The organism is Stenotrophomonas sp. LMG 10879 (assembly GCF_002750935.1).
Classification (GTDB): domain Bacteria; phylum Pseudomonadota; class Gammaproteobacteria; order Xanthomonadales; family Xanthomonadaceae; genus Stenotrophomonas; species Stenotrophomonas lactitubi_B.
Window position 1 is genome coordinate 56999 of sequence record NZ_PEJT01000010.1, and the last position, 106319, is coordinate 163317.

Here is a 106319-nt window from a genome sequence, read left to right on the forward strand (position 1 = left end):
CAGTTGGAAAACGAACGTAGAAAGAGGGAAGGGCGATGACAGGCATGGCGAGCAGGCAATTCCGGTGGCCTCTGCCTGTGCTGGCGATGCTGCTGCTGTGGCTGCCGATGGTGGCCATGGCGCAGACGCGCGCCTGGCTGGAACAGGACAGCATCGCCGCCGGTGATGCGGTCACCCTGCACATCGAGACCGACGAAGGTGCACCGGACTATGCACCGTTGAATGCCGATTTCGTGCTCAGTGCGCAGAGCAGCAATCGCCAGGTGCAATGGAGCAACGGCGGCGTCCAGCAGCGCAACCTCTATACGGTTGCGCTGACGCCGCGCCGCACCGGTACGCTGCAGGTGCCTTCGTTGCAGGTCGGCAGTGCACGCACGGTGCCCTTGGTGCTGCAGGTCAGTGATGCCGTGGTGGCTACCCCACAGAGCAATGCCACCGCCTTCATCGAAACCGAGGTGGATGACCCGACGCCCTACGTGCAGCAGAGCGTGGGCGTGGTGGTCAGGCTGTACTTCGCCTCGCAGCTGGCGTCGGGCGAACTGGTGCTCGACACCCCCAGTGGCGCGTCGCTGCAGCGGGTGGGCGAGGACCGCAGCGACGTGCGCCAGGTCAACGGCCGTCGCTACAACGTAGTCGAACGTCGCTTCCTGCTGATCCCCGAGCGCAGCGGTGCGTTGCGTCTGCCTGGCGCGCGCTTCACCGGCCGCAGTGCAGGTGGCTTCTTCGATGACTTCTTCGGCAGCGGTGGCGATGGCCGCATGAATGCTGTCGGTGCCGAACGCACGCTGCAGGTGCAGGCGCAACCGGCGCAGGCCGCGCAGCCATGGTTGCCCCTGCACAGCCTGCAGCTGCGCTACACCGCCGCACCCAGCACTGCGCGCACGGGCGAAGCGGCCACCGTGATGGTCGAAGCGATCGCCAACGGCGCTACCCGGGCCCAGTTCACCGATCTGCCCGTGCCCGACCTCGGCGATGCCGCACAGGTGTTTGCCGAACCGGCCCAGTACGAGGAGACCTTCAATGGCAGCACGCCACGCCTGAAGATCACCCGGCGCTATTCGATCGTGCCGCGGCAGGTGGGACCGCTGCGCGTGCCCGGGCCGCGCGTGGCGTGGTGGAACGTGGACAGCGGCAGTGCCCAGCAGGCCAGCCTGCCGGATCTGCAGCTGGCCGTGGCGGCGGGCCGCGCCGGCGCACCCGTGGCACAACCGATCGATACCGATGCCGCGCTGCCGGAAGACACCGCCCCTTCGGTTGCATCCTCTCTTGTACCGACCGCAGCCGGCACCCGGCCGTGGCCGTGGATGGCCGCCGCGGCAGCTCTGGCCGTGCTGTGGCTGTTGACCCTGGCATGGGGATGGCGACGTGGGCGCCATGCAGTCGGCCATGCCCGTACGGCTCCCCGCCCCGGGGCCATTGCACCTGCGCCGTCGTCGCGTGCCAGCGTGGCCGAGCTGCGCCGCGCCATCGATGGCGAGGGCTTCGACCAGGTGGAGGCGCTGCTGTGTTCGATGGCGGGCGTGGAGCGTCTGGAACAGGTGATCGAGCGGCTGGCCGATCCGGCCCAGCGGCAGACCCTGCAGGCGTTGCAGCAGGCGCGCTGGGGCGGGGTGGGGGAGGTCAGCGCGCTGCGGGCACGCCTGCGCGAAAGCTTCCGTGACGGACCGCACTGGTCGGCCGCCAGCGGCGCCGTCGACACTGGGCTGCCGCCGCTGTATCCGCCGCGGCAACCCTGAACCGGCGCGGCTTGCGCGCTTTGTTAGAGTAGATTCATTTTTCGAGGAATCCCGCGCATGACAGCAGCTGCTGCCGACAAGAAGAAGTTGCCCCTGCATTGGAAGATGGGCATCGGCTTTGCGATCGGCCTGGTCCTGGGACTGATCGTGCATGCCTTGGGCGGCAGCGTCGAAGGCCTGCAGACCGGTGCCAAGTGGGTAATGGACTACGTCACCACCCCGGCTTCGGGCCTGTTCCTCAACCTGATCTTCATGCTGATCGTGCCGCTGATCTTCTCGGCGCTGATCATGGGCGTGTCGGAGATGGGCGACATCCGCGCCCTTGGCCGCATCGGCTGGAAGACGTTGGCCTACACCGTGCTGCTGTCCGGCATCGCCGTGGGTATCGGCCTGGTGCTGGTCAACCTGCTCAAGCCCGGTGCCGGCGTCGACCCGCAGGTGGCCGCGCTGATGCTGTCGGAGAACGCCGAGCGCAGCAAGGAAATCGTGGCTGGCATCCATGGCACGCCGAAGGGCATGGACATGCTGCTGTCGATCGTGCCGAGCAACGTGCTGCAGGCCGCTTCGGACAATGGCGCGATCCTGTCGCTGATGTTCTTCGCGCTGATGTTCGGTATCGGCATGGTGCTGACCGACGAGGCCAAGGTGGCCCCGCTGCGCCGCGCCATCGAAGGCGTGTTCGAAATCTCGATGACCCTGATCAACCTGGTCATCCGCCTGGCGCCGTATGCCGTGGCCTGCTTCATGTTCAACCTGGCCGCGCTGTTCGGCTTCGACCTGATCATCCGCCTGGGTGCCTACGTGGGCGTGGTGGTGCTGGCACTGGGCCTGCACATGGTGGTGACCTACGGCACCGCGGTATGGCTGTCGGGGCGTTCGCCGCTGGCGTTCTTCCGGCAGACCCAGGAGGCCACGGTGATGGCCTTCTCCACCGCCTCCAGCAACGCAACCCTGCCGACCGCGCTGCGCGTGGCCGACCAGATGGGCCTGCCGCAGCGCGTGTCGCGCTTCGTGCTGACCGTGGGCGCCACCGCCAACCAGAACGGCACCGCGCTGTTCGAGGGCGTGACGGTGATCTTCCTGGCCCAGTTCTTCGGTGTCGACCTGAGCATCGGCCAGCAGGTCATGGTGATGGCGGTCTGCATCCTTGGTGGTATCGGTACGGCCGGTGTGCCGTCCGGCTCGCTGCCGGTGGTGGCGATGATCTGTGCGATGGTCGGCGTCAATCCGCTGGGCATCGGCCTGATCCTGGGCGTGAACCACTTCCTGGACATGTGCCGCACCGCGCTGAACGTGACCGGCGACCTGGCCCTGACCACCCTGGTGGCCAAGGGGGAAGCGCCGGACACTCCGGCCGAGGCCGCTGCCGCCGCGGCCCGTCTGGACAACTGACCCAGGCAATACCTGATCGGGGTCGGATCCCTTTCCGCAGGAAAGGGCTCCGACCCCTTTTCATATGCGGAATCCAGCGGAAATCAAGACGTTGCTGGCCAGCGGCCGGCACGACCGCCCTTGTTGGCCTGCCCCCACCCGGCGTCTGTGGGACAATAGGCCGCCCGCAGTTCCGCGGCCGCCTCCCGATTCCGACAGAACCATGACGCAGCCTACCCGTCGCCAGTTGGCCAACGCCATCCGCTTCCTTGCCGCCGATGCGGTTGAAACCGCAAAGTCCGGCCACCCCGGCATGCCCATGGGCATGGCCGACATCGCCGAAGTCCTCTGGAACGACTACCACCGTCACAACCCGAACAACCCGCAGTGGTTCAACCGCGACCGCTTCGTGCTGTCCAACGGCCACGGCTCGATGCTGCAGTACGCGCTGCTGCACCTGAGCGGCTATGACCTGCCGATCGAGCAGCTGAAGGCCTTCCGCCAGCTGGGCAGCCACACTGCTGGCCATCCGGAGCGTCATGAGACCCCGGGCGTGGAGACCACCACCGGTCCGCTGGGCCAGGGTTTCGCCAATGCCGTCGGTTTTGCCTTGGCCGAGAAGCTGCTGGCACAGCGCTTCAACCGCCCGGAGCTGGAAATCGTCGACCACCGTACCTGGGTGTTCATGGGTGACGGCTGCCTGATGGAAGGCATTTCCCACGAAGCCGCCTCGCTGGCCGGCACCTGGGGCCTGCACAAGCTCGTCTGCTTCTGGGATGACAACCACATCTCCATCGACGGCAACACCGAAGGCTGGTTCACCGACAACACCCCGGAGCGGTTCGAGGCCTATGGCTGGAACGTGATCCGCGGCGTCGATGGCCACGATCCGGAGAGCATCAAGGCCGGTATCGAAGCGGCCCTGTCGCAGGACGGCAAGCCGACCCTGATCTGCTGCCGCACCACGATTGGGTTTGGTTCGCCGAACAAGGCCGGCAAGGAATCCAGCCACGGCGCACCGCTGGGCAAGGACGAACTGGAAGCCACCCGCAAGGCGCTGGACTGGAACTACGGCCCGTTCGAGATTCCGGAAGAGATCTACGCCGGCTGGCGTGCCGGCGGTACCGGCACCCTGCGCCAGGCCGAGTGGGAGCAGCAGTTCGACAAGTACGCTGCGCAGTACCCGGCCGAAGCCGCTGAACTGACCCGTCGCTCGCATGGCGATCTGCCGGCCGACTTCGTTGCCAAGGCCGACGCCTACATCGCCCAGGTTGCCGCCGAAGGCCAGACCATTGCCTCGCGCAAGGCGTCGCAGCTGGCCATCGAGGCGTTCGCGCCGCTGCTGCCGGAAATCGTGGGCGGTTCGGCTGACCTGGCACACTCGAACCTGACCCTGTGGAAGGGCAGCAAATCCGTCGCCACCGACGATGCCAATGCCAACTACGTGTACTACGGTGTGCGCGAGTTCGGCATGACCGCGATCGCCAACGGCCTGGCCCTGCACGGTGGTTTCATTCCGTTCGACGCCACCTTCCTGGTGTTCAGCGATTACGCTCGCAACGCCGTGCGCATGAGCGCGCTGATCCCGGCCCACGCCATCCACGTCTACACCCACGACTCGATCGGCCTGGGCGAAGACGGCCCGACCCACCAGCCGGTGGAGCACCTGGCCTCGCTGCGCTACATCCCGAACAACGACGTGTGGCGCCCGTGCGATGCGGTCGAGTCGGCCGTGAGCTGGAAGGCTGCGATCACCCGCCAGGACGGCCCGAGCTGCCTGGTGTTCAGCCGCCAGAACCTGCCGCACCAGCCGCGCGACGCCGAGCAGATCGCACAGATCGAGCGCGGTGGCTACGTGCTGGCCGATGCTGCCGGTACCCCGGACGTGATCCTGATCGCGACCGGTTCGGAAGTCTCGCTGGCGACCGAGGCGAAGGCGCAGCTGGACGCGGCCGGCCTGAAGACCCGCGTGGTCTCGATGCCGTCCACCGATGTGTTCCTGCGCCAGGATGCGGCCTACCGCGAATCGGTGCTGCCGAACGCCGTGCGCAAGCGCGTGGCGATCGAAGCCGGCATCACCGGCTTCTGGCGCCAGTTCGTCGGCCTGGACGGCGCAGTGATCGGTATCGACACCTTCGGTGCGTCGGCCCCGGCCGACAAGCTGTACCAGCACTTCGGCATCACCACCGCGCACGTTGTGGAAGCGGCCAAGGCGCTGTAAGCCGCGCTGCATGGAATACGGGGAGGCCGGCGCAAGCCGGCCTTTCTCGTTTGCGGAGCGAAACGAATCGCCCGCGCGTCAGTAGATCCACGCCATGCGTGGATAGGCGTTACATCGCGTCCCGCACGTCCATCAGCGCAAACCCCAATAGATTCAATCCGCGCCACTGCGCCGGGTTGTGCGCGTCGGCGTGATCCTTGGCCAGGCCGATTCCCCAGACAACATCCACCGGACTGGCTTCCACCAGGACCTGATCTTCCGTGGCGCGCAGGAAATCGCCCAGCGCCGCATTCTGCGAGAACTTGGCCCGATTGCCTTCGACCACCAGGGCGTAGCGCGCCTGCGCCCAGAGCGCCTCGTCGAAGCCCTCGATCTTCCGGCCCAGCGCTTTCACCTTGTCAGGCGTGCGGCTGGCGAGAACCTGTTCGAGGATGTCGGTGGCACCAAACAGTCGCGCTTTGCCGGCCATCATGAAGTGCTCGGCGGTGGGGTAGTGCACGCCGTCGATGTTGAAACCTGCGTCGTACCACTGGCTGAAACACGACGCCGCCACGCCCGTGCGCGGCGGCTGGTGGCCCCAGAAGCAGAGATAGCGCAGGTGCTCGCCATCGGCGTGGCGGCGTTGCAGGTCATGCAGGAAACGGGAATCGTTGTTCATCCGCACAGGATAGCGTGCCGCGCCACTGCGGTAGGTGCCAACCCTGGTTGGCACTGATCGTTATCCGCCGGGCATGGCCCGGCGCTACCATCCGCGCGATTACGCGGTGCGCGCCAGGGCCAGCCTCAACAACCGTGCATTGAGTCGTTCGCCGAAGTCCTTGGGCGACTGCAGTTCCATCCGCTGCAGGTACACCGCGTCGCCATCACCTGCAGGCTGCCACAGCGCGTCCCACACGGTGCGCAGCTTGCTGCCGCGCGTCTGCGTGTTGGCCTTCAGCCAGCCCAGTGCCTTCACCAGCACCTGTTCGATCTCGGTGAAGTCGCTGCCCAACGGATAATCGGGCAGGGTGCCATCGTTGCGGAACGGCGCCAGTGCCGCCGCCAGTGCCTGTGGTGTGTTGCGCTGCTGCCGCTGCGCATCGGGTTGTGCCGTTGCTGCCAGCTTGCGCGCCGCGAAGGCCTGCTGCAGCAGTGCGCCCTGGAACGGCGCTTCGGTGATCGCCACCATCGCGTGTACGCAGTCGTCATCGGTAAGGCCGCGCACATCGGCGATGCCGTACTCGTTGAGATAGATGTCACGCAGGTGGCGCGGAATGGTCGTGTGCCCATAATTCCAGCGCACATTGGATTCGCGCTGGCCGCGATCATCACGGGCGGCGCGGAACATCAACACACTGCGCGCTTCCGGCAGCGCATGCGCCATCGCTACGAAGTTGTACTGGCCGCCCACACCGGAGACCACACGGCCGTCTTCCAGTGCATCGGACACCGCTGCGCCCAGTGCGGTGGCCATCATGCAGGAATTGAAGAAGCGCGCGTGCCGGCGCTGCAGGCGTTCCAGTGTTTCGTTGCCTCCGTACAACTGGTTGATCTCGCTGATGCGGCGCATGCCGATCGCCCGGCATTCGTCCTCGGGCAGGGTGCGCAGCCATTCGTAGAATTCGGATGAGCCCAGGTAGAACGCGCCGTGCAGGTATTCGCCCTCCGCCTCCAGCGTGGCGTGGTCGATGGACAGCGTGCTGCCGTTCTCGATGCGCTGCATCAGCGCCAGATCATCATGCACCTTGCGCTTGATCACGCCGGTCTGCACCAGCCGGCGGAAGCCCTCGTTGAGCATTTCGCTGCAGCCGTACAGGCCGATCTCGAACGGATCCAGTCCGCCGATCTCCTGTACCAGCGGATGGCTGGCCAGTTGCGGGTCCAGCGCATCCAGCACGCGCCGGTAGCGCGCGTTGTCGGTGTGGCGCAGTACCAGTGCATGGCTGAGTGCATCGGCCAAGGTGCCGATGCCGATCTGCAATGTTCCGCCGTCGCGCACCAGGGTGCTGGCATACAGGCCGATGGCGTAGTCGGCGTCGGCCACCGGTTGCCGCGGCAGCCCGAACAACGCCGGATACGGCGGCGGCGGGGTGATGACCAGATCGAAGAAGGACACGTCGACCGTGGCCGTGCCGCCCAGATACGGCAGCTGCGGATCGATCTCGGCGACCAGCAGCGGGCGCGGCAGGCCGCGCGCGGTCATCGCGTCCAGCGTGTCCTGGGTGATGTCGTTGTTGCAGGACAGCGACAGGCGCCGGTCGTCCGGGCGCATCGCTACTTTCTGCACGATCACCTGCGGCGCGCGCTGGGCCACGGCGTCGGCAGCATGGGTGTAGTTGAGGCTGGTGTAGCTGGACTGTGCCTGTCGCGAACCGAGCAGGGCGCCGGACTGCATGTAGAACTCTTCCACCTGCACATGCGCTGGCAATGCGTCACGCGCGATTGCATCGGCATAGGCCAGGCGCGGGAAGTCTTCACCGAAATGGCGCGCCGCGAACGGCGCCATGAAGCGCGCTTCCAGGCCGTCTCCCTTCGCCCGCGGCGGGTTCAACGACAGCGCGGTATACAGCTGCAGCGGCCGTGACGGGTCCTGTTCCACACGCGCATACAGGGCGTTGAGCAGGCGGTGGGGTTTGCCCAGCGCCAGCGGCGCACCGATCCGCAGCGGCCCATCCACGCGCGCGAACAGCCAGTCAACGGCGGCGTCGAGGTCGGTGAGGTGTTCGGTCATCCGGGGCGGTCCTGCTGGGGGGAGTGCTGGCATTACAGCATGTCGGGCTTGAACCGCCGTCGACGCGAGACTTCGGCGCCGGACACCATGAACCGGCCATCGCCGCGGTAATGCACCGTGCGCGGCAGCTTGGGGCGCGGCGCAACGTGCGCGCGCACGATTTCCCAGATGAAGAGATTGCTCGATTCGACCTGGCTGTCGTCATGCAGGCGGCACTCGAAACTGGAATGGCATTGGCCCACCAAGGGTGCCCCCACGTCCCGCGCCGGCACCGCATCCAGGCCGAACCGTTCGAACTTGTTGACGTCGCGGCCGCTGCAGTTGCCGATGTCAACCACGGTGTCCAGCAGTTCGACCCCGGGCACGTTGATCACGCACTCGCCGCTGCCACGGGCCAGGCCGAAGCTGTGGTTCTCGTTCCACAGGTAGGTGGCGACCAGCGAGGGCGAGAAGCCCATCACCATGTGCCAGCCCATCGTCATCAGGTTGCGCTGGCCACGCCAGGCGGTGCTGACCAGCACGATGGGGCCGGGCTCGAGAAAGCGCCGGGCCTGCTCGACCGGGAAATCACGCTTGCGCAAAGGCTTCATGCCGGTACCTGCGGTGGAGGCCCCCCATGCTGGCGCAGGCGCGATGAAGTACGGATCGAGGGGTTGACAGTCGGTTCGATTACGCGCGTAATCGAATTGTCGATTACGGATGTAAACCATGACCCCGATCAGCGAAGCCGAGGCCGTAGTGATGGAGGTGCTGTGGCAGCAGGCACCGCGTACCGCCGATGAGGTCGTGGCCGCTCTGGCCCACCGCGACTGGGCCGAGCCGACCATCAAGACCCTGCTCAACCGCCTGCTGACCAAGGGCGCCATCGCCGCCGAGCGCGACGGCCGGCGCTATCTGTACCGGCCGCTGCTGCAGCGCCAGGCATGGGTCGAGACGCAGAGCCGGGACTTCATCGGGCGTGTGTTTGAAGGCCGTGTGGCGCCGCTGGTGGCGCATTTCAGCGAGCGCGGCCAGCTCAGCGCACAGGACATTATCGAACTGAAGAAGCTGATCCAGGAGCTGGACCATGAATGAGCTGCTCGACGGACTGTGGCGGGCCAGCCTGTGGCTGGCGCTGGGCGTGGTCCTGCTGGCGACGGTGCGGCCGCTGCTGGTGCGGCTGGGCGGCGCTGGACTGGTGTATCGCAGCTGGTGGCTGCTGCCGCTGCTGCTAGCGGCGCTGTTGCTTCCCCTGCCGCAGGTCGCGCTGTTGCAGCATGTGCCGACCTTGCCGCTGAAGGTCGTGCCCGAAGCAGTGGAAGGCCTGCCAACAGCGTCGCTGCAATGGCCCTGGGTGCTGTTGCTGGTGTGGACACTGGGCGCGGGCCTCTGCCTGCTGCGCGACCTGCGCGCACAGCGTCGCTTCGAACGTGGCATGGGCGGCCTGCGGGCGCGTGCCGATGGCAGCTGGCAGGCCAGTGGCGATCCTGGGCTACCGGCGCTGGTGGGCCTGTGGCGGCCACGCATCGTGGTCGGCCCCGATTTCGACCAGCAGTTCACCGCGCAGGAGCAGCGCCTGATCCTGCAGCACGAGCGCAGCCATCGTCGCAACGGCGATCACTGGGCCAACGGCGTGCTGCTGCTGATGCGCGCGATGTTCTGGTTCCACCCGCTGCTGCCATGGGCCGCACGTCGTTTCCTGCGTGACCAGGAACTGGCCTGCGATGCCCGCACCATTGCCCCGCAGCCCGCGCTGCGCGGCCTGTACGCCAGCACGCTGCTGAAGGCGCAGCTGGTCCACCCGGTTGCGCCGGCGGTCTGCCATTGGCGCAGCCAACCCGTGTTGAAGGAGCGTATCGCCATGTTGCAGCAGTCCAAGCGGAAGGCATTGCCGTGGGTGTCGGGTCAGGTGCTGGTGGTCGGGTTGTGCCTGGGAATGGGGGCAGTGGCGTGGGCCAGCCAGAGTGGCGCAATGGCGGTCGGCCCAGCGGTGGCCGTCATGGATCGGGAGATCCAGGTCGACAAGATGCCGCCGCCGAGCTACCCGAAGAGCGCGTTCGAGCAGAGCCAGGCAGGCGTCGTGGTGCTTCGCGTCGACGTGGATGCGCACGGTGCTGTCAGCGAAGTGCGTGTGGTGAGCGCCACCAATCCGGGCGTATTCGAAGCGGTATCGATTGCAGCAGCGCGAAGCTGGACCTATCGCCCGGCGCTGAAGAATGGCAAGCCGGTGGCGGGTGCCGTGCGTATTCCGATCACCTTCGCCATGGATGACAGCGACGACGTGACGGAGACCGCCAGGTGATGCGCATCGCGCTGCTGTTGGCAGCGGGGATGCTGGCAGGCTGCGCTACCCGGGAACGGCTGACCACCGTCGATACCCGCAATGAAAGCGTCGGCCATCAACGCCTGCATGCGGAAGGGAAAGGTGGCAGCAGCCAGGTGCAGGCGTACACGCTGGGAGCAACCGAAGGCTATCGGATGCCGCAGCTGTATGCAGCGCCGGATCCGCAGATCGGTCACCGTGACCCGCGCACCGAGCTGGCGCCAACCACGATCTGCCTGCAGGTGGTGATCGATGCCGAAGGGGCTGTCGAGCGAAGCCTGGCGCTGGTCGACCGCAGCGAATGCGCTGCAGGCGCGGCAAGCGAGAATGCGCCTCTGCTGCAGGCGGCGCAGGAGGCGGTGGCGATGTGGAAGTATTCTCCCGCCGCCGTCTGCCACTTCGCACCCGGCAAGGTGCCGAGCGACCGTGGCGACTGCGAGGGCGCCGAGCGCGTTGAGCCAGTGCCGGTGAGCCTGCTGTATGCCTTCACCTTCGAGATCGTGAAGGGCCAGCATGTGGTGCGCACGCAGGGCAAATGACGCCGCGTCATTGCCGGAGCGATGAGGCGGCTATGCAGCCCTCACGCCCCGCCCTGGATGTTGGCCTTCACCGCCGGCTGCATCAGCTGTGGCTCTGCCAGCGTCGCATCACGCGCCTGACGCACGCTGACGAACTCGGCTTCGGCCACGCCGTCATGCACGTGGATGTTGTGCGCGCGCTGTTCACCGATGGTGGTTTCGTTGGCGAAATCGCGGCCGCCCGGGCCGTAGTCGTGGCAGACGAACACGCGGGTGGCATCGGGCAGGGCAAGCAGGCGCTGGATCGAGCGGTACAGCTGCGCGGCGTCGCCGCCGGGGAAGTCGCAGCGCGCGGTGCCGCCATCGGGCATGAACAGCGAATCGCCGGTGAAGACAGCATCGTCGATCAGATAAGCGATGCTGTCGCTGGTGTGGCCGGGCACGGCGATGATGCGCCCCTGCAACTCACCCAGTGCAAAGGTCTCGCCATCGGCGAACAGGTGATCGAAGACCGCATCTTCCTCGGGTAGCTGCAGACCATAGCGCGGTGCGAACGTGGCCTGCACCGCGCGGATGCCTTCGCCGATGGCCAACGTCGCCTGCGGGAACCGCTGCTTGAGCCGCCGCCCCGCCGACACGTGGTCGGCGTGGGCGTGGGTTTCCAGCAGCCAGCGCACGTGCAGCTGCTGCTGCGCGATGGCATCGAGCATCGCGCGCACCGGCGATTCGCTGCTGGCGTCGGTGTCCGGGTCGTAATCCAGTACCGGGTCGATCAGCGCGGCCTCCCTGCTGGCCGGGTCGCTGACCAGGTAGCTGAAGGTATTGCTGTCACGGTGGAAGAACGATTGCACCTGGACCGACATCGGATACTCCTCAGCGTGTGGCGAGCACGCGGTTCAGCAACTGCGCCAGGTTTTCGCCGGCCAGTCGCAGCTGCGCTTCGGCCACAGGCCGATAGCGCGTGGTGTAGTCGTCGCCGATCTTACGCGAGGCAGGGTAAACGCCAGGTTGCACGGAAATGCGGCAGCTGGCTTCAGCCCAGCTGACCGGATCACGCTGCGGGTTGGACTGGCGTGCCAGCTTCGGCGCCGGCAGCGCGCGCAGCACCGGCAGGTAACCGGCATCGTCGACCTTGCGGGTATTGAGCATGCCGCTGTCCCACAGCGAGTGCAGGTTGGTGCCGCGGTTGCCGAACTGCAGCTGGAAATCGTTGCCGCCCTTGTCATGGCCGTAGCCGGCGTGCATCGGCTGATGGATGTCGCCGACCAGGTGCACGACGAACTTCAGCGCCTGCAGGCGCTCGCCATCGGTCAGGCTGCGGTCGCCGAGGATCGCGCTTTGCGCCTTCAGCGCTTCGACGATGCAGTTGCCGCTCTTGCAGTGCTTCGGCGCCTCGTAATGGCAGCCATCTTCGGCGATGTTGACGTAGTGCCAGCCGGCCGAGCGACGGCCCAGGCCGGGGTCCTTGGCGCGCAGCTGGTCGGCCCAGGGCGCGATGCTGGCCAGGGTAGCGCCGGGTTCGGTGGCCAGCAGGCGGTCGACTTCGGCGCGCGCGGTAGGGTTGAGGCGGCTGTCGGCCACTTCGGCGACCAGGCGGTGGCCTTGCGCGCCCCAGGCATGGGCGGGTGCGGACAGGGTCAGCAGGGCCGGCGCGAGGGCGGCGGCGAGGAACAGGGAGTGCAGTGCTTTCATCCGCTCATTCTAGCCAGCGGGGGAGATGGGTGGTTGATGGAAAGCGGCGCGTTCATTGTCGTCGGGGCGTGTGCGGCCGGGGCAGGCAGTGCGGGACACGCCGTAAACCCATCCATGGGGGCTCGATGGCGCCATCCATGGCGCCAACGGTCCCGCTCTGCCTGCCCCGGCCGCACACCTCCAACATGGCCGCGTTGGCGGATGCAAACGTCAAAAACAGAATCAGAGTCAAATGCAGGATCACATCCTGCGGCCTGCAATCGCGTCCAGCCAATGGCAACTGTGCAATGCGGTTGCCGGCTTCTGCTTGCGCTTGCGCGCGCGCGGAAATGAGAGAGGCGGGGCAGGTGAATTGCTCAGGACCGTTCGCCGCATGGATGCGGCGATCGAGCCTACAGGGACGTATTTACGGCGTGTCCTGAACAATTCACCTGCCCCGCCCAAACGCAGCTCCACGCTCTGCAACAAAAAAGCCCCGGCACACACATACCGGGGCAACATGCTGCGAGGGTTTTGCCTGTAGCGGGGGAGCGGGGGCGAAGCCCCCGCCAAACAACCCCTTAGAACTTGAAGACGTACGACGCGCCGTAGACCAGCGGATCGATGTTGACCGTGCCGATCTTCTCGCCGTCCAGCTTCACCTTGCTGTCGATGTCGATCCAGCGCATGTCCACGCGCAGGGCGCCCTTCTCGCCAATCGCGAAGTCGATGCCCGCATGCGCGGCCAGGCCCCACGAATCCTGCAGCTTCAACTTGCTGCCTGCCAGCGCACCGGTGGTGTCCTCGCTGAAGAAGGTGGTGTAGTTCAGGCCGGCGCCGACGAACGGCGACACCTTGCCCTTGCTGTTGAAGTGGTACTGCAGGGTGACCACCGGCGGCAGCTGCTTGGTGCTGCCCACGCGGCCCAGGCCGTTGATGTTGATGTCGTGCTTGAACGGCAGCGCCGCCAGTACTTCGATGCCCAGATTGTCGGCGATGAAATACTCACCGGTGATGGTCGGCTTGACGTCGTTGTCGACGTCGACCTTCAGGGTGCCGCCGGCCAGCCAGCCGTTGTTCGACTTCGGGGCGACCTGGTGCACGCCGGCGGAAATGGTCCAGTCACCCTTGGACTGGGCCATGGCCGGGGCAGCGGCCAGCGACAGGGCGGCGGCCAGGCTGGCCACGATCAGGGGGGAGGTCTTGCGCATGGGGGTGATCTCGTTGCTGGGTGGATGTGGCCAGTCTCGGCCTCACGCCGCGCTAACGCTTTGATCCGGATCAAATCCTGTCCGGCCCCCGTCCGGGCGCCGGCCTTGGCCGGCGGTGGTCAAGGCCGGCCTGCTAGACTTGTGGGCCCTATCCACCCCGCCGCACCTGTCGCGGCTGCAGGAGCTTGAGAACATGGCAATCAAGGTTGGTATCAACGGTTTCGGTCGCATCGGGCGTAACGTCCTGCGCTCGGCGGTGCTGAACTTCGGCGACGACATCGAAATCGTGGCCATCAACGATCTGCTGGAGCCGGATTACCTGGCCTACATGCTCAAGTACGACTCCGTGCACGGCCGTTTCAAGGCCGACGTAGCCGTCGATGGCAAGGATCTGCTGGTCAACGGCAAGAAGATCCGCCTGACCCAGGAACGCGATCCGTCCAACCTGAAGTGGGACGAAGTCGGCGTTGACGTCGTGCTCGAAGCCACCGGCCTGTTCCTGGACAAGGTCAGCGCGCAGAAGCACATCGATGCCGGCGCCAAGAAGGTCATCCTGTCGGCACCGTCGAAGGACGACACGCCGATGTTCGTGTTCGGCGTGAACGACAAGACCTACGCCGGCCAGGCGATCATCTCCAACGCCTCGTGCACCACCAACTGCCTGGCGCCGCTGGCCAAGGTCATCAATGACAAGTGGGGCATCAAGCGCGGCCTGATGACCACCGTGCATGCGGCTACCGCCACCCAGAAGACCGTCGATGGCCCGTCCAACAAGGACTGGCGCGGCGGCCGCGGCATCCTGGAAAACATCATTCCGTCCTCCACCGGTGCGGCCAAGGCCGTCGGCGTGGTCATCCCGGAACTGAACAAGAAGCTGACCGGCATGAGCTTCCGCGTTCCGACCTCGGACGTGTCCGTGGTCGACCTGACCGTCGAGCTGGAGAAGGAAGCCACCTACGCCGAGATCTGCGCCGAAGTGAAGGCACAAAGCGAAGGCGCGCTGAAGGGCATCCTGGGCTACACCGAAGACAAGGTGGTTGCCACCGATTTCCGCGGTGAAACCCACACCTCGGTGTTCGACGCCGATGCTGGCATCGCCCTGGACGGCACCTTCGTCAAGCTCGTGTCGTGGTACGACAACGAGTGGGGCTATTCCAACAAGTGCCTGGAAATGGCCAAGGTCGTCGCAGCCAAGTAAGGCCTGCGAAGATCGTCGCACGAACCCCGGCCTGGCCGGGGTTCGTCGTTTAAGGGGCCCGGCCTGACGTAGCATGGGCCCGTCGACCGCCGCCATCGTGGCGCGCGGGATCGCATTGGAAGGCGAGGAATGGAAGCACTCTTGGTCCTGGCAGTACTGGTCCTGCTGGCGATACCGCTGCTGCTGGTGGTGGCGCTGGTGATGATTGCCGGCCTGCGCCGGCGGGTCGCCGCGCTGGAGGCCGCACAGACCGTGCAGGTCGCGCCCACTTCGGCAGGGACGGTAGGCCGTGCGCCCTCGGCAGTAGCCGAGCCGCCGCGCGCCCCTGCGGCAACACGCGAGCCCAGCAGCGAGCCCTCGTTCCTGCGGCCCACGGCAACCCCGGCATCAGCGCCGGTCGCCGCTCGCGAAGAGTTGCCGCTGCCGGCCCCGCCCGCGCGTCCGCTGCCGCCACCGCCGTTGCCACCGGAGCCGACATTGCCGCCGCTGCCGGCAGAACCGGCCCTGCCGAACCTGGTGGAGCGCGCGATTGGCGCGGTCAAACACTGGTTCACCCAGGGCAATGTGCCGGTGAAGATCGGCATGCTGGTGCTGCTGGCCGGTGTTGCCGCGCTGCTCAAGTACGTCAGCGACCAGGGCTGGCTGGTGGTACCGGTCGAACTGCGGTTGGCGGGCATCACCGTCGGTGCGCTGGGCCTGTTGGCCTTCGGCTGGCACCAGCGCGAGCGCCGGCGGATGTTCGCGCTGGCCTTGCAGGGTGGCGCCATCGGCGTGCTGCTGCTGACCATCTTCGCTGCCTTCAAGCGTTTCGATCTGCTCGCGCCCGGTTTCGCCTTTGCCAGCTCGATCGCCCTGGTGGCGGGGCTCTGTGTGCTGGCGGTGGTGCAGAACTCGCGCACATTGGCAGTGCTGGGCATCCTGGCGGGCTTCATGGCACCGCTGTGGCTGTCCACCGGCAGTGGCAACCACGTCGGGCTGTTCAGCTACTACGCCGTGCTCAACGCGGGCATTTTCGCCATCGCCTGGTATCGCCCGTGGCGTGTGCTGAACCTGCTCGGTTTCGCGTTCACCTTCGGCATCGGCACGTTCTGGGGCGTGCTGCAGTACGACGCGGCCAAGTTCGCCAGCACCGAACCGTTCCTGCTGCTGTTCTTCGCCTTCTACCTGTTGATTCCGCTGTTGTATGCGCGCCGGCAGCCGGCCGGGCGTCGCGATCTGGTTGACGGCAGCCTGGTGTTCGGCACGCCGCTGATCGCCTTCTCGCTGCAGGCTGGCATGCTGCACGAACAGCCGATGACGCTGGCCCTGTGTGCGCTGGGCCTGGCCGCGATCTATGCGCTGCTGGCACGGGCGCTGATTGCGCGCGCGTCGTACACGGTGCTGGCGCAGTCGCATGCGGTACTGGCGGTGGGCTTTGCGACGCTGGCGGTGCCGTTGGCATTCTCGGCGCGGGCCACCGGCGCGGTATTCGCGCTGGAAGGCGCCGGCCTGGCCTGGCTGGGGTTGCGCCAGAAGCGCTGGTTGCCGCAGGTGACCGGTGCGCTGCTGCAACTCGCCGCCGCATTCGCGTTCGTGGTGGGTGCCGACCATTGGCACCAGGACCAGCGCTTCCTGCTCAACCCGACCGCGATCGGCGCGCTGCTGCTGGCCGTGGCAGGTTTCGCGGCGGCGTGGAGCTATCAGCGCAGGCAGCGCCATGACATTGCCCTGGCGTACTACCTGTGGGGCCTGCTGTGGTGGTTGGGCGGTCTGGTGCATGAAATCGGCCGCTTCTTCCCGCATTCGGTGCAGGCCGATGCCGTGCTGGTGCTGGCCGCCGTCACCGCCTGGCTGGCGTCGGAAGTACAGCGCCGCATGCCGGCGCGTGCGCTGGGCGTGACCGCGCTGGCGATGCTGGCAGCGGGCTTCCCGTTGGCGCTGCTGCAGAGCGACGCGCACCAGCAGCCGTTTGCCGGCTACGGCGCATTGGCGTGGGCAGTGTTCGCTGTGCTCGGCGTGCGCAGCCTGCTGTGCCTGCGTCAGGGCAGTGGCGGCGTGGCCCGTATCGCGCAGTTCCTGTGGTGGCTGCTGTGGCCGTCGCTGCTTTCGCTGATGGCCCTGTGGGGCGGCGGCGACGCGCGCCTGGCGCAGGGCTGGACCGCGCTGCTGGTGACCCTGCCGTGGTTGCTGCTGGCGGCACTGTCGCTGTGGCGCTGGAACGTGCTGCGCTGGCCGCTGGGTGCTGCGTTTGATCCGGTGCGCCTGCCGCTGCAGAGCGTGATTTTCGCGGTGCTGGCGTTGGCCTGGTTGTTCGGCCTGACCCTGGCGGGTGACGCCACGCCGTTGCCGTGGCTGCCGCTGCTCAATCCTGCCGAACTGGCGCAGTGGGTCAGCCTGTTGCTGATCGCGCGCTGGCTGTATGACGCGCAGGGACCGGCGCCGCTGCAGCGGTTGCGTGTGCCGGTGCTGGCCGTGGCCGGTTTCATCGCGTTGACCAGCACCGTGCTGCATGGCGTGCATCATTGGGGCGGGGTGGTCTGGGATCCGACGATGGCCCGCTTCAGCCTGGCCCAGACCAGCCTGACCGTGTTGTGGAGCGTGCTCGGCGTGATCGCCTGGGTGTGGGGTTCGCGTCGCGGCCAGCGTGTGCTGTGGATGGTCGGTGCCGTGTTGATGGCCGTGGTACTGGCCAAGCTGGTGCTGATCGACCGCCAGCACCTGGGCAACCTGCTGGGAATCGCATCGTTCATCGCCTACGGCCTGCTGTGCACCGTGGTGGGCTACCTGGCGCCCGCGCCGCCGAGCGGGCCGCCAACCGTGGAGGAAAACCAATGAGGAAGTGGAGCCGAGTGTTGCTGCCGGTCTTGTTCGGCGTGGCCGGTGCGGTTGCCGCGCAGGCCACGGACTACCGCGCGCAGTACGCCGAACAATGGCCGCTGAGCCTGTCCAGCGCGCAGTCCGGTGCCTACCGGGTGGTGCTGGAGCCGGCGATCTACCGCCGCGCAGGCGCCGCCGACCTGGGCGACCTGCAGGTGTTCAACGCCGCCGGCCAGGCGTTGCCGTCGGCGCTGCTGGCGCCGGACCAGCCGTTGGCGCAGCCGCCGGTGCAGCGCGAGCTGCCGTGGTTTGCACTGCCGCCGCTGGCCGAGGCCCAGCGCAACGACCTGCAGCTGCTGACCGAGCGCGATACCGACGGCCGTGTGCGCCGGGTCGAGGCTCGGCTCGGTGGCGGTGGTGCGGTGGCAAACGGGCAGGGCGGCTGGTTGATCGATGCCAGCGTGCTCGGCCAGCAACCGCTGGCGGCACTGGTGCTGGACTGGGCCGAAAGTGGCCAGCCGCTGCAGGCGCAGGTGCAGCTCGATGCCAGCGACGATCTGCAGCACTGGCAGTCGATCGCCCGCGATGTCCCCCTGGTGGACCTGCAGCGCGCGGGCAAGCGCCTGCTGCAGCGCCGCCTGCAGGTCGACAGCAACGTGCGCTACCTGCGGATCCTGCCGCAGGGCGAGGCGCGCCTGCCGGAGCTGCGCAGCGTCCTGGCGGAACTGCCGCCGGCGCCGGCAACGGTGCCGTGGGAGTGGCTGTCGCTGGAACCGACCGCGCAGGGCAAGGGTGAATTCACCTTTGAACTGGATGGTCGCTTCCCGGTGACCCGCGCCGACGTGGCCAGCACCGACAACAGCCTGGTGCAGTGGACCCTGTTCAGTCGCGATGACGCTGCCGCGGAGTGGCAGCGCCGCAGCGCGCCGTGGATCGCCTATCAGCTGCAGCAGGGTGCCCCGGGCCAGCGCCAGCAATCGGCGGCACAGCCGTTGGGTGGCATGTACCGCGACCGTTACTGGAAGCTGGTAGCGAGCCCGGTGGAGACCACCAGCGCCCCGACCCTGCGCCTGGGCTATCAACCGGAAGTGATGGTGTTCCTCAGCCAGGGCGCAGCGCCCTACGCACTGGCCGTGGGCAGTACCACCGCACGCCGCGCGGAGGCACCGATCACGGTGCTGATCGAGGAACTGCGCCAGCGCAATGATCCGTCGTGGCAGCCGACGCTGGCACGCTTGGAAGGCAGTCCGGAGACGCTGGCCGGTGATGCGGCGCTGAAGCCGCAGCACGACTGGAAGGCGTGGCTGCTGTGGGCGCTGCTGGGACTGGGGGTGCTGGTTGTCGGCGGACTGGCGTTGAGCCTGCTGAAGCAGAAGCCGTCGCCTTCGGCGTAGTTTGCAGCGAACGGCGCAGCCCCTCGTGGGTGGTCGGTTGGTTGCGTAGAGCAAAAGCCGCGCTTGGCCGGGCGGGTGGGCTGGGCAGGGGACGCCGCAAGTACGTCCCTGTAGGCTTGGCAGCCGCATCCATGCGGCTGACACCCCTGCCCAGCCCACCCGCCTGGCCTCTGACAATTTCCGTGTGCGTTCACCCACGGAAGAGAAAAAAAGAGCAAGAGCAGCTTCGCTGGGCGCTCCCTGTAGAGCCGAGCCGATGCTCGGCTGCTCTCCGCGAGATCTCCAGCCGAGCATCGGCTCGGCTCTACCTTCCATCTTCATCCGACACCAGAAACCGCCTTTGCTTTCGCCTTTGCCATCCGCTCCGCCTCATGAACCTGTCGAGGCCGGGGCGGTGTGGGTTGGCAGGGGTGTGAGCCGCATGGATGCGGCGACCAAGCCTCCATGGACGGATTCACGGCGTCCCCTGCCAACCCACACCGCCCCGGCCCACCCACAGCACCACGAAGCGCCAGCGCTCTGGCCGTTGCTGTTGCTGTTGCCGTTGCACCTGCTGTTGCCTCTGCCTGCCGCAGGCATCGCCACCCGATACAATGACCATCTGCCGCAAACCGGCATCCCATCTCCAGAGCCAAAGAGTTGCCCATGTCCATCGTCCGCATGACCGACCTCGACCTCTCCGGCAAGCGCGTGCTGATCCGCCAGGATCTGAACGTGCCGATCGAGAATGGCCGCATCACCTCCGAACAGCGCATCACCGCTTCCCTGCCGACGCTCAAGCGCGCGCTGGAGCAGGGCGCGGCGGTGATGGTCACCTCGCACCTGGGCCGCCCGAAGGAAGGCGTGTGGAGCGAAGCCGATTCGCTGGCGCCGGTGGCCGAGCGCCTGTCGGTGCTGCTGGGCCGCGAAGTGCCGCTGGTGCGTGACTGGGTCGACGGCGTCGACGTGCAGCCGGGCCAGCTGGTGCTGCTGGAAAACTGCCGCATGAACGTCGGCGAGGGCAAGGACGATGAAGCCCTGTCGAAGAAGTACGCCGCCCTCTGCGATGTGTTCGTGATGGATGCGTTCGGTACCGCGCACCGTGCGCAGGCGTCCACCCATGGCGTGATCCGTTTTGCCCCGGTCGCGGCCGGTGGCCCGCTGCTGATGGCCGAGCTGGATGCGCTGGCACTGGCACTGGATGCACCGGCCAAGCCGCTGCTGGCCATCGTCGCCGGCAGCAAGGTCAGCACCAAGCTGGAACTGCTGGCCAACCTGGTCGGCAAGGTCGACCAGCTGATCGTCGGTGGCGGCATCGCCAACACCTTCATCGCGGCGGCCGGCTACAAGGTCGGCAAGTCGCTGTACGAGCCGGATCTGCTGGATACCGCGAAGAAGATCGTGGCCGACGCCAAGGCGCGCGGTGCGGACATCCCGCTGCCGGTGGACGTGGTCACCGCCAAGCAGTTCCTGCCCGACGCGGTCGCCGAAGTGAAGGCCGTCGATGCGGTGGCCGAGGATGACCTGATCCTGGACATCGGCCCGCAGACCGCCGCGCAGTACGCAGAGCTGATCCAGAAGGCCGGCACCGTGGTCTGGAACGGCCCGGTCGGCGTGTTCGAGTTCGAAGCCTTCAGCAAGGGCACCGAAGCGCTGGCCCGCGCCATCGCTAGCTCGCCGGCGTTCTCCATCGCCGGTGGTGGCGATACCCTGGCCGCGGTCGACAAGTTCGATATCGCCCAGCAGGTCAGCTACATCTCCACCGGTGGTGGCGCCTTCCTGGAATTCCTGGAAGGCAAGACCCTGCCGGCGGTGGCCGCCCTGGCCGCGCGCGGCGCATGAGCGCTGGATCTGGGGTGGATGGAGAAGAGCGTGCAACGCTCTTCTTCGACATGGACGGCACGCTGATCGATTCGGAAGTGGGCATCACCACCTGCATCGCCTATGCGCTGCAGAAGATGGACCACCCGGTGCCGCCGCAGGAAACGCTGCTGGGCTGGATCGGTCCGTCGCTGCGCACCACCTTCGCGCCGCTGTTCGGGGATGCCGAACGGGTCGAGCAGGCCGTGGCCTTCTATCGCGAGCGCTTCGACGTGGAAGGCTGGCGTGAGCACACGATCTATCCGGACATCGAAACGGTGGTACGTGCGTTGCACGAACGGGGTCACCGTTTGGCCGTGGTCACCGCCAAGAACGAACCGCATGCCCGCCGCATCGTCGAGCATCTGCCGTTTGGTGACCTGTTCGAGGACGTGATCGGCTCAACGCCCGATGGCTCGCGCAGCAGCAAGCCGCAGCTGGTGGGCGAGGCGCTGCATCGCCTGCAGCTGGCGCCGGAACGCTGCTGGATGATCGGCGACCGCCGCATGGATATCGAAGGCGCCCGTCACCACGGTCTGCGCAGCGTCGGCGTGCTGTGGGGCTTTGGTGGCGAGCAGGAGCTGACCGAGGCCGGTGCCGGGCAGCTGGCCCGTGAGCCGGCGCAGCTGCTGGAGTTGCTGGCCTGAGGTAGACGATGGCGCGCGCCGGGCCTTGCCCGGCGGCGTTTCCGCCGCCATCGACCAGCGTATGTCCGGAACATGTCCGTGCGATGTCCCGCAGAGTCAGGCAGCACAAGGCTGTAACCGTATACATGGGACGTGAAGGATGTGCTAATTTCCGTCCTTTAACGGGAGAGGCCCATCCATCATGTTCGAGCGTCAGCGTCGCACCAAGATCCTTGCCACCCTCGGTCCGGCTACCGATCCGCCGGGCGTGCTGGAGGATCTGTTCCGCGCCGGCGTCAACGTGGTGCGCCTCAACTTCAGCCACGGTGACCCGTCCGGCCAGGCCAAGCGTGCCGCCGATGTGCGCGCCGCCGCGCAGCGGGTGGGCGTGGAAGTGGGCATCCTGGCCGACCTGCCGGGCCCGAAGATCCGCATCGAGCGCTTCGCCGAAGGCAAGGTGCATCTCAAGGCCGGCGACCGTTTCGACCTGATCGCCAGCACCAATGCCGGCCCCGGCGATGCCACCCAGGTGGGCGTGAGCTACCTCGGCCTGCCGCAGGACGTGACCGCCGGTGACGTGCTGCTGCTCGACGATGGCCTGATGCAGCTGCAGGTGGTGGAAGTGCAGGGCGAGCGCATCATCAACACCGTGCTCAATGACGGTCCGTTGTCCGATCGCAAGGGCCTGAACAAGCAGGGCGGTGGCCTGTCGCTGGGCGCGCTGACCGAGCGCGACAAGGAACTGATCGGCATCGTCGCCAAGATCGGCGTGGACTTCATCGCCGTGTCGTTCTGCCGCAACGCGCAGGACATGAACGATGCACGCGAGATCGCCGAATCGCACGGCTGCTACGCCGCGCTGGTGTCGAAGATCGAGCGCACCGAAGCCATCGAGAACCTGGAAGAGATCGTCGATGCCAGTGACGTGGTGATGGTGGCGCGTGGTGACCTGGGCGTGGAAATCGGCGATGCCGAGCTGCCGGGCCTGCAGAAGAAGATCATCAAGGCCTCGCTGGCGCAGAACAAGGTGGTGATCACCGCCACGCAGATGCTGCAGTCGATGGTCGAAAGCCCGATCCCGACCCGCGCCGAAGTGCTGGACGTGGCCAACTCGGTCATCGACGGTACCGATGCGGTGATGCTGTCGGCCGAAACCGCCGCCGGTGCGTATCCGGTCAAGGCGGTCGAAGCGATGGCGCGCATCTGCCTGGGCGCCGAGCGCCAGTTCCAGACCGAGACCGACTTCGGCGCCTCGCCGCGCAACCTGGAACGTGCCGACCAGGCCATTGCCATGGCCACCATGTTCCTGTCCCAGCACGTGGGCGTGCGCGCGATCGTGGCGATGACCGAATCCGGTGGTACCGCCCGCTACCTGTCGCGCTTCCGTGCCTCGGCACCGGTGTTCGCGGTCACCCGCCACGACGGCGCCCGCCGGCAGATGGCGCTGATGCGCGATGTGTTCCCGATCAACTTCGACAGCCGTGGCTTCACCCCGCGCGAAGCCGCACGCGGCAGCATCCGCCTGCTGGTGGAAGGCGGCATGCTGCAGGCCGGCGACCGTGTGGTGTTCACCAGCGGTGAGCACATGGAAACCCACGGCGCGACCAATACCCTGCGCCTGCTGGAAGTGGGCGACGACGGCCGCGCCAGCGGTCTCGGCGACCTGTAAGACGTATCGCGTCGGGTCGGAGCCGCTGCGCGGATCCGACCCGGGGTCAGATCCCCGAAGGGGCTCTGACCCGATCCGGCAGGACATTTCCTGTCCCGCACAGACAGTGGAACCGATTCCATCCGAGCCTCCACGTCGGGGCAACGGGTAGCGGGGCTATACTTACGTTTTTCCCGCACCCGCCACAGGAAGTACATGAGCATCGAACAGCTGGCTGAAACCGCCCAGGCCATGGTTGCCCCGGGCAAGGGCATCATCGCGATCGACGAATCCACCGGTACCATCGCCAAGCGCTTTGCCAGCGTCGGCATCGAGAACACCGAAGAGAACCGTCGCGCCTACCGCGAACTGCTGCTGACCACGCCGAAGCTCAACGAGCACATTTCCGGCGCCATCCTGTACGACGAGACCATCCGCCAGTCGACCAAGGACGGCGTGCCGTTCGCCAAGTACATGACCGACCACGGCATGATCCCGGGCATCAAGGTGGACAAGGGTGCGCACCCGCTGGCCGGCTGCCCGGGCGAGCTGGTCACCGAAGGCCTGGACGGCCTGCGTGAGCGCCTGCAGGAGTACTACAAGCTGGGCGCGCGCTTCGCCAAGTGGCGTGCGGTCATCAACATCGGCGAGAGCATCCCGTCGGGCACCTGCATCGAGTCCAACGCGCATGCGCTGGCCCGCTATGCCGCGCTGTGCCAGGAATGCGGCCTGGTGCCGATGGTCGAGCCGGAAGTGATCATGGACGGCGAGCACGACATCGAGACCTGCTACGAAGTCACCGAAGCCACCCTGCGCTCGCTGTTCGACGCGCTGTACCAGCAGAACGTGTTGCTGGAAGGCACCATCCTGAAGGCCTCGATGGTCATCTCCGGCAAGGGCTGCGACGAGCAGGCCGACGTCGAGGAAGTGGCCGAGTCGACCGTGATGTGCCTGAAGAGCACCGTGCCGGCGATCCTGCCGGGCGTGGTGTTCCTGTCCGGTGGTCAGAGCGATGAGCAGTCCACCGCCCACCTCAACGCCATGAACCAGATGGGCAACCTGCCGTGGCCGCTGAGCTTCTCCTATGGCCGCGCCATGCAGCAGGCGGCACTCAAGCTGTGGGGCAAGGACATGAAGGGCAACTACGCCGCCGCGCAGAAGACCGTCTACGAGCGCGCCAAGGAAAACGGCCAGGCCGCGCTGGGCAAGTGGAACGGCTGATCCGCCGTTCCGCAGCATGAACTGAACAGGGCAGCGCCGGCATCATGCCGGCGTTTGCTTTTGCCGGTATCGTTGCCGCCTCCCGCACGACAGGCCAGTGCGTGGGGGCATACATGGAAGGCCAAGGAGAAAGAACATGCGTATCACCGCAATCACGCTGGCCGTGGCCACCGTGCTGGCTGTCGGCGGCTGCAACCGGATGGGTGGCAGCACGGACGTGGGCAAGGCCCCCTCGCTGGAGTTCGACAAGCCGGTCTCCGGCGAAATCACCTCGCGCAGCGGCGTCAATTTCAACGATGGCAGCCACCACCAGCTGTACCAGCTGAAGCTGGAAGACAAGCAACTGGTCGGCATCAAGTTGACCGGCGCGCTGCGTGGCTCGATCGCCGTGTTCAACAATGGCGTCCTGGTGTCCAGCAGCAGCCCGGCCTATGAGCGCGGCAACGACGCTTCGCTGGCGTTCCGTGCCAATGGTGCTGGCAGCTACCAGGTGGCGATCAACGCCGACGGCCCCTCCGCCTTCGGCCCGTACCGCGTGCGCGCCGAGAAGCTGGTGCCGTATGACGGCAAGCCGATGGTGGGCGAAGGCGAGATCGGCGACCTGCTGGTCTCCAAGTCGCAGGATTACACCCTGCAGGTGGAAAAAGCGGGCATGTACGAGATCCGCCTGGAATCGGAAGCGTTCGACACCGTGCTGAAGCTGGACGGAAACGGCGCGCAGGCGGAGAACGACGATGATGGCGATGGCACCAATTCGCAGCTTCGCATGCCGCTGGAGCCGGGCAAGTACACCCTGCGCGTGCGCAGCCTCGGCGAAGACGCTACCGGCGCCTTCACACTGACTGCCAAGCGCGCCGAGTTGCCGGCCAACATGGTCATGCGCGATGGCACCACCCTGCCGACGTCCGGCAGCGTGTTCGCCATGCTTGATGGCGAAGGCCGCCGCCGCTTCCTGCTGAGTCTGCCGCGTCCGGCCAATGTGCGCCTGGATGCGGTGTCCAGCGAGGTGGATACGGTGCTGCGCGTGGTCGGCGGCGACGTGGAACTTGCCGATGACGATGGGGGCAATGGCACCAACGCGCGCCTGGAAGAATCGCTGCCGGCCGGCCACTACACCGTGGACGTGTCCAGCCTGAGCGACGAAGCGGGCATGGTGGAAGTGCGCGTGCAGGTCGACGGTGCCGCTTCGGCCGCGGCATCGGCTGCTGCTACGGCGGCGGCCGACGCTGCCGCCGAAGTGACGAACTGACGTTGTCGCGACGGATGTAAACGAAAAGGCCGGGCAATGCCCGGCTTTTTTCTTCCACGCCCCGCATTGTTTCAATGCGCCGGCACGAATCCGGTATCGCCCAGTGGCGGCAGCAGCGACCCGCGCCCACTGTCGGCGACCTGGCCCGCGGCCGTCAGCGCCTGCTGGTAGGCCTTGGCGGTCGCCGTGTTGAACGCCACCAGCACGATCCGCATCGGCTGGGCGTGGCTGCGCTGCCAGGCCAGTGTTTCGGTCACCGCGATCTGCGCCGCCTGGTACAGCGGATAGCCATACACCCCGCAACTGATGGCCGGGAACGCGATCGACTGCAGGTTCAGCGATTCGGCCAGCTGCAGCGACTTCCAGTAGCAGTTCGCCAGCAGTGCCGGCTCGTCGCGCTGGCCGTCGTGCCAGACCGGGCCGACGGTGTGCAGTACGTGCCGTGCCGGAAGCGCATAGGCATCGGTTGCGCGCACCTCACCGGTCGGGCAGCGCACACCGGGGCGCAGCTCCGGCAGACGCTCGCACTCGGCCAGCAGGCCGGGGCCGGCCGCACGATGGATCGCGCCGTCGACACCGCCGCCACCGAGCAGTGATTCATTGGCCGCGTTGACGATCGCATCCACCGCCAGGGCCGTGATGTCGCCCTGCCACACTTCGATCTTCATGCGTCCGTCTCCTGCCTGTAGTTGTTGCGCGCCGTGCCCACGCTGGCTGCACCCGCATCTTGCGGGACAGGGCATCGATGCTGCGTCATGACCGTCTCACGCACTGCGATCCGCCCTGTTCATGCACGATGGCCGGCAGTGCCTTCACGCAGGCTGAAGCGAGCGCCGCAGGCGGGCGAAACGAAAGTTTCCGAAGCGGTCTGCTTCTGATTTCCTGGGGAAACGGTCCGCTTGCAACGGCAATGCCCAGTCAGGATTACCCAAATGGAAACGCCCACCGCGAGGGTGGGCGTCATCCTGCTGTCATCGACAACGCGGTGATCAGGGCAGACCGGCCAGCCAGTCGTCGTCGGAACCTTCATTGACGTCGGCGAACAGCGGCGTGGAGAAGTAGCGTTCACCGGTGTCCGGCAACATCGCCAGGATCACCGCGCCCGGTTCAGCGCGATCTGCCACGTCCAAAGCGCTGGCCACGGTGGCACCGGCGGAGATGCCGACGAAGATGCCTTCCTCTGCCGCCAGCCGGCGGGCGGTGGCGATCGCGCGGTCGTCTTCCACGGTCACCAGTTCGTCCACCACATTGCGATTGAGCACATCGGGCACGAAGTCCGGGGTCCAGCCCTGGATCTTGTGCGGCTTCCAGTCGTCGCCCTTCAGCAATGCGGCGCCGGCCGGTTCGGTGGCGATGATGCGGGTGTCCGGGCGGGCGACCTTCAGCACCTCGCCGACGCCGGTCAGGGTGCCGCCGGTTCCCCAGCCGCTGACGAAGTAGTCCAGCCGCTTGCCGGCGAAATCACGCAGGATCTCCGCAGCGGTGGTGTTGCGGTGGTAAGCCGGGTTGGCCGGATTGGCGAACTGGCTGGCCAGGAACCAGCCGTGCTCCTCGGCCAGCTCGCGCGCCCTGCGCACCATGCCGCTGCCGCGCTCGGCGGCCGGGGTCAGGATGACCTTAGCACCGTAGGCACGCATCAGCTTGCGGCGTTCCACCGAGAAGGTCTCGACCATCGTCGCCACGAACTTGTAACCGCGTGCGGCGGCCACCATCGCCAGGGCGACGCCGGTGTTGCCCGAGGTGGCCTCGACAATCGTGTCGCCCGGCTTGAGCAGGCCACGCTGTTCGGCATCGAGGATGATCGCCAGCGCCAGGCGATCCTTCACCGAGCCGCCCGGGTTGAAGGATTCAACCTTGGCGTACACGGTCACGCCCTGCGGCGCCAGCCGCTGAAGCTTGACGATGGGGGTGTTGCCGATGGTGTCGAGGATGGAGTCGTACAGGGCCATGGGAGCGCTCCAGGAACAGGCCGCGCCGGGCTCGGCGGGCATAAGGGAAGAAGGCTGGCTGTTCAGGCCAGCGGCTGCCGGCTGACCGTAGCGCCGGCATATGACGCCCGGAAATGACCAGATACCTTTCTTAAACAACCTTTGGTTATAAGCTGGTGACGGCAATTGACCCTAGAGTGGACCTCCGCCCCCCACATCGCCCGCCTGCCATGACGCTGACCCAGCTGCGCTACCTGGTTGCCATCGCCGACGCCGAGCTGAACATCACGCTCGCCGCCTCGCGGGTGCATGCCACCCAGCCCGGCCTGTCCAAGCAGCTCAAGCAGCTGGAGGACGAACTGGGCTTCCTGCTGTTCGTACGCAAGGGGCGCAGTCTGGAGTCGGTCACCCCGGCGGGTACCGAAGTGATCAGCCGCGCCCGTGCCGTGCTGTCAGAGGCCAACAACATCCGTACCTACGCGGCCAACCAGCGCCGCGAGAGCCAGGGCCAGCTGATCCTGACCACCACCCACACCCAGGCGCGGTTCGTGCTGCCGCCGGCGGTGTCGCGCATCAAGCAGGCCTATCCCCAGGTCAGCGTGCACCTGCAGCAGGCCGGTGAGGCCGATGCGCTGGACCGGCTGAACCAGGGCGATGCCGACATCGCGATCATCAGCACTGCAGGCAGCGAACCCACCGATGGCATCGCCGTGCCGCTGTTCCGCTGGCGCCGGCTGGTGGTGGTGCCCAAGGGGCATCCGTTGGACCGCGCCGGCCGCGCACCGGACCTGGCGGCGTTGGCCCGCCAGCCGTTGATCAGCTACGAATCCTCGACCCGGCCCAACTCTTCCTTGCAGCGCGCCTTTGCCGCGCAGAGCCTGGTGCCCGATCTGGCGCTGACCGCGCTGGACGCGGACCTGATCAAGACCTATGTGCGCACCGGTCTGGGGGTGGGGCTGCTGGCCGAGATGGCGATCAGCGCCAACGATGAAGACCTGCGGGTATGGCCGGCGCCGGCGCCGATCACCGAGTGCATTGCCTGGGCGGTGCTGCCGCGCGACCGGGTGCTGCGTGATTACGCGTTGGAGCTGGTGCATGTGCTGGCCCCGCAGATCGACCCGCGCGACCTGCGGCGGGTGCTGGATGGCAACCAGGCCGCGGCCTGGCCGGTGCCGCCGACCTGGGAATCGCTGACCCAGACCATCACGGTGTGAGGGTTGGTCGAGCAGGGCTGCGCCCTGCACCTGCTACCGGCCGGAGCAACAGCAACAGCAACAGCGTGCATTCCGTGGGGTGGCGGGGCGGTGTCGGAGTGCGGGGACGCCGCAAGTACGTCCCTGTAGGCTTGGCCGCGGCATCCATGCCGCGGACACCCCGCACTCCGACACCGCCCCGCCTCTGACAGATTCCGACGGCTGTTGGTAGGTGTCGACCTTGGTCGACACGGTAGATCCACGCCATGCGTGGATGAATCTCTTTCAGATATCGAAATCAATCTGGGGTCAGATCCGTTTTCCGTAGGAAAACGGATCTGACCCCAAGAGCCATTCCAACAGATCGCGGAAATCTGTCGAAGGCGGGGTGGGTCCGGTTGCGGGGGCGTGAGCCGCATGGATGCGGCGACCGAGCTTACATGGACGTACTTGCAGCGGCCCCCGCAACCGGACCCACCCCGCCATCCCACGGAATGCACGGTGTTGCCGTTGCTTCGGCCGTTGCCGTTGCCTCTGCAGGTGCAGGGCGCAGCCCTGCCGATACCCCTCTCCTGCGACGGTTCGTCGCACGGCGCCCCCGGGGGGCACCTCTACACTAGCGCGGTGATCCGTACCGCCCGCCTGCATCGAACGCTGCTCCAGCTCGCCTTCATCGCGACGCTGCTGATGGTGCTTGCGCCGCTGGTCAGCCGCGCGCTGCAGGCGCCTCAGGGTCAGATCCCTTCACCACAGGGAAGGGCTCTGACCCCATCCACAATGCATGGCGGCATGGACCATGCCCACATGCATCACGGCGATATGGCTGAGGGTCAGAGCCCTTTGCCGGGGCAAAGGGATCCGACCCCGCCTGCCGACCCGCATGCCATGCATGGCGAGGCCTGCGAGTACTGCGTGCTGGCCATGCGCCTGCTGCCGTGGCTGGCAGTGCTGGTGCTGCTGCTGCCCCTGCTGTGGCGGCCGAAGCTGGTGTTCCCATGGTCGCAGCCGCGCCTGCCGCTGCTGCATTGGCCGGCACACGCCGCGCGTGGCCCGCCGCTGATCTCCACCGTCCGCTGATTTCCCTATCGAATCCGTCGCACGATGCCTGCAAGGGCGTCGTGCGCGCGTGCGTACCTTGGAGCTTTTCCCATGAAAATGACTTTCCCCGCCGCGGGCGCCCGTGCGCGCCTGCCGTTTGCGCTTGGTGTTGCCTTGACCGCGCCCTTCGCCCATGCCGCGCCCGCTGAAGATGCGCGGACGCTGGATACGCTGGTGGTCACCGCCGCTGCACCGTCCTCGCCCTTGCACTGGGTGACCGATCCGCGCCTGCCGCGGCAGCCGGTGCCGGCCAGCGATGGCGCCGATTACCTGAAGACCGTTCCCGGCTTTTCCGCCATCCGCAACGGCGGCACCAACGGCGATCCGGTGCTGCGCGGCATGTTCGGTTCACGCCTGAACATCCTCAGCAACGATGGCAATCTGATGGGTGCGTGTCCCTCGCGCATGGACAACCCGTTGTCCTACATCTCGCCGGAGAGCTTTGACCGGCTGACCATCATCAAGGGCCCGCAGAGCGTGCGCTGGGGCGCGGGTGCCTCGGCGGGCACCGTGCGTTTCGAGCGTGATACCCCGCGTTTCGATGCACCGGGGCTGCGTGCCGACGCCAGTGCACTGGTCGGTTCGCGCAACCGCAACGACCAGGTGCTGGACCTCACCCTGGGCAATCCGACCGGCTATGTGCGTGCCAGCGGCAATCGCTCCGAAGCCGACGACTACAAGGACGGCAACGGCGATGTGGTTCCGTCGAAATGGCGCAAGTGGAATGGCGACGTAGCCGTTGGCTGGACGCCTGATGCCGATACCCTGCTTGAAGTATCCGCCGGTGCCGGCGATGCGATCGCGCGCTACGCTGGGCGCGGCATGGACGGTGCCGCGTTCGAGCGCACCAGCTACGCCGCGCGCTTCGAGAAGCGCAACCTGCCCGGGGCGTGGGACACGCTGCAGGCCAACGTGTACTACAACGAAGCCGACCACGTGATGGACAACTACACGCTGCGCGAACCGAACCCGCACAGCATGATGCCGATGCCGATGGCGTCGAACGTGGATCGCCGCACGCAGGGTGGGCGCATCAGCTCCGAATGGCGCTGGCAGGACGTGCAGCTGGTGGCCGGCGTGGATGGCGAGGACAGCCGACATCGCGGCCGCATGGGAATGGGGCGCGACACCTACAGACAGGCGGACTGGAACACCGACGCCAACTTCCGCCGCTACGGAGCGTTCACCGAACTGACCCTCGGCGCCGGCACCGACCAGCGCTGGATCGGCGGCCTGCGCGTCGATCGTGCCAGCGTGCGCGATGAGCGCGCCGACATCGGCGGCATGATGATGGCCATGCCCAATCCCACCGCCGGCCAGCGCCGCAGGGAATGGCTGGGCAGTGGGTTCCTGCGCTACGAACAGGATCTCGCCGACGGCCTGACCTGGTATGCCGGCCTTGGCCACAGCCAGCGCATGCCCGACTACTGGGAACTGTTCTCGCCCGATCATGGGCCGGCAGGTGCGACCAACGCCTTCACTGGCATCCAGCCCGAACGCACCACCCAGCTCGACGTCGGCCTGCAATACAAGGGCCCGCGCGTGCAGGCCTGGGTCTCCGCCTATGCGGGGCAGATCCAGGACTACATCCTGTTCACCTATCGCGGCAGCGGCATGATGGGCATGAGCCAGGCCGACAACGTGCAGGCACGCATCGCCGGTGCAGAGGCCGGTGTGCAGCTGCAGCTGGACGCGCAGTGGAAGCTGGGTGGCACCCTGGCCTACGCCTGGGGCGAGAACCGCGACCAGCATCGCCCGTTGCCGCAGATGCCGCCGCTGGAAGCGCGCCTGAGCGCTGACTGGGAAGGCCAGCGCTGGAGTGTCGGCGCGTTGGTGCGCGCGGTCACCCATCAGCATCGGGTCGCGGACGGGCAGGGCAACGTGGTGGCGCAGGACCTCGGGCCGAGCAGTGGCTTTGCCACGCTGGCGCTCAACGCGGCCTATCGGTTCAGTTCGCAGTTGCAGCTCAGCGCCGGTGTCGACAACCTGTTCGACCGTGCCTACAGCGAGCATCTGAATCTTGCGGGTAGCGCCGATTTCGGCTTCCCGGCCGATCCGGTGCGCATCAACGAGCCCGGCCGCAGCCTGTGGATGAAGGTTAACTACCGGTATTGATCCGCCGGACATGGCCCGGCGCTACCCATGCGCCGGCCAAGAAGGCCTGTGTCCAAAGAAAACGGGGTCGGATCCCCGCCAGGTTCCGACCCCGCCCGGCGCCCTCGGCCGGGCCTCCCGACTCTACGACGGCGTCGCCGCTCATGGCGCGCCGGGATACATCCCGACATACGCCGACACCGTGCTGCAGACCCTTGCATGGAATGGGCGCACGGCGCTATCGCAGTACCCGTTCCACGCCGGTAAACGCTTGGCACATACCGCTTTTGCGGGGCCTTGCCTACACTCGGCGGCCGTGGATCGCTCAGGATTGTTCATGTTGGCTCGTATCGCTTCGACCCTGGCCCTTGGCCTCAGCCTGGCCGTGCTGGCCGGGTGCGCAGGCAAACAGGAGGCCGCCGCGCGTCGGCAGGGCGAAGCCGTGCCGGTCACCGCGCAGGTCGTGCAGTCGGTGCAGTGGAACGACACGCTGCAGGCGCTGGGTACGGCCAAGGCGCGCGAGTCGATCAGCGTGACCGCCAAGGTGAGCGAGATCGTCGAGCGCGTGCATTTCGAAAGTGGCCAGCAGGTCGCCGCCGGTGCGCCCCTGGTGACCCTGCGCGGGCAGGCCCAGGAAGCCGCATTGGTGCAGGCGCAGGCGACCTTCCGCGAAGCCGACCAGTTGTACAAGCGCCAGCGCGAACTGGCGGCGCAGCGGTTGGTGTCCAGCGCGACCCTGGATACGCAGAAGTCGATCCGCGACGCCGCCGAAGCACGCGTGGCGCAGATGCAGTCGGATATCGGCGACCGTCGCGTGCGTGCGCCGTTCGCCGGCGTCCTCGGCATCCGCCAGATCAGCCCGGGCACGCTGCTGACGCCGACCACGGTGATCGCCACCCTCGACGACGTCGAGCGCATGCACATCGATTTCCAGGTGCCGGAAGTGGAACTGGCGTCGCTGACCACCGGCGACAAGGTGCAGGCCACCAGCGTGGCCTGGCCGGGCCGCACCTTCGAAGGCGAGGTCAGCACCATCGATGCACGCATCGACCCGGCCACTCGTGCGGTGACCGTACGTGCCGACTTCGCCAACGGCGACCACGCACTGCGTCCGGGCATGCTGCTCGACGTGCGCCTGTTCCATCCCGATCGACCGGCACTGGTGGTGCCGGAAATCGCCGTGGTGCAGGTCGGTCGCGATAGTTTCATGTACCGCATCAAGGCCGATGACACCGTCGAACGCGTGGACGTGGTCACCGGCGCACGTCGCGCCGGCGTGGTCGAGATCAAGCAGGGCCTGCAGGCCGGCCAGCGCATCGTGGTGGACGGCACCGGCAAGCTGCGTGCGGGCCTGAAGGTGGCGGCCAGCGACGCCGCGCCCGCCAGTGGCGCGCAGCCGGCGACGGTTGAAGCACCGGCCGCTGTCGGGGGGCACGGCGGATGAAGCTGTCTGATATCTCCATCCAGCGGCCGGTGTTTGCCGTGGTGATGAGCCTGCTGTTGCTGGTGCTGGGCGTGATGTCCTTCACCCGCTTGACCCTGCGCGAACTGCCGGCCATCGACCCGCCGATCGTTTCGGTGTCGGTGGACTACACCGGTGCCTCGGCGGCGGTCATCGAGAGCCGGATCACCCAGGTGCTGGAAGACGCGCTGGCCGGTATCGAAGGCATTGATACGATCAACGCGCGCAGCACCAATGGCCGTTCGCAGGTCAGCATCGAATTCACCTCCAACCGAGACATCGAAGCGGCAGCCAACGACGTGCGCGATGCGGTCAGCCGCGTGGCCGACCGCATGCCCGAAGAGGCGCGGCCACCGGAGATCGCCAAGGTCGAGAGCGATGCCGACCCGATCATCTGGTTCAACATGGTCTCCTCGACCATGGACACGCTGGAACTGAGCGACTACGCCGACCGCTACGTGGTCGACCGCTTCTCCAGCCTTGATGGCGTGGCCCAGGTCCGCATCGGTGGCCGCCAGCGCTATGCGATGCGCATCTGGCTGGACCGTGACCAGCTGGCCGCACGTGGCCTGACCACCGGCGATATCGAAACCGCGCTGCGCAATGAGAACGTGGAACTGCCGGCCGGCCGCATCGAGTCCACCGACCGCGATTTCACCCTGCGCGTGGAGCGCAACTACATCAAGCCCGAAGACTTCGCGACCATTCCGCTGGGCAAGGGCCGTGATGGCTACGTGGTGCGCATGGGCGATGTGGCGAAGATCGAGCTGGCCTCGGCCGAGCGTCGCGCCTACTACCGCAGCAACGGCGAGCCCGGCATCGGCTTGGGCATCGTCAAGACCTCCACCGCCAACTCGCTGGACGTGGCGCGCACTGCGCGCGCCGAGGCCGAGCGTGTGGCGCTGACCCTGCCCAAGGGCACGCAGATCTTCGTTGCTTTCGACAACACCACCTTCATCGAGGCCGCCGTCGACCGTGTCTACGCCACGCTGGTGGAGGCGATGATCCTGGTGCTGGCGGTGATCTGGTTGTTCCTCGGCAGCTTCCGCGCGGCGTTGATTCCCGCAGTGACGGTGCCGGTATGCCTGGTGGCGGCGTTCATCGCGCTGTACGCGTTCGACTTCTCGATCAACCTGCTGACCCTGCTGGCACTGGTGCTGTGTATCGGCCTGGTGGTGGACGACGCGATCGTGGTGGTGGAAAACGTACAGCGCCGCATCGACCTCGGCGAACCGCCGTTGGTAGCGTCCAAGCGCGGTACCGCGCAGGTGGCGTTCGCGGTGATCGCCACCACCGCCGTGCTGGTGGCGGTGTTCCTGCCGGTCGGTTTCCTGGAAGGCAACACCGGGCGCCTGTTCCGTGAACTGGCGGTGGCGCTGGCCGCCGCGGTCGCGCTGTCCGCGTTCGTCGCGCTGACGCTGACCCCGATGATGGCCTCCAAGCTGCTCAAGCCGCATACCGGGCAGGCACCACGCGGGCTGCACGGTTTCATCAACCGCAATCTGGAACGCCTGGCCGGCGCTTACGGCCGCGTGCTCGATCACCATGTGGATCGCACGTGGATCTACCTGCTGGTGATGGTCGCTGCGTTGGCGGCCAGCTGGCTGCTGATCAAGGTGCTGCCTTCGGAACTGGCCCCGGCCGAAGACCGTGGTTCGTTCCAGATCATGATCGATGGCCCGGAGGGCGCCGGCTACGACTACACCGTGCAGCAGGTGCAGCAGGTCGAAGCACTGCTGGCACCGCATGTGGGCGCGGACAAGCCGATCGTGCGCGCCAACCCGCGCGTGCCCGGCGGCTTCGGCGCAAGCGAGGAAATGCACACCGGCCGCGTCAGCGTGTTCCTGCAGCCGTGGCGCCAGCGCAGTGAAGGCACGCCGGAAGTAGCCAACGAACTGCAGAAGGAACTGGACAGCATCCGTGGCGTGCGCGTGCGTACCCAGGTCGGTGGCGGCCTGGTGCGCAGTGGCGGGCAGCCGTTCCAGATCGTGCTGGGTGGGCCGGAATATGCCGAGATCGCGCAGTGGCGCGACCGCATCCTGCTGCGCATGGCCGACAACCCCGGCCTGGTCGGCCCGGACTCGGATTACAAGGAAACCCGTCCGCAGATGCGGGTGAACATCGACCGCCAGCGTGCGGCCGACCTCGGCGTGCCGGTCACCGCGATCGGTTCGGCGCTGGAAACGATGATGGGCTCGCGCCGCGTCACCACCTTCGTCGACAACGGCGAAGAGTACGACGTGCTGGTCCAGGCCGGCCGCGATGGCCGCGCCAGCCCGGCCGACCTCGCCGCGATCCGCGTGCGTGCCACCTCCGGTGAACTGGTGCCGTTGTCCAACCTGGTCACGCTGAGCGAAGTGGCCGAAGCGGGCACCTTGAACCGCTTCAACCGGCTGCGCTCGATCACCATCAGTGCCGGCCTGGCACCGGGCTATCCGCTGGGTGAGGCCATTGCCTGGGCGCAGCAGGTCACCCGCGAAGAGCTGCCGCAGTACGCGCAGGTGAACTGGAAGGGCGAATCGCGCGAGTACCAGAGTGCGGGTGGCGCGGTGCTGCTGACCTTCGCCATGGCCCTGCTGGTGGTGTACCTGGTGCTGGCCGCGCAGTTCGAGAGCTTCATCCACCCGCTGACGATCATGCTGACCGTGCCACTGGGCGTGCTCGGCGCGCTGGTTGGCCTGTGGCTGAGCGGAGGGACGGTGAACCTGTTCAGCCAGATCGGCATCGTCATGCTGGTGGGCCTGGCGGCCAAGAACGGCATCCTGATCGTCGAATTCGCCAACCAGCTGCGTGACGACGGGCGAACCGTGCGCGAAGCGATCATCGAATCGGCGATGGTGCGCCTGCGTCCGATCCTTATGACCTCGATCGCCACCGTGGTCGGCGCCATCCCGCTGGTGGTGGCCGGTGGCCCGGGTTCGGCCAGCCGTGGCACCATCGGCATCGTGATCATCTTCGGCGTCACCCTGTCCACCTTCCTGTCGCTGTTCGTGGTGCCGGCGTTCTACGCGCGGCTGGCCCCGTATACCCGCTCGCCAGAGGCGGTGAAGCGCGAGCTGGAGAAGCAGGAGGCCGACTCGCCGTCGGTCGGTGGTCATGCCTGAGCATCGCGCCGAAGGGGTCACCGAAGGGGTCGGATCCCTTTCCCAAAGGGAAAGGGCTCTGACCCCGCGCTTGCAAGGCAACGGATTCGTCCTGCGCCCCTGGCGTCCTGACGACCTCGAAGCCCTGCTGCGCCACGCCAACGACGCGGACGTCTCGCGTGGACTGCGTGACCGCTTCCCGTATCCGTACACCCGCGAGGATGGCGAAGCCTTCCTGGGCGGGCGCGTGCTGGCTCCCGGCACGCTGAACCTGGCCATCGAGATCGACGGCCAGGCCTGCGGCAGCGTGGGCGCCCAGCAGGGCGTGGCCGAGCGCGGGCATACCGCTGAACTGGGCTACTGGCTCGGCCAGGCCCATTGGGGACGGGGCCTGATGACCGGTGTGGTCGGTCTGTTCGCGCCCTGGGTGATGGACGAGCTTGGCCTGTTCAGGCTGCAGGCCACGGTAGTCGACTTCAACCTGGGCTCGGCCCGGGTACTGGAAAAGAACGGTTTCCAGGAAGAGGGCGTGGAGCGCTGCGCCGTCTACAAGCGCGGCGTCCTGCATGACCTGCGCCGCTTCGCCCGGGTGCGCACGCAGCTGCCCTGAACACGCGGGCTGGCCGCTGTAGAGCCGAGCCCATGCTCGGCTTGGGCCCCTGACGGCAGCCGAGCATGGGCTCGGCTCTACAAAGCAGCGCTATCGCAGCGACCTTCGATCAGGGAGAATCGACCGGTCCCTTCCAGCCGACGGGACGTCCTCACAACCCGCCGACTGGAGAGAGCGCGCGTGGAAGCTACCGTACATTTCATCAACAGCATCATCTGGAGCAAGGCGCTGATCTTCATGTGCCTGGCCGCCGGCCTGTTCTTCAGCCTGCGCACCCGCTTCATGCAGATCCGTGGTTTCGTCGAGATGTGCCGCCTCACCGTGTCCGGTGAGAAATCCGACGCCGGCGTGTCCTCGTTCCAGGCCCTGGCCATGTCGATGGCCGGCCGCATGGGCATCGGCAACATCGCCGGCGTGGCCACCGCCATCGCCTTCGGCGGCCCCGGCGCGATCTTCTGGATGTGGGTGATGGGCTTCCTCGGCGCATCCACGTCGTACGTGGAATGCACCCTGGCGCAGATCTACAAGACCAAGGATGCCGAAGGCCGCTACCGCGGTGGCCCGGCCTACTACATCGAAAAGGCGATGGGCCTGAAGTGGTATGCCATGGCCTTCGCCATCGCCACGATCATCGCCGCCGGTTTCCTGATGCCGGGCGTGCAGGCCAACGCCATCGCCGACAGCATCATCAATGCCTGCCGCGGCACCGCGCTGTGCGGTCCGCTCGATGGCCAGGCCTTCGGCATGGAATCGGTGCAGGCGCTGAAGCTGGGCATCGGCATCGTTGTCGCCCTGCTGCTGGGCGTGGTGATCTTCGGCGGCGTCAAGCGCATCGCCAACTTCGCCGAAGTGGTGGTGCCGTTCATGGCGGCTGGCTTCATCCTGACCGCCATCGTCATCATGATCATCAACTACGACCGCGTGCCGGAAATGTTCGGCATCATCTTCAAGAGCGCCTTCGGTACCCACGCCGCGTTCGGCGCGATGATGGGCCTGGCGGTGGAATGGGGCATCAAGCGCGGCATCTACGCCAACGAGGCCGGGCAGGGCTCGGGTCCGCACGCTGCGGCGGCCTCCGAGGTCTCGCACCCGGCCAAACAGGGTTACGTGCAGGCCTTCGCCATCTACTTCGACACCATGATGGTGTGCACCGCCACCGCCTTCCTGATCCTGGCCAGCGGCACCTACAACGTGTACTCGCCGGTGGCCGGTGCCGAGCCGATCTTCCAGGGCTTGGCCGGCATTCCCGAAGGTGCGGGCTACGCGCAGGCGGGTGTGGAAGCGGTGCTGCCGGGCTGGGGCTCGGCGTTCGTGTCGGTGGCGATCTTCTTCTTCGCCTTCACCACGATCATGGCCTATTACTACATGGCCGAAACCAACCTGACCTACGTCAACCACAACAGGAAGCGGCCGCTCACCGTGCTGCTGCTGCGCCTGGGCATCATCGGCATGGTGGTGTTCGGTGCCTTCCACAACGCCACCCTGGCCTGGGCGCTGGGTGATATCGGCGTGGGCCTGATGGCGTGGCTGAACATCATCGCCATCCTCATCGTGCAGAAGCCGGCCATGCTGGCCCTGCGCGATTACGAACGACAGAAGAAGCTCGGCCTCGATCCGACCTTCGACCCCGATGCCCTGGGCATCAAGAACGCCGATTTCTGGCGTCAACGCAAGCTGGAGTTGTCCCGTAGTGAATGATCCCTGGAAGAATGCCCGCCGCCCGTCGTCGCGACCGCCGCGGGCCACCCCGCTGCCACCGCGTGAGGGCAGCACCCCGCCACCGCCGGGGCGCGGCAACGACGAACTGCGCCTGTATGGCTGGAACGCGGTGCAGGCCCTGTTCGCCAAGCGTCCGCAGGCGCTGCGCAAGCTGTACCTGGTGGAATCGCTGATTCCGCGCATGCAGCCGGTGCTGAAGTGGTGCGTGGCCAACCGCGTGGGCTATCGCGTGGTGGAAGAGGGCGACCTCAACAAGCTGGCCGCCACCACCCACCACGAAGGCCTGGTGGCCGACGTGCTGCGTGCGCCGGTGCTGCCGCTGGCGCAGTGGCTGGCCGAACTGGGCGAAGGCCCGGCGCTGGCACTGTGGCTGGATGGCGTCGGCAATCCGCACAACTTCGGTGCGATCCTGCGCTCGGCCGCACACTTCGGTGCCAAGGCGCTGCTGCTGCCGGCCAGCAGCACGCTGGCCCTGTCCGGCGCGGCGGCACGCGTGGCCGAGGGCGGTGCAGAGTCGGTGCCGCTGGTGCAGCTGCCTGAGGACGCAGAAGCGATGGCGCAGCTGCGCGCGGCCGGTTTCGGCCTGGCCGCGACCCTGGTCGAGGGGGGCGATGACGTGTTCCGCGCGTCGTTGCCCGCCCGCCTGGTGTACGTGATGGGCGCGGAAAGTGAAGGCATGGATCGCGGCCTGGCCAGCCAGTGCGATCTGCAGGTCTCCATCCCCGGCAGCGGCGCGGTGGAAAGCCTGAACGTGGCCTCGGCCACGGCGGTGCTGCTGGCGCAGTGGTCCAGCCGACACGGCTGAGCCCCTGACCGGGGTCAGATCCCTCGCCACGGCGAGGGCTCTGACCCCACTGTGTCACCGCATCACTCGTTCGGCGGCGTGGTCGCTTTCGCTTCACTGCCGAAACTGCCATCGGCTTCGGCGGCCAGATAGGCAAACACGGTGTAGGCCGCCACGTTCTGCGCCAGCGCCTTCGGGTCGATCTTGTCGAGCGTGTCGTCGGCGGTGTGGTGCAGGTGGAAGTAGTCCGAGCCATCCTGCGCCAGCCATGCCCACGCACCACCCTTGGCGGCCAGCGGGCCGACGTCCGGGCCCGGGCCGCCCTTGTCGGCCTGGTATTCGATGCCCAGCGGCTTCATCACCTCGGCAATCTGCTTGGTCGCCTCACGCGAACCTTCCGGGTTCGGCGAACCGGTGTTGAAGGCGTAGATGCGGCCAGCACCGAAATCGCTCTCGGCGGCCAGCTGGTGCAGGGCCACGTCCTTGGCATGCGCCTCGGCGTAGGCCTTGCCGCCGTACAGACCCTGTTCTTCGTTGGCAAAGGCGATCACGCGGATGGTGCGCTTCGGCGCCTGCTTGAGCTGGCCGATCAGATGGCCGGCGGCCATGGTGATGCCCACGCCCGCACCGTCATCGACTGCGCCGGTGCCCAGGTCCCATGAATCCAGATGGCCGCCGATGACGACTACTTCCTTCGGCAGCGTGCGGCCGGTGATCTCACCGATCACGTTGTACGAGGTCGCGGTGCCATCCCAGCCACAGTCCAGCGCCACTTTCACCGTGGTCGCGCCACGGGCGAGCAGGCGCGCCAGCTGGTCGGCGTCGGGCACCGACAGCGCCGCCGACGGCACCGGCGTCAGGCCGTCATCGAAGCGGGTGATGCCGGTGTGCGGCACACGGTGCGAGTCGGTACCGGCCGAACGCATCAGGAAGCCGACCGCGCCCTTGCGGATGGCCTCGGACGGGCCCTTGCTGCGGATCGCGCCGCCACGGCCATAGTCGCGGCCATCGCGGAACGGCAGCATCTGGTAATCGACGAAGGCGATCTTGCCCTTCAGCGAACCGGCCGGTGCGGCCTGCAGCGCGGCCAGATCGGCGAAGCGCACCACCTCGGCTTCCACCGTGCCGCCCGGGCTGCCACCCAGCGCAGTGATCTGCAGCGGCTGCGGGTTCCTGCCGGTCACCGCAGCGTGTTCACTACGGCGCTCCCACTTCGGGAAGGTCACCGGTTCCTTCCACACCTTGTCAAAGCCCAGGGCCTTGAACTTGGCTTCGGCCCAGGCCACGGCCCGGGCGTCGGCTTCGCTGCCGGCAATGCGCGGGCCGATCTCGGTGGTCAGCGATTCGACCACCTTCCAGCCGGTGTCATCGGCCAGCGCCTGGTCGCGCAGCTGTGCGGCGGTGGCCAGCGAGGCCGGCGGCAGGGTGGTGGCATGCGGCGCCGCGAAGGCCGGCGCGGCCAGCAGGGCGAGGGAGGATGCGATGGCAAGGACGCGGCGACGCATGGACAGCTCCGGGAAGGGTGTAAGCCTTGGAGCTTAACAGTCGTTCAGCGCCGCGCATGGGCGGGAGGTCATGGCCGCTGCGGACGCTGTTTTCCGCCAGATGCTGCAAAGCGAAAGCCCCGCCGGAGCGGGGCTTTCGTGTGCCATGTAGAGCCGAGCCCATGCTCGGCTGCCGTTTCCAGATCAGCCGAGCGTGGGCTCGGCTCTACAGGCGGCGGGGGCGCCAACGGCGCCCGACACCTTATTTCTTCAGGCTGTCGCGGATCTCGCGCAGCAGCACCACTTCTTCGGCCGGCGCAGCCGGTGCCGCTTCCTTCTTGCGCGACAGGCGGTTGATCACCTTGATCACCAGGAAAATGGCGAAGGCCACGATCACGAACTGGATCAGCGTGTTGATGAAATCACCGTAGCCGATCACCACTGCCGGGATCTCCTTGCCATCGGCGCCGATGCTGGCCGGCGACAGCGTCCACGCAAGCTGCGAGAAATCGACCTTGCCGATCAGCATGCCCAGCGGCGGCATGATGATCTTCTCCACCAGCGCGGTGACGATCTTGCCGAAGGCCGCGCCGATCACCACGCCGACGGCGAGGTCGATGACGTTGCCGCGCATCGCGAATTCCTTGAACTCGGTGAGCATTCCCATTGTTGTTTTTCTCCTGAGGGCGAGGGGGGGACAGCGCGCAGGGTAGCGCAGGTGATGTCAGCCGGCGATCACGCCGTGGCGCTCGGCCACGTTCTCAAGACGTGCGCTGAAACGGTCGCCGGGCTTCAGCGCGGCCACGCCGGACGGCGTACCCATGAACACCAGGTCGCCGGCACGCAGCTGCCACAGCTTGGACAGCTCGTGCAGGATCTCCGGCACGTTCCAGATCATCTGGTCGAGCAGGGACTGCTGGCGTACTTCGCCGTTGATCTCCAGCGACAGGTTGAGCGCAGCCAGGTCGCCGACTTCACCGGCATGCACGATCTCGCTGATCGGCGCGGAGGCATCGAAACCCTTGGCCGAATCCCACGGGTGGCCCTTTTCCTTGGCGGCGGCCTGCAGGTCGCGGCGGGTCAGGTCCAGGCCCACGGCATAGCCATACACCAGCGCCTCGGCATCGCCCACGGCCAGCTCGCCGGCGGGCGCGTCACGGCCGATCGCCACCACCAGTTCCACCTCGTGGTGCAGGTTGCTGGTGGCAGGCGGGTAGGGGATCACATCATCGTGGCCGACCACGATGGCGTCGGCCGGCTTGGTGAAGAACATCGGGCGGCCGCGATCGTCTGCGGCAGGCACGGCAGCGCCCATCTCACGCGCATGGTCGGCGAAGTTGCGGCCGACGCAGTAGATGCGGTGCACAGGAAAACTGCCGCCGCCAACAACCGGTACACGCGGCGTGGCTGCAGCAGGGATCACATCGGAGACATCGGACATGCGGGCATCCAGGAAGGGAGTGCCCGCAGTCTAGAACGCAGCAAGGCCCGCCGTCAGCGGGCAGCGTCGATCAGCGCGAGGCCGGCAGCGCCGACTTGCGCACCACGTGGTACTCACCCTCGACCACGTTCGGGTCGGCCGGGCGGCTCGGGCCGGGCTTGCGCGAAGCCAGCAGCTTCCACGCCAGGCCCACCAGGATCATGGCGGCACCGACGAATACGCCGATGAACACCATCGCGGCCAGGATCGCCAGGCCGAGCAGGCCTACGGCAACGCGCACCAGCGGATGGCGCGGCTTGCGCGGGGCAAACAGGGTGCGGAACTGGTTGAAGGCGAAATCGCGATTGAACATGGTGGCTCGATAGGCTGGAAATCAGCGAGCCATGAGTATCGGCAGCTGCCACTGTCATTGAGTGAAAAACTCGTTAAATACAGCCTTGGCTTATTACGGATCAATGACTTGTGTTCATGTCGCAGCTAGTCACATGACCAGGCATGCGACAATGCGCGATTCCGTCCGAGCCTTCGCCATGACTGCCGCTGTCGCCCTGATCACCCTGGATGCCATTGCCGATGGCGCGTTTGCCGAGGTTGAAGCGGTGGTCGATGGCGATGCCGAGTCGCTGCTGCTGTACCGCGACGGTGAGCAGGTGCGCGCGTTCCTGAACATCTGCCCGCACGCGGGCCGCCGCCTGGACTGGGCACCCGGCCAGTTCCTGAAGAGCCGCGAAGGCCACCTTGTCTGCGCCGCCCACGGCGCCTCGTTCGCGCTGGACAGTGGCGACTGCATCGCCGGCCCCTGCAAGGGCGACCGCCTGCGCGCCGTGCCGGTGGACGTGCGGGATGGGCAGGTCTACCTGGCCTGATGCATCGGTGTGCGGACCAACGGTCCGCACCCACCAAGCCAACAGTCCGCATCCACCAAGCCAACAGTCCGCATCCACCAAGCCAACAGTCCGCACCCACCAAGCCAACAGTCCGCATCCACCAAGCCAACAGTCCGCATCCACCAAGCCAACAGTCCGCACCCACCAGATCAACAGGTATCCAGATCCATCCACGCATGGCGTGGATCTACTGCAGATTGCAGCGATCTGTCGAAGGCGGGGTGGGTCCGGTTGCGGGGGCGTGAGCGCCATGGATGGCGCGACCGAGCTTACAGGGACGTACTTGCAGCGTCCCCCGCAACCGGACCCACCCCGCCAACCCACGGATAGCCAGCTTTTGCTGTTGCTCCGGCTGTTGCCGTTGCCGTTGCCTCTGCGGGTGCAGGGCGCAGCCCTGCCAACCAACCCCAACCCTCAGAACATCAGGTTGATCATCACCACCACCACGCACGTATAGATCAGCGACAGCGGGCCGCCGACCCGCCACATCTCGCGTGGGGTGTAGTTGGCCGGGCCGGTGATCATCGAAATCACCGGGTTCGACGCCGTCATCAGGTTGTTGGACGCCGACAGCGCCACGATCAGCGCGAACGCCGTGGGATTACCGCCTGCCGCCAGCGCCAGGTTCACCGCGATCGGCACCATCACGATGGTCGCGCCGACATGGCTGATCACCAGCGAGAACACCGTGGTCAGCAGCGCCAGCGCCAGCTCCAGCACCCAGATCGGAATGCCGGTGGGCAGCTTGTCGATGGTATGGCCGGCCACCCACGCCGCCGCGCCACTGGAATCCATCGCCCAGCCGAGCGGAATCAGCCCGGCCATCATGAATACCGTCTTCCAGTTGATCGAGGCATAGGCCTCGTCCATGCGCAGCACGCCGGTCAACAGCATGCCGGCCACGCCGGTCATCAGGGTCAGTGCTACCGGCAGCTTGCTGGTCAGCGCGATCAGGATGGTCAGCGCGAAGATCGCCATGGCGATCTTGAACTTGTGCGGGCGCTGCTCGCCGGTGGGATAGTCGGTCACCACCACGAAGTCGCGGCTCTTGGCGGCCTGCGCCAGGTCGGTCCAGATGCTGTGGAAGACCAGCATGTCGCCGGCGCGCAGCTGCACATCGCGCACATCCTCGCGGATCACCTGCTTGTCGCGGTTGATCGCCAGCAGGCTGATGCCGCGTTCCTTGCGCAGGCGCAGCTCGCCTGCGGTCTTGCCGATGACGCCGGAGGTCGGCGGCACCACCGCCTCGGAAATGCCGGCGCGGCTGGGATTGAACAGGTCGCCCAGGTGTTTCAGGCGCGAGGACATGCGCAGGAACTGGTTCTGCGCGAAATCGTGGATCTGCTGGCGCGGGCCCATCGCGCCGAGCACGCTGCCCACCCAGATGCGCATTTCCGCCGGCGGTGCCAGGCGGGTGTCATTGCCGGTCTTCAGTGCCAGCAGCAGCGGCGCGTCATGCAGGTTCTCCGCTTCGCCCAGGGTCATGCCGACCAGCGGACTCTCGGCGGTGACCACCAGCTCGAACACATCGCCTTCGATGCCGTAGGTCTTGGCGAAGTAGCTTTCGGTGCGGGCCGGCGTGGTGCCGTCGTTGACCAGGCTTTCCTCTTCCACCAGCTTGCGGTCGCCGTAATAGCGGAAATACAGCAGCGAGGCGATCAGCAGGGCGATGCCGATCGGCAGCGGCGCGAACATGCGCAGCGGCTCGATGGTGGCCAGGCCGGAGGGCAGGTTGTTGTTGGCCGAGGCCAGCAGATCGTTCAGCAGGATCAGCGGCGAGTTGCCGACCATGGTCAGCGCGCCACCCATTACGATCGCCGCCGAGATCGGCAGCAGCAGACGCTGCATGGTCAGCCCGGTGCGTGCGGCCAGGCGCGAGGCGACCGGCAGGTACAGCGCCATCACCGAGGGGTTCTGCATGAAGGACGAGTTCAGGCCGGCGATGGCCGTGGTCATCATCAGCAGCCGCTGCTCCACGCCATGCCCGCGCCGCAGCAGCCAGGCCGCGAGGCGGTTCAGCGCACCGGTGCGGTCCAGGCCCGCGCCGAGGATGGTGGTGGCGATGATGCTCATCACCGCGTTGCCGGAGAAGCCGCCGAAGATTTCCTCCGGCGCGATCAGGCCGGTCACGCCCAGCACCACCAGCACCACCAGCGCGACCACGTCGGCGCGGATGCGCTCGAACAGGAACATCGCCATTGTGAAGCCGACCAGCCCGAGCACGAGCTTCATGTCAGTGGTCAGCGTCAGCGCGGTATCCATGTGGGGCGCGGCGTCCTCAGGCGTTCATCAGGTGCGGTCGTACAACAGGTCCCAGACACCATGGCCGAGCTTCTGGCCGCGGGTCTCGAAGTGGGTCTGCGGGCGCCAGTCCGGGCGCGGCACGCTGCCACGCGGGCCGGCACGGTTGACCAGGCCGGGGGTGGCATCCAGCACGTCCCACATCTGCTCGGCGTAATCCTCCCAGTCGGTGGCGCAGTGCAGACGGCCACCGGAGCGCAGCTTGCGCACCAGCAGCTCGGCAAAACCCGGCTGGATAAGGCGACGCTTGTTGTGGCGCTTCTTGTGCCACGGGTCGGGGAAGTAGATGCGCACCTCGTCCAGCGCGCCATCGGCGATTTCCTTTTCCAGTACTTCCACCGCGTCGTGGTGGTACAGGCGCACGTGGTCGACGTTGTCCTCGGCCAGCGCGTTCAGCAGGCGACCGACGCCGGGCGCATGCACTTCCAGGCCGATGTAGTCGCGGCTGGGGTCATGCTGTGCGGCAAAGCGCAGCGCGGCCCCGTTGCCGAAGCCGATTTCCAGCACCTTGCGCGCATCGCGGCCGAAGGTGGCATCCAGATCACGCGGTTCACCGCTGAAATCCAGGCCGAAACGCGGCCAGCGCTCGTCGAACGCGCGCTGCTGGGCGGGGGTGAAACGGCCTTGCCGCAGCACGAAGCTGCGCACTTCACGGCGGCCTTCGTTGACCGTGAACGGCTTGGGCGGCGCCTTCGAACCGGCGCTGTCAAATGGATTGGTCATCAGCCGATCAACCCATCGATCGGCGAGGACGCACTGGCGTAGCGCTTGCGCGGAATGCGGCCGGCCAGGAATGCCTCGCGGCCTGCTTCCACGGCCTTGCGCATCGCGCTGGCCATCAGCACCGGGTGGCGCGCACCGGCGATGGCGGTGTTCATCAGCACGCCGTCGCAGCCCAGCTCCATCGCGATCGCCGCGTCCGAAGCAGTGCCCACGCCGGCGTCGACGATGATCGGCACCTTGGCGTCTTCGATGATCTGCAGCAGGTTGTACTTGTTCTGGATGCCCAGGCCCGAGCCGATCGGCGCGGCCAGCGGCATCACCGCAGCGCAGCCGATCTCTTCCAGGCGCTTGGCCAGGATCGGGTCGTCGGAGGTATAGACCATCACCTCGAAACCGTCCTTGACCAGCTGTTCGGCGGCCTTGAGGGTCTGCACCACGTCCGGGTACAGCGACTTCTGGTCGCCCAGCACTTCCAGCTTGGTCAGGTTGTGGCCGTCCAGCAGTTCGCGGGCCAGGCGGCAGGTGCGCACGGCATCCTCGGCGGTGTAGCAGCCGGCGGTGTTGGGCAGGATGGTGTAACGGTCCGGTGGCAGCACGTCGAGCAGGTTCGGCTCGCCCGGGTTCTGCCCGATGTTGGTACGGCGGATGGCCACGGTGACGATCCGGGCGCCTGCGGCCTCGGTGGCCAGGCGGGTTTCTTCCAGATCCTTGAACTTGCCGGTGCCGGTCAGCAGCCGCGAGCTGTAGGTCTTGCCGGCGATCACCAGCGAATCGGGGGAGACATGAGCGTTCATGACGCGATTATCGCTTATCCGCCTGAAGATGGGGTCGTCGCAGAAGGTGGGGTCGGATCCCTTTGCCACAGGCAACGGGCTCTGACCCCGCTGTCTCAACCACCGCCCAGCGCATGCACGATCTCCACCACATCGCCCTCGGCCAGCCTGTGCTCGGCGTGACGGCTGCGGCTGACGATCTCGCCGTTGACCTCCACCGCCACCCGGCGTTGCAGCAGCTGCTCGGCCGCGAGCAGGTCCAGGAGGGTCGCCGAAGCGGGCAGGGTGCGGGGTTCGCCATTGAGCTGGATGTTCATGCGGCCATTGTCGCTGATCGCCGGTTCGCATCGGAACCGTTGCAAGTTGTGCACTACACCCGTACCAGCAAAGCCCGCCGGGCCTGCCTCGGGCGACAATCCATGCGGCGGCGCAGCGTGAGCAATTGGCGGCGCAGTGAAACCATTCACCGTGCGCCGGCGTACGTGCGTCGGATCCCCAACGATATCCCCACAGGAGTTTTTACATGCTGCTCAGCAAACGCCCGATCCGCTCCCTCATGGCGGCCGCGATCGCGCTGGCCGCGCTGCCGGCCATGGCAGGCGAATCCCCCTACAGCCATGCGGTCTTCTTCGGTGACAGCCTGACTGACGCCGGCTACTTCCGTCCGCTGCTGCCGGCCGACGTGCGCCCGGTCACCGGCCAGTTCACCACCAACCCGGGTTGGGTGTGGTCGCAGCAGGTCGCCAATTACTACGGCCTCAATGGCGCTGCCAACGGCAATGGCCAGAACGGCGACAACTACGCTGTCGGCGGTGCCCGTGTCGGCGTCGACGTGGCCAGTGCCCTTGGCACCATTCCCTCGTTGAAGAGCCAGGCGGCCCGCTACCTGGCTGCCAACGGCGGCAAGGCTGACGCCAATGCCCTGTACACGGTCTGGGGCGGTGCCAACGACCTGTTCGCCGCAGCGCGTGCGCCGGCCCAGGCGCAGGCCATCATCGGCGCGGCCGTCACCGACCAGGTGGCCCTGGTGGGCGCCCTCAAGCAGGCCGGTGCCGAGTACGTGCTCGTCCCCAACCTGCCGGACGTCGGCATTGCTCCGCAGTTCCGTTCGCTGGGTCCGGCCGGTGCCGCGCAGGCCACCGCGCTGGCGGCCGGTTACAACAAGGCCCTGTATGGCGGCCTGAAGCAGGCCGGCATCGAGTTCATCCCGCTCGATACCTTCACCGTGCTGCGTGAAGTGGCGGCCAACCCGGCCATGTACGGTTTCCGCAACGTCACCGACACCGGTTGCAGGATCAACCCTGCTGACACCACCACCAGCATCCTGACCTGCAACCCGACCAGCTACGTCAGCCCGGATGCGGCCACCGCCTATCTGTTCGCCGACGGCGTGCACCCGACCACCGCCGGTCATGCGCTGCTGGGCCAGTACGCGGTGTCGATCCTCGAAGGTCCGCGCCTGCAGCAGGTGCTGAGCCATTCGGCACAGACCATCGGCCGCTCGCGTGCCGACCAGGTCAGCCTGCACCAGGCGGGTCGCCCGGCTGACGGCCTGTCGTGGTGGGGCGGCGTGCGCGGCGACATGCAGCGCTATGACCACGCCGATCTGTACGACGGCCTGGCCCCGGCCGGCCTGTTCGGTATCGACTGGGCGCGTGACGGCATGGTCTTCGGCGGCTTCGCCGGCTTTGGCCGTCTGAACGCCGACTTCGGCAACAGCCGTGGCGACTTCACCCAGAAGGACACTACCGCAGGTCTGTTCGCTGGCTGGTACGGCGACCGCATCTGGGTCAATGGCCAGGTCAGCTACACCTGGCTGTCCTATGACGTGAACCGCAAGGTCCAGCTCGGCCCGGCAACCCGCGAACACAGCGGCTCGCCGGACGGCAGCAACCTGACCGCCGCCCTGAACGCCGGTTACGAGTTCGGCACCGAAGGCGGCTTCCGCCACGGCCCGATCGCCTCGGTGATCTGGCAGCAGGTCAAGATCGACGGTTACACCGAAAGCGCCGATGCCGGCACTCTGGCTACCGCGCTGGGCTACGGCAAGCAGGATGTCGATTCCACCGTGGGCCGTATCGGTTGGCAGGCCCGCTTCGATGGCGGCACGGTCAAGCCTTACGTGCAGGTGACCTACGACCACGAGTTCGAAGACACCAAGCAGGCCAGCGCCTGGGTGCAGAGCCTGCCGGACGTGGGCATGTACCGCGTGCCGGGCATGGACTTCGACAAGAACTATGCAACCGCGATCCTGGGCGCGCGCATGGAACTGTTCGGCCTGCAGAGCAACATCGGCCTGAGCGCCACCACCCTGCAGAAGCGTGCGCAGGACGCGACGTTGTTTGCCAGCTTCAGCGGCAGCTTCTGATGCACACGACGGCGGGCCTGCGGGCCTGCCGTCTGCCCGACGGGCAGGCTGCAAGGGCCTGCCCGTTGCGTTTGAACACGTGCCCCGCATAGACTTGTTGGGCAACGCGGGCGTAGCTCAATGGTAGAGCTGTAGCTTCCCAAGCTACTGACGAGGGTTCGATTCCCTTCGCCCGCTCCATGTCTCCCAAGGGGCCGGGGCTTCTCCAGCCGCTCCGCGACTCTTCGACCGGTATAGCAAACTACGGTGGGAAATGATTGGCCTGCGTCATGTGCAGGTGATGTTGCTACGCACCAAGGGACTCCTGACGCCGTCAGAGTCTTCAAGATAACGATCAACCTCAATGACAGCGCCTGCAACTGGGCGCACAGTAGTGCAATTGGCAGCTGCACTCAGTGTGCCTGGCGTGCTGCCGGGAGATACGTACTGCGTGGAATTCTGGCTGCAGTGGTAATCCGGAGGGCAGGTCACAACTTTGCTGCGAAGGTACAGCGGATAGGTCGGTGATCCCGTGAACTGGAAGCTATAAGGAATATCGGTGAGATGTGGGCCGGTGACCGGAGGCAGACTAGTGATCGTCAGTGGTCGACAATCGGTCTCGCCCGCTCTGTACGTTCGGTAGCCCTTCTCCACCCCCTTCATGGCCGCAGCACGGAACTCTGAGTCCTGAAGTGCTTTGGCGTCTTCGGTGTTGGAATGGAAGGCTACTTCAATCAGTGCTGTGGGCATCTCTGCATCGCGGACTTCTGCCTTGTTATTGCCATTGACGAGGTTCGGCCTGATGATGAAGTCCGCGTAGTTCTCCAGCGCATTTATCTGCTCTTTCATGTAGCAGAGAATGTTGTTGGAAAGTTGTACAGATGATGGATCATCCAGTTTGGTCATCACCAGCGCCCCGCGTGCGGTTGCAGTGGCCGCGTTGGTATGCAGAGAGATGAAAGTCTCTGCATTGATGTGATTGGCGTATCTGGCGCGGGCTGCGATGTCATCGTCCTGCTCGCGAAGTTCACGACGGTTGGGCTGGCCGTTGGGGAAGCGGTTCCAGATTGCGGGGCCCTCGTCGGGCAGCAGTGACTTGATGTAGTAGCGAGCGGCCAGATCTTTCCAGGATAGATTGCTTTCCTCCTCGATGAACGGATTTCCGATGGCCCTTGTATGCCGGACTTCGGTGACGAAATCTCTGCTGCGGGAGGTGAGCCATGTGTTGAGCATCGAAGCAAAGCGCGGTGTGATGTCGTCTTCGTGCACGTCGGTGGTGCCTGCATAGGGTTCAGGTCGCTCGTACTCCCAGGAATTACTCCCATAGTGGAAGTACTTGCCGTGGCCAGGATTGATGACAACCAAACCCGGCACGGGGGCTGACGCAGCGCGAGTGCTGCGCTGGTCCTTGTGTTTCAGTAGACGCTCTGGGGGAAGGATTTCATTGATCGTTTTACCCCCGATTCGTGCAATAACGTACTTGAATCCGACAGTTCCGGAGAGGTACTCGTAAAGCTCGGCCTCGATCTCGCCGATCTTTTCGCCGAAACTCTCACTCAGCTCCGTCGCCCCTTTAGGAAAATAGCCCGAATCCAGATCAATCCAGACTATGCCTGTAGAGGGCTCAGGAGTGATCCGGACAAGTACATGCTCTTCTTGGCCCGGTAGCCGCGTCTGCTGATCCACAAAACGCTGCAGTTCAGGCTCCAGCTGTCGGAAAATCGACATGCTTTCCGCCACAGAGGGAAGTCGCTGTTGCTGCTGAGGCTGTGTTTGTTGCGTGCTTGCATTGGCGGCGAGTGCTACAGAAAGTGCCAGCCCTGCGACGATACAAGCCAAGCTCCCACGTTGCGTAACAGACATCATGCATCTCCTTTGCTGATGGATCCCCTGCGTCCGAGGTTATCAACAATGATCGCGTCGTTTGAAGTCAGGTAACTCCCCGTCTATTGCAGGTAATTCCAGTCGGCGAAGGTGAACGGTGGCCTTTCCATGCGTGCAAGATGCTGGGTAGGGGAATGGCCAAGTGCTGTCGCGGCATTGCCCTACGGCGTCGAGCTGGCTGGGGCGCCCTCCTGACCTCGCACATTCAAAAGTCGCTTGGGCGAGCGATTCAGATTGGCCCGCTTCGTTCGCATCGGCTAGATTCTGTCGGGCCCGATTCAGGCCGAGCGCGGGGCGTTCGTTTCCAACAATCCGCATTTCCCGTGCAGGCAGTGCGCGGTAGCGTCCAGACTCCTTTCAAGTGGAAACATGCGCGTGGAAAGCAGGGATGACGTTGTCACACGGCTGCACAGGATCTTTCTTTCCGCCGGCATCGGCTCGGCCAAACAGGTTGAAGCGGTTCGAGCACTCGGGCGCGCCGGTGGTCCGGAGGCCGCGCGGCTGATCGGGCAGATCTATCAGGAGGCCTTCAGTGGGTCGGCGATCCAGATGGCCTGCATCGCGGCACTGGGCGAAGCGGCGCGCACATATCCGCCGGCGCTGCCAGGCCCCGATTGAGCGGGGCGGTCACTGCCGCGCGTGGACCGAACAGCATCATCCAGGCGCAACGCCGCCACGCTATGCTGCGCGCCTGCCGACCGATCCCACTGCGATGAAGCTCGCCATCCTGTCCCGCAACACCCGGCTGTACTCCACCCGTCGGCTGGTCGAGGCCGCACGTGCGCGCGGCCACACCGTGCGCATCCTCGATCCCCTGCGCTGCTACATGCGCATCGCCGCGGACGGCTTTTCCATGCACTACAAGGGCCGGCCGATGACTGGCGTGGACGCGGTCATTCCGCGCATCGGTGCTTCGGTCACCCGCTATGGCACCGCCGTGCTGCGCCAGTTCGAATTGATGGGCGCGCGCACGCCCAATCCATCCGACGCGATCCTGCGCTCGCGCGACAAGCTGCGGGCACACCAGCTGCTGGCCGCCAAGGGCATCGACATGCCGGTCACTGTTTTTGGCGACAACCCGGACGACACCGTCGACCTGTTGTCCATGCTCGGCCCGCCGCCGCATGTGGTGAAGCTCAATGAAGGCACCCAGGGCCGTGGCGTGATCCTCACCGAGAAGGCCAGCGCGTCGCGCGGCATCGTCGAAGCCCTGCGTGGGCTGTATGCCAACTTCCTGATGCAGGAGTTCATCGGCGAGGCCAAGGGCGCCGACCTGCGCTGCTTCGTGGTCGGCGATCAGGTGGTGGCGTCGATGCAGCGCCAGGCTCCGGAAGGGGATTTCCGCTCGAACCTGCATGCCGGCGGTACCGCGGTGGCGTCCAAGGCCAGCCGGGCCGAGCAGCAGGTGGCGGTGCGTTCGGCCAAGGCGCTGGGGCTGGGGGTATGCGGGGTGGACCTGATCCGCTCCGAGCGCGGCCCGCTGGTGTTGGAGGTGAACTCCACTCCCGGCCTGGAAGGGATCGAGGCGGCCTGCGGGGTGGATGTCGCCGCACGCATCATCGAGCATGTCGAGAAAATCAAAAAATCCTGATATTTCAATGATTTGAAATTTAGTTCAGGCGGGATTGGCGGGTTTAACACCGCTTTAATCGCCCCGGGCGTAGCCTTCAACGAACCGCAGCTCTGCCTCTCAGCAGGATCGGTATCGGGATACAACTTCAGGCCCAGGCGGGTGCACCGCCTGGGTCTTTTTTATGCCCAGTGTCCCCCTGCCAAGGGGCCCTTGTGGGCACGTGGGGACACTCGTAGAGTTGGGCCTTCGTTCCGAAGGATCGGGAGGTTGGCGATGTACCGCACCACGATGATCGTGCTGTTGTTGTGCCTGCCTGGCGTTGCACTGGCCAAGCCGGAAAAGGCGGCTGTGCAGATGGACCGCCAGAGCCCGGTGGCCGAGCAGGTCCGCCAGGTCGAAAAAGCCCTGCAGCAGGGCGATTACAACGAAATCTCCTCCGAGGACCGCAGCCAGGTCCAGCAGGCACTGGCGCGGATCACCCAACGGATGGGCGACCGGCAGACTGTCCAGGAGCTGCCGCCGCAGGTGCAGAATGACGTCTTCAACGATCAGGAGCGGGTCAACAGCATCCTGACGCGCGCCCACGACGACAGTCGCCAGATCTGCTCATACCAGCGCACCACGGGCAGCAACATGCCCAAGAGCCGCTGCATGACCGTGGCCGAACGCCGCCGTATCGAAGAGAGGGGCAAGGCCCTGCTCAACGACCAGCGCACCTACAGCAACGTGAACCCGGATTCCAAGCTGTAAGGCTACCTGCACCCTGCCGGCCAGCACTTGCTGGCAGAGCGTGCATCCGCATACAGTCGGCGTTCACCTCAGACAGGGATTCGTTTGTATGAAGCATCCAGTGATATCGGCCGTTCTGGTTTCGGCATTGGCCCTGGTCGCTGCCTCGGCAGGGGCCAAGAGTGCCGAAGAGGTCTTCCTGCCGGGCAAGCCGCTGCTGCAGCAGGTTGAGCGCATCGAGATCGAGCTCAACGATGGCGAAACCTATTCCGAGCTGCGCCAGGAAGAGCGCGGCAAGGTCCGCGAGACCCTGGTTCGCATCCGTAGCGCTGCCGAGCAGTATCCGACCAAGGACGCGATGCCTGAATCGGTACGAACTGAGGTCTTCAACGATCAGCAGGTCGTGAACACCGTTTTGACACAGGCGCGTGAAGATAGTCGTCTAATATGCCGACGTGAGAAGACCATTGGCTCCAACATGTCGTCCACGCAATGCATGACCGTCGCCGAGCGTGCTCGGCAGAAGGACAAGGCACAGCGCGACATGGGCCAGGCCCAGCGCGTCGGTAAATTCGTCAATTAGAGGTGACAGTGAGAATCCTGGTAATCGAAGACAACAGCGACATTGCGGCCAATCTGGGTGACTACCTGGAGGACCGGGGCCACACCGTGGACTTCGCTGCCGACGGAGTGACCGGATTGCATCTGGCTGTCGTGCATGAGTTCGACGCGATTGTCCTGGATCTCAACCTGCCCGGCATGGACGGTATCGAGGTCTGCCGCAAGCTTCGCAACGAAGCGCGCAAGCAGACCCCGGTGCTGATGTTGACCGCGCGCGATTCGCTGGACAACAAGCTGGCCGGCTTCGATTCCGGTGCTGACGACTACCTGATCAAGCCGTTCGCGCTGCAGGAAGTCGAAGTGCGTCTGAACGCCCTGTCGCGTCGCGGCAAGGGCGTGCAGACCCGCGTGCTGGAAACCGGTGATCTGGAATACAACCTGGATACGCTGGAAGTGCGCCGCCAGGGCAAGCTCCTGCAGCTCAACCCGACCGCACTGAAGATCCTGCAGGCGTTGATGGAAGCGGCCCCGGCCGTGGTCACCCGGCAGGAACTGGAAACCCGTGTCTGGGGCGAAGAGCTGCCGGACTCCGATTCGCTGCGCGTGCACATCCATGGCCTGCGCGCCGTGGTGGACAAGCCCTTTGAAGTGCCGATGATCCAGACCCGCCATGGCATCGGATACCGCATCGCCACGCCGGAAGCCTGATTCGGTGGCAAGCAAGGGGGAGCGCCGGCGCACGCCTTATCGGCGGCGCCTGCGCAGCCGCATCATTGTCTCGTTCGTGTTGTTGGGCTTCTGCCTGACGACACTGTTCGCGTTCGCCACCAACTGGGCCCGCATGCGGGTGGAAAACCAGCTGGTGGAAGACGTGATGAACCGCAATATCAGCGAGTACGTGCGGCGTTACTACGAAAGCCCGGACCGCAACCCCGATCTGCCGGTGCAGCAGATGCGCGCGCGCCTGATCAAGCCGGACAAGTTCGAGGCGCTGCGCGAGGAAGAGCCGGACTGGTACGAGTTCAAGGACGGCCTGTACAACATGGGCGGTGTGGACGAGCGCGGTGAGCGCTATTCCTACAAGCTGGCCGTGCGCAAGACTCCTGATGCCTGGGCGTTCCTGGCCTACGACATGACCGACAGCGTTCGTGGTGGGCAACAGCTCAACCGCGCGCTGTTCCTGTCGGTGCTGGTATTCAGCCTGCTGTCGCTGGTGCTGGGCTGGTGGTCGGCCTCCAAGGTGATGAAGCCGGTCTCGGATCTGGCCGCACGTCTGCGTGCGTATCGTGGCGGTACCAGTGAGCCCGAGCCGTTGGCGCCGCGCTTCCCCGATGACGAAGTGGGGCAGCTGGCGCAGGCGCTGGATGATTATTCCTCGCGGCTGACCGAAGTGGTGCAGCGCGACCGTGAGTTCAATGCGGACGTCAGCCACGAGCTGCGTACGCCGTTGGCGGTGATCCGTGGCGCCACCGAACTGCTGCTGACCCGCCCGGGCCTGGACGAGAAGGTGCTGCAACGCCTGCAGCGCATCCAGCGTGCCGAGCAGCAGTGCAGCGATCTGATCGGCGCGCTGTTGCTGCTGTCGCGCAACGAACGCGGGCAGGGCAGCAGCAATGTGGCGCGTGTGGCCGAACAGCTGCTGGATGCGCATCGCGCGCAGTTGGGTGGCAAGCCGCTGGAACTGCACCTTGATGGCGAGCGCGATCTGGTCATCGATGCCCCCGAAGCGGCGTTGTCGGTGGCGCTGGGCAACCTGATCGGCAATGCGGTGAAGTATTCGCAGGACGGCGAGGTGCGCGTGCATGTGGGCGCCAACGCCGTGTCGGTAACCGACAGCGGGCCCGGCCTGAGCGAGGAAGATGCCGCCAAGCTGTTCCAGCGTGGCTATCGCGGCACCCACGCCGGTCACTCGCAGGGCGGCGGCATCGGCCTGTCGATCGTCAGCCGCCTGTGCGATCTGTACGGCTGGCAGGTAAGCGTGCGCCCGGGCGGCGCCCGCGGCGTGATCGCCACGCTGACGTTCTCGCCGAAGCCGCTGTAACCCATTCTGGCTGCTGCTTTGGTGGGTGCCGACCTTGGTCGGCACGAATCCATCCGTCACCGATGCCGCTTTGGTAGGTGCCGACTTTGGTCGGCACGAATCCTCCGGTCGCCGATGCTGCTCTGGTGGGTGCCGACCTTGGTCGGCACAAATCCATCCGTCGCCAAAATCTCCCACTCGGCGCGATATGTCGCATGCAACGCCAATGCAGCTTTCGCGAAGGCGCGGTGTCTCTGGCCCGGCACGACACCTGCGTGATGCAGTCCGCGCGCTGAGCGTGTCACACCGCACGGTTCCGCAGACGGTTGGCCCACATGGCGTTTTCGCCTCATGACCGCAGTGCATGCAGCTGGCGAAATGGCATGGCTGGGGCCATCGCCCTGGCCGGGATTGGCGTCCTGAAATCGACCCAACAATCAACAAACCTCTGATGCGCCGAAGGCCGTCATGGAAAATGCACCGCGATGCCCTTGCTTTGGCGGGCGGTGCGTGGGGACTTTGAAGAGTCCGCCGGAGTGTTTTGTTGATTGTTGTGATCCGGTACGCCAACCCGCACCGTCCGCCACCCCGCATCCGCGGGTGGCCTTGCCGTCTGCGAGGAGCATTGCCATGTCTGCACGCACCACCTATCCGAACCTGCGCCGCCTGGTCGGCGAATCCGCCGATCAGTTGCCGGCCGACATCGCCGAACGCATCGAAGACGTGCTGGCCGAACCCAGCGACCTGCTACCGGCACTGATGGCGCGCATGGATGGCCGCGACAACGCCGATGGCCAGACCCGGCAGGGGGCAGGTCTCACCCCATCGCAGGCAGTGACCCTGGCCAGCCTGAGCCGCACCCTGGCCGGCCTCAATGCGTTGATCCAGATGCTGCACGCCGCCGAAGCGGCGCGGGTGCAGGGCAGCGCAGGCCAGCAGCTGCCGCCGGACGTGGTGGAAGGACTGTTGTTGGCCACCCGCGAGCTCGCCCGCTACGCCCGCCAGCAGCTGGAGTAGATCCACGCCATGCGTGGATGCTCATCCCCGCACTGCGCGGCTGTTCCATGGGTATCCGATAACGCCGGGCCACGCCCGGCGGTTGTTACCAGATCAGACTGGCCGTCGAGCAAGTACGATGCCCGTCACGCCGCAGGCTCCAATTCGGATCGTGACAGTGTGTCAGTCATCGGCGTGCATGAGCCCGTGCGCAAGCACGAACTCCTGCGCAGTCTCGTCCCCACCTTCAGCGGCCCGCCTGATCCAAGCAAGGGCCTCTGTCCTGGCCTGCTTCACTCCCTTGCCATGGAGCAAAGCAAGGCCGTACTCGTACATCGCCGGGGGATAACCTGCCTCGGCTGCCGATTTGAAGCAGGTGGCCGCGCGCGCAACATCGATTTCCACTGAGTCGCCGAACAGATAGCGCATGCCGAGTTGCAAAATCGCCGGGGCATAGCTCTTCGCGGCTGCGGCACGGAGCTGACGGATGGAGTGCTCCTCAAACACTTCGGACGTTTCGCCGGATATGCTCAGATGGGCGGCGAGAAAATCAGCCTCGCCACTATCCGAGTCCAAATGGGCGCGGACGTGCTCCAATGCGGCCGTGATCTGGCCGTCATTCAATAGTCTTTCAAAGACTGTTGTCATTTGTGTCGGCAGGTTCATGGCGAGCCGGCGGATATCGTAGGCAAAAGGACGGTTGCCCAAGGATTTCCGGGAAACGTCGACACAAGGGCGATGCATGTCGAAGCGTAGATCAAAACGTAGGCCAAAACGTAAGCCCCTTGTCGTACTGTTTGGTCTGGCCCTCGCCGCCTGCTCGGCTTTGAGCGGTTGGGCAGTGCTGCACTATGAAGTCAGCGAACTGTCCGGTCGGTGCCGCGTGTTCTGTGGCGTGGGCACGATGGTCAAGCATCTCTTCGGACCGTTGGCGTATCAATGGGGTGTTGCGATGATCTTCTTTCTTCTCGCAGTCCTGTGTGTGGATCTGGCAATCCGCCGGGGCATTCAAGATCGCTGATTGCCTCGGGGTTGTGAATTGCCCCGGCCGGGGCATCGTCCTGCGCGCGATGCAGATCACCCAAGAGGCGACATCAGCCATGCAGGGTGAAGCCCGCCTTACCCGGCAGCCAACCCCAGATACCGCAGGTGCAAGCGCTCCACCTGCGCCTGCAGGTCATCCGGATGGCCATCATTGACCACCACGTCATCGGCCAGCGCCAGGCGCTGTGCGCGGGTGGCCTGGGCGGCGATCATCTGGTCGGCCAGCGCCGCGTCGATGCCGTCGCGCTGCATCAGTCGAGCGTGCTGTACCGCCTCGGGCGCGTCCACCAGCAGCACCCGGTCCAGCCACGGGTAGGCCTGGCGGCCGCCCACTTCGGTCAACAGCGGGATCGCCGCCAGCGCATAGGGGCTGGCGGCCTGCTCGCACTGCTGCTGCATCAGACGGCGGATGGCCGGGTGGGTGATCGCTTCCAGCGCCGCCCGCTCGGCCGGGTCGGCGAATACATGGGCCCGCAGGCGCGCCCGGTCCAGGCTGCCGTCTGCCTGCAGCATGTCGGCGCCGAAGCGCTCGGCAATCAGGGACAGGGCAGGGCTGCCCACCGTCACCACCGCGCGTGCGGCAAGATCGGCGTCGGCCACGACAATCCCCAGCGCCTCGAAGCGCCGGGTGACCTCACTCTTGCCCGAGGCGATGCCACCGGTCAGGCCCACCACATACTGGCTCATGGGGACTCCCCTCAGCGCAGCCCGCTCATCACCAGATACTGGTTCAGCAGGGGCTCGCCCCACATGAAGAAGAGCCAGCCGGCCAGCGCCAGGTAGGGGCCGAACGGGATCGGCGTCGCTCGGTCACGACCACGGCTATACAGCCAGATCGAGCCGATCAGGGCGCCCAGCACCGACGACATCAGGATGATCGGCAGGATGCCCTTCATGCCGCACCAGGCCCCCAGCGCGGCCAGCAACTTGAAGTCGCCGTGGCCCATGCCTTCCTTGCCGGTCAGCTGCTTGAACAGCCACCACACCGACCACAGCGACAGATAGCCCAGCAGGGCGCCGAGCAGGGCCGGTTTGGCGGGCATGTACAGGTTGTCGATGCTGCCGATCAACCCCAGCCACATCAGCGGCAGGGTCAGTTGATCCGGCAACAACTGGGTGCGCAGGTCGATGCCGGACAGGGCGATCAGGAAGCAGGTCAGCACGATCGCGCCGAAGCCCTGCCAGCCAAAGCCGAACTGCCACACGCAGGCCAGCACCATCACTGCGGTCAGCGCTTCCACCAGCGGGTACTGGATGGAGATCGGCGCCTTGCAGTGGCGGCACTTGCCGCCTTGGATCATCCAGCTGAACAGCGGGATGTTCTCGTACCAGGCCAGCTTGTGCTTGCAGTGCGGGCAGTGCGAAGGCTCCACCACGATGCCCGGCGGGGGCGGCTCGTAGAAGTCCGGCTCCTCCAGAACCTCGCGCGCATCGCGCTTCCACTGCCACTCCAACCGCTTGGGCAGGCGCAGGATGACGACGTTCAGGAAGCTGCCCAGAAGCAGTCCCAGGCCGGCCGCGGCGGGATAGCCGAGGCCGGGATGCTGGTCAAGAAATGCCATGTATGTTTTATCCGACGACGGCGCCGAGCTTGAAGATGGGAAGGTACATGGCAATCACCATGCCGCCAACAATGGTACCAATGAACACCATGATCATCGGTTCCAACAGGCTGCTCAGGGCATCCACCGAATTGTTGACTTCCTGCTCGTAGTACTCGGCCACCTTGAACAGCATGGCATCCAGGGCGCCGGCCTCTTCGCCGATGCCGGTCATCTGGATGACCATGTGCGGGAACAGGTTGGTCTGTTTCATGGAAACGTTGACCGGGTAGCCGACAGACACGTCATCGCGCATCCGCAGCACCGCCTCTTCATACACCGTATTGCCGGTGGCGCCCGCCACGATGCTGAGTGCCTCCACCAGCGGCACGCCCGCCTTGAACGTAACGGCGGTGGTGCGGGCGAAACGGGCAATGGCGCTGTTGTGCATGATCTGGCCGATCACCGGCACCTTCAGCACGAACCGGTCCATGGCGTGCTGCATCTTTGGCGAGCGCTTGTAAGCCATGACCGCGCCGACCGCCGTTCCGATCGCAACAATCAGCATCAACCACCACCACGACACCATGAACCGCGACAGGTTCACCACCAGCATCGTGAAGGCCGGCAGGTCGGCGCCGAAACTCTTGAACACATCCTCGAACTGCGGCACCACGAACACCAGCATGATGCCGCTGACCAGCATGGCCACCACCACCACCATGATCGGGTAGAACAGCGCCTTCTTGATCTTGCCCTTCAGCGCCTCGATGTTCTCTTTGTAGGTGGCCACCGTGTCCAGCACGGTTTCCAGCACGCCGGCGCCTTCGCCGGCCCGCACCAGGTTGCGATAGAGCTCGTCGAACTGCACCGGATGCTTGCTGACCGCCTCATACATCGAGGAGCCGCCCTCGATATCCGTGCGGATGGCGTCCACCATCTTCTTCATGCGCGGGTTCTTGTGCCCGCTGCCGATGATCTCCAGTGCCGACACGATCGGTACGCCGGACTTCATCATCGTGGCCATCTGCCGGCTGAAGAAGGCGATGTCCCGCGGTTTGATCGGTTTTCCGGCAGCACCGAACAACGGCTTCGGCTTCGTCTTCACCGTACCGGGGTTGATTCCCTGGCGACGGAGTTCGGCCCTCAGCAGGTTGGCATTCTTGGCCAACTGCTCGCCCTTCATCTTCACGCCCCGCTTGTCGGTCCCCTCCCAGACAAACGGCTGCAGCTCCATGGTGGCGCGCGCCACCGGTTCTTTCTTGATCGCACTGCGACTGACAGACATGTTGGCTCCCCGGCCCGCCATCCCCAGACGGGCATCCAGTTGCCGATGGTAGCGGGTTCATTGCCGTCTGGGCAGTTGCCGAGCGGGCCGGAATGCAATTTCGTGCCGGCCGCCGACCAAAGGTGACGCACTGCGTCACATTGCCGCGTCCATCGCAGATTCGCATACGGGGGGTTCCCATCCACGAAATTGCTGCCATCATGGGCGCGGGGAAATCCAGGGGGAGGCGTGCCGGGGTTGGCACGCAACCTGCGTTGATCCACCCGCAGGGCACAGGACCCGCTCAACCGGCGACGCCGGCTCGTTACCTGTGCACTGAAATCAACCACCACTATCTTGGGGATGTACCACAATGAAGAACCAGAAGGGCTTCACCCTTATCGAACTGATGATCGTCGTCGCGATCATCGCCATCCTGGCCGCCATTGCACTGCCGGCTTACCAGGACTACACCTCGAAGTCGAAGGTCACCGCTGGGCTGGCCGACCTGGCCTCGCATAAGACTCAGTTCGAGATGGAGAAGAGCGCCGGCCGAGTTCCGAATACCAACAGCGCTGGATTCCAGGGCACCTCCACTGGCAGCTGCTCGACCATCGCTGTCACTGCTACCGGCATGACCTGCACTATCCGTGATCCGGGCCGTATCGGCACTGGTTCCACCATCGCGCTGAATTATGCTGACTCTGATGTTGATGCAAGCGGCGCCGTTACCACTGCAGGCGGGTTCACTTGCGTCACTGCCAACGTTGATGACAAGTTCAAGCCGAAGGGCTGCAGCTGATCGGCCTGTCAAATGGGAGGGCGTAGGGGACTAATCTTCCTAGCCTTGCCGTCGATAGCCACAAGGCCCGCTTATGCGGGCCTTGTGCTAACCGAAGCGTGAAAATCGGGTGCAAACAGCAATGGGGATTGCTGGACAGACAGGGGGAATCATGCACACGCACAAAGGGTTCACGCTCATCGAGCTGACGATCGTGGTGGCCATCATTTCCATCTTGGCGGCGATCACGACGGTGGTATTCCAGCCGTACATTGTGCGCGCCCAACTGACGGCCGCGTTAGCTGATATCACCCCGGGCAAGGGGAAGGTGGAGATCCTGATCAATGATGACCGCCCGGTTAGTTTGGTCACGCCAGAGCTCATCGGCGGCGCGCAGAACGCCCACTGCTCGGTAGTCGAGGCCGAACTCAGCGAATCAGGTGTCGGCCATATCAGCTGCACCCTGAAGGGCCACAGTGCCCTGGAAGGCAAGGACCTGATCCTGCGCCGCTCCGCCGAGGGCATCTGGAGCTGCGACGGCAGCGCCTTTGAAGCACGCTATCGCCCAACGGGCTGCTAATCACATTTCAGCCGGCAATGGGATGTTGGGCGACCCTTGACGGGGCTATCATCCCCGGGGGAGTCAGGATCGAGCCTGCCGGGCCGGCAACGCCGGGCAAGGCAGCGTTGCTCATGGATTGGCGATGCCGCTGGCCGATGCTCGCGGCAGGTTCTGCTGCCCCGTGTGGTGCCCTTGGAAGGCGCACCGCGCTGCCAGACCCATGAGCCAAGGATTTCTATGAACGCCGTTACCACCGCCAATCTCGTCGGCATCACCGGCCTGGCCCGCCGCCTCGTCCAGGACGGCGCGCTGGACGAAGTCGCTGCCCGCGATGCCATGGCCAAGGCGGCCGCCGCTCGCCAGCCCCTGCCGACGTGGTTCGCGCAGAACAAGCTGGTCAGCGCCTCGCAGCTCGCTGCCGCTAACTCACTCGAGTTCGGCATGCCGCTGTTCGACGTATCCACGTTCGACAGCAGCCAGAACGCGATGAGCCTGGTCAGCGAAGAGCTGCTGCGCAAGCACAACGTGCTGCCGCTGTTCAAACGCGGCGGCAAGCTGTTCGTCGGCACCAGCAACCCCACCCATTCTCTGGACGAGATCAAGTTCCACACCAATCTGGTGGTTGAACCGATCCTGGTGGACGAGGACCAGATCCGCCGCACGCTGGAGCAGTGGCACGCCAGCCACGACACGATGGGCGATGCGCTGGGCGGTGACGATGACGGCATGGCCAACCTCGATGTTGGCGGTGGCGACGACGACATGGGCAGCACCGACAGCGGCATCGACGCCAAGGGCGACGATACCCCGGTGGTCAAGTTCGTCAACAAGGTGTTGGTCGATGCCATCCGCAAGGGGGCGTCGGATATCCACTTCGAGCCCTACGAAGACGACTACCGCGTGCGCTTGCGCATCGACGGCCTGCTGAAGATGGTCGCGCGCGCACCGAACAAGCTCAACCAGCGCATCGCTGCGCGCCTGAAGGTGATGGCGCAGCTGGATATCGCGGAAAAGCGCGTGCCGCAGGATGGGCGCATCAAGCTCAACCTGTCCAAGACCCGACAGATCGACTTCCGCGTCAGTACGCTGCCCACCCTGTTCGGCGAGAAGGTGGTGCTGCGTATCCTCGATGGCAGCGCGGCCAAGCTGGGCATCGACAAGCTGGGTTACGAGCCGGACCAGCAGAAGCTGTTCCTGGACGCCATCCACAAGCCGTACGGCATGGTGCTGGTAACCGGCCCGACCGGTTCGGGCAAGACGGTGTCGCTGTATACCGCGCTGGGCATCCTCAATGATGAGACCCGCAACATTTCCACCGCCGAAGATCCGGTGGAAATCCGCCTGCCCGGCGTCAACCAGGTGCAGCAGAACAACAAGCGCGGCATGACCTTCGCCGCCGCCCTGCGCTCGTTCCTGCGACAGGATCCGGACATCATCATGGTCGGCGAAATCCGCGACCTGGAAACCGCCGAGATCGCGATCAAGGCGGCGCAGACCGGCCACATGGTGCTGTCCACGCTGCATACCAACGACGCGCCGCAGACCATCGCGCGCCTGATGAACATGGGTATCGCGCCGTACAACATCACCAGCTCGGTGACGCTGGTGATCGCCCAGCGCCTGGCGCGCCGCCTGTGTTCGAACTGCAAGCGCCCGGCCAATCTGCCGGAGCATGCGCTGCTCGCCGAGGGCTTCACCCAGGCGCAGCTGGACGCGGGCATCGAGCTGTATGAGGCGGTGGGTTGCGATGAATGCACCGAGGGCTACAAGGGGCGTACCGGTCTCTACCAGGTGATGCCGATGACCGACGAGATCGCGTCCATCGTGCTGGCGGGCGGCAACGCGCTGCAGATTGCCGAGGCTGCGCAGGCGATCGGCGTGAATGACCTGCGGCAGTCAGCGCTGAAGAAGGCGGCTGCGGGTGTGACCAGCCTGGCCGAAATCAACCGCGTCACCAAGGATTGATCCCTGCAGGGCAAGAGCCCTGCAGGGACACCTCGGCAGAGGTCAGGGGCGCGGCGGGCAACCGTAGGCCAGTACACCGTCGCGGTTGCACAGATTCTGCAACCGTGCGGGGTCGAATGAGCCGTTGTTGAGATAGGTCGAGCCGTTGTTGCGTCGGCAGGGAATCTGCATCTGGCATCGGCCGGCAACCACTTCCACGCTGTTCACCATGCAGGTGAGGTAGGCCTCGGACCGCGCGAAGTTTTCCTGGCACACCAGCGGGGTCGTCTGGGCACTTGCATCGGTGCTGTGCAGGAGGCTGATGCCAGCCAGAAGAGCGAGAGCGAACAGTGGTTTCATGACGTGTACTCCTTGGATTGGAAGGAGGACACAGGGTGCACGTGCGAGCTCACGGATCACTTCGGAATGGTTGCAATAGCAGCTGCTCGCGATCAAAAACAGGCGCTGGTCGCGAACAGACTGTGACCTTCGTTGCGGCAAACCCCAATCATGCGCTGCCCGCATCGCGGGCCTCGAGGCCGCGCGGGGCATTTGCGACTGCTCGCCTCCGGCGTGCCCTGCACGTTATCGGTCAGCGCTGGCAGCGCCAGCGATGCATCCGCGCCGCGTATGGGCCTTACTCCATCCCCAGCTTCTTCAGCTTGTAACGCAGCGCGCGGAAGGTGATGCCCAGCTGCGCGGCGGTACGGGTCTTGTTCCAGCGGTTTTCTTCCAGCGCGCGCTGGATGGCACTGCGCTCGAGCTGCTCGATGTACGAGGGCAGGGCGGCGCTGCCCGGGTGCAGGTCGACCACGGCTTCGGCATGCGCAGCGCTGCCCGGTGAACGCGGCGCGTGCTGCGGCAGGCGCAGGTCGTCGGCGCCGATACGGTCTTCCTCGGCCAGCGCCAGTGCGCGTTCCAGGATGTTCTCCAGCTCGCGCACATTGCCCGGGAAGCTGTACTGTGCAAGCGCGTCCAGCGCCGAGGGCGCCAGCAGCGGGGTGGCGCGGCCGTGGCTGCGGGCCAGCCGCGCCAGGATCGAGGCGGCCAGCGCCGGCAGATCCTGGCGGCGCTCGCGCAGCGGCGGCACGCGTAGTTCGATCACGTTGATGCGGTAGTACAGGTCGTGGCGGAAACGCCCGTCCTCGACCAGCTCGGCCAGATCCTTGTGGGTGGCCGAGAGGATGCGCACGTCCACCGGTTCTTCGCTGGGCGCGCCAACCGCGCGCACCGATTTTTCCTGGATCGCGCGCAGCAGCTTCACCTGCATCTGCAGCGGCAGCTCGGCCACTTCATCCAGGAACAAAGTGCCGCCGTGCGCGGCCTGGAACAGTCCCGGCTTGTCGGCGTGGGCGCCGGTGAAGCTGCCCTTGCGGTGGCCGAAGAACTCGCTCTCCATCAATTCGGTGGGGATGGCGCCACAGTTGACCGGTACGAACGGCCCGGCTGCACGTGCGCCCTGCGCATGGATGGTGCGCGCGACCAGTTCCTTGCCCACGCCGGATTCGCCGAGGATGTAGACCGGTGCCTGGCTGCGCGCGACCTTGCCGATGGTGGCACGCAGCACGTCCATGGCCGGCGATTCGCCGAGCAGGCGCGCGGCCTGTTCTACGGCGGGGCCGGTAGCGGGGCGTTCGCTGTTGTTGAGTTCCAGCGCATGCTTGACCAGGCCGCGCAGCACGGTGATGTCCACCGGCTTGCTGACGAAATCGAACGCGCCCGCCTTCAGTGCCTCCACTGCCAGGTCCATGCTGCCGAAGGCGGTGATCATCGCTACCGGCGTGCGCGGATAGTGCTGGGCGATCTCGCTGACCAGTTCGATGCCGTTGCCGTCGGGCAGGCGCATGTCGGTGATGCACAGGTCATAGGGATTGCTGGCCAGCAGTTCGCGGGCTTCGGCGAGGTTGGCGGCGGTGCTGATGCGCAGGCCCATGCGGCCGAGGGTCAACACCAGCAGTTCGCGGATATCGCGTTCATCGTCGACGACGAGGGCGCTGCGGGTTTCGTTCATGGGTGGGAAAGATAGCCGAGGGGGTGGGATGCGACAAATGTTTGACGCACGAAATCAGTCCGGAAACAGGGTGTGCGGGCCAGGCAGAACCAGGCGGAAGCAGGAGCCACCGGCGGGGACGGGGATGTAATCCAGTCGTGCCTGGTTGGCGCGGCACAGCTCGCGGGCGATATACAGGCCCAGGCCGGTGCCGTGCTCGGAAGTGGTGAAGAAGGGGCGGAACAGCTGCGCGGCGACGGTCTCGGGAATGCCCGGGCCGCGATCCATCACGTCGATCACCGCACTGCGTTCGTGCTGGGCCACACGCAGCCGCACGCGCGCGGGCTGCTCGCCGATGCGACCGTACTTCAGGGCGTTGTGCACCAGCACGGTCAGCACCTGGTACAGGTGGCGCGGGTCGACCTGGGCCGGCACCGAGGTGTCGTTGATGATCGGTTCGATGCTGTCGGTTTCCAGCGTCTGCCCCTGCTTGTACTCCAGCACGAAGCGGCGCACGAAGGCCGCGAGATCGACGTTTTCCGGATTGGCGCGTTCGCGCCGGGCCAGGCCCAGCACGCTTTCAACGATGCCGTTGGTGCGTTGGCACTGCTGGTGGATGATCTGCAGCAGGCGGCGGTCGCTGTCGTTGAAGCCGGTGCCTTCTTCCAGCAGCTGCACAGCGTAGTTGATGGCCGCCAGCGGGTTGCGGATCTCGTGGGCAAGGCTGGCCGAGAAGCGCCCCATCGCCGACAGGGTGAGCGATTCGGCGCGGCGCGAGACCACGCTGGAGTCATCCAGGAATACCAGCACCAGGTCGCTGCCGGCCAGCAGGCGGGCAAAGCGCGGTTGTACTTCCGGCTGGTCGGGGTTGAGCTGCAGCGGCATTTCGTCCTGCGCCCAGCCGTTGCGCCAGCGTTGCAGGCGGCGGGCAAGTTCGGGGGCGACGCTGGCCAGGTCGAGGCGGCCGGAATCACTGTTGCCGTCGTTGTCGCCGAGCAGGATCGAGGCGGCCTCGTTGGCCAGGGTAATGCGGTTGTCGGCGTCCACCACGACCACGCCGGTACGCATGCGGCGGATGATCAGTTCGTTGATCTGGAACAGGTTGGCCACTTCGTCGCCACGCTGGTTGGCCAGCTGCTGGTTGCGGCGGGCGCGGTTGCCGACCTGGTAGCTGATGAAGGCCAGCGCCAGATAACTGGTGGCGAACATCGCCAGCTCGGCCAGGGTGCGGGTGGGATCGCCGCCTTCCAGCACCTTCCACAGGTACTCGGCGGCGGTGGCGACGCTGGCGGCCAGCGCCAGCACCAGGCCCCAGCTGAGCGGCAGCAGGGTGGCAGCGGCCGCGATGTTGAACAGCAGCGACATCGAGATGCCGGCGCTGGCACCGGGCAGGGCGTGCGCCAGCAGGCTGGCGGCGACGATGTCCAGCAGCACGCCGCCGACCACGATCTGCCGCAGCCAGCGTTCGTTGCGGCCGATCACCAGCCACAACAGGGACAGCAGCAGGTAAGCCGCGCCTACGCTGTTGGCCAGGCGAGGGTGGTGGGCTTCGCCGACCATGGCCGACAACGGGCTGTACAGCAGGGCGGCGATGACCGAGGCGATCAGCACCCGGTACAGGGCGAAGAAATACAGCTCGCGCCGCGGTATCGATTCGATGCGGTCGATCAATGAAGCACTGGGTGACACGCCGGAACTCCCCTTCTGGCTGCCTGGAACTGGATCATGCCGGCGGTGGGCCGAACCTTCCCGACGTCCCCCGATCGTCGGATCTGCTCGCTGCCCGGTTGCCGGCACCGTGGGCTCGAATTTACGGGGCCAGTATAGGGCGCCTGCACCGGGCTGGGCTGCGCAATCGGCCGGGGCCGGCACGGGGGCTCTGGTCCAGGCCGTGCCGCAACTGCCTGAATGACCATGGAAATCTGGCCGGGTGCGGCCTTTTGTCCATACTTCTTTGCGCCCCGGCGCCGGCTCGGCCACAATAGTGGGCCCGCCGCGGTCCATGCCGGCGCCCCGCCGGGGCCCTGAGGAATTGCGTGCGGTCGTTCCTATTCCCACGGTGACGCATGAATTTCCACGAATACCAGTCAAAACAACTGCTTGCCGAGTACGGCATCCCGGTCCCGGCCGGCAAGGTCGCTGCGACCCCGGACGAAGCTGTTGCCGCTGCCAACTCCCTGGGCCAGGGCCCCTGGATGGTCAAGGCGCAGATCCACGCTGGCGGCCGCGGCAAGGCTGGCGGCGTCAAGTTCTGCAAGACCACCGACGACGTGAAGGCCGCTGCGGCCAAGATGCTCGGCACCAAGATGGCCACCTACCAGACCGCTGGCGTTGAACTGCCGGTCAACCTGGTGCTGGTGACCACCGCTGGCGAGATCGTCAAGGAACTGTACCTGTCGGTGCTGGTTGACCGTGGCACCAAGACCATCACCTACATCGCTTCTTCGGAAGGCGGCGTGGAGATCGAGCAGGTCGCCGCTGAAACCCCGGAGCTGATCCACTCGCTGAACGTCGACTTCGTCGAAGGCGTGCAGGGTTACCACGGTCGTGATTTCGGCTTCAAGCTGGGCCTGACCGCCAAGCAGGCCGGCCAGTTCGCCAACATCATGGTGAACCTGTACCGCCTGTTCAACGAAAAGGACCTGGCGCTGGTTGAAATCAACCCGCTGGCCATCCTGGACGACGGCAACCTGTACGCACTGGACGGCAAGTTCGACAGCGACGACAACGCCGCGTTCCGCCAGAAGGCCCTGGTCGCCATGCGCGACAAGACCCAGGAAGATCCGACCGAAGTGATCGCTTCGGAGCTGGACATCAACTACGTCACCATGGACGGCAACATCGGCTGCATGGTCAACGGCGCAGGCCTGGCCATGGCCACCATGGACGTCATCAAGCTCAACGGCGGCGAGCCGGCGAACTTCCTGGACGTGGGCGGCGGTGCCAACAAGCAGCGCGTCATCGAAGCGTTCAAGCTGATCCTGTCCTCGGACAAGGTCGAGGGCATCTTCGTCAACATCTTCGGCGGCATCGTCCGCTGCGACATGATTGCCGAAGGCATCATCGCCGCTGTGAAGGAAGTGGGCGTCAAGGTTCCGGTCGTGGTGCGCCTGGAAGGCACCAACGTGGAAGAAGGCAAGCAGCTGCTGCGTGACAGCGGCATGGCCATCATCCCGGCCGACAACATCAACGACGGTGCCAAGAAGGTCGTCGAAGCTGTCAAGAACGCCGCCTGATCCGACACCGAAGGAAATCCAATGTCAGTTTTGATCAATAAGAACACCAAGGTGATCGTGCAGGGCTTCACCGGCCAGCAGGGCACCTTCCACGCCACTCAGATGATCGAGTACGGCACCCAGGTTGTCGGCGGCGTGACCCCGGGCAAGGGTGGCACCACCCATATCGACCTGCCGGTCTTCAACACCGTGGCCGACGCCGTGCAGAGCACCGGCGCCAACGCTTCGGTCATCTACGTGCCGCCGCCGTACGCGGCTGACGCGATCCTGGAAGCCGCTGCTGCCGGCATCAAGGTCATCGTCTGCATCACCGAAGGCATCCCGGTGCTGGACATGCTGCGCGTCAAGAACGTGCTGACCCGCTCGCATCCGGACACCGTGCTGATCGGGCCGAACTGCCCGGGCGTCATCACCCCGGGTGAGTGCAAGATCGGCATCATGCCGGGCCACATCCACAAGCCGGGCAAGATCGGCATCGTGTCGCGTTCGGGCACCCTGACCTATGAAGCGGTCAAGCAGACCACCGAAGTCGGCCTGGGCCAGTCCACCTGCATCGGCATCGGTGGTGACCCGATCAACGGCCTGAACTTCGTCGACTGCCTGAAGCTGTTCAACGAAGACCCGCAGACCGAAGGCATCATCATGGTCGGCGAAATCGGCGGCGACGCTGAAGAAGCCGGTGCCGAGTACATCAAGAACCACGTGAAGAAGCCGGTCGTCGGTTTCATCGCCGGTGCGTCGGCTCCGGCCGGCAAGCGCATGGGCCACGCCGGTGCGATCGCATCGGGCGGCAAGGGCACTGCCGAAGGCAAGTTTGCTGCAATGGAAGCTGCTGGCGTCGTCACCGTGCGTTCGCCGGGCGACCTGGGCGCTGCCATCGCCAAGCTGGTCAAATAAGATCGACTGCCTCCGGCAGACGATTGAGTAGAGCCGAGCCCACGCTCGGCTGCCTGAAACAGAAAGGCCGCCTCCGGGCGGCCTTTCTGCGTCTGCAATGGGGTCAGATCCCTTTTGCCATGCAAAAGGGATCTGACCCCAGCGTTACAATGGCGGCATTGCAACCACAGGCTGGATTCCAATGGCTTCGATCCGCATCGCGATGGCGCAGTTCGACTTCCCGGTCGGCGACGTCGCCGGCAACACCGAGCGCATCATCGAGATGATCGGCCAGGCGCGCGACGAGTACGGCGCCGGGCTGGTGATGTTCCCCGAGCTGGCAGTCAGCGGCTATCCACCGGAGGACCTGCTGCTGCGCCCGGGCTTCCTGTACGAGTGCGAGCAGGCGATGACCCGCATTGCCGCGGCATGCCGTGGCATCACCGCCGTGGTCGGTTGGCCGCAGGCGGCCGGTGCGGTGGTCTACAACGCGGCCAGCGTGCTGCGCGATGGCCTGGTGGAGCAGACCTACCGCAAGCGCGAGCTGCCCAATTACGCGGTGTTCGACGAGCGTCGCTACTTCGATGTCGATCCCGACGGTGGCAGCTGCGTGTTCGAGGTCGATGGCATTCCGGTGGGACTGCTGATCTGCGAAGACCTGTGGTTCGCCGAGCCGCTGGCCGATACGGTGCGGGCCGGTGCACAGCTGGTGGTGGTGCCCAACGCTTCGCCCTACGAGCGCGGCAAGCATGCCCAGCGCGATGCGGTGCTGGCTGCACGCACCCGCGAAAGCGGCGCGGCCATCGCCTACCTCAACGTGGTGGGCGGCCAGGATGCGCTGGTGTTCGATGGTGCATCGGTGGTGGCCGACGGCGATGGCACGGTGCATCCGGCCGCGGCGGCCTTCGTCGACCAGTGGCTGGTGGTGCAGTACGACGGTGCGACGCGCCGCTTCATGCCGCACGTGTGGTTGGACGACGGCGACGAGAGCATGGATGCGCTGGCCTGGCGCGCGGTGACCCGCGGCATCCAGGACTACTGCAGCAAGAACGGCTTCAAGAAGGTGTGGCTGGGTCTGTCCGGCGGCATCGACTCGGCGATCGTGCTGGCGATGGCGGTCGATGCCCTGGGCGCGGAGAACGTCACCGCCGTGCGCCTGCCCTCGCGCTATACCGCCGGCATGTCCAACGACCTGGCCGCCGAGCAGTGCGAGGCGCTGGGCGTGAAGCTGGAAGCCGTTTCCATCGAGCCGGCATTCCAGGGCCTGATGCAGGCGCTGGCACCCATGTTCGAGGGCACCACGCCGGATGTGACCGAAGAGAACCTGCAGTCGCGCAGCCGTGGCGTGATCCTGATGGCGTTGGCCAACAAGTTCGGCGGCCTGCTGCTGACCACCGGCAACAAGAGCGAGTACGCGGTCGGCTACGCCACGATCTATGGCGACATGTGCGGCGGCTACGCACCGCTGAAGGATCTGTACAAGACCGAGGTGTTTGGCCTGTCCAAGTGGCGCAACACGGTGGGCGGCGCGCCGGTGATTCCGCCGGCAGTGATCAGCCGCCCGCCATCGGCCGAACTGCGCGAGAACCAGACCGACCAGGACTCGCTGCCGGCCTACGATGTGCTGGACGGCATCCTGTACCGCTACATCGACCAGGAGCAGTCGCGTACGGAGATTGTTGCCGCCGGCTACGACGCGGCGGTGGTGGATCGTGTGCTGCGCCTGGTGCGCATCAGCGAGTGGAAGCGCCACCAGGCTGCGCCCGGCCCGAAGGTCTCGCGTCGCGCGTTCGGGCGTGAGCGCCGGTACCCGATCAGCAACGGCTACAAGGGCTGAGGGCTGGTTGCGGGGCCCATCCAGAGTGGGTGCGGCCCCTGGTCCGCACCGTTCAGGATGAGGTGCATGCCCCATCCACGCTTGGCGTGGATCTGCCAGGCAAAAAAAGGCCCCTTGCGGGGCCTTTTTTCTTACTTCTTTTCCAGTCGCGCGTTGCGCTGGCCGGTGGCGGCGGACTTCTCGCCGGCAAACGGGTTCAGCTTGCGGATCATCCACGGGTACTTCGGCCACTTGCCTTCCAGCCACGGGTGGTCCGGCTGGTTCAGCTGCAGGACGCGGCGGGCGTCGTCGGCCAGGGTCTTGTTGCCCAGGTGGGTGTAGGAGTCAGCCAGTACCGCCACGGCATCGTTCTGGAACGCGCTCTGCGGGTAGGTTTCCAGCAGGTAGTTGGCGCGGCCGGCGGCCGAGACGTAGGCGCCACGGCGCATGTAGTACAGCGCGTTGTCGAGCTCGTGCTGGGCGAATACGTCACGCAGGACCAGCATGCGCTGGCGCGCGTCGGCGGCATAGCGGCTGTTGGGGTAGCGGTCGACCACGATGTTGAAGTCTGAATACGCCTGGTGCGGCGTGGACAGATCGCGGCGGCTCGCGTCCAGCGACCATACGCGACGCAGGAAAACCGTATTGCGGTTGGAGTTGGCCAGGCCGCGCAGGTAGTACAGGTACGCGATGTTGCGGTGGGTCGGGTAAGTACGGATGAAGCGGTCGATGCTGGACACCGCGTCATCGTGCTTGCCGGCCTTGTACTGGGCATAGGCCGATTCGATCATCGCCTGCTCGGTGTACGGGCCGTAGGGATACTGTGCCACCAGACGGCGGAAGCTGGCTTCAGCGCCGCTCCAGTTGCCGCCTTGCATCAGCTTGTGGCTCTTTTCGTAGAGCTGTTCGACCGGGGTGCCTTCATCAGGGCGATCGCCCTTGGTGCCGCGGTTGCAGCCGGTGGCGACGATGACCAGCACCAGCAGAAGGGCGGTCAGGCGGACGGGCGCGGAGAGCAGGACGGAGCGTCGGATCATGGGGTCAATGCGGGACGCGGCTGGAATACGAAGGGTCGATGATAGCCTAGTGTCCTGTCCAGCGACTGAAACCGGCTCGCCGGGACCCCAAAATTTCAAAGATACCCCCCTGCCATGTCTGAACAACCCTCCGAATCGGCCCGCCAGGCCATTGTCCCCGACACCTCCGCCGGCCGTCGTTTCGACGCAGTCGTGGCCGAGCTGTTCCCCGAATATTCCCGCTCCCGCCTGACCGAGTGGATCAAGGCCGGCGACGTCCTGCTGGACGGCGCGCAGGCGCGGCCGCGCGACGCCCTGCGCGGTGGCGAGGTGGTCACCCTGCAGGTGGTGCTGGAAACCCAGACCACCGCCGAGCCGGAAGACATCCCGCTGGACGTGCTGTTCGAGGACGAGCACCTGCTGGTGATCAACAAGCCGGTCGGCCTGGTCGTGCACCCCGGTGCTGGCAACCACAGCGGCACCCTGGTCAATGCGCTGCTGTACCGCGACCCGTCGGTGGCGGTGCTGCCGCGCGCGGGCATCGTGCATCGCCTGGACAAGGACACCAGCGGCGTGATGGTCGTGGCCCGCACCTTGGAAGCGCAGACTGCGCTGGTCGAGCAGCTGGCCGCCCGTGACGTGCACCGCCAGTACCTGGCCGTGGTGATGGGCGCGCTGGTGGCCGGTGGTACGGCGGATGCGCCGATCGACCGTCACCCGCGCGACCGCCTGAAGATGGGTGTGCGCGAGGATGGCAAGGAAGCGGTGACCCATTACCGCCTGCGCGAGCGCTTCCGCGCGCATACCGCGCTGGAATGCCGCCTGGAAACCGGGCGTACTCACCAGATCCGCGTGCATATGGCGCACCTGCGCCATCCGATCGTGGGCGATCAGCTGTACGGCGGCGCGCTGAAGCTGCCCAAGGGTGCCAGCGACGAGCTGGTGGCCGCGCTGCGCGGCTTCAAGCGCCAGGCCCTGCATGCAGAGACCCTGGAGTTCGTGCACCCGATCAGCGGTGAGCCGGTGCGCAACACCGCGCCGGCGCCGGCTGACATGCTGCACCTGATGAAAGTGCTGCGCGAAGACAGCGCAGCCTTCGCCGAACGCGAGCGGAACCGCTGGTAATGACGACCGCGCTGCCACTGCTGCAGGCCGATTGGCCGACGCCCCCGGGCGTGCATGCACTGACTACGCGCCGACGCGGCGCGGGGGTCTCGCCGGAGCCGTTCGCGCAGTTCAACCTGGGCAACCGGCATACGGCCGATGGTGACAGCCCGGCCAATGTCGAGCACAACCGGCAGTTGCTGCAGCAGGGGCTGGCGCTGCCGTCGGCGCCGCATTGGCTGCGCCAGGTGCACAGCAGCACCGTGCTGCGTTTCGCTGCGCCGCCGGTGGAGGGGGCCAGCGAACCGGTAGCCGATGCCGCGGTGACGTCGGTGCCTGGCGTGGTGCTGGCGATCCTCACCGCGGACTGCCTGCCGGTGGTGTTCGCCGCTGTCGATGGCAGCGAGGTGGGCGCCGCCCATGCCGGTTGGCGCGGCCTGGCCGACGGCATGCTGGAGGCCACCGTGGCCGCCATGCAGACGCCGCCGGCACAGCTGCGCGCGTGGCTGGGCCCGGCAGCGGGACCAGCCGATTACGAGATCGGCGAAGAGGTGTACCACGCCTTCGTCGGCCACGACGCGGCCGCTGCGGCGGCCTTCGTGGCAACCCGCCCCGGCCACTGGAAAGTGGACCTGTTCGCGCTGGCGCGACAGCGTCTGCAGGCGGCGGGCATGGAGCTGGGCAACATCCATGGCGGCACGGTCTCGACCATGGCCGATGCGGATCTGTACTCGCATCGCCGCGACCGCCGTACCGGACGGATGGCGACGCTGGTGTGGATGGACTGATGCGCGGGGATCGCGCTGCGGGTGTAGAGCCTGGCGGCGTGATCGTCTTCGACGGCGTCTGCGCGTTGTGCAGCCGCTGGGTGCGTTTCCTGCTGCGGTTCGACCGGCAGGAGCGCTTTCGCTTCGCGGCAATGCAGGGCGCGCAGGGTAGCGCGTTGTTGCGGGCGCACGGGCTGGACGCGCACGACCCGACCTCGTTCCTGCTGTTGGACGGGCAGGGCGCGTGGACCGATACCGATGCGATCCTGCGCGTTCTGGACGCACTGGGCGGTGGTTGGCGCCTGGCGGCCGTGCTGCGCGTGCTGCCACGGCGCTGGCGCGATGGTGCGTACCGCGTGCTGGCGCGCAACCGCTATCGCTGGTTCGGGCGCCATGACGCCTGTTTCCTGCCGACGCCGGCACAGGCCGCGCGCTTCCTCGATTGATCGCCTGTTGTTGTAGAGCCGAGCCATGCTCGGCTGGCTCTTGCGCAGAGTCGAGCGGAGCAATCGAGCATGGCTTGACTCTACAAAAGCCAGCCGAGCACGGCTCGGCTCTACAGGAGCGCTTGCCTCAGCCTTCCAGCGCCTCGAGGTAGCTGCGGCGCCAGTGGTTGATGTCGTAGGTGCGCAGGTGTTCCATCATCGCGTGCCAGCGTTCCTGGCGCTTGCGCAGGGACATCGTGGCGGCGGTGGCGATGGCATCGGCCACGCCGTCCAGGTCATGCGGGTTGACCAGCAGCGCCTGCTTCAGTTCATCGGCGGCGCCGGCCAGCAGGGACAGCACCAGCACGCCCGGATCTTCCGGGTCCTGCGAGGCCACGTATTCCTTGGCCACCAGGTTCATGCCATCGCGCAGCGGGGTGACCAGGCCGACAGCGGCGGCACGGTAGAAACCGGTCAGGGTGGCGTGGGTGAAGTTCTGGTTGACGTAGCGCAGCGGGGTCCAGTCGGGTTCGGCGTGGCCCCCATTGATGTGGCCGGCAATCTGCTCCAGCTGGCTGCGCAGTTGCCGGTACTCGGTGACATCGCCGCGCGAGACCGGGGCGATCTGCAGGTAGGTGAGCGAGCCGCGCTGGTCGGGATGGCGCTGCAGGTAGCGTTCGAAGCCGAGGAAACGCTCGGGCAGGCCTTTGGAGTAGTCCAGGCGATCCACGCCGATGGCGAGCTGGCGGTCGCGCAGGCTGCTGCGCAGGTTCTTCACTGCCGCCTTGCTGGCGGCGGTGCTGGCCTGGCGGGCGATCAGCTCGGTGTCGATGCCGATCGGGAACGCCGCGGCACGGAAGTGGCGTCCACCGGGCGCTTCGAGGTTGCCGTTGTCGAGCACCCGACCGCCGCCGAACAGGCGCAGGTAGGTCTGGAAGCGATCGGCATCGCGCTGGGTCTGGAAGCCGACCAGGTCGTAGGCATATAGCGCCGAGAACAGCCGCAGATGGTCGGGCATGGCCTGCAGCAGGTCGGCCGAGGGCATCGGGATGTGCAGGAAGAAGCCGATGCGGCAGCCGATGCCGCGCTCGCGCAGCATCGCGCCGAGCGGAATCAGGTGGTAATCGTGGATCCAGACGATGTCGTCTTCGCGCAGCAGCGGCGCCAGCTTGTCGGCGAACAGTGCGTTGACCCGGTGATAGGTCTCGCGGGTGCCGCGGTCGTAGTCGACCAGGTCCAGGCGGAAGTGCAGCAGGGGCCACAGCGTGCGATTGGCGAAGCCGTTGTAGTAGCCATCCACATCGCGCTTGGCCAGGTCCATGGTGACGTACTGGATGTCACCATCGCGCTGTTCGTGCAGCGTGCCACTGGCCTCGCGCACGCTCTTGCCACTCCAGCCGAACCACAGCCCACCGCGCTCCTTCAGTGCCGCCAGCAGGCCCACGGCGAGGCCGCCGGCACGGTTCTCGCCGGGGACGGCCACGCGGTTGGAAACAATGACAAGACGGCTCACGAGGCCTCCTGCCAGGAACGCGACAGGCGCATCGCCGCGGTGATCAGGCCGACATGCGAGTAGGTCTGCGGGAAGTTGCCCCAGGCCTCACCACCGTCGAAGGCGAGGTCCTCCGACAGCAGGCCCAGATGGTTGCGTTGCTGCAGCAGCGCTTCGAACATCTCGCGCGCTTCGTCCATGCGGCCGATCGCAGCGAGCGCATCGATGTACCAGAACGTGCAGATGGTGAAGCTGGTTTCCGGCTCGCCGAAATCATCCGGTGCGATGTAGCGGTACAGCGCGTTGCCGTGCTTGAGGTCGCGGCCGATGGCCTCGACAGTGGCGACGAAGCGTGCGTCGTTGGCATCGATGAAGCCGATGTCGGCCAGCAGCAGCAACGAGGCATCCAGGCGGTGGCCATCGAAGGTGTCGGTGAAGTGGCCGAGTTCTTCGCTCCAGGCTTTTTCCATGATGCGTGCGTGGATGGTGTCGGCACGTTCGCGCCAGTACTGCGCGCGGTCATCACGCTTCAGGCGCACGGCGATCTTGCACAGGCGATCGCACGCCGCCCAGCACATCGCGCTGGTGTAGGTATGCACTTCGGTGCGGCCGCGGAATTCCCACAGGCCGGCGTCGGGCACGTCGTGCAGGGCGAAGGCCTGTTCGCCCAGCGGTTCCAGCCGCGCGAAGGTATGGCTGTCACCGGGATCCTGCAGGCGGCGGTCGAAGAACAGCTGGGTGGAGGCCAGCACCACGCTGCCGTAGACATCGTGCTGGCGCTGCACCCAGGCCAGGTTGCCGCGCCGCACCGGGCCCATGCCGCGGTAGCCGGACAGGCTGGGTACTTCATCCTCGTCCAGCTTGGCTTCGAAGCCGATGCCGTACAGCGGCTGCAGGGTGCCGTCGGTGGTGGCGAGGTTGAAGATGTAGCCGAGGAACTGCTCCATCGTGCGGGTGGCGCCCAGGCGGTTCAACGCGCGCACCACGAAGGCGGCATCGCGCAGCCAGCAGTAACGGTAATCCCAGTTGCGCACGCTGCCGGGCGCCTCCGGAATCGAGGTGGTCATCGCCGCGATGATCGCGCCGCTGTCCTCGTACTGGCAGAGCTTGAGGGTGATCGCACTGCGGATCACCGCGTCCTGCCATTCCAGCGGAATGGACAGGTAGCGCACCCATTCGCGCCAGTAGTCGCGGGTACGCTGGAAGGCTTCCTGCACGTAGCCGCTGATGGAGCGGTTGAGCGATTCATCCACGCCCAGGATCAGGTGGATGGGGTGGTTGAGCACGAACGGCATGCCGTCACGCACGAAGCGCACCGGGACATCGGTGGTCAGCCGCAGCACATGCTCGGGCAGGATCCAGCGCACATGGTTGCTGCCCCAAGTGGACTCGGGCACGCGCGCGCCCCAGTCGGCCAGCGGGCGTGCACGGATCACGATGCGCGGGCTGCCGGACAACGGACGCACCTGGCGGATCAGGCTGACCGGCCGGTAGAAACGATCGTTCTGGCGCCAGCGCGGGGCGAAATCGAGGATTTCCAGCGCGCCGCCATGCGCATCGCGCAGCACGGTGCGCAGGATCGCGGTGTTGGTGAGGTATTCCTGTTCGCTGTCGGCGAAGTCCTCCAGCTCGATGGCGAAGTCGCCGCCGGTCTGCTGGTTGGGGCTGAGCAGGGCACAGAAGGTCGGGTCGCCGTCGAAGGTCGGCAGGCAACTCCAGACAACACGGGCGTGTTTGTCGACCAGGGCGCCGAAGCTGCCGTTGCCGACCACGCCCAGATCAAGATCGGGTTGGGTCATAACGCGGTACATCTCGGTTGCGGCCGTGGGGGCCGGGGTCAATACGCATTCTCACGCAGCCAGGCGTGCACGCTGCGTATGTCGGGCAGCGCGAACACCGCCGCGCTGGGTTCACGTTCACCGATCAACACGCTCCAGCCGTGCAGGCCGTTGGCCGCATCAAAGCCGAATTCATCGGTCAGGTCATCGCCGAGGAACACCGGCAGACGCCCACGGAACGGCAGGTACTGCATCAGCCGACGTACGGCCCGGCCCTTGTTGGTAGCCACCGGAACGAATTCAACGACATGGTCGCCCGGCTGCAGGCGGTAGCTGGCACGGCCGCGGATGTGGCGGTCGGCGAAGGCACGCACGTCGTTGGCTGCATGCGGTGCGCCACGCCAGTGCAGGGCCAGGCCTACACCTTTGTTCTCGACCAGTACGCCGGGGTGGCCATGGGCGAAACGCATGGCTTGTTGATGAAGGGCATGCAGCCAGTCGGCGGTGTCATCGCCATGCTCATCGCGTATCACATGCCCGTCCTGCGCACGCAGTTCGTGGCCATGCAGGCCCGCGGCGGGAAGCTTGAGTGGCGCGAACAACTGGTCCAGCTGTTCAAGCGGGCGACCACTGACCAGTGCGACGGCACCTTCCAGTCGATCACTGATGCGGCCGATGGCTTCACGCACATCGGGGAGAAGCTGCACGGCGTCGGGGCGTGCAGCGAATTCGATCAGGGTGCCATCCACATCGAGGAACAACGCGCAGGCGTCGTCCAGCAATGGAGGTGGCGGACGCAGGGGGAGCGGTTCAGCCATGGCGACCACCATGCCAGCGTCAGCGTGTACGTGGGGTCGAGGTCAGGCTACGGCTGTGGGTCGTGCCGGCTGTGCGGACCAACGGTCCGCACCCTCCCGCAGCGATCAATGGCGTCCCGGTGGGTGCCGACCGTTGGTCGGCATGCTGTGCGGACCAACGGTCCGCACCCACCCAAGGCAATCACACCCAGAGCAATCAGAACGTGTAACGCACGCGCCCGTAGTAGTACGCACCGTTGCTGCCGATCGGCGACAGCACGTCGTAGGGCAGGTTGCCGAAGTAGTGGATGTCCTCGTTGGAACGATCCGGGTAGTTGTCGGTCAGGTTCTGCCCACCGATGGCTACGCTCCACTGCGGCGTGATGCGGTATTCCACTTCCGCATCCAGCTGCCACTCGGCCTGGTAGGTCTGGCGCGGAATGTAGCCATCGCCGAAGTTGAATACGCGGGTGGCGCTGCCGTAGCGGTTCACCCGGCTGCTCAGCGACCAGCGGTCGTTGCTCCAGCTGGCCGCGAAACTGCCACGGGCACGCGGTGTGGCATCGGTCAGTGTATTGGTCTCTTCGATGCCGAACAGTACGTAGTCCGGGTCAAGCGCCTGCAATTGCGCGGGCGTGGCCAGTACGTTCTTCAACGTGGTCTTGGTGTAGGCGTAGGTGCCGGTCAGCAGCAGCTGGCCATCGCCCAGCGACTGCCGCCAGTTGCTCACCAGCTCGGCACCGCGGGTGCGCGTGTCGGCGGCGTTGACGAAGAAGCTGGCGCTCTGCAGGCCGCTTACGCCGTAGTTGGCGGCCACGTAGTCGGTCAGCGCATCGCCGGTGATGCTCTCCGACAGCGCGATGCGGTCGTCGATGTCGATCTGGAAGAAGTCCAGTGACAGGTCGAAGTGCTCGCCGATGCGGCTGGTGAAGCCGAGCGAAGTGTTCAGCGACTTCTCCGGCTTCAGGTCCTGCGCGCCGAGGCCACGGGCGATCGGATTGTTGACCGACAGCAGGCGGCCCTGCACCAGCTGGCCACCGGCGTTGTAACCGGTGGAGGTGGATTCGTAGCCGATCTGCGCCAGCGACGGCGCGCGGAAATTGTTGGAGATCGCGCCGCGCAGGGCGAATGCGGGGGTGAATTCGTAGCGCAGGCCGAGCTTGCCGGTCAGCTCGCCGCCGAAGTCATCGCTGTGCTCGTAGCGCGCCGCCAGGTCGGTGGAGAATTTTTCGCCGAACTGGCTGGACAGGCTGGCGTAGGCGCTGGCCACATCACGCGACAGGGTAGCCGCGTCCTGCGGGGTCAGGCCGCCACCCGCCTGCGAGCCGGTCGGACGATCGGTGTACGGGCCGGCGGCGTAGCTGGCCGGGTCGCCTGGACGCGTCTGGTAGCGCTCGTGGCGGGCTTCGGCGCCCAGGCCCAGGGTGTGGCTGATGCTGTCGGACTGCGAGAACACGCGGCTCAGATCGAAGTTGCCCACGGTCTGCGCGTACTCGTAGTCGGCGGTCTTGAATCGGGTCGGGCTGGTCGGGCCCAGCGAGGCGTTCAGCGAATCACGCAGGCGGTAGGTGAAGTCATTCTGGCCGTAATCCAGGCTGCCGTCGTAAGCCCACTCGCCCCACTGCCCGCGCACACCGGCCACCGCCTGCACGTCGCGGTTCTCACCTTCGGAGATCGGCCGGTAGCCGTTGGGGTAGACCTGCTTCCAGTTGGCATCGCCGTCGGGGTAGCGGAAGTAGTTCGCGCCTTCGGTGTCACGCTGGTTGAACGTGCCGAACGCATAGAACGTCGCGGTCTTTCCGACCGGGATCTCGGTGTTCAGCCACAGGTTGATGTCCTTGCTGGCGCCATCACCGAGCACGTAGTTGCGCTTGCCCTGCAGGGCAAGATTGGCCTCGGTCTGGTCCCACGGCGGAATCTGGTCGAAACCGGCGCGGTTGGTGCCGTTGCGCTTTTTGTATTCCAGGCCCACGCGCAGGAAGCCGCCGTCCTCGCCCAGCGAAGTGCCGACCTTGGCGCTGAGGTTGCCGGTCTGGCCATCGGTGAGGGTGCGGCCGATCGGCTTGAGATCGGTGTGGTTGGCGCCGTAGCTGGCTTCGATCTCGCCGCCGTCGCCGCCGTTGTCGAGAATCACGTTGATCACGCCGGCCACCGCATCGGAGCCGTACAGCGCACCTGCGCCATCGCGCAGCACTTCGATGCGCTTGATGGCGCTGACCGGGATCGAATTGAAATCGACCGGGGTGGTGCCCTTGCCGATCTTGCTGTCGGTGTTGACCAGCGCGGTGTGGTGGCGGCGCTTGCCGTTGATCAGTACCAGCACCTGGTCCGGTGACAGCCCGCGCAGCTGCGCGGCGCGCACGTGGTCGGCGCCGCCGGAGTTGGACTGGCGCGGGAAGTTGAACGAGGGCAGCAGGGCCTGCAGGGCGCTGCCGAGCTCGCCATTGACCACGCCGGCCTTGCGGATGTCCTCGGCGGTCAGCACGTCCACCGGCGAAGTGGACTCAAGCACAGTGCGGTCGGCAGCGCGGGTGCCGGTGACGATCACCGTGTCCAGGTTGGTGGCGGCGTCCTGGGCCGAAGCCAGGGCGGGGGACAGGGCGAGCGCGATGGCGAGGCCGAGCGGCGACGCGGACAGGCGGGGGGACATGCGGACTCCAGCAGCAACGACGTGGGGAAGGGGCGGGGGAGATAGTTTCACTTACATCCATCCGGATGAAGCGATATATTATCTTGGCGTGAGGAGGTGGTGCGATGCAAGCCCCTTCTTCCATCGCATCACTTCATGCCCTGCCGGCATGAGGGCATTGGTTGCAGCCGCAACCGAGGCGCAGGTGTACCCTCCGTGCCCCTTCGTCGTGCTTTTTCCCCTTCCCGGAGTGCTGTTCCCGATGAAACACCTTGGCCTTGTCTTCGCCGTGCTGCTGGCCACCAGTGGCTGCGCCAGCCTGTCCTCCAACGCGCCCAGCGCCTATGCCACCACCGCCGAGCTGCAGGGCGACGCCGCGCGGCCGTCCAGCGGCCATGGTTGGGTGCGCAGCGAGCTGTACTTCGGCGTGGGCGAAGAGCAGGGCGCCGGTGACCGCCCGCAGGCCGACACCATCAGCGATGCGCAGTGGCGCGCGTTCCTGGACAAGGAGGTGACCCCGCGCTTCCCGGATGGGCTGACCGTGTTCGATGCCTACGGCCAGTGGCTGTTCCGTGGCGATGCCTCCCCGAACCGCCTGCGCACCAAGGTGCTGGTGGTGCTGCACGAGGACAGCCCGCAGCGCCGCGCCGACATCGAAGCGATCCGGCTGGCGTGGAAGCAGCAGACCAAGCACCAGTCGGTGTTGTGGTCGCGGCAGGCGGTTGACGTATCGTTCTGACCCAGGTGCGCCACGGTGGCGCTGCAGGGAATGACGATGAAATCCAGGGATCTGCTGTTGGGCGTGATGCTGGCCGGCGTGTTGGTGCCCGTAGCGCAGGCGCAGGATGAGGACCGGGGCCCGCTGCGTTTTTCACCGGCAGCGGGCGTGCAGGTGACGGCAGAGGTGCAGGAGGACGGCATGCTTGCCGTGCTGCTGCAGCCTGCCGGGAAGCGCCAGCACCTGCCCGGCGCGCCCGATGCCGATGGCAACGCCCGCCTGAGCGCAGAGGATCTCGATTTCGATGGACACCCTGAACTCGTCGCGCGCGCGGCGGTGGGCATGGTCAATGAGGCTGTTGCGGTCTATCGCTTCGACGTGGGCAGCGGTGAATTCCGCGCGCTGAAGGCGGTGACCCATGGACACGATCAGTGCGGTGACCTGATGGGCCTCACCGCCGATGCAGCCGCGCGCACGCTGACTGCCAGCTGCCGTAGTGGGCCGATGTGGTACACCGACGTGTATCGCTTCAGCGGCCCGCAGCTCTATCTGTATCGCGGTGAGAATGTGCTGTTGTTGGGCGATACGCTCAACCAGGCGCTGCACTGGGAAGAGACCGAAAGCCAAGGCCCGCTGGCGGTGTGGCGCACCTATGATCCCGCCGGCAAGGTGCTGGAAAGCGCCATTGGTGACGGATTGGGTGCACCCGCCAGCGGCGCACCGCTGCGGGGCCTGGACGCCACCGTGCTGCCTGCGCGCCTGTTCCTGTTCGACCGGCCCGGCGCATCAAGCACCAAGCGCTACCTGGTACAGGGCGATCAGGTGGAGATGCTGGATGAGCAGGACGGCTGGGTGAAGCTGCGTTACCGCACTCCGAAACAGGGCGCGATCGAGGGCTGGATCAACGTCAACGATTGACGGCAGCGCTGCCCGGAGTTTGCACATCAAGGCGATCGGCCTCTTGCCCACGGGAGCATCACTTCACCGGGTCTAGCCTCTGGTTTCCCCCGAACCAGGCTGCAGCACCATGAGCAAGCGCGTTGCCGAGATCGTCGTCGATACATTGCAGCAGGCGGGCGTCCGCCGTTGTTATGGCATCGTCGGCGACACCCTGAACCATGTCACCGACGCACTGCATCGCAGTGAAATCGAGTGGGTGCATGTGCGCCATGAAGAGGTCGCTGCGTTCGCGGCCGGTGCCGATTCATTGATCAGCGGCCAGCTGACCGCCTGCGCAGGCTCGTGCGGGCCCGGTGGCCTGCATTTCATCAACGGCATCTTCGAGAGCAACCGCAACCGCGCACCGATGGTGCTGATCGCCAGCCAGGTGGTCACCAGCGAACTCGGCATGGAGTTCCCGCAGGAAGTGGATTTCAAGGCGGTGTATGGCAGCTGCACGGTGTTCTGCGAGCAGGTGCACAGCCCGGCGCAGGCACGCCGCGTGGTGGCGCTGGCCTGTCAGGCGGCGATCAGCCGTCGCGGCGTGGCGGTGGTGATCCTGCCGGCCGACATCAGCGAAGCGGACGTGAAGCACGATGTGCCGTTCTCGGTGCATTACACCCAGCCGGTGCTGCGCCCCTCCGATAGCGAGCTGCAGCAGGTCGCTGAACTGCTGGGGCAGGGCAAGCGCATCGGCATCTATGCCGGCGCCGGTTGCCAGGGGGCGCATGCGCAGCTGCTGGAGCTGGCGCGGCGCCTGCAGGCACCGGTGGCGCACACGTCGCGTGCCAAGGACTTCGTCGAACCGGACAACCCGTACAACATGGGCATGACCGGCGTCTTCGGCATCGAATCCGGATTCCATACGCTGATGGAGTGCGACACGCTGCTGCTGCTCGGCGCGGATTTCGCCTGGGGCCAGTTCTATCCGGACAAGGCCACGATCATCCAGGTCGACCGCGACGGCAGCCACCTCGGTCGTCGCCATCCGGTGAACCTGGGGTTGGTCGGTGATATCGCGCCGACGCTGGATGCGCTGCTGCCGATGCTGCCTCCTCGCGAAGACAGCAGCTTCCTGGACGAATGCATCGAGCATCGCGACAAGGCGCTGAAGAAGCGCGAGCAGGAGGAGCAGCCGGGTGAAGGTGAACTGATCCATCCGCAGCACCTGACCGCGCTGCTGTCGAAATACGCTACCGACGATGCACTGTTCACCGCGGACGGTGGCTCGCCGATGGTGTGGGTGCTGCGGCACATCCGGGTGAACGGCAGGCGCCGTACGTTGACCAGCCTGCTGCACGGCACGATGGCCAACGCGATGCCACAGGCGCTGGGTCTGCAGAAGGCGTTTCCTGGCCGCCAGGTGATCTCGTTGTCCGGCGACGGTGGGCTGGCGATGCTGCTGGGCGATCTGCTGACCGCGGTACAGGAGAACCTGCCGATCAAGGTGGTGGTGTTCAACAACGGCTCGCTGAACTTCGTCGAGCTGGAGCAGAAGGTGGAGGGCCTGCTGGACAACTACACCGACCTGAAGAATCCGGACTTCGGCCGGTTGGCCGAGGTGATCGGCTTCCACGGCCGCACCGTGACCCGCAGCGAGGATCTGGAAGAAGCAGTGCAGGATTTCCTGGCCCAGCGTGGGCCGGCGCTGCTGGACGTGCACACCAGTCGCGCGGAGCTGGTGATGCCGCCGCAGATCGAGGCCAAGCAGGTGGCGGGCACGGCGCTGTATGCGGCCAAGGCGGTGCTGAGCGGTCGCATCGACGACGTCAAGCATCTGCTGGTGGACAACTTCCTGAAGAAGTAAGAGGTTGGGTTTGATGCAGGGCTGCGCCCTGCACCCGCAGAGGCCGGAGCAACAGCCGAAGCCAAAGCAACAGCGGGGTATCCGTGGGAGGGCGGGGTGGGTCCGGTTGCGGGGGACGCTGCAAGTACGTCCCTGTAAGCTCGGTCGCGCCATCCATGGCGCTCACGCCCTCGCAACCGGACCCACCCCGCCTTCGACAGATCTCCGCAATCTGTCTGGATGGCATGGCCTGCTCTTGGTGGGTGTCGACTGCTCTTGGTGGGTGTCGACCTTGGTCGACACGTCGATCCACGCGATGCGTGGATGGATTTCTGGGCATATCGACGGATGTGATCTCTGTAGAGCCGGGCCATGCCCGGCTCGCGAGCGAAGCGACCGGCTTCTGCCTTTGCTCTTTTGATTCTCTTCCGTGGCTGGCGCCCGCAGGAAACTGTCAGGGGCCGGGCGGGCAGGCTGCGCAGGGGCGTGAGCCGCATGGATGCGGCGACCGAGCTTACATGGGTGAGGGCGCTTTGCTTGCGAAGCACTGCTTCGCAAGCGCCCGAACGCACAGCCGCCAGCGGCTGGGCCGGGCCCCGGAGGGGGACTTGCAGCGACCCCTGCGCAGCCTGCCCGCCCGGCCCAGCCCCAGAACCCGCTTTCGGCGACCAACCACGAGGGGCGCCGCCGTTGGCTGGAACCCATCATTTCACGCGGGAATTGGCGCGCCGGCCCCGCTGGGCCTACCATCGGCGGTCCCCACCCCCACCGCCCCTTCCATGTCCGCTCCCGCTTCCACCGCGCCGCGCCGCTGGTTCGTCGCTGGCGACTTCAACGGCTTCTTCGGCCTGGTCGTCGACAATCTCTCCATCCTCGGCTTCATCGCCATGGCCCTGGTCGGGATGTTCCAGTTCCCCGCCGACGTGGTCTTCGGCCGCATGTTCCCCGGCACCGCCCTGGGCGTGCTGGTCGGCAACCTGCTGTACACCCTGATGGCACGGCGTCTGGCCGCGCGTACCGGGCGCGACGACGTCACCGCCATGCCGCTGGGCCTGGATGCGCCGACCAGCATCGGCATGGCCCTGCTGGTGCTGGGCCCGGCCTTCCTGGCCTTCAAGCAGCAGGGCATGGACCCGCATGCCGCCGCCATCGCCACCTGGCAGCTGGGCATGGCCTCGCTGGTCATCATGGGCGTGCTCAAGCTGATCCTGTCCTTCTTCGGCGAAGCGGTGACCCGCGCGCTGCCGCGTGCCGCACTGCTGGGCTCCATCGCGGGAATCGCGCTGGTGCTGATGGGCCTGCTGCCGTTGCTGGAAACCCTGCGCTCACCGCTGGTCGGCTTCACCACGCTGGGCCTGCTGCTGTACGTGCTGATCGCCAAGGGCAAGCTGCCGCTGCGCGGCCCGGGCGTGCTGCTGGCCTTCGTGTTCGGCACCGTCCTGTATTACGGGCTTGGCCTGGCCGGCCTGGGTGTACCCGGCTTCCAGATTCCGGCCTGGGTGCCGCCGCAGGTGGTGCTGCCGCTGCCGACGCTGGGCTTCATCGAGGGCCTGCCGACCGCGATGACCTACCTGCCGCTGCTGCTGCCGTTCGGCCTGCTGATGGTGGTCGGTGGCATCAACGTATCCGAGAGCGCGCGCGCGGCCGGCGATGACTACCGCACCCGCGACATCCTGCTGGTGGAAGCGGTGGCCACGCTGGTGGCTGGCGTCTGCGGCGGCGTTGCGCAGACCACGCCGTACATCGGCCAGCCGGCCTACAAGCACATGGGCGCGCGCAGCGGTTACACGCTGCTGACCGGCCTGTTCGTCGGCATCGGCGGCATGCTCGGCATCATCTCCGGGCTGGTGCAGTGGCTGCCGCTGGCGGTGCTGGCGCCAATCATCGTGTACGTGTCGATCGACATCACCACCCAGGCGTTCCAGGCCACGCCGCGCCAGCATGCTGGTGCAATGGTGCTGGGCTTCCTGCCGTCGGCGGCCTACCTGCTGGCGATCAAGGCGCCGGGCTGGATTCCGGCCGAGCAGATGGGGGCATTGCTCACCCACGTCGATGGCCACGGCCTGCCGGAGCTGGCGGTGATCTTCGCGCTGGGCAATGGCTTCATCATCACCTCGATGCTGTGGATTGCCACCGTCGCGGCGATGGTCGATGGCCGCCTGCGCCGCGCCTGCGGCTTCCTGCTGGTGGCGGCGGGGCTCACCCTGTTCGGCCTGATCCATTCGGTGGATCCGCGCGGCGGCATCTACCTGCCGTGGGATCTGGAAGGCCTGGCGCGCATCATCAGCTGGCAGTTCGCGGGCGCCTATGTGGCACTGGCGGTGCTGCTGGGGCTGCTGTCGTTGCAGAAGCAGCCGGTGAAGCCGCTGGGTGATCGCACCGGTCATTGACCGGGGACGCCGGGCATGGCCCGGCGCTACCGCTCCTTCCGCTTCGGGCGTGTTGTAGAGCCGAGCCTGCGCTCGGCTGCTCTGAGCCGAGCGCAGGCTCGGCTCTACAACGGGAGCTGCAGGCGGCGGTATCACCGTGCTCCATCCAGCTCCGGGTAATGGCGGAAAATGCCATTCGTGTTGAACGCCAGCCGCCGTTCCGAGCCCAGGTAGGCGGCGATGTTCGGCCGTTTCGCCACCCGTTCCTGCAGTGCACGCAGCAAGGGCAGGGTGGGGCCGAGGGCCTGCATGCGACGCGGAAACATGTAGTCCAGCCCGCTCAGCAGCTGGAACAGTGACAAATCCACGTAGGAGTGTTCGCGCAGCGGGTGGCGACCGCCATTGGCTTTCAGCACCTGCTCGAAGTAGCCGAGGAACTTCGGCAGGCGCTCCCCGCGCATCGCTGCTGCGCGCGCCTTCGCTTCGGTCTTCTGGTCTTCGTAGTACTTCGACGCAGCGATCGGATGATGGGTGTCGTGCACCTCGGCCACCAGATCGGCGATGGTCAGCTGCCACTGCAGTGCCTGCATGCGCCGTGAGGCGGCCTGCGGAACCAGGTCCAGTGTCGGGCCGAGGAAATCGAGAATGGCCGCGACCTGTGCGATGACCTGTCGCCCGGCCTTCAGGAACGGTGGCGCGAAAGGTTGCGCACCTTCGCTGTGGCCGTCGAGGAACGGCTGCATCACCACGTCGCCGTGCACCCGCCCCATGTCGACATAGTCGGCGCCGGCATCTTCCAGCGCCAGCCGCACGAATTCGCCACGGCCCTGGATGCCGGTCCAGTAGTACAGCGCGTACTGCATGAGGCTTCTCCGCAAGACAAGAACAGCAGGGTCGCGCGTACCGCGCAAAGCAGGCGTGAACCACAACGCCAGCGGAACGGGGAGGGAACCCAGCGGAACGAGGGGAGTCACACCTTGTCCATGCAGGTGAAAAGCGAGGTACTGCATCATGCAGAGTGGAAAAGCGGTCTGGCCCTGGGTTCTGGGCGTGGTGGTGGTGGGTGGCGCGGGCACATGGTTGTTCCGCGACCAGTTGCAGGGCCTGGCAGATGGCGTATCGGTGCCGGTGCAATCCACGCCGACCACGGCAGGCGCCGCACCGAAGCCCGCTGCTACCCAGGACCCCGCACCGCCGCCGATCAGGCATCCGCTGGATGCCGAGGCTGCCGCCGACCCGGCGCTGCCGAAGCTTGCTGACAGCGATGCCGCTGCCTGGAGCGCATTGAACCAGCTGTTCAAGGGCGAGGGCGCGTTGACCGTGCTGCTGCGCGATCACCTGATCCAGCGACTGGTTACCCAGGTCGACAACCTGGACAAGGCCAGTGTGCCGCCCACCGCGCTGGCCGCACGGCCACTGCCGGGCAGCCTGCAGGTGGAGCAGGGCGAGGGCGGCGAACGCATCGCTGCGGCCAATGCGGCGCGCTATGCGCCCTATGTGCAGGCCTTCACTGCGATTGATCCAGCGGCCGCGGCCGTTGCCTACAAGCGCTTCTATCCGCTGATCCAGCAGGCCTACGTCGATCTTGGCCGGCCCGACGGCTACTTCAATGACCGCCTGGTGTCAGTCATCGATCATCTGCTGGACACCCCTGAGCTGGCTCAAGCGCCATTGGTTGAGCGCGATGAGCGCGGACGTTACCGCTTCGTCGATGCCACCCTGCAATCGCGCTCGATCGGCCAGAAGGCCTTGCTGCGCATGGACGCGGCGCAGGCGCGGGCGGTCAAGCAGCAGCTGCGGGCGATCCGGGCCGCGATCACCCGTTGAGAGCCCCCGTGGTGCGGATGTGATCCGGATCAACGCGCCGACAACACCCCGTCCGGCATGCTGGCCGCAGGCTGACTGGCCTTCGAATGCAGTCGCAGCCACCCTTGAAACCGGGTGGGGCAACCGCATCTTTCCAGCATCGCCGGCGCGGCCGGCCAAGATGACCGATGAGGTTTCACAATGCGCATGGACAAGCTCACCTCGCGTTTCCAGCAGGCGCTGGCAGACGCGCAGTCGCTGGCGGTAGGCCGCGACAACAGCATCATTGAACCGGTACATGTCTTCAGCGCCCTGCTGGACCAGCAGGGCGGCAGCACGCGGCCATTGCTGGCGCAGGCCGGCGTCAACGTGCCGGTGCTGCGCGAGCGCCTGGACGAGGCGCTTGAAGCGCTGCCGAAGGTGTCCGGCCAGGCCGGCAACCTGTCGATCGGCAACGATCTCAACCGCCTGCTCAACCACACCGACAAGCTGGCACAGCAGCAGGGCGATGCCTTCATCGCCAGCGAGTGGTTCGTGCTGGCCGCGCTGGAAGACGGCGGCACGCTGGGCATGGCGCTGCGCGCTGCCGGTGCCGACAAGGCGCGCCTGCAGACCGCCATCGACAAGCTGCGTGGCGGCGAGAACGTGCAGTCGGAGAACGCCGAAGAACAGCGGCAGGCGCTGGAGAAGTACACCATCGACCTGACCGCGCGTGCCGAGAGCGGCAAGCTCGATCCGGTGATCGGCCGTGACGAGGAGATCCGCCGCACCATCCAGGTGCTGCAGCGCCGTACCAAGAACAACCCGGTGCTGATCGGCGAACCCGGCGTGGGCAAGACCGCGATCGTCGAAGGCCTGGCCCAGCGCATCATCAACGACGAAGTGCCCGAGGGCCTGCGTGGCAAGCGCGTGCTGTCGCTGGACATGGGCGCGCTGATCGCCGGTGCGAAGTTCCGCGGCGAATTCGAGGAGCGCCTGAAGGGCGTGCTCAACGACCTGGCCAAGAGCGAAGGGCAGATCATCCTGTTCATCGATGAGCTGCACACCATGGTTGGTGCGGGCAAGGCCGATGGCGCGATGGATGCCGGCAACATGCTCAAGCCGGCACTCGCACGCGGTGAACTGCACTGCGTCGGTGCGACCACGCTGGACGAATACCGCAAGTACATCGAGAAGGATGCCGCGCTGGAGCGCCGCTTCCAGAAGGTATTCGTGGGCGAGCCGACGGTGGAGGACACCATCGCGATCCTGCGTGGCCTGAAGGAAAAGTACGCGGTGCACCACGGGGTGGAGATCACCGACCCGGCCATCGTCGCCGCGGCCACCCTGTCCAACCGCTACATCACCGACCGCCAGCTGCCGGACAAGGCCATCGACCTGATGGACGAAGCCGCTTCGCGCCTGCGCATGGAGATCGACTCCAAGCCGGAGGAACTGGATCGGCTGGAGCGTCGCCTGATCCAGCTGAAGATCCAGCGCGAGATGCTGAAGAAGGAAAAGGACGACGCTTCGCGGCAGCGCCTGGCCGACCTGGAAAACGATATCGATGCGCTGGAGCGCGAGTTCTCCGATCTCAACGAGGTCTGGAAATCGGAGAAGGCCGCGCTGCAGGGCACGACCAAGATCAAGGAACAGATCGAGCAGGCCAAGGTCGAACTGGAGTCTGCGCAGCGCCGGCAGGATTTCGCGCGCATGAGCGAGATCCAGTATGGCGTGCTGCCGCAGCTGGAAAAGCAGTTGGCGGCCGCCCAGGAAGTGGAGAACCACGACTTCAAGCTGGTGCAGGACCGCGTGACCGACGAGGAGATCGCCGAGGTCGTCTCGCGTTGGACCGGCATTCCGGTCAACAAGATGCTCGAAGGCGAGCGTGACAAGCTGCTGCGCATGGAAGAGGTGCTGCACAACCGCGTGGTCGGCCAGGAAGAGGCGATCAAGGTGGTGTCCGACGCGGTGCGTCGTTCGCGCGCTGGCTTGTCCGATCCGAATCGACCCGGGGGCTCGTTCCTGTTCCTGGGCCCGACCGGCGTGGGCAAGACCGAACTGTGCAAGTCGCTGGCCGAGTTCCTGTTCGACAGCGCCGACGCGATGATTCGCATCGACATGAGCGAGTTCATGGAGAAGCACAGCGTTGCCCGACTGATCGGTGCGCCCCCGGGCTACGTGGGCTACGAGGAAGGTGGTTACCTTACCGAGGCCGTGCGCCGTCGCCCGTATTCGCTGATCCTGCTGGATGAGGTGGAGAAGGCGCATCCGGATGTGTTCAACATCCTGCTGCAGGTGCTGGACGACGGTCGCCTTACCGACGGCCAGGGTCGCACGGTGGACTTCCGCAACACCGTCATCGTGATGACTTCGAACCTGGGCTCGCACCAGATCCAGGACATGAGTGGCGATGACACGCCGGAGGCCTACACGCAGATGAAGGCGGCGGTGATGGGCGTGGTGCAGGCGCACTTCCGTCCGGAGTTCATCAACCGCCTGGATGACATCGTGGTGTTCCATCCGCTGGACAAGCAGCAGATCAAGCAGATCGCACGTATCCAGATGCGTGGCCTGGAAAAGCGCTTGGCCGAGCGTGGCCTGAAGCTGGTGGTGTCCGATGCAGCGTTCGATCTGCTCGGCAACGTCGGCTTCGATCCGGTGTACGGTGCGCGTCCGTTGAAGCGTGCGATCCAGGCACAGCTGGAAAACCCGCTGGCGCAGAAGATCCTGTCCGGTGCGTTCGTCAACGGCGATACCATCGAAGTGGGCAACGACGGCGGCCATCTGGTGTTCGCCAAGGCCTGAGCCTGAGCCGAACGGGGCGCTGCATGAGTGCAGCGCCCCGTTTCGGTTGTAGCGACCGGCCGCATCCGGCGCTTGCCGGCAAGTCTCAGAACCGGTGCGTATACCCGGTCATCAAGCCGAACTGGTTGGCCTTCTGCACGATCGGGCTGTCTGCCGCATCGCCCAGCAGGCGGGTGCCTTCCACGGCGATGTACCAGTTGCCGTTGCGACCGGCGCGATGGCTCCATTTCATGCCCAGGCCGGCGCTGACCAGACCAGCCTTGGGCTTGTGCTGGGCGAAACCGGTGCGAGCGGCCTGGTCAGGGCTGACGCCGTACCAGGTCTGCATGTAGCCGCGGTTGCCGTAGTCGGTGGACACGCTGCCGCTGACCACGCCACCGGCCAGATCGAACAACGGCATCTCCAGGTTCAGGTGGATCTGCTGGGTGGCAAGGCCGTTGTCGCCCTTGTCGTCGTCTTTCAGCGTGTACTGCCAGGAACCGCTCAGCACCGCCTCACCCAGCGTATAACCAGCCGCCAGGCCGACCAGCGGCCGGGTATCGATATCGCCCATGCCACGCAGGAAGTCCGAGCCGCCGAGGATCGAGTTCTTCTCGCGGCGGCTGCCGCTGCCACCGACGTAGGCACGCACGCGGGTGTGTTCGCCGATCGCCGTACCCCAACCCGCACCGCTGGTACCCAGAAACCAGCCGCCCGGCGAGGTCACGTCGAAGGACAGTGTGGGGGCTGCCTGGAATTCCTCGCTGCCGCTGTAACGCGGGGCGACACCGCCACCGGCAGCAAGCTCGAAGGTCCACTGGTCATCCTTGGCATGCGCTGCGGAAGCTGCGAACAACGGCAGCACGGCCAGGCCGAGCAGGGTGGGGAAACGGCGAAGGTGGGACATGGCAACTCTCTGCATTGGGAGGAAGTGCAGCGCGCGCATCCGGCGCGTGCTGCAGGGTCGCCAGCGTGGCGGGACGCCAGCGACCAATCCGTCCGCAGTTGTGCGGGAGTTGTAAGCAACTGTAAGCGCGGCCTGCGCCGTTCAGCTGGCAGCCATTGGCCAGTGCATTTCCAGGCGCGCGCCACCGAGGGTCGCGCGTCCCACGCGGAGCTCTCCGTGGTGACGAACCGCGATGCGCCCGGCGATGGCCAGGCCCAGGCCGAAGCCACCCGTGTCGCGGCTGCGGCTGTCATCCAGACGAGTGAACGGGCGCAGCACCTTCTCGCGATCAGCTTCGGCGATGCCGGGGCCATCGTCGTCCACGCGCAGGCAGGCCTTGCCGGCCACGCTGACCAGTGACACCTCCACACGGGTGCGTGCATAACGCATCGCGTTGCCGACCAGGTTGCTCAGGGCCAGCTGCAGCAGCCGTGGCTCGGCATCGACGCGTGGCAGCGCACTGGGCCACACCTGCAGCACCAGGCCTGCGCGCTCGGCATCGCGCCGCGCGTCTTCCATGCAGGCCTGCAGCCAGTCGTTCGCTTCGATCCGCTGCATGGGCTCGGCATCGTTGGGATGCTCCAGCCGCTCGTACGCCAGCAGCTCGCTGACCAACCGGTTGAGCTCGGCCAGATCGCCATGCAGGCCGGCAGCGAGGTGGGCCCGCCGCGCCGGATCGTTGCTGTCCTGCATCAGGTCGAGGCCGAAGGCCAGGCGTGCGATCGGCGTGCGCAGCTCGTGGGAAATGGCATGGGTCAGATCGCGCTGCCGTTGCACCAGTTCGGCCACGCGCGCCGCCATGCGGTTGGAATGCTCGACGATGACGCGGATCTGCGAGCGCGGCGATACCTGCGCACGCGCCTGCAGGTCGCCGGCACCGATGCGGTCTGCATGACCCCGCAGCGCCTCCAGGTCGCGCCACAACAGGCGTACCCAGGCATAGAGGCAGGCGCCGACCAGCAGCAGGATGCACAGGTACGCGGCGATGGTCATGTACAGGGTCATCTGCACTTCGCCGGGAAATCGCAGTTGCAGCCAGCGTCCGTCAGCACCCTCGATGGGCAGCAGCACCTGCTGGTAGCGGTCGCGGACGATGAAGCCGTCCCCGCGCAGGGCACTGCGCTCTTCGTCATCCAGTAGCGGCGGTGCATCCAGCAGCGACAGGGCAATGCCGTAGTGTGGCTGCCACTGCGCCAGGCGCTGTTGTTGCTGCGGGTGGTCCAGGCCGGCCAGCCCACTGCGCAGCGCGTACACCTGGCCGCGGACCTGCTCGACGAAAACGCGTTCCTGCAGGGGCGTGTAGATGCGGTCCAGCAGATGGTTGAGGCTGAACACCGACACCAGCAGGCAGGCACCGGTAACGAACCACAACCACAGGAACAGCCGCTTCACGCCGACCAGGCCGATGGGTTGAACTGGTAGCCACGGCCCCAGACGGTCTTGATCCGGCGCGGTTCGCGCGCATCGTCGCCCAGCTTGCGGCGCAGCTTGCCGATGCAGACATCCACGCTGCGGTCCAGGCCATCGAAACCGATGCCGCGCGCCGCCTGCAGGATCTGGTCGCGCGAGAGGATCTGCCCGGGTTGGCTGGCCAGCAGCCAGAGGATCTCGAACTCGGTGGTGCCCAGTTCCACCGGTTGCCCATGCAGGTGAACCTCGCGCTGCACGCGATCGATCAGCAGTTCGCCATGCATCAGCCGGCACGGCACGCCGGCAGGGCCGCTGCCATGGCGACGGCGCAGCAGTGCGCGCAGGCGCGCCAGCAGCAGGCGCGGCTCGATCGGCTTGTGCACGTAGTCATCGGCGCCGGACTCCAGGCCCAGCACCTGTTCGATATCGTCCTCGCACGCGGTCAGCATCAGGATCGGCACGTCGGAAAAACTGCGGATCTGCCGGCACACATCGATGCCACCGAGGCCAGGCAGCATCAGGTCCAGCACCACCAGTTCCGGCGCGTGCTGGCGGCAGGCCGCGCTGGCCAGGTCGCCACGCGGCACGTGCTGCACGGCAAATCCATGTTCGCGCAGGTAGTCGCTGACCAGCTCGGCCAGGCGGCGATCGTCCTCGACCAGCAGCACCTGGGTCGGGTTGCCAGCGGCGGGAGTCCACGGGGAGGGCTGCATCGGTAGGGCGTCCTTGTCCGGGTCGAAGGGCCCGGCGGCGAAGCCTAGCAACGGCCCATGACGACTGCCTGAATCCTGGGCAACCTGATAACCGCAGGTACTGGCGTCATCGCCAGGGGCTCTCAGTGGCGTGTGAAGGGTGGCCTATGGTGGACGTTTCCCCGGATGGAGCCTGGTGCAATGAGCGATCCGCAGTGGCAACTGGAAACCCTGGCCGTGCACGGCGGTTATCGCCCCGACCCGACCACGCGCGCGGTGGCGGTGCCGATCTACCAGACCGTGGCCTACGCATTCGATGACACCCAGCACGGGGCAGACCTGTTCGACCTGAAGGTGCCGGGCAACATCTATACGCGCATCATGAACCCCACCACTGACGTGCTGGAGCAGCGCGTGGCGGCACTGGAAGGGGGCATCGGCGCGTTGGCACTGGCCTCCGGGCAGGCGGCGATCACCTATGCAATCCAGACCATTGCCGAGGCTGGCGACAACATCGTCGCCGCCAGCGCGCTGTATGGCGGCAGCCTCAACCTGCTGGCGCACACGCTGCCGCAGTACGGCATCCAGACGCGTTTTGCCGATCCGGCCGACCCTTCCGCGTTCGCCGCGTTGATCGACGAGCGCACCAAGGCGGTGTTCGTTGAATCGATCGGCAACCCGCGCGGCAACGTCACCGACATCGCCGCGATCGCCGAGGTCGCGCATGCGGCGGGCGTGCCGCTGATCGTCGACAACACCGTGGCCACGCCGTTCCTGCTGCGCCCGTTCGAACATGGCGCCGACATCGTCGTGCATTCGCTGACCAAATATCTCGGCGGCCACGGCACCAGCCTGGGCGGGGCGATCGTCGATTCCGGCCGCTTCGACTGGACGGCACAGCCGCAACGCTTCGCCCGCTTGAACCAGCCCGATCCGAGCTATCACGGCGTGGTCTATACCGAGGCGCTCGGCGCGGCGGCGTACATCGGTCGTGCGCGGGTGGTGCCATTGCGCAACACCGGTGCCGCGTTGTCACCGTTCAACGCCTTCCTGATCCTGCAGGGCATCGAGACCCTGGCCCTGCGCATGGAGCGGATCAACGCCAATGCGCTGGCCGTGGCGCAGTACCTGCGCGCGCATCCGAAGGTGGCCTGGGTGCGCTATGCCGGGTTGCCCGAAGACCCCGAGCACGCGGCGGCACAGCGCTATCTGGGCGGCCACGGCTCCGGCGTGCTGACCTTCGGCCTGCCCGGCGGGCGCGTTGCCGGCGCGCGTTTCCTTGATGCACTGAAGCTGTTCACCCGGCTGGTGAACCTGGGGGATGCGAAGTCGCTGGCCACCCATCCGGCGTCGACCACCCATCGCCAGCTGGATGCCGCCGAGCTCGCCAGGGCCGGGGTCAGCGAGGACACCGTACGCCTGTCGATCGGCATCGAGCACATCGGTGACCTGCGCGCTGACCTGGAACAGGCCCTGGCCGGCACCTGAGGGCAGGCAATCGCGCAGGATCGGTTACGCGCGCGGTCGGCGGATCAGGCACGATCGCAGCCATGTCCTCGATGGGAGATGGTCATGAAACGGCTTGCAGGCCTGCGCCAGGCGCAGGGAATCGAACGGGTCATCGACCATCTGCAGGCCTGCCTGCGTGAGCAGCAGGCGCTGCCGGATGTAACCGCGCTGGCGACAGTGGCGCATCAGTCGCCCTATCACTTCCAGCGCCTGTACCGGGCGCTGACCGGTGAAAGCCCGGGGCAGACGCTGGATCGCCTGCGTCTGCTCAACGCCCTGCAGGCGCTGCAGCAGCCTGATGCAAGCGTCACCGACGCCGCGTTGGCCGCAGGCTACGAGAGCGCTCAGGCCCTGGCGCGGCGCTGCCGGCAGCGCCTGGATACCACCCCGCGCGCGCTGCGTGCCGATGCAGCGCTGCGGCAGCAATGGCAGCACGTTCTGGCCCAGCCACCGGCCGACGTGGACGCAGAGACCGTCGCCCCGTTGAAGGTGGAAGTGCGCGCGCTGCAGCCATTCGAGGTCGTGCTGTTGCGCGCACAGGGTGCCTTCGGTGATCTCGACGCCAGCTTCGGTCGCCTGTTCGACTGGGCGCAGACGCAGGGCCTGGCTGACGATCTGCTGCATCTGGTGGGCATCGCCATCGATGACCACCGTGACGTACCGGCACGGGCGCATCGCTTCGACTGCGGCATGGGATTTGCCACGGGGTTGCCGCCACTGTCATCGCCGCTGCGGCGGCAGGCCCTCGGGGTCGGACCGCATGCGGTTGTCCACCACGTCGGCCCCTATGAGCAGCTGCAGGCGGTGGGTGACGCACTACTGCGCGACTGGTGGCCGGACAGTGGGCACGCGCTTGCCGACGCGCCCCTGTATTTCCACTTCCTCGATGATCCCGAACAGGTGCCTGCGCACCAGCTGCGCGCCGACGTCTGCCTGCCGCTGGCCGGCTGATAGCCACCGGCTTGGTTGTCATCGCCACAGGCGATCACCACCGCTGCAGGAACGCGCTACGGTAGAGACGCTCTCCAAGGGCGTGGCGATATCATCCCCGGCCGATGCGGGTCGGCCGGGGATTCTTTTGGGCGCAACCAACCCCGGTAGATCCACGCCATGCGTGGATGAATCTCAATCGAAATCGATTTTTCAACGATTGAACGAAGAACATCCACGCATGACGTGGATCGACGTGTCGACCAAGGTCGACACCCACCAAGAGCATTTACCAACAGCAGTGGGAACCTGTCGAAGGCGGGGTGGGTCCGGTTGCGGGGGCGTGGGCCGCATGGATGCGGCGACCGAGCTTACAGGGACGTACTTGCAGCGCCCCCCGCAACCGGACCCACCCCGCCATCCCGCAGGAAGCCAGCTCTGGCTGTTGCTTCGGCAGTTGCAGTTGCCACCGCAGGTGCAGGGCGCAGCCCTGCCGCACACCCCTCACACCACCGGAATGCTGTGCTGCCCAAGACTGCGATACGGCGGAGTCGCCATCACCATTTCAGCCAGCGAGTAGGCCAGTTCGCGCTCGGCCATCACCGTGCCGTCGGCACCATGTTCAAGCAGATGCTTCACTTCGGCATCGCTGTGCGCGCGCGCCAGCAGGGTCAGGTTGGGGTTGATCGCACGCAGCTTGGCCAGGGTCTCACCGGCTTCCAGTGGCTGCGGGATCGCCAGCACCGCGATCTTGGCGCGCTCGGGATGGGCCTCGGCCAGCACCTTGTCCGACGCGGCGCTGCCGCGGATGCCGGGCAGGCCCGCCGCATGTGCTTCGGCCACGTGTTCCTTGTTGTCGTCGATGATCATCACCGGCACGCCACGGTCGCGCAGCACCTGTGCCAGCGCGCTGCCGACGCGGCCGTAGCCGATGACGATGGCATGGTCGTGCAGGTCCAGCGACGGTCCTGGCGGCAGCTCGGTCTCCACCGCCGTAGGCGTGGTTTCCTGGTGCTTCAGCAGCCAGCGGTCGAGCAGACCGAACACCAGCGGATTGAGCATGATCGAGATCAGCGCGCCGGCCAGCACCAGCGCCTGGCCGGTGGGCGGCAGGATCTTCAGGGTTACGCCGAGGCCGGCGATGATGAAGGCGAACTCGCCGATCTGCGCCAGGCTGGCCGAGATCGTCAACGCGGTGCCGGTGGGATGGCCGAACGCGCGCACGATGAAGAACGCCGCCGCCGATTTGCCGAACATGATGATGCCGGCGGTGGCCAGCACCTGCCACGGGTGCTCGATCAGGATGCCGGGATTGAACAGCATGCCCACCGAAACGAAGAACAGCACCGCGAATGCATCACGCAGCGGCAGTGAATCGCTGGCCGCCTTGTGGCTGAGTTCGGATTCATTGAGCAGCATGCCGGCGAAGAACGCGCCCAGCGCGAACGACACACCGAACAGCATCGCCGAACCGAACGCCACGCCCAGCGCGATCGCCAGCACCGACAGGGTGAACAGTTCGCGCGAGCCGGTACCGGCGATGCGCTCCAGGATCCACGGAATGACCCGGCGCCCGACCACCAGCATCACCGCCACGAACAGGCCCAGCTGCACGAACGTCCAGCCGATGCTGGCCAGCACGCTGCCGATGGTGTGGTGTTCGTTGGCCGCGTCGGGCCCGAACACCCCGGCCATCACCGGCATCATCACCAGTGCCAGCACACAGGCCAGGTCTTCGACGATCAGCCAGCCGACCGCAATCTTGCCGCGCTGGGTTTCCAGCAGGCGGCGCTCTTCCATCGCGCGCAGCAGCACCACGGTACTGGCCGTGGCCAGCGCGAAACCGAACACCACGCCGTGGATGACCGGCCAACCCATCAATGCCGCCAGGCCCCAGCCGAGCAGGGTGGCGACCAGGATCTGGCCGATGGCACCGGGAATGGCGATGGCCTTGACCGCCATCAGGTCCTTCAGCGAGAAGTGCAGGCCGACGCCGAACATCAGCAGCATCACGCCCAGTTCGGCCAGCTGGTTGGCCAACGCCTGGTCGGCGACGAAGCCCGGGGTGAACGGACCGACGCAGATGCCAGCAACCAGGTAACCGACCAGAGGAGACAAGCGGAGCTTGTTGGCCAGCGCGCCGAAGATGAAGGCGAGCCCGAGACCAACGGCAACGATGTTGATCAGGTCGGTGTCATGGTGCATCGGCTCTCGCAGGAAACAGGGGGGTAACCCGATTTTCACCGATACGGCCAGATACGGCAAACCCGGATATGAGAAAGGGTCAAAGTCCTCTTCTAGCGTGGGATGGGCTCTGACCCATCAGGACCCCATCAAGCGCCCCCTTACCGGCCGGCGCGAAGCTCAGGGTTCCGCGACAAAGAACGCGTGTGCGTGGTGGGTGAGGTGCCTTCCATTCTCCCCGTTGAACCGTTTGGCCGCATCTGTCAAAGCGATGAGGCCTGCTTCTGGCCGTTGCGAGATTTTTCCTGTCGCGCGATCGACCAGGTAGACCTTCTTTGCGCCTTTCTTTAGCACCCGGAACGCGGTTTTCACAAACTGGTCCGTGCGCGGATCGGCCTTCGGATCATATGAGGCTGAGAGCCGCCCGTGGCGAAGACATGAAGGGTCGTAGTCTGCCATCCGTGATGGAAGGTACTGGATGAGGCCGGGGCCGACCGTCGCACCAAAATAGGCATTCGAGTCCAATACTCGAAAAACGTAGCTTTTCCGGTACTCAGACTCGTCCAGGATCGATCGATTCCAAATGGCGTGCTGTGGACTGGAGCTTCCGCACTCTGAAAGCGAATTTTTCAGTTGTGGGACCGGCTCCTGCCAGTCGCAGCTGTCAATAAACGTCACATCAGGGAGCAGCGCGGACAGTCTCTGCGAGAACTGCTCCTCGTCTGACTTGGTCATGAAGGCAAGCAACGTAGGCGTTCTGTTGGGCATGTAATCGGGATAGCCCCTGATCTGCGGAGATGGGGGCAAGGCCGGTATGAAAGTCAGCTTCCAAATATACAAGGGTAGGGAGCCGTGAGAATTCCGAGAGCTCTCAACCTGAACGAAGAACGCCCGCCGGCGTGGAATCCGGCGGGCGCGGACGCAGCCCGGATGACCGCCGGGCAGGGCCCGGCACTCCCGCTACTGCTTACCAGTTGTACTTGATCCGCCCGTACACATACGCGCCATTGAAGCCGAACGGCGAGTAGTTGCTGTACGGCAGCATGCCGAAGGTCGAGTTCTGCAGATCTTCGGTGCGGTCCGGGTACTCGTTCAGCAGGTTGTCGGCACCCACCGTCAGCGTCCAGTTCGCGCTCGGCTTGTAGCTGGCCGAAGCATCCAGCACCCACTTGTCGCCGTAGGTCTGGTCACGCGCGGCCGTGGCCGAGTTGCGCACGGTGAACTTGCCGTAGCGGGTCGCCGCCAGGCCCAGCTCCCAGTGGTCCGAGCGCCAGGTGCCGCTGAGGATGGTCTTGTCGTGCGGGTAGCTGTCTTCGATGCGGCCGATCTCATCGCGGCCGATCAGCGACTGGGTCAGGCCCAACGTGCCGAACACCGCCGGCGTGCCACCCACGCGCTGCACTTCGGTGTCGTTGTAGCTGTACGCCGCGGTCAGTTCCAGGCTGCTGGCGCTGAACGGCACGGTGTAGCTGGACACGAAGTCGACGCCACGGGTGCGCGTATCCAGGCCGTTGGTGAAGTACGAGAAGGCAGTCACCTGCGGCAGGCCCAGCCCGGCCAGCAGCGCACTGGAGGCGGCGTTGGTGGTGATGCTGGACGACAACGCGATGCGGTTGTCGATGTCGATCTGGTACGCATCGACGGTGACGTAAAGGCGGTCGATCGGCTGCAGCACCAGGCCCAGGCTGTAGGAGGTGGACGTCTCGGCCTTCAGCGGCGAAGCGCCCAGCGCCTGTGCGGCCTGGCTGGTGGTCGGGAAGGTGCCGCGTTCGACGAACACGCCGTTGGTGAACTGGCTGGTCACCGCCTGGTAGCCCTGCTGCGGCAGCGACGGCGCGCGGAAACCGCTGGAGGCGGTGGCCCGCAGCGCGACCTTGTCGGTGAACGCGTAGCGTGCCGACAGCTTGCCGGAGAAACGGTCGCCGAAGTCCGAGTAATCCTCGTAGCGGCCGGTGATGCCGGCGGAGAACTTGTCGGTCAGGTCCGCTTCCAGGCCCGCATAGACCGCGTAGTTGTGGCGGTCGGTGTGCACTTCGTTGGTCGGGGTGAAGCCGGCGAAGCCCTGCGCGCCGGTGCCGGTGTAGGAGTTCAGTTCACCCGGGTTCTGGTCCCACTTCTCGCGGCGGTACTCACCGCCGAAGGACAGCGTGACCGGATAGGCCAGCCCCCAGTCCAGCGACTTGGTCAGGTCGGCGTTGAAGATGTCCTGCTGGTACTTCAGCGTGCCGTCGTAGAACGAACGCGGGCTGGTGGCGCCCAGGCTGTAGTTGATGCTGTTGCGGGTGTGGAAATCCAGGGTGTTCTCGCCGTGGTTCAGGCTCAGGTCCCAGGTCCAGCCGTTGTCGGTGTTGCCTTTGACGCCGGCCACCAGCGAACGGTCCTTGGAATACTGGTTGATCTGCGGCACATAGCCGTCCGGGTAGGTCTGCGCCAGCAGCGCGGTCTGCCCGCTGTGGTTGCGCGAACGGTAGAACGCGAATGAGGTGATGTCGCGGTTGCTGAGCAGCGCGCTGGCATAGCCGGTCACGTGGTCGCTGAAATCAAAGCTGGCGTTGACCGACGCAGCGGTGGCGTCGACCTTCGGGTCGCCGACAATGAAGGTGGTCTGGCCAACGCTGGGGAAGTTGCCGGTGTTGGGCGTGGTGCCGCGGTAGGGGCCGGCGCGGTCGCTCTCGTCCTGCTGGCTGATCTGGCCGGCCACGTGCACGCGGCCACGGCCGTTGCCGAATTCCACGCCGGTATCGCCGGACAGCTGGTACTTGTTGCCGTCGCCGGCCGAGTATTGGCCGTAGTCGACGGCCAGGCTGCCGCCACTGCCGCTGCCCTTCAGCACGATGTTGATGACGCCGGCGATGGCATCCGAACCGTACTGTGCGGAGGCGCCGTCACGCAGCACCTCGACGCGCTCGATGGCGGCGATCGGAATCGCGTTGATGTCCACTGCCGACGAGCCACGGCCGATGCTGCCGTTGACGTTGATCATCGCCGAGGTGTGGCGGCGCTTGCCGTTGACCAGCACCAGCACCTGGTCCGGCGACAGGCCGCGCAGCTGTGCCGGGCGCACACCGCTGGTGCCGTCGGTCAGTGCCGGGCGCGGGAAATTCAGCGAGGGCAGGGCACGCGACAGCGCGGTGGCCAGCTCACCGGTGCCGGTGGACTGCAGGATTTCGGGGGTGATGATGTCGATCGGCGACTGCGATTCGGCGACCGTGCGGTCGGCCACGCGGGTGCCGGTGACGATCACCGTATCCAGGGTGTTGGCGGCGGTGCCGGCCTGCTGGGCGGCGGCAACGAACGGAGAACCACCGAGTGCGACAGCGACGGCGGCGGCGATCAGGCTGGTCTTGCGGGTCATCGGGAGGGGGCTCCGGTTGGCGGGATGGCACCGGAATCGACATCACGGGGGTGAGCGGACGACGGTTGTTGCGGTGCGCAATACAGGAATTAACGGGATATTCAGTGCCTGTCAAATGCCTGTCATCAGAAAAAACGTTGCAGCAGCAACCATTTAGCTGCGACAGGCAGTGACGGGGGAGGGGCCCGGGAGGCGCGCGGACAGGACGTGGGAGAGAGGAACGTCGCCCGCCGCGCATCCCGGGGCGCGTCAAGTATTCGTTAACGCTAGAATTGCGTCGCAGGAACAGTGCTTACCAGCACATTCCATTCGGTTATATGGACGCCTCCCCCCATGATTTCGCTTCGTAATTTCGCCTTGCGCCGCGGCGAGCGGCTGCTGTTGTCCAATGTCGACCTGACTCTGCATGCCGGTTACCGGGTAGGCGTGGTCGGCCGCAACGGTGCTGGCAAGTCCAGCCTGTTCGCGGCGGTGAAGGGCGAGCTGGAGGCCGACAAGGGTGACGTCGACCTGCCCGGCAAGATCCGCATCGCCAGCGTCGCCCAGGAAACCCCGTCGCTGCCGGACCCGGCGCTGAGCTTCGTGCTGGGCGGTGACGTCGAGGTGGCAGCGGTGCTGGCCGCCGAGGCCGAAGCCACCGCCCGCGAGGACTGGGAAGCGGTGGCCGAGGCGCATACGCGCATGGCCGAGCTGAACGCCTACGACGCCGAAGCGCGCGCCGGCAAGCTGCTGCATGGCCTCGGTTTCCCGGCCGAAACGCATCACCGCGCGGTGTCCTCGTTCTCCGGCGGCTGGCGCGTGCGCCTGAACCTGGCCCGCGCGCTGATGATGCCCAGCGACCTGCTGCTGCTCGACGAACCGACCAACCACCTGGATCTGGACGCGGTGTACTGGCTGGAACAGTGGCTGCTGAAGTACCCGGGCACCCTGCTGCTGATCTCGCATGACCGCGAGTTCCTCGACAACGTGGCCACCCACACCCTGCACCTGCACGGTGGCGGCGCCAAGCTTTACCCGGGCGGCTACACCGACTTCGAGCGCCAGCGCGCCGAACAGCTGCGCCAGCAGCAGATCGCGCACGAGAAGGAACAGGCCGAGCGTGCCCATCTGCAGAGCTTCATCGACCGCTTCAAGGCCCAGGCCAGCAAGGCCGCGCAGGCACAGAGCCGGATGAAGCGCCTGGCCAAGCTGGCCGGTACCGAAGCAGTGCGCGCCGAGCGCGAGTTCCGCATCGAGTTCGCGCCGCCGGCCAAGCTGCCGTTTTCGCTGATCCGGCTGAACCACGTCGAGGCCGGCTACGGCAGCGACTCGGTGATCCTGCACAACGTGGGCTTCGGCCTGGAAGCGGGCCAGCGCATCGGCCTGCTGGGCCCGAACGGCGCCGGCAAGACCACCCTGGTGAAGACCCTGGTGGGCGAACTGGCACCGATCGCTGGCGAACGCGCCGCGCACCCGGACCTGCGCATCGGCTACTTCGCCCAGCACACGGTCGAGTCGCTGCATGAAGGCCAGTCGCCGATGGAACACTTCCGCGATCTGGCCCCGGACGCACCGAACCAGTCGTTCCGCGATTTCCTCGGCAAGTGGAATTTCCCGGGCGACCGTGCCTTCGAACCGGTGGACGGCTTCTCCGGCGGCGAGCGCGCGCGCCTGGCGTTGGCGCTGATCGCCTGGCAGCAGCCGAACGTGCTGCTGCTGGACGAACCGACCAACCACCTTGACCTGGAAATGCGCGAAGCGCTGGCCGAAGCGCTGGCCGACTTCGACGGCGCGATCGTGATGGTCTCGCATGACCGCCATCTGATCGGCCTGGTCTGCGACACCTTCTGGCGTGTGGCCGATGGCGTGGTCGAACCGTTCGACGGCGACCTCGACGCGTACGCCGCCTGGCTGCGCACGCGTCCGCAGGCGCAGGGCACCAAGGTACGCATGGAGCAGGTGGAGGAACCGGTGGTGGTCAAGACCGCACCGGTCGCGCAGATGGTGCAGAAGAAGCCGGTCAACCCGCACAAGCTGGCCAGTGCCGAAGCCAAGGTCGCCGAGCTGGAAGGCGTGCTGGCCGAATTGGACCGGCAGCTTGCTGACTCGAGCAACTATGCCGATGCCACGCGCATGGCGGTGCTCGGCCGCGACCGCGAAGCCACCGCCGCGCAGCTGGAAAAGGCCGAAGCGGCCTGGATGGAACTGCTGGAGTCGTAACCGGCCGTGTCGGCCGCTGGCCCACAACGCGATGCGACCAATGTCCTGTGTAGAGCCGAGATCCTATGTTTGTGGTCAAGCCTGCTGGAAGCAGGCTTGACCCACTTTCAGCATGGCTGGATCAAAGTCCCGACCGCTCTTGAAGACGCCCCAGGCGATCTTGGCCAGCTTTCTGGCCAGGATGTTGAAGCTGGCGGTACTGCTGTGGCCGCGTTCGCGGATGGCCGTGTAAAGGGGTTTGCCG

At 66.1% G+C, this 106319-nt stretch carries 87 protein-coding genes and 1 tRNA gene (1 of these 88 cut by a window edge); 52 read left to right on the top strand and 36 right to left on the bottom strand.

Annotated elements, in window-relative coordinates:
- From CR919_RS15885 to tkt, 4 genes are all read left to right on the top strand, one after another.
- A protein-coding gene (locus CR919_RS15885; protein ID WP_243380251.1) for a tetratricopeptide repeat protein crosses the window boundary here: on the top strand, positions 1-39 show its end. 1821 nt of this gene lie to the left of the window's left edge; the window shows 39 of its 1860 coding nt (coding positions 1822-1860); the start codon falls outside the window, past its left edge; the stop codon is at positions 37-39.
- Positions 36-1736, top strand: coding sequence for a BatD family protein (locus CR919_RS15890; RefSeq protein ID WP_099820834.1), 1701 nt, complete (start codon positions 36-38; stop codon positions 1734-1736). Before CR919_RS15885 ends, CR919_RS15890 begins: the two co-directional genes overlap by 4 nt.
- 57 nt (positions 1737-1793) lie before the next feature.
- A complete protein-coding gene (locus CR919_RS15895) occupies positions 1794-3128 on the top strand; it encodes a dicarboxylate/amino acid:cation symporter (protein WP_099820835.1) in 1335 nt (444 codons plus the stop codon).
- A 202-nt stretch (positions 3129-3330) separates the two neighbouring features.
- A complete protein-coding gene (gene tkt, locus CR919_RS15900) occupies positions 3331-5328 on the top strand; it encodes a transketolase (protein WP_099820836.1) in 1998 nt (665 codons plus the stop codon).
- A 109-nt stretch (positions 5329-5437) separates the two neighbouring features.
- On the opposite strand, the gene CR919_RS15905 is transcribed toward tkt, so the two are convergent.
- The 3 genes from CR919_RS15905 to CR919_RS15915 all read right to left on the bottom strand — a co-directional run bounded on the left by CR919_RS15905 (position 5438) and on the right by CR919_RS15915 (position 8628).
- Positions 5438-5986, bottom strand: a complete 549-nt coding sequence (locus CR919_RS15905; protein ID WP_099820837.1) for an NADAR family protein — start codon at positions 5984-5986, stop codon at positions 5438-5440.
- Between the two features lie 99 nt (positions 5987-6085).
- Entirely contained in the window at positions 6086-8038 is a 1953-nt protein-coding gene (locus CR919_RS15910; RefSeq protein WP_099820838.1) for an acetyl-CoA hydrolase/transferase C-terminal domain-containing protein, read from the bottom strand.
- 32 nt (positions 8039-8070) lie between these two features.
- Entirely contained in the window at positions 8071-8628 is a 558-nt protein-coding gene (locus tag CR919_RS15915; protein WP_099820839.1) for a flavin reductase family protein, read from the bottom strand.
- 118 nt (positions 8629-8746) lie between these two features.
- Between CR919_RS15915 and CR919_RS15920 the strand changes: the two genes are divergently transcribed.
- The 3 genes from CR919_RS15920 to CR919_RS15930 are packed head-to-tail and all read left to right on the top strand — an operon-like array spanning position 8747 to position 10879.
- Positions 8747-9112, top strand: coding sequence for a BlaI/MecI/CopY family transcriptional regulator (locus CR919_RS15920; protein ID WP_099820840.1), 366 nt, complete (start codon positions 8747-8749; stop codon positions 9110-9112).
- Positions 9105-10319, top strand: coding sequence for a TonB family protein (locus CR919_RS15925; RefSeq protein ID WP_099820841.1), 1215 nt, complete (start codon positions 9105-9107; stop codon positions 10317-10319). Before CR919_RS15920 ends, CR919_RS15925 begins: the two co-directional genes overlap by 8 nt.
- A complete protein-coding gene (locus tag CR919_RS15930; RefSeq protein ID WP_099820842.1) occupies positions 10319-10879 on the top strand; it encodes a hypothetical protein in 561 nt (186 codons plus the stop codon). Before CR919_RS15925 ends, CR919_RS15930 begins: the two co-directional genes overlap by 1 nt.
- Before the next feature lie 41 nt (positions 10880-10920).
- On the opposite strand, the gene CR919_RS15935 is transcribed toward CR919_RS15930, so the two are convergent.
- The 3 genes from CR919_RS15935 to CR919_RS15945 all read right to left on the bottom strand — a co-directional run bounded on the left by CR919_RS15935 (position 10921) and on the right by CR919_RS15945 (position 13740).
- A complete protein-coding gene (locus tag CR919_RS15935) occupies positions 10921-11721 on the bottom strand; it encodes an MBL fold metallo-hydrolase (RefSeq protein ID WP_099820843.1) in 801 nt (266 codons plus the stop codon).
- 10 nt (positions 11722-11731) lie between these two features.
- Positions 11732-12550, bottom strand: a complete 819-nt coding sequence (locus CR919_RS15940) for a S1/P1 nuclease (RefSeq protein WP_099820844.1) — start codon at positions 12548-12550, stop codon at positions 11732-11734.
- 560 nt (positions 12551-13110) lie between these two features.
- Entirely contained in the window at positions 13111-13740 is a 630-nt protein-coding gene (locus CR919_RS15945; protein ID WP_099820845.1) for an OmpW family outer membrane protein, read from the bottom strand.
- 193 nt (positions 13741-13933) lie between these two features.
- On the opposite strand from CR919_RS15945, the gene gap reads away from it, so the two are divergent.
- From gap to CR919_RS15985, 8 genes are all read left to right on the top strand, one after another.
- On the top strand, positions 13934-14938 hold the full coding sequence (gene gap, locus CR919_RS15950; protein WP_025874252.1) for a type I glyceraldehyde-3-phosphate dehydrogenase: 1005 nt from the start codon (positions 13934-13936) through the stop codon (positions 14936-14938).
- A gap of 129 nt (positions 14939-15067) precedes the next feature.
- Positions 15068-17752 (top strand): DUF2339 domain-containing protein, encoded by a 2685-nt coding sequence (locus CR919_RS15955; RefSeq protein ID WP_099820846.1) that lies wholly within the window; start codon positions 15068-15070, stop codon positions 17750-17752.
- A complete protein-coding gene (locus tag CR919_RS15960; RefSeq protein ID WP_099820847.1) occupies positions 17749-19128 on the top strand; it encodes a DUF3999 domain-containing protein in 1380 nt (459 codons plus the stop codon). The genes CR919_RS15955 and CR919_RS15960 overlap by 4 nt, the downstream gene beginning before the upstream one ends.
- Before the next feature lie 645 nt (positions 19129-19773).
- On the top strand, positions 19774-20949 hold the full coding sequence (locus tag CR919_RS15965) for a phosphoglycerate kinase (protein WP_099820848.1): 1176 nt from the start codon (positions 19774-19776) through the stop codon (positions 20947-20949).
- Positions 20946-21614, top strand: coding sequence for an HAD hydrolase-like protein (locus tag CR919_RS15970; protein WP_099820849.1), 669 nt, complete (start codon positions 20946-20948; stop codon positions 21612-21614). The genes CR919_RS15965 and CR919_RS15970 overlap by 4 nt, the downstream gene beginning before the upstream one ends.
- Positions 21615-21795: 181 nt before the next feature.
- A complete protein-coding gene (pyk, locus tag CR919_RS15975; RefSeq protein WP_089236630.1) occupies positions 21796-23262 on the top strand; it encodes a pyruvate kinase in 1467 nt (488 codons plus the stop codon).
- 195 nt (positions 23263-23457) lie between these two features.
- The gene (locus CR919_RS15980; RefSeq protein WP_099820850.1) at positions 23458-24462 is read left to right on the top strand and encodes a class I fructose-bisphosphate aldolase; all 1005 of its coding nucleotides are present in this window, start codon (positions 23458-23460) and stop codon (positions 24460-24462) included.
- A 136-nt stretch (positions 24463-24598) separates the two neighbouring features.
- Positions 24599-25711, top strand: a complete 1113-nt coding sequence (locus CR919_RS15985) for an ABC transporter substrate-binding protein (protein ID WP_099820851.1) — start codon at positions 24599-24601, stop codon at positions 25709-25711.
- Positions 25712-25782: 71 nt separating this feature from the next.
- On the opposite strand, the gene CR919_RS15990 is transcribed toward CR919_RS15985, so the two are convergent.
- Together CR919_RS15990 and cysK are read right to left on the bottom strand one after the other, a co-directional pair.
- The gene (locus CR919_RS15990) at positions 25783-26379 is read right to left on the bottom strand and encodes an O-acetyl-ADP-ribose deacetylase (protein WP_099820852.1); all 597 of its coding nucleotides are present in this window, start codon (positions 26377-26379) and stop codon (positions 25783-25785) included.
- A gap of 321 nt (positions 26380-26700) precedes the next feature.
- A complete protein-coding gene (gene cysK / locus CR919_RS15995) occupies positions 26701-27660 on the bottom strand; it encodes a cysteine synthase A (RefSeq protein ID WP_099820853.1) in 960 nt (319 codons plus the stop codon).
- 209 nt (positions 27661-27869) lie between these two features.
- Between cysK and CR919_RS16000 the strand changes: the two genes are divergently transcribed.
- The 8 genes from CR919_RS16000 to CR919_RS16040 all read left to right on the top strand — a co-directional run bounded on the left by CR919_RS16000 (position 27870) and on the right by CR919_RS16040 (position 39703).
- Positions 27870-28853: a LysR family transcriptional regulator gene (locus CR919_RS16000; RefSeq protein WP_099820854.1), complete on the top strand. Its 984-nt coding sequence runs from the start codon at positions 27870-27872 to the stop codon at positions 28851-28853.
- A gap of 603 nt (positions 28854-29456) precedes the next feature.
- Complete coding sequence (locus CR919_RS16010; protein ID WP_099820855.1) at positions 29457-29909, top strand: DUF2946 family protein; 453 nt, start codon at positions 29457-29459, stop codon at positions 29907-29909.
- A 72-nt stretch (positions 29910-29981) separates the two neighbouring features.
- Positions 29982-32045, top strand: coding sequence for a TonB-dependent copper receptor (locus CR919_RS16015; RefSeq protein ID WP_099820856.1), 2064 nt, complete (start codon positions 29982-29984; stop codon positions 32043-32045).
- A 316-nt stretch (positions 32046-32361) separates the two neighbouring features.
- Complete coding sequence (locus CR919_RS16020; RefSeq protein ID WP_099820857.1) at positions 32362-33468, top strand: efflux RND transporter periplasmic adaptor subunit; 1107 nt, start codon at positions 32362-32364, stop codon at positions 33466-33468.
- A complete protein-coding gene (locus CR919_RS16025) occupies positions 33465-36590 on the top strand; it encodes an efflux RND transporter permease subunit (RefSeq protein ID WP_099820858.1) in 3126 nt (1041 codons plus the stop codon). The genes CR919_RS16020 and CR919_RS16025 overlap by 4 nt, the downstream gene beginning before the upstream one ends.
- Positions 36583-37179 carry a GNAT family protein gene (locus tag CR919_RS16030; protein WP_099820859.1) on the top strand — a complete coding sequence of 199 codons (597 nt, stop codon included), beginning with the start codon at positions 36583-36585 and terminating at the stop codon, positions 37177-37179. The genes CR919_RS16025 and CR919_RS16030 overlap by 8 nt, the downstream gene beginning before the upstream one ends.
- 180 nt (positions 37180-37359) lie before the next feature.
- Positions 37360-38877 carry an alanine/glycine:cation symporter family protein gene (locus CR919_RS16035; protein WP_099820860.1) on the top strand — a complete coding sequence of 506 codons (1518 nt, stop codon included), beginning with the start codon at positions 37360-37362 and terminating at the stop codon, positions 38875-38877.
- On the top strand, positions 38870-39703 hold the full coding sequence (locus tag CR919_RS16040; RefSeq protein ID WP_099820861.1) for a TrmH family RNA methyltransferase: 834 nt from the start codon (positions 38870-38872) through the stop codon (positions 39701-39703). Before CR919_RS16035 ends, CR919_RS16040 begins: the two co-directional genes overlap by 8 nt.
- Positions 39704-39765: 62 nt before the next feature.
- On the opposite strand, the gene CR919_RS16045 is transcribed toward CR919_RS16040, so the two are convergent.
- From CR919_RS16045 to CR919_RS16060, 4 genes are all read right to left on the bottom strand, one after another.
- Positions 39766-41187 (bottom strand): M28 family peptidase, encoded by a 1422-nt coding sequence (locus CR919_RS16045; RefSeq protein WP_089236617.1) that lies wholly within the window; start codon positions 41185-41187, stop codon positions 39766-39768.
- A 241-nt stretch (positions 41188-41428) separates the two neighbouring features.
- A complete protein-coding gene (gene mscL / locus CR919_RS16050; RefSeq protein ID WP_046985469.1) occupies positions 41429-41833 on the bottom strand; it encodes a large-conductance mechanosensitive channel protein MscL in 405 nt (134 codons plus the stop codon).
- A 57-nt stretch (positions 41834-41890) separates the two neighbouring features.
- The gene (locus CR919_RS16055; RefSeq protein ID WP_089236616.1) at positions 41891-42607 is read right to left on the bottom strand and encodes a fumarylacetoacetate hydrolase family protein; all 717 of its coding nucleotides are present in this window, start codon (positions 42605-42607) and stop codon (positions 41891-41893) included.
- Between the two features lie 70 nt (positions 42608-42677).
- The gene (locus tag CR919_RS16060) at positions 42678-42959 is read right to left on the bottom strand and encodes a hypothetical protein (protein WP_089236615.1); all 282 of its coding nucleotides are present in this window, start codon (positions 42957-42959) and stop codon (positions 42678-42680) included.
- A 178-nt stretch (positions 42960-43137) separates the two neighbouring features.
- Between CR919_RS16060 and CR919_RS16065 the strand changes: the two genes are divergently transcribed.
- The gene (locus tag CR919_RS16065) at positions 43138-43473 is read left to right on the top strand and encodes a Rieske (2Fe-2S) protein (RefSeq protein WP_049469607.1); all 336 of its coding nucleotides are present in this window, start codon (positions 43138-43140) and stop codon (positions 43471-43473) included.
- A gap of 435 nt (positions 43474-43908) precedes the next feature.
- Here CR919_RS16065 and CR919_RS16080 read toward each other — a convergent pair whose 3' ends face one another.
- The 4 genes from CR919_RS16080 to thiS form a co-directional block, all read right to left on the bottom strand.
- Positions 43909-45756: an SLC13 family permease gene (locus CR919_RS16080; protein ID WP_025874276.1), complete on the bottom strand. Its 1848-nt coding sequence runs from the start codon at positions 45754-45756 to the stop codon at positions 43909-43911.
- A gap of 27 nt (positions 45757-45783) precedes the next feature.
- Complete coding sequence (trmB, locus tag CR919_RS16085; protein WP_099820863.1) at positions 45784-46518, bottom strand: tRNA (guanosine(46)-N7)-methyltransferase TrmB; 735 nt, start codon at positions 46516-46518, stop codon at positions 45784-45786.
- Positions 46518-47312 (bottom strand): thiazole synthase, encoded by a 795-nt coding sequence (locus CR919_RS16090; RefSeq protein ID WP_089236612.1) that lies wholly within the window; start codon positions 47310-47312, stop codon positions 46518-46520. The genes trmB and CR919_RS16090 overlap by 1 nt, the downstream gene beginning before the upstream one ends.
- A gap of 95 nt (positions 47313-47407) precedes the next feature.
- The gene (gene thiS / locus CR919_RS16095; RefSeq protein ID WP_049463882.1) at positions 47408-47608 is read right to left on the bottom strand and encodes a sulfur carrier protein ThiS; all 201 of its coding nucleotides are present in this window, start codon (positions 47606-47608) and stop codon (positions 47408-47410) included.
- Between the two features lie 206 nt (positions 47609-47814).
- On the opposite strand from thiS, the gene CR919_RS16100 reads away from it, so the two are divergent.
- Positions 47815-49659 carry an autotransporter domain-containing protein gene (locus tag CR919_RS16100; protein ID WP_099820864.1) on the top strand — a complete coding sequence of 615 codons (1845 nt, stop codon included), beginning with the start codon at positions 47815-47817 and terminating at the stop codon, positions 49657-49659.
- Positions 49660-49765: 106 nt separating this feature from the next.
- A tRNA-Gly gene (locus tag CR919_RS16105) sits at positions 49766-49839 on the top strand.
- An 87-nt stretch (positions 49840-49926) separates the two neighbouring features.
- Here CR919_RS16105 and CR919_RS16110 read toward each other — a convergent pair.
- A complete protein-coding gene (locus CR919_RS16110; RefSeq protein WP_133119627.1) occupies positions 49927-51501 on the bottom strand; it encodes an N-acetylmuramoyl-L-alanine amidase in 1575 nt (524 codons plus the stop codon).
- Positions 51502-51891: 390 nt separating this feature from the next.
- Here CR919_RS16110 and CR919_RS16115 point away from each other — a divergent pair, with 390 nt between their 5' ends.
- The 7 genes from CR919_RS16115 (at position 51892) to CR919_RS16145 (ending at position 57422) form a co-directional block, all read left to right on the top strand.
- On the top strand, positions 51892-52140 hold the full coding sequence (locus CR919_RS16115; protein ID WP_243380257.1) for a hypothetical protein: 249 nt from the start codon (positions 51892-51894) through the stop codon (positions 52138-52140).
- Positions 52141-52234: 94 nt separating this feature from the next.
- Positions 52235-53113: a 30S ribosomal protein S6--L-glutamate ligase gene (rimK, locus tag CR919_RS16120; RefSeq protein WP_025874283.1), complete on the top strand. Its 879-nt coding sequence runs from the start codon at positions 52235-52237 to the stop codon at positions 53111-53113.
- 255 nt (positions 53114-53368) lie between these two features.
- Complete coding sequence (locus CR919_RS16125) at positions 53369-53845, top strand: hypothetical protein (protein WP_099820866.1); 477 nt, start codon at positions 53369-53371, stop codon at positions 53843-53845.
- Between the two features lie 88 nt (positions 53846-53933).
- Entirely contained in the window at positions 53934-54407 is a 474-nt protein-coding gene (locus CR919_RS16130; protein WP_099820867.1) for a hypothetical protein, read from the top strand.
- A gap of 8 nt (positions 54408-54415) precedes the next feature.
- Complete coding sequence (locus CR919_RS16135) at positions 54416-55093, top strand: response regulator transcription factor (protein ID WP_025874286.1); 678 nt, start codon at positions 54416-54418, stop codon at positions 55091-55093.
- Positions 55056-56426 carry a HAMP domain-containing sensor histidine kinase gene (locus CR919_RS16140; protein ID WP_088101008.1) on the top strand — a complete coding sequence of 457 codons (1371 nt, stop codon included), beginning with the start codon at positions 55056-55058 and terminating at the stop codon, positions 56424-56426. Before CR919_RS16135 ends, CR919_RS16140 begins: the two co-directional genes overlap by 38 nt.
- A gap of 609 nt (positions 56427-57035) precedes the next feature.
- On the top strand, positions 57036-57422 hold the full coding sequence (locus CR919_RS16145; protein WP_099820868.1) for a hypothetical protein: 387 nt from the start codon (positions 57036-57038) through the stop codon (positions 57420-57422).
- 162 nt (positions 57423-57584) lie between these two features.
- Here CR919_RS16145 and CR919_RS21090 read toward each other — a convergent pair whose 3' ends face one another.
- Complete coding sequence (locus CR919_RS21090) at positions 57585-58109, bottom strand: tetratricopeptide repeat protein (RefSeq protein WP_165787279.1); 525 nt, start codon at positions 58107-58109, stop codon at positions 57585-57587.
- A gap of 34 nt (positions 58110-58143) precedes the next feature.
- On the opposite strand from CR919_RS21090, the gene CR919_RS21095 reads away from it, so the two are divergent.
- Positions 58144-58422: a hypothetical protein gene (locus CR919_RS21095; protein ID WP_133119628.1), complete on the top strand. Its 279-nt coding sequence runs from the start codon at positions 58144-58146 to the stop codon at positions 58420-58422.
- 98 nt (positions 58423-58520) lie between these two features.
- Here the strand turns inward: CR919_RS21095 and coaE are convergent, their stop codons facing one another.
- From coaE to CR919_RS16170, 3 genes are read right to left on the bottom strand one after another with little or no spacing between them, the layout of a single operon-like run.
- Positions 58521-59132, bottom strand: coding sequence for a dephospho-CoA kinase (gene coaE / locus CR919_RS16160; protein ID WP_099820871.1), 612 nt, complete (start codon positions 59130-59132; stop codon positions 58521-58523).
- Between the two features lie 11 nt (positions 59133-59143).
- Positions 59144-60007: an A24 family peptidase gene (locus CR919_RS16165; protein WP_025874291.1), complete on the bottom strand. Its 864-nt coding sequence runs from the start codon at positions 60005-60007 to the stop codon at positions 59144-59146.
- Between the two features lie 7 nt (positions 60008-60014).
- The gene (locus CR919_RS16170; RefSeq protein WP_099785202.1) at positions 60015-61274 is read right to left on the bottom strand and encodes a type II secretion system F family protein; all 1260 of its coding nucleotides are present in this window, start codon (positions 61272-61274) and stop codon (positions 60015-60017) included.
- 352 nt (positions 61275-61626) lie between these two features.
- On the opposite strand from CR919_RS16170, the gene CR919_RS16175 reads away from it, so the two are divergent.
- From CR919_RS16175 to pilB, 3 genes are all read left to right on the top strand, one after another.
- Positions 61627-62055: a pilin gene (locus CR919_RS16175; protein WP_099785200.1), complete on the top strand. Its 429-nt coding sequence runs from the start codon at positions 61627-61629 to the stop codon at positions 62053-62055.
- A 151-nt stretch (positions 62056-62206) separates the two neighbouring features.
- On the top strand, positions 62207-62614 hold the full coding sequence (locus CR919_RS16180; protein WP_099785198.1) for a pilin: 408 nt from the start codon (positions 62207-62209) through the stop codon (positions 62612-62614).
- Positions 62615-62833: 219 nt separating this feature from the next.
- On the top strand, positions 62834-64561 hold the full coding sequence (gene pilB / locus CR919_RS16185) for a type IV-A pilus assembly ATPase PilB (RefSeq protein ID WP_099820872.1): 1728 nt from the start codon (positions 62834-62836) through the stop codon (positions 64559-64561).
- Positions 64562-64603: 42 nt separating this feature from the next.
- Here pilB and CR919_RS16190 read toward each other — a convergent pair whose 3' ends face one another.
- From CR919_RS16190 to CR919_RS16200, 3 genes are all read right to left on the bottom strand, one after another.
- The gene (locus CR919_RS16190) at positions 64604-64900 is read right to left on the bottom strand and encodes a hypothetical protein (RefSeq protein WP_099820873.1); all 297 of its coding nucleotides are present in this window, start codon (positions 64898-64900) and stop codon (positions 64604-64606) included.
- Positions 64901-65177: 277 nt separating this feature from the next.
- Positions 65178-66551 (bottom strand): sigma-54 dependent transcriptional regulator, encoded by a 1374-nt coding sequence (locus tag CR919_RS16195; protein WP_099820874.1) that lies wholly within the window; start codon positions 66549-66551, stop codon positions 65178-65180.
- A gap of 54 nt (positions 66552-66605) precedes the next feature.
- Positions 66606-68219: an ATP-binding protein gene (locus tag CR919_RS16200; RefSeq protein WP_099820875.1), complete on the bottom strand. Its 1614-nt coding sequence runs from the start codon at positions 68217-68219 to the stop codon at positions 66606-66608.
- A 377-nt stretch (positions 68220-68596) separates the two neighbouring features.
- Between CR919_RS16200 and sucC the strand changes: the two genes are divergently transcribed.
- The 3 genes from sucC to CR919_RS16215 all read left to right on the top strand — a co-directional run bounded on the left by sucC (position 68597) and on the right by CR919_RS16215 (position 72479).
- A complete protein-coding gene (gene sucC / locus CR919_RS16205; RefSeq protein ID WP_025874298.1) occupies positions 68597-69766 on the top strand; it encodes an ADP-forming succinate--CoA ligase subunit beta in 1170 nt (389 codons plus the stop codon).
- A 21-nt stretch (positions 69767-69787) separates the two neighbouring features.
- A complete protein-coding gene (gene sucD / locus CR919_RS16210) occupies positions 69788-70663 on the top strand; it encodes a succinate--CoA ligase subunit alpha (protein ID WP_017356169.1) in 876 nt (291 codons plus the stop codon).
- 181 nt (positions 70664-70844) lie between these two features.
- Entirely contained in the window at positions 70845-72479 is a 1635-nt protein-coding gene (locus CR919_RS16215; protein ID WP_099820876.1) for an NAD+ synthase, read from the top strand.
- 131 nt (positions 72480-72610) lie between these two features.
- Here CR919_RS16215 and CR919_RS16220 read toward each other — a convergent pair whose 3' ends face one another.
- Entirely contained in the window at positions 72611-73495 is an 885-nt protein-coding gene (locus CR919_RS16220; RefSeq protein ID WP_099820877.1) for an outer membrane protein assembly factor BamD, read from the bottom strand.
- A 114-nt stretch (positions 73496-73609) separates the two neighbouring features.
- Between CR919_RS16220 and rluD the strand changes: the two genes are divergently transcribed.
- Genes rluD through CR919_RS16235 form a run of 3 tightly spaced genes read left to right on the top strand, consistent with a single transcriptional unit; the run spans position 73610 to position 75791 of the window.
- Entirely contained in the window at positions 73610-74599 is a 990-nt protein-coding gene (rluD, locus tag CR919_RS16225; RefSeq protein WP_099820878.1) for a 23S rRNA pseudouridine(1911/1915/1917) synthase RluD, read from the top strand.
- On the top strand, positions 74599-75366 hold the full coding sequence (pgeF, locus tag CR919_RS16230) for a peptidoglycan editing factor PgeF (RefSeq protein ID WP_099820879.1): 768 nt from the start codon (positions 74599-74601) through the stop codon (positions 75364-75366). Before rluD ends, pgeF begins: the two co-directional genes overlap by 1 nt.
- Positions 75366-75791 carry a thiol-disulfide oxidoreductase DCC family protein gene (locus tag CR919_RS16235; RefSeq protein WP_099820880.1) on the top strand — a complete coding sequence of 142 codons (426 nt, stop codon included), beginning with the start codon at positions 75366-75368 and terminating at the stop codon, positions 75789-75791. Before pgeF ends, CR919_RS16235 begins: the two co-directional genes overlap by 1 nt.
- Before the next feature lie 127 nt (positions 75792-75918).
- Here the strand turns inward: CR919_RS16235 and otsA are convergent, their stop codons facing one another.
- From otsA to CR919_RS16255, 4 genes are all read right to left on the bottom strand, one after another.
- A complete protein-coding gene (gene otsA / locus CR919_RS16240; protein WP_099820881.1) occupies positions 75919-77283 on the bottom strand; it encodes an alpha,alpha-trehalose-phosphate synthase (UDP-forming) in 1365 nt (454 codons plus the stop codon).
- Positions 77280-79061 (bottom strand): glycoside hydrolase family 15 protein, encoded by a 1782-nt coding sequence (locus tag CR919_RS16245; protein ID WP_099820903.1) that lies wholly within the window; start codon positions 79059-79061, stop codon positions 77280-77282. Before CR919_RS16245 ends, otsA begins: the two co-directional genes overlap by 4 nt.
- Positions 79062-79099: 38 nt before the next feature.
- Positions 79100-79858 carry a trehalose-phosphatase gene (otsB, locus tag CR919_RS16250; RefSeq protein ID WP_099820904.1) on the bottom strand — a complete coding sequence of 253 codons (759 nt, stop codon included), beginning with the start codon at positions 79856-79858 and terminating at the stop codon, positions 79100-79102.
- Positions 79859-80054: 196 nt separating this feature from the next.
- Positions 80055-82487: a TonB-dependent receptor gene (locus tag CR919_RS16255; RefSeq protein ID WP_099820882.1), complete on the bottom strand. Its 2433-nt coding sequence runs from the start codon at positions 82485-82487 to the stop codon at positions 80055-80057.
- 241 nt (positions 82488-82728) lie between these two features.
- Here CR919_RS16255 and CR919_RS16260 point away from each other — a divergent pair, with 241 nt between their 5' ends.
- The 4 genes from CR919_RS16260 (at position 82729) to CR919_RS16275 (ending at position 88299) form a co-directional block, all read left to right on the top strand.
- Positions 82729-83205, top strand: coding sequence for a DUF3574 domain-containing protein (locus tag CR919_RS16260; RefSeq protein WP_165787280.1), 477 nt, complete (start codon positions 82729-82731; stop codon positions 83203-83205).
- A 36-nt stretch (positions 83206-83241) separates the two neighbouring features.
- A complete protein-coding gene (locus CR919_RS16265) occupies positions 83242-84102 on the top strand; it encodes an SH3 domain-containing protein (protein WP_099820883.1) in 861 nt (286 codons plus the stop codon).
- Positions 84103-84211: 109 nt separating this feature from the next.
- Complete coding sequence (locus CR919_RS16270) at positions 84212-85930, top strand: thiamine pyrophosphate-dependent enzyme (protein ID WP_099820884.1); 1719 nt, start codon at positions 84212-84214, stop codon at positions 85928-85930.
- 758 nt (positions 85931-86688) lie between these two features.
- Positions 86689-88299, top strand: a complete 1611-nt coding sequence (locus CR919_RS16275) for a hypothetical protein (protein WP_099820885.1) — start codon at positions 86689-86691, stop codon at positions 88297-88299.
- A gap of 131 nt (positions 88300-88430) precedes the next feature.
- On the opposite strand, the gene CR919_RS16280 is transcribed toward CR919_RS16275, so the two are convergent.
- On the bottom strand, positions 88431-89141 hold the full coding sequence (locus CR919_RS16280; RefSeq protein WP_099820886.1) for a glutathione S-transferase: 711 nt from the start codon (positions 89139-89141) through the stop codon (positions 88431-88433).
- Between the two features lie 148 nt (positions 89142-89289).
- Between CR919_RS16280 and CR919_RS16285 the strand changes: the two genes are divergently transcribed.
- Positions 89290-90105, top strand: coding sequence for a DUF3014 domain-containing protein (locus CR919_RS16285; RefSeq protein ID WP_099820887.1), 816 nt, complete (start codon positions 89290-89292; stop codon positions 90103-90105).
- 180 nt (positions 90106-90285) lie between these two features.
- On the top strand, positions 90286-92871 hold the full coding sequence (gene clpB / locus CR919_RS16290; RefSeq protein WP_099820888.1) for an ATP-dependent chaperone ClpB: 2586 nt from the start codon (positions 90286-90288) through the stop codon (positions 92869-92871).
- 85 nt (positions 92872-92956) lie between these two features.
- On the opposite strand, the gene CR919_RS16295 is transcribed toward clpB, so the two are convergent.
- From CR919_RS16295 to CR919_RS16305, 3 genes are all read right to left on the bottom strand, one after another.
- On the bottom strand, positions 92957-93757 hold the full coding sequence (locus CR919_RS16295; RefSeq protein WP_099820889.1) for a MipA/OmpV family protein: 801 nt from the start codon (positions 93755-93757) through the stop codon (positions 92957-92959).
- A 141-nt stretch (positions 93758-93898) separates the two neighbouring features.
- Complete coding sequence (locus CR919_RS16300) at positions 93899-95188, bottom strand: ATP-binding protein (protein ID WP_099820890.1); 1290 nt, start codon at positions 95186-95188, stop codon at positions 93899-93901.
- Positions 95185-95919: a response regulator transcription factor gene (locus CR919_RS16305; RefSeq protein WP_099820891.1), complete on the bottom strand. Its 735-nt coding sequence runs from the start codon at positions 95917-95919 to the stop codon at positions 95185-95187. The genes CR919_RS16300 and CR919_RS16305 overlap by 4 nt, the downstream gene beginning before the upstream one ends.
- Positions 95920-96099: 180 nt before the next feature.
- On the opposite strand from CR919_RS16305, the gene CR919_RS16310 reads away from it, so the two are divergent.
- Together CR919_RS16310 and CR919_RS16315 are read left to right on the top strand one after the other, a co-directional pair.
- The gene (locus CR919_RS16310) at positions 96100-97386 is read left to right on the top strand and encodes an aminotransferase class V-fold PLP-dependent enzyme (RefSeq protein WP_099820892.1); all 1287 of its coding nucleotides are present in this window, start codon (positions 96100-96102) and stop codon (positions 97384-97386) included.
- Positions 97387-97470: 84 nt separating this feature from the next.
- A complete protein-coding gene (locus tag CR919_RS16315) occupies positions 97471-98358 on the top strand; it encodes a GyrI-like domain-containing protein (RefSeq protein WP_099820906.1) in 888 nt (295 codons plus the stop codon).
- A gap of 483 nt (positions 98359-98841) precedes the next feature.
- Here the strand turns inward: CR919_RS16315 and ybaL are convergent, their stop codons facing one another.
- The 3 genes from ybaL to CR919_RS16335 all read right to left on the bottom strand — a co-directional run bounded on the left by ybaL (position 98842) and on the right by CR919_RS16335 (position 103876).
- A complete protein-coding gene (gene ybaL, locus CR919_RS16325) occupies positions 98842-100542 on the bottom strand; it encodes a YbaL family putative K(+) efflux transporter (RefSeq protein ID WP_099820893.1) in 1701 nt (566 codons plus the stop codon).
- A gap of 159 nt (positions 100543-100701) precedes the next feature.
- Positions 100702-101256, bottom strand: coding sequence for a hypothetical protein (locus tag CR919_RS16330; RefSeq protein WP_133119629.1), 555 nt, complete (start codon positions 101254-101256; stop codon positions 100702-100704).
- Between the two features lie 232 nt (positions 101257-101488).
- The gene (locus CR919_RS16335; protein WP_099820895.1) at positions 101489-103876 is read right to left on the bottom strand and encodes a TonB-dependent receptor; all 2388 of its coding nucleotides are present in this window, start codon (positions 103874-103876) and stop codon (positions 101489-101491) included.
- 333 nt (positions 103877-104209) lie between these two features.
- Between CR919_RS16335 and CR919_RS16340 the strand changes: the two genes are divergently transcribed.
- The gene (locus CR919_RS16340) at positions 104210-106075 is read left to right on the top strand and encodes an ABC-F family ATP-binding cassette domain-containing protein (RefSeq protein ID WP_099820896.1); all 1866 of its coding nucleotides are present in this window, start codon (positions 104210-104212) and stop codon (positions 106073-106075) included.
- Positions 106076-106319 lie beyond the last annotated feature (244 nt).

What these genes read in the sequence shown, in the direction of transcription:
- CR919_RS16165 (WP_025874291.1), bottom strand. Translation starts at nt 60,007, where the DNA reads ATGGCATTTCTTGACCAGCATCCCGGCCTCGGCTATCCCGCCGCGGCC.
- CR919_RS16125 (WP_099820866.1), top strand. Translation starts at nt 53,369, where the DNA reads ATGTACCGCACCACGATGATCGTGCTGTTGTTGTGCCTGCCTGGCGTT.
- CR919_RS16025 (WP_099820858.1), top strand. Translation starts at nt 33,465, where the DNA reads ATGAAGCTGTCTGATATCTCCATCCAGCGGCCGGTGTTTGCCGTGGTG.
- CR919_RS16170 (WP_099785202.1), bottom strand. Translation starts at nt 61,274, where the DNA reads ATGTCTGTCAGTCGCAGTGCGATCAAGAAAGAACCGGTGGCGCGCGCC.
- CR919_RS16310 (WP_099820892.1), top strand. Translation starts at nt 96,100, where the DNA reads ATGAGCGATCCGCAGTGGCAACTGGAAACCCTGGCCGTGCACGGCGGT.
- CR919_RS16055 (WP_089236616.1), bottom strand. Translation starts at nt 42,607, where the DNA reads ATGTCCGATGTCTCCGATGTGATCCCTGCTGCAGCCACGCCGCGTGTA.
- CR919_RS16115 (WP_243380257.1), top strand. Translation starts at nt 51,892, where the DNA reads ATGCGCGTGGAAAGCAGGGATGACGTTGTCACACGGCTGCACAGGATC.
- CR919_RS16020 (WP_099820857.1), top strand. Translation starts at nt 32,362, where the DNA reads ATGTTGGCTCGTATCGCTTCGACCCTGGCCCTTGGCCTCAGCCTGGCC.
- CR919_RS15970 (WP_099820849.1), top strand. Translation starts at nt 20,946, where the DNA reads ATGAGCGCTGGATCTGGGGTGGATGGAGAAGAGCGTGCAACGCTCTTC.
- CR919_RS16080 (WP_025874276.1), bottom strand. Translation starts at nt 45,756, where the DNA reads ATGGATACCGCGCTGACGCTGACCACTGACATGAAGCTCGTGCTCGGG.
- CR919_RS16215 (WP_099820876.1), top strand. Translation starts at nt 70,845, where the DNA reads ATGGCTTCGATCCGCATCGCGATGGCGCAGTTCGACTTCCCGGTCGGC.
- mscL (WP_046985469.1), bottom strand. Translation starts at nt 41,833, where the DNA reads ATGGGAATGCTCACCGAGTTCAAGGAATTCGCGATGCGCGGCAACGTC.
- CR919_RS16265 (WP_099820883.1), top strand. Translation starts at nt 83,242, where the DNA reads ATGAAATCCAGGGATCTGCTGTTGGGCGTGATGCTGGCCGGCGTGTTG.
- CR919_RS16140 (WP_088101008.1), top strand. Translation starts at nt 55,056, where the DNA reads ATGGCATCGGATACCGCATCGCCACGCCGGAAGCCTGATTCGGTGGCA.
- CR919_RS15945 (WP_099820845.1), bottom strand. Translation starts at nt 13,740, where the DNA reads ATGCGCAAGACCTCCCCCCTGATCGTGGCCAGCCTGGCCGCCGCCCTG.
- ybaL (WP_099820893.1), bottom strand. Translation starts at nt 100,542, where the DNA reads ATGCACCATGACACCGACCTGATCAACATCGTTGCCGTTGGTCTCGGG.
- CR919_RS21095 (WP_133119628.1), top strand. Translation starts at nt 58,144, where the DNA reads ATGTCGAAGCGTAGATCAAAACGTAGGCCAAAACGTAAGCCCCTTGTC.
- CR919_RS16030 (WP_099820859.1), top strand. Translation starts at nt 36,583, where the DNA reads ATGCCTGAGCATCGCGCCGAAGGGGTCACCGAAGGGGTCGGATCCCTT.
- CR919_RS15965 (WP_099820848.1), top strand. Translation starts at nt 19,774, where the DNA reads ATGTCCATCGTCCGCATGACCGACCTCGACCTCTCCGGCAAGCGCGTG.
- CR919_RS16000 (WP_099820854.1), top strand. Translation starts at nt 27,870, where the DNA reads ATGACGCTGACCCAGCTGCGCTACCTGGTTGCCATCGCCGACGCCGAG.
- pyk (WP_089236630.1), top strand. Translation starts at nt 21,796, where the DNA reads ATGTTCGAGCGTCAGCGTCGCACCAAGATCCTTGCCACCCTCGGTCCG.
- CR919_RS16110 (WP_133119627.1), bottom strand. Translation starts at nt 51,501, where the DNA reads ATGTCTGTTACGCAACGTGGGAGCTTGGCTTGTATCGTCGCAGGGCTG.
- pilB (WP_099820872.1), top strand. Translation starts at nt 62,834, where the DNA reads ATGAACGCCGTTACCACCGCCAATCTCGTCGGCATCACCGGCCTGGCC.
- CR919_RS16295 (WP_099820889.1), bottom strand. Translation starts at nt 93,757, where the DNA reads ATGTCCCACCTTCGCCGTTTCCCCACCCTGCTCGGCCTGGCCGTGCTG.
- CR919_RS15935 (WP_099820843.1), bottom strand. Translation starts at nt 11,721, where the DNA reads ATGTCGGTCCAGGTGCAATCGTTCTTCCACCGTGACAGCAATACCTTC.
- CR919_RS15895 (WP_099820835.1), top strand. Translation starts at nt 1,794, where the DNA reads ATGACAGCAGCTGCTGCCGACAAGAAGAAGTTGCCCCTGCATTGGAAG.
- CR919_RS15960 (WP_099820847.1), top strand. Translation starts at nt 17,749, where the DNA reads ATGAGGAAGTGGAGCCGAGTGTTGCTGCCGGTCTTGTTCGGCGTGGCC.
- CR919_RS16220 (WP_099820877.1), bottom strand. Translation starts at nt 73,495, where the DNA reads ATGATCCGACGCTCCGTCCTGCTCTCCGCGCCCGTCCGCCTGACCGCC.
- CR919_RS16190 (WP_099820873.1), bottom strand. Translation starts at nt 64,900, where the DNA reads ATGAAACCACTGTTCGCTCTCGCTCTTCTGGCTGGCATCAGCCTCCTG.
- CR919_RS15985 (WP_099820851.1), top strand. Translation starts at nt 24,599, where the DNA reads ATGCGTATCACCGCAATCACGCTGGCCGTGGCCACCGTGCTGGCTGTC.
- CR919_RS15955 (WP_099820846.1), top strand. Translation starts at nt 15,068, where the DNA reads ATGGAAGCACTCTTGGTCCTGGCAGTACTGGTCCTGCTGGCGATACCG.
- CR919_RS16315 (WP_099820906.1), top strand. Translation starts at nt 97,471, where the DNA reads ATGAAACGGCTTGCAGGCCTGCGCCAGGCGCAGGGAATCGAACGGGTC.
- sucD (WP_017356169.1), top strand. Translation starts at nt 69,788, where the DNA reads ATGTCAGTTTTGATCAATAAGAACACCAAGGTGATCGTGCAGGGCTTC.
- CR919_RS16045 (WP_089236617.1), bottom strand. Translation starts at nt 41,187, where the DNA reads ATGCGTCGCCGCGTCCTTGCCATCGCATCCTCCCTCGCCCTGCTGGCC.
- CR919_RS15980 (WP_099820850.1), top strand. Translation starts at nt 23,458, where the DNA reads ATGAGCATCGAACAGCTGGCTGAAACCGCCCAGGCCATGGTTGCCCCG.
- CR919_RS16015 (WP_099820856.1), top strand. Translation starts at nt 29,982, where the DNA reads ATGAAAATGACTTTCCCCGCCGCGGGCGCCCGTGCGCGCCTGCCGTTT.
- gap (WP_025874252.1), top strand. Translation starts at nt 13,934, where the DNA reads ATGGCAATCAAGGTTGGTATCAACGGTTTCGGTCGCATCGGGCGTAAC.
- CR919_RS16065 (WP_049469607.1), top strand. Translation starts at nt 43,138, where the DNA reads ATGACTGCCGCTGTCGCCCTGATCACCCTGGATGCCATTGCCGATGGC.
- CR919_RS16330 (WP_133119629.1), bottom strand. Translation starts at nt 101,256, where the DNA reads ATGACCAAGTCAGACGAGGAGCAGTTCTCGCAGAGACTGTCCGCGCTG.
- CR919_RS16280 (WP_099820886.1), bottom strand. Translation starts at nt 89,141, where the DNA reads ATGCAGTACGCGCTGTACTACTGGACCGGCATCCAGGGCCGTGGCGAA.
- clpB (WP_099820888.1), top strand. Translation starts at nt 90,286, where the DNA reads ATGCGCATGGACAAGCTCACCTCGCGTTTCCAGCAGGCGCTGGCAGAC.
- CR919_RS16145 (WP_099820868.1), top strand. Translation starts at nt 57,036, where the DNA reads ATGTCTGCACGCACCACCTATCCGAACCTGCGCCGCCTGGTCGGCGAA.
- CR919_RS16275 (WP_099820885.1), top strand. Translation starts at nt 86,689, where the DNA reads ATGTCCGCTCCCGCTTCCACCGCGCCGCGCCGCTGGTTCGTCGCTGGC.
- CR919_RS15915 (WP_099820839.1), bottom strand. Translation starts at nt 8,628, where the DNA reads ATGAAGCCTTTGCGCAAGCGTGATTTCCCGGTCGAGCAGGCCCGGCGC.
- CR919_RS16180 (WP_099785198.1), top strand. Translation starts at nt 62,207, where the DNA reads ATGCACACGCACAAAGGGTTCACGCTCATCGAGCTGACGATCGTGGTG.
- otsB (WP_099820904.1), bottom strand. Translation starts at nt 79,858, where the DNA reads ATGGCTGAACCGCTCCCCCTGCGTCCGCCACCTCCATTGCTGGACGAC.
- CR919_RS15910 (WP_099820838.1), bottom strand. Translation starts at nt 8,038, where the DNA reads ATGACCGAACACCTCACCGACCTCGACGCCGCCGTTGACTGGCTGTTC.
- CR919_RS15905 (WP_099820837.1), bottom strand. Translation starts at nt 5,986, where the DNA reads ATGAACAACGATTCCCGTTTCCTGCATGACCTGCAACGCCGCCACGCC.
- CR919_RS16235 (WP_099820880.1), top strand. Translation starts at nt 75,366, where the DNA reads ATGCGCGGGGATCGCGCTGCGGGTGTAGAGCCTGGCGGCGTGATCGTC.
- CR919_RS15890 (WP_099820834.1), top strand. Translation starts at nt 36, where the DNA reads ATGACAGGCATGGCGAGCAGGCAATTCCGGTGGCCTCTGCCTGTGCTG.
- cysK (WP_099820853.1), bottom strand. Translation starts at nt 27,660, where the DNA reads ATGGCCCTGTACGACTCCATCCTCGACACCATCGGCAACACCCCCATC.
- CR919_RS16305 (WP_099820891.1), bottom strand. Translation starts at nt 95,919, where the DNA reads ATGCAGCCCTCCCCGTGGACTCCCGCCGCTGGCAACCCGACCCAGGTG.
- CR919_RS16260 (WP_165787280.1), top strand. Translation starts at nt 82,729, where the DNA reads ATGAAACACCTTGGCCTTGTCTTCGCCGTGCTGCTGGCCACCAGTGGC.
- CR919_RS15920 (WP_099820840.1), top strand. Translation starts at nt 8,747, where the DNA reads ATGACCCCGATCAGCGAAGCCGAGGCCGTAGTGATGGAGGTGCTGTGG.
- pgeF (WP_099820879.1), top strand. Translation starts at nt 74,599, where the DNA reads ATGACGACCGCGCTGCCACTGCTGCAGGCCGATTGGCCGACGCCCCCG.
- CR919_RS16195 (WP_099820874.1), bottom strand. Translation starts at nt 66,551, where the DNA reads ATGAACGAAACCCGCAGCGCCCTCGTCGTCGACGATGAACGCGATATC.
- sucC (WP_025874298.1), top strand. Translation starts at nt 68,597, where the DNA reads ATGAATTTCCACGAATACCAGTCAAAACAACTGCTTGCCGAGTACGGC.
- CR919_RS16100 (WP_099820864.1), top strand. Translation starts at nt 47,815, where the DNA reads ATGCTGCTCAGCAAACGCCCGATCCGCTCCCTCATGGCGGCCGCGATC.
- CR919_RS15930 (WP_099820842.1), top strand. Translation starts at nt 10,319, where the DNA reads ATGCGCATCGCGCTGCTGTTGGCAGCGGGGATGCTGGCAGGCTGCGCT.
- CR919_RS16130 (WP_099820867.1), top strand. Translation starts at nt 53,934, where the DNA reads ATGAAGCATCCAGTGATATCGGCCGTTCTGGTTTCGGCATTGGCCCTG.
- tkt (WP_099820836.1), top strand. Translation starts at nt 3,331, where the DNA reads ATGACGCAGCCTACCCGTCGCCAGTTGGCCAACGCCATCCGCTTCCTT.
- CR919_RS16175 (WP_099785200.1), top strand. Translation starts at nt 61,627, where the DNA reads ATGAAGAACCAGAAGGGCTTCACCCTTATCGAACTGATGATCGTCGTC.
- trmB (WP_099820863.1), bottom strand. Translation starts at nt 46,518, where the DNA reads ATGACCAATCCATTTGACAGCGCCGGTTCGAAGGCGCCGCCCAAGCCG.
- CR919_RS16245 (WP_099820903.1), bottom strand. Translation starts at nt 79,061, where the DNA reads ATGACCCAACCCGATCTTGATCTGGGCGTGGTCGGCAACGGCAGCTTC.
- CR919_RS15940 (WP_099820844.1), bottom strand. Translation starts at nt 12,550, where the DNA reads ATGAAAGCACTGCACTCCCTGTTCCTCGCCGCCGCCCTCGCGCCGGCC.
- CR919_RS16060 (WP_089236615.1), bottom strand. Translation starts at nt 42,959, where the DNA reads ATGTTCAATCGCGATTTCGCCTTCAACCAGTTCCGCACCCTGTTTGCC.
- CR919_RS15925 (WP_099820841.1), top strand. Translation starts at nt 9,105, where the DNA reads ATGAATGAGCTGCTCGACGGACTGTGGCGGGCCAGCCTGTGGCTGGCG.
- rimK (WP_025874283.1), top strand. Translation starts at nt 52,235, where the DNA reads ATGAAGCTCGCCATCCTGTCCCGCAACACCCGGCTGTACTCCACCCGT.
- CR919_RS16270 (WP_099820884.1), top strand. Translation starts at nt 84,212, where the DNA reads ATGAGCAAGCGCGTTGCCGAGATCGTCGTCGATACATTGCAGCAGGCG.
- CR919_RS16335 (WP_099820895.1), bottom strand. Translation starts at nt 103,876, where the DNA reads ATGACCCGCAAGACCAGCCTGATCGCCGCCGCCGTCGCTGTCGCACTC.
- CR919_RS16255 (WP_099820882.1), bottom strand. Translation starts at nt 82,487, where the DNA reads ATGTCCCCCCGCCTGTCCGCGTCGCCGCTCGGCCTCGCCATCGCGCTC.
- CR919_RS16340 (WP_099820896.1), top strand. Translation starts at nt 104,210, where the DNA reads ATGATTTCGCTTCGTAATTTCGCCTTGCGCCGCGGCGAGCGGCTGCTG.
- thiS (WP_049463882.1), bottom strand. Translation starts at nt 47,608, where the DNA reads ATGAACATCCAGCTCAATGGCGAACCCCGCACCCTGCCCGCTTCGGCG.
- rluD (WP_099820878.1), top strand. Translation starts at nt 73,610, where the DNA reads ATGTCTGAACAACCCTCCGAATCGGCCCGCCAGGCCATTGTCCCCGAC.
- CR919_RS15990 (WP_099820852.1), bottom strand. Translation starts at nt 26,379, where the DNA reads ATGAAGATCGAAGTGTGGCAGGGCGACATCACGGCCCTGGCGGTGGAT.
- CR919_RS16285 (WP_099820887.1), top strand. Translation starts at nt 89,290, where the DNA reads ATGCAGAGTGGAAAAGCGGTCTGGCCCTGGGTTCTGGGCGTGGTGGTG.
- coaE (WP_099820871.1), bottom strand. Translation starts at nt 59,132, where the DNA reads ATGAGCCAGTATGTGGTGGGCCTGACCGGTGGCATCGCCTCGGGCAAG.
- CR919_RS16090 (WP_089236612.1), bottom strand. Translation starts at nt 47,312, where the DNA reads ATGAACGCTCATGTCTCCCCCGATTCGCTGGTGATCGCCGGCAAGACC.